Origin of the sequence: Campylobacter showae, from assembly GCF_900699785.1 — a bacterium.
GTDB classification, from domain to species: Bacteria; Campylobacterota; Campylobacteria; order Campylobacterales; family Campylobacteraceae; genus Campylobacter_A; species Campylobacter_A showae_D.
This window is the reverse complement of the sequence record NZ_LR535679.1, coordinates 1,831,054-1,946,396: the sequence shown is the minus strand read 5'-3', so window position 1 is coordinate 1,946,396 and position 115,343 is coordinate 1,831,054. Positions and strand designations below refer to the sequence as shown.

Annotated in this window: 98 protein-coding genes, 2 tRNA genes, 3 rRNA genes and 1 pseudogene (2 of these 104 only partly in view); 32 read left to right on the top strand and 72 right to left on the bottom strand. The window is 43.7% G+C overall.

The window, feature by feature from the left end:
• From E4V70_RS09550 to groES, 21 genes are all read right to left on the bottom strand, one after another.
• Positions 1-2,005, bottom strand: partial view of a bi-domain-containing oxidoreductase gene (locus E4V70_RS09550; protein ID WP_122863551.1) — the 5' portion only. The gene continues 137 nt to the left of window position 1, outside the view; the window shows 2,005 of its 2,142 coding nt (coding positions 1-2,005); its start codon is at positions 2,003-2,005; the stop codon falls past the left edge of the window.
• Positions 2,005-3,141, bottom strand: a complete 1,137-nt coding sequence (locus tag E4V70_RS09545) for an N-acetyl sugar amidotransferase (protein WP_122863550.1) — start codon at positions 3,139-3,141, stop codon at positions 2,005-2,007. The genes E4V70_RS09550 and E4V70_RS09545 overlap by 1 nt, the downstream gene beginning before the upstream one ends.
• Before the next feature lie 633 nt (positions 3,142-3,774).
• Positions 3,775-4,146 carry a hypothetical protein gene (locus E4V70_RS09540; RefSeq protein WP_134482493.1) on the bottom strand — a complete coding sequence of 124 codons (372 nt, stop codon included), beginning with the start codon at positions 4,144-4,146 and terminating at the stop codon, positions 3,775-3,777.
• A gap of 725 nt (positions 4,147-4,871) precedes the next feature.
• Complete coding sequence (locus E4V70_RS09535; RefSeq protein WP_122863548.1) at positions 4,872-6,068, bottom strand: hypothetical protein; 1,197 nt, start codon at positions 6,066-6,068, stop codon at positions 4,872-4,874.
• A gap of 2 nt (positions 6,069-6,070) precedes the next feature.
• Positions 6,071-7,492, bottom strand: coding sequence for a hypothetical protein (locus tag E4V70_RS09530; protein WP_134482492.1), 1,422 nt, complete (start codon positions 7,490-7,492; stop codon positions 6,071-6,073).
• Positions 7,489-8,259 carry an oxidoreductase gene (locus tag E4V70_RS09525; protein WP_122863546.1) on the bottom strand — a complete coding sequence of 257 codons (771 nt, stop codon included), beginning with the start codon at positions 8,257-8,259 and terminating at the stop codon, positions 7,489-7,491. The genes E4V70_RS09530 and E4V70_RS09525 overlap by 4 nt, the downstream gene beginning before the upstream one ends.
• Complete coding sequence (locus tag E4V70_RS09520; RefSeq protein WP_122863683.1) at positions 8,259-9,041, bottom strand: nitrilase-related carbon-nitrogen hydrolase; 783 nt, start codon at positions 9,039-9,041, stop codon at positions 8,259-8,261. The genes E4V70_RS09525 and E4V70_RS09520 overlap by 1 nt, the downstream gene beginning before the upstream one ends.
• Complete coding sequence (locus E4V70_RS09515) at positions 9,041-10,420, bottom strand: glutamate-1-semialdehyde 2,1-aminomutase (RefSeq protein ID WP_163026488.1); 1,380 nt, start codon at positions 10,418-10,420, stop codon at positions 9,041-9,043. The genes E4V70_RS09520 and E4V70_RS09515 overlap by 1 nt, the downstream gene beginning before the upstream one ends.
• Positions 10,421-10,437: 17 nt before the next feature.
• Positions 10,438-11,151: a cytidylyltransferase domain-containing protein gene (locus E4V70_RS09510; protein WP_122863543.1), complete on the bottom strand. Its 714-nt coding sequence runs from the start codon at positions 11,149-11,151 to the stop codon at positions 10,438-10,440.
• A gap of 21 nt (positions 11,152-11,172) precedes the next feature.
• On the bottom strand, positions 11,173-12,195 hold the full coding sequence (locus E4V70_RS09505) for a nucleotidyltransferase family protein (RefSeq protein WP_232037889.1): 1,023 nt from the start codon (positions 12,193-12,195) through the stop codon (positions 11,173-11,175).
• A 52-nt stretch (positions 12,196-12,247) separates the two neighbouring features.
• Positions 12,248-13,306: an N-acetylneuraminate synthase family protein gene (locus tag E4V70_RS09500; protein WP_122863542.1), complete on the bottom strand. Its 1,059-nt coding sequence runs from the start codon at positions 13,304-13,306 to the stop codon at positions 12,248-12,250.
• A 1-nt stretch (position 13,307) separates the two neighbouring features.
• Positions 13,308-14,210 (bottom strand): glycosyltransferase family protein, encoded by a 903-nt coding sequence (locus tag E4V70_RS09495; protein ID WP_122863541.1) that lies wholly within the window; start codon positions 14,208-14,210, stop codon positions 13,308-13,310.
• Complete coding sequence (locus E4V70_RS09490) at positions 14,207-14,866, bottom strand: PIG-L deacetylase family protein (RefSeq protein ID WP_122863540.1); 660 nt, start codon at positions 14,864-14,866, stop codon at positions 14,207-14,209. Before E4V70_RS09490 ends, E4V70_RS09495 begins: the two co-directional genes overlap by 4 nt.
• Positions 14,866-16,071: a GNAT family N-acetyltransferase gene (locus E4V70_RS10815; protein WP_122863687.1), complete on the bottom strand. Its 1,206-nt coding sequence runs from the start codon at positions 16,069-16,071 to the stop codon at positions 14,866-14,868. The genes E4V70_RS09490 and E4V70_RS10815 overlap by 1 nt, the downstream gene beginning before the upstream one ends.
• Before the next feature lie 247 nt (positions 16,072-16,318).
• Positions 16,319-16,945, bottom strand: a complete 627-nt coding sequence (locus E4V70_RS09480) for an acetyltransferase (RefSeq protein ID WP_122863539.1) — start codon at positions 16,943-16,945, stop codon at positions 16,319-16,321.
• Positions 16,942-18,078, bottom strand: a complete 1,137-nt coding sequence (locus tag E4V70_RS09475; RefSeq protein WP_122863538.1) for a LegC family aminotransferase — start codon at positions 18,076-18,078, stop codon at positions 16,942-16,944. The genes E4V70_RS09480 and E4V70_RS09475 overlap by 4 nt, the downstream gene beginning before the upstream one ends.
• Position 18,079: 1 nt before the next feature.
• Positions 18,080-19,267 (bottom strand): UDP-N-acetylglucosamine 4,6-dehydratase, encoded by a 1,188-nt coding sequence (locus E4V70_RS09470; RefSeq protein WP_122863537.1) that lies wholly within the window; start codon positions 19,265-19,267, stop codon positions 18,080-18,082.
• Complete coding sequence (gene wecC / locus E4V70_RS09465; RefSeq protein ID WP_122863536.1) at positions 19,264-20,460, bottom strand: UDP-N-acetyl-D-mannosamine dehydrogenase; 1,197 nt, start codon at positions 20,458-20,460, stop codon at positions 19,264-19,266. The genes E4V70_RS09470 and wecC overlap by 4 nt, the downstream gene beginning before the upstream one ends.
• Positions 20,460-21,602: a non-hydrolyzing UDP-N-acetylglucosamine 2-epimerase gene (wecB, locus tag E4V70_RS09460; RefSeq protein ID WP_122863535.1), complete on the bottom strand. Its 1,143-nt coding sequence runs from the start codon at positions 21,600-21,602 to the stop codon at positions 20,460-20,462. Before wecB ends, wecC begins: the two co-directional genes overlap by 1 nt.
• 236 nt (positions 21,603-21,838) lie before the next feature.
• Complete coding sequence (gene groL / locus E4V70_RS09455; RefSeq protein WP_122863534.1) at positions 21,839-23,473, bottom strand: chaperonin GroEL; 1,635 nt, start codon at positions 23,471-23,473, stop codon at positions 21,839-21,841.
• 21 nt (positions 23,474-23,494) lie between these two features.
• On the bottom strand, positions 23,495-23,755 hold the full coding sequence (gene groES, locus E4V70_RS09450) for a co-chaperone GroES (RefSeq protein ID WP_002946739.1): 261 nt from the start codon (positions 23,753-23,755) through the stop codon (positions 23,495-23,497).
• A gap of 174 nt (positions 23,756-23,929) precedes the next feature.
• Here groES and E4V70_RS09445 point away from each other — a divergent pair, with 174 nt between their 5' ends.
• Positions 23,930-26,527, top strand: a complete 2,598-nt coding sequence (locus E4V70_RS09445; protein WP_122863533.1) for a hypothetical protein — start codon at positions 23,930-23,932, stop codon at positions 26,525-26,527.
• Positions 26,528-27,109: 582 nt separating this feature from the next.
• Here E4V70_RS09445 and E4V70_RS09440 read toward each other — a convergent pair.
• From E4V70_RS09440 to E4V70_RS11140, 6 genes are read right to left on the bottom strand one after another with little or no spacing between them, the layout of a single operon-like run.
• Positions 27,110-27,739, bottom strand: coding sequence for a tetratricopeptide repeat protein (locus E4V70_RS09440; protein WP_122863532.1), 630 nt, complete (start codon positions 27,737-27,739; stop codon positions 27,110-27,112).
• A 9-nt stretch (positions 27,740-27,748) separates the two neighbouring features.
• Positions 27,749-28,396 (bottom strand): tetratricopeptide repeat protein, encoded by a 648-nt coding sequence (locus tag E4V70_RS09435; RefSeq protein WP_122863531.1) that lies wholly within the window; start codon positions 28,394-28,396, stop codon positions 27,749-27,751.
• A gap of 9 nt (positions 28,397-28,405) precedes the next feature.
• Positions 28,406-29,041: a tetratricopeptide repeat protein gene (locus E4V70_RS09430; RefSeq protein ID WP_122863530.1), complete on the bottom strand. Its 636-nt coding sequence runs from the start codon at positions 29,039-29,041 to the stop codon at positions 28,406-28,408.
• A 52-nt stretch (positions 29,042-29,093) separates the two neighbouring features.
• Positions 29,094-29,693 carry an NUDIX domain-containing protein gene (locus E4V70_RS09425; RefSeq protein WP_122863529.1) on the bottom strand — a complete coding sequence of 200 codons (600 nt, stop codon included), beginning with the start codon at positions 29,691-29,693 and terminating at the stop codon, positions 29,094-29,096.
• Positions 29,678-31,051 (bottom strand): magnesium transporter, encoded by a 1,374-nt coding sequence (gene mgtE / locus E4V70_RS09420; RefSeq protein WP_122863528.1) that lies wholly within the window; start codon positions 31,049-31,051, stop codon positions 29,678-29,680. Before mgtE ends, E4V70_RS09425 begins: the two co-directional genes overlap by 16 nt.
• Positions 31,051-32,793 carry a peptidoglycan DD-metalloendopeptidase family protein gene (locus tag E4V70_RS11140; protein ID WP_122863527.1) on the bottom strand — a complete coding sequence of 581 codons (1,743 nt, stop codon included), beginning with the start codon at positions 32,791-32,793 and terminating at the stop codon, positions 31,051-31,053. The genes mgtE and E4V70_RS11140 overlap by 1 nt, the downstream gene beginning before the upstream one ends.
• Before the next feature lie 114 nt (positions 32,794-32,907).
• Between E4V70_RS11140 and E4V70_RS09410 the strand changes: the two genes are divergently transcribed.
• Genes E4V70_RS09410 through E4V70_RS09400 form a run of 3 tightly spaced genes read left to right on the top strand, consistent with a single transcriptional unit; the run spans position 32,908 to position 35,584 of the window.
• Positions 32,908-33,624 carry a plasminogen-binding N-terminal domain-containing protein gene (locus tag E4V70_RS09410; protein ID WP_122863526.1) on the top strand — a complete coding sequence of 239 codons (717 nt, stop codon included), beginning with the start codon at positions 32,908-32,910 and terminating at the stop codon, positions 33,622-33,624.
• Positions 33,624-35,006 (top strand): FAD-linked oxidase C-terminal domain-containing protein, encoded by a 1,383-nt coding sequence (locus E4V70_RS09405; protein WP_122863525.1) that lies wholly within the window; start codon positions 33,624-33,626, stop codon positions 35,004-35,006. Before E4V70_RS09410 ends, E4V70_RS09405 begins: the two co-directional genes overlap by 1 nt.
• Positions 35,007-35,008: 2 nt before the next feature.
• Entirely contained in the window at positions 35,009-35,584 is a 576-nt protein-coding gene (locus E4V70_RS09400; RefSeq protein ID WP_122863524.1) for a hypothetical protein, read from the top strand.
• 81 nt (positions 35,585-35,665) lie between these two features.
• On the opposite strand, the gene E4V70_RS09395 is transcribed toward E4V70_RS09400, so the two are convergent.
• A complete protein-coding gene (locus E4V70_RS09395; RefSeq protein ID WP_172603256.1) occupies positions 35,666-39,310 on the bottom strand; it encodes a S6 family peptidase in 3,645 nt (1,214 codons plus the stop codon).
• 184 nt (positions 39,311-39,494) lie between these two features.
• On the opposite strand from E4V70_RS09395, the gene E4V70_RS09390 reads away from it, so the two are divergent.
• Entirely contained in the window at positions 39,495-40,325 is an 831-nt protein-coding gene (locus E4V70_RS09390) for a YihY/virulence factor BrkB family protein (protein ID WP_122863522.1), read from the top strand.
• On the opposite strand, the gene E4V70_RS09385 is transcribed toward E4V70_RS09390, so the two are convergent.
• From E4V70_RS09385 to E4V70_RS09340, 10 genes are all read right to left on the bottom strand, one after another.
• A complete protein-coding gene (locus E4V70_RS09385; RefSeq protein ID WP_122863521.1) occupies positions 40,322-41,596 on the bottom strand; it encodes a ComEC/Rec2 family competence protein in 1,275 nt (424 codons plus the stop codon). The genes E4V70_RS09390 and E4V70_RS09385 overlap by 4 nt on opposite strands.
• 23 nt (positions 41,597-41,619) lie before the next feature.
• On the bottom strand, positions 41,620-43,029 hold the full coding sequence (locus E4V70_RS09380) for a replicative DNA helicase (RefSeq protein WP_122863520.1): 1,410 nt from the start codon (positions 43,027-43,029) through the stop codon (positions 41,620-41,622).
• A 260-nt stretch (positions 43,030-43,289) separates the two neighbouring features.
• Entirely contained in the window at positions 43,290-44,348 is a 1,059-nt protein-coding gene (ispG, locus tag E4V70_RS09375) for a flavodoxin-dependent (E)-4-hydroxy-3-methylbut-2-enyl-diphosphate synthase (RefSeq protein ID WP_122863519.1), read from the bottom strand.
• A 390-nt stretch (positions 44,349-44,738) separates the two neighbouring features.
• Complete coding sequence (locus E4V70_RS09370) at positions 44,739-45,491, bottom strand: DUF4272 domain-containing protein (RefSeq protein ID WP_122863518.1); 753 nt, start codon at positions 45,489-45,491, stop codon at positions 44,739-44,741.
• Positions 45,492-45,820: 329 nt separating this feature from the next.
• A complete protein-coding gene (locus E4V70_RS09365; RefSeq protein ID WP_122863517.1) occupies positions 45,821-46,453 on the bottom strand; it encodes a DUF417 family protein in 633 nt (210 codons plus the stop codon).
• Between the two features lie 636 nt (positions 46,454-47,089).
• Positions 47,090-49,165 (bottom strand): primosomal protein N', encoded by a 2,076-nt coding sequence (locus E4V70_RS09360; protein ID WP_122863516.1) that lies wholly within the window; start codon positions 49,163-49,165, stop codon positions 47,090-47,092.
• On the bottom strand, positions 49,165-49,578 hold the full coding sequence (locus E4V70_RS09355) for a type II secretion system protein (protein WP_232037859.1): 414 nt from the start codon (positions 49,576-49,578) through the stop codon (positions 49,165-49,167). The genes E4V70_RS09360 and E4V70_RS09355 overlap by 1 nt, the downstream gene beginning before the upstream one ends.
• A gap of 129 nt (positions 49,579-49,707) precedes the next feature.
• The gene (locus E4V70_RS09350; protein WP_122863514.1) at positions 49,708-50,214 is read right to left on the bottom strand and encodes a type II secretion system protein; all 507 of its coding nucleotides are present in this window, start codon (positions 50,212-50,214) and stop codon (positions 49,708-49,710) included.
• Positions 50,215-50,345: 131 nt separating this feature from the next.
• Positions 50,346-50,570, bottom strand: a complete 225-nt coding sequence (locus E4V70_RS09345) for a hypothetical protein (RefSeq protein WP_122863513.1) — start codon at positions 50,568-50,570, stop codon at positions 50,346-50,348.
• Between the two features lie 7 nt (positions 50,571-50,577).
• A complete protein-coding gene (locus E4V70_RS09340; RefSeq protein ID WP_002946115.1) occupies positions 50,578-50,811 on the bottom strand; it encodes a hypothetical protein in 234 nt (77 codons plus the stop codon).
• A gap of 68 nt (positions 50,812-50,879) precedes the next feature.
• Here E4V70_RS09340 and uvrB point away from each other — a divergent pair, with 68 nt between their 5' ends.
• Both uvrB and E4V70_RS09330 read left to right on the top strand, forming a co-directional pair.
• Entirely contained in the window at positions 50,880-52,856 is a 1,977-nt protein-coding gene (gene uvrB, locus E4V70_RS09335; protein ID WP_122863512.1) for an excinuclease ABC subunit UvrB, read from the top strand.
• Positions 52,857-53,205: 349 nt separating this feature from the next.
• Positions 53,206-53,565, top strand: coding sequence for a hypothetical protein (locus E4V70_RS09330; protein WP_122863511.1), 360 nt, complete (start codon positions 53,206-53,208; stop codon positions 53,563-53,565).
• A gap of 2 nt (positions 53,566-53,567) precedes the next feature.
• Here the strand turns inward: E4V70_RS09330 and E4V70_RS09325 are convergent, their stop codons facing one another.
• Complete coding sequence (locus E4V70_RS09325; RefSeq protein WP_122863510.1) at positions 53,568-54,272, bottom strand: metallophosphoesterase; 705 nt, start codon at positions 54,270-54,272, stop codon at positions 53,568-53,570.
• 298 nt (positions 54,273-54,570) lie between these two features.
• On the opposite strand from E4V70_RS09325, the pseudogene E4V70_RS09320 reads away from it, so the two are divergent.
• Positions 54,571-57,028: pseudogene (locus E4V70_RS09320) on the top strand (molybdopterin-dependent oxidoreductase).
• A 172-nt stretch (positions 57,029-57,200) separates the two neighbouring features.
• Here the strand turns inward: E4V70_RS09320 and E4V70_RS09315 are convergent.
• From E4V70_RS09315 to rpmB, 5 genes are all read right to left on the bottom strand, one after another.
• Positions 57,201-57,812: a LysE/ArgO family amino acid transporter gene (locus E4V70_RS09315; protein ID WP_122863509.1), complete on the bottom strand. Its 612-nt coding sequence runs from the start codon at positions 57,810-57,812 to the stop codon at positions 57,201-57,203.
• Between the two features lie 330 nt (positions 57,813-58,142).
• Entirely contained in the window at positions 58,143-60,236 is a 2,094-nt protein-coding gene (locus E4V70_RS09310; protein WP_122863508.1) for an RNA degradosome polyphosphate kinase, read from the bottom strand.
• Between the two features lie 388 nt (positions 60,237-60,624).
• Positions 60,625-60,849: a YdcH family protein gene (locus E4V70_RS09305; protein WP_002946649.1), complete on the bottom strand. Its 225-nt coding sequence runs from the start codon at positions 60,847-60,849 to the stop codon at positions 60,625-60,627.
• A gap of 221 nt (positions 60,850-61,070) precedes the next feature.
• Entirely contained in the window at positions 61,071-62,195 is a 1,125-nt protein-coding gene (locus E4V70_RS09300) for a potassium channel family protein (protein WP_414973860.1), read from the bottom strand.
• Positions 62,196-62,222: 27 nt separating this feature from the next.
• Positions 62,223-62,414, bottom strand: a complete 192-nt coding sequence (gene rpmB, locus E4V70_RS09295; RefSeq protein WP_122863506.1) for a 50S ribosomal protein L28 — start codon at positions 62,412-62,414, stop codon at positions 62,223-62,225.
• A gap of 214 nt (positions 62,415-62,628) precedes the next feature.
• Here rpmB and E4V70_RS09290 point away from each other — a divergent pair, with 214 nt between their 5' ends.
• The 3 genes from E4V70_RS09290 to E4V70_RS09280 are packed head-to-tail and all read left to right on the top strand — an operon-like array spanning position 62,629 to position 65,557.
• Positions 62,629-63,993 carry an STAS domain-containing protein gene (locus E4V70_RS09290; RefSeq protein WP_122863505.1) on the top strand — a complete coding sequence of 455 codons (1,365 nt, stop codon included), beginning with the start codon at positions 62,629-62,631 and terminating at the stop codon, positions 63,991-63,993.
• Between the two features lie 11 nt (positions 63,994-64,004).
• Positions 64,005-64,652 carry a ribulose-phosphate 3-epimerase gene (gene rpe / locus E4V70_RS09285; RefSeq protein ID WP_122863504.1) on the top strand — a complete coding sequence of 216 codons (648 nt, stop codon included), beginning with the start codon at positions 64,005-64,007 and terminating at the stop codon, positions 64,650-64,652.
• Positions 64,649-65,557 carry a 3'-5' exonuclease gene (locus E4V70_RS09280; RefSeq protein WP_122863503.1) on the top strand — a complete coding sequence of 303 codons (909 nt, stop codon included), beginning with the start codon at positions 64,649-64,651 and terminating at the stop codon, positions 65,555-65,557. Before rpe ends, E4V70_RS09280 begins: the two co-directional genes overlap by 4 nt.
• 159 nt (positions 65,558-65,716) lie before the next feature.
• Here the strand turns inward: E4V70_RS09280 and cysE are convergent, their stop codons facing one another.
• From cysE to yajC, 16 genes are all read right to left on the bottom strand, one after another.
• Positions 65,717-66,253: a serine O-acetyltransferase gene (gene cysE / locus E4V70_RS09275; RefSeq protein WP_442551149.1), complete on the bottom strand. Its 537-nt coding sequence runs from the start codon at positions 66,251-66,253 to the stop codon at positions 65,717-65,719.
• Between the two features lie 10 nt (positions 66,254-66,263).
• Positions 66,264-67,175 (bottom strand): cysteine synthase A, encoded by a 912-nt coding sequence (cysK, locus tag E4V70_RS09270; RefSeq protein WP_122863501.1) that lies wholly within the window; start codon positions 67,173-67,175, stop codon positions 66,264-66,266.
• Positions 67,176-67,276: 101 nt separating this feature from the next.
• On the bottom strand, positions 67,277-68,170 hold the full coding sequence (locus tag E4V70_RS09265) for a Gfo/Idh/MocA family protein (RefSeq protein ID WP_122863500.1): 894 nt from the start codon (positions 68,168-68,170) through the stop codon (positions 67,277-67,279).
• A complete protein-coding gene (locus E4V70_RS09260; RefSeq protein WP_122863499.1) occupies positions 68,163-69,248 on the bottom strand; it encodes a DegT/DnrJ/EryC1/StrS family aminotransferase in 1,086 nt (361 codons plus the stop codon). Before E4V70_RS09260 ends, E4V70_RS09265 begins: the two co-directional genes overlap by 8 nt.
• 8 nt (positions 69,249-69,256) lie before the next feature.
• Positions 69,257-69,925 carry a 3-methyladenine DNA glycosylase gene (locus tag E4V70_RS09255; protein WP_122863498.1) on the bottom strand — a complete coding sequence of 223 codons (669 nt, stop codon included), beginning with the start codon at positions 69,923-69,925 and terminating at the stop codon, positions 69,257-69,259.
• Between the two features lie 158 nt (positions 69,926-70,083).
• Positions 70,084-70,899, bottom strand: coding sequence for a TIGR00282 family metallophosphoesterase (locus tag E4V70_RS09250; protein ID WP_122863497.1), 816 nt, complete (start codon positions 70,897-70,899; stop codon positions 70,084-70,086).
• Complete coding sequence (locus E4V70_RS09245) at positions 70,899-71,660, bottom strand: ATP-binding protein (RefSeq protein ID WP_122863496.1); 762 nt, start codon at positions 71,658-71,660, stop codon at positions 70,899-70,901. The genes E4V70_RS09250 and E4V70_RS09245 overlap by 1 nt, the downstream gene beginning before the upstream one ends.
• A complete protein-coding gene (gene mfd / locus E4V70_RS09240) occupies positions 71,657-74,614 on the bottom strand; it encodes a transcription-repair coupling factor (RefSeq protein WP_122863495.1) in 2,958 nt (985 codons plus the stop codon). The genes E4V70_RS09245 and mfd overlap by 4 nt, the downstream gene beginning before the upstream one ends.
• On the bottom strand, positions 74,604-75,755 hold the full coding sequence (locus E4V70_RS09235; protein ID WP_122863494.1) for a folylpolyglutamate synthase/dihydrofolate synthase family protein: 1,152 nt from the start codon (positions 75,753-75,755) through the stop codon (positions 74,604-74,606). The genes mfd and E4V70_RS09235 overlap by 11 nt, the downstream gene beginning before the upstream one ends.
• A 4-nt stretch (positions 75,756-75,759) precedes the next feature.
• Entirely contained in the window at positions 75,760-77,307 is a 1,548-nt protein-coding gene (locus E4V70_RS09230; RefSeq protein WP_122863688.1) for a GGDEF domain-containing protein, read from the bottom strand.
• The gene (locus tag E4V70_RS09225; RefSeq protein ID WP_002952788.1) at positions 77,297-77,830 is read right to left on the bottom strand and encodes a putative periplasmic lipoprotein; all 534 of its coding nucleotides are present in this window, start codon (positions 77,828-77,830) and stop codon (positions 77,297-77,299) included. The genes E4V70_RS09230 and E4V70_RS09225 overlap by 11 nt, the downstream gene beginning before the upstream one ends.
• A gap of 3 nt (positions 77,831-77,833) precedes the next feature.
• Complete coding sequence (gene leuS / locus E4V70_RS09220; RefSeq protein WP_122863493.1) at positions 77,834-80,305, bottom strand: leucine--tRNA ligase; 2,472 nt, start codon at positions 80,303-80,305, stop codon at positions 77,834-77,836.
• A gap of 8 nt (positions 80,306-80,313) precedes the next feature.
• Entirely contained in the window at positions 80,314-80,652 is a 339-nt protein-coding gene (locus E4V70_RS09215; protein WP_002953043.1) for a DUF6394 family protein, read from the bottom strand.
• Between the two features lie 9 nt (positions 80,653-80,661).
• Positions 80,662-81,633, bottom strand: coding sequence for a protein translocase subunit SecF (secF, locus tag E4V70_RS09210; protein ID WP_122863492.1), 972 nt, complete (start codon positions 81,631-81,633; stop codon positions 80,662-80,664).
• Positions 81,634-83,214 (bottom strand): protein translocase subunit SecD, encoded by a 1,581-nt coding sequence (gene secD, locus E4V70_RS09205; RefSeq protein WP_122863491.1) that lies wholly within the window; start codon positions 83,212-83,214, stop codon positions 81,634-81,636.
• Positions 83,207-83,497 carry a preprotein translocase subunit YajC gene (gene yajC / locus E4V70_RS09200; RefSeq protein ID WP_122863490.1) on the bottom strand — a complete coding sequence of 97 codons (291 nt, stop codon included), beginning with the start codon at positions 83,495-83,497 and terminating at the stop codon, positions 83,207-83,209. The genes secD and yajC overlap by 8 nt, the downstream gene beginning before the upstream one ends.
• Here yajC and E4V70_RS09195 point away from each other — a divergent pair.
• Positions 83,470-84,771 (top strand): apolipoprotein N-acyltransferase, encoded by a 1,302-nt coding sequence (locus E4V70_RS09195; protein ID WP_122863489.1) that lies wholly within the window; start codon positions 83,470-83,472, stop codon positions 84,769-84,771. The genes yajC and E4V70_RS09195 overlap by 28 nt on opposite strands.
• Before the next feature lie 11 nt (positions 84,772-84,782).
• On the opposite strand, the gene E4V70_RS09190 is transcribed toward E4V70_RS09195, so the two are convergent.
• Positions 84,783-85,382, bottom strand: a complete 600-nt coding sequence (locus tag E4V70_RS09190) for a hypothetical protein (RefSeq protein ID WP_122863488.1) — start codon at positions 85,380-85,382, stop codon at positions 84,783-84,785.
• A gap of 131 nt (positions 85,383-85,513) precedes the next feature.
• Positions 85,514-86,716, bottom strand: a complete 1,203-nt coding sequence (metK, locus tag E4V70_RS09185; protein ID WP_122863487.1) for a methionine adenosyltransferase — start codon at positions 86,714-86,716, stop codon at positions 85,514-85,516.
• Positions 86,717-86,858: 142 nt separating this feature from the next.
• Between metK and sstT the strand changes: the two genes are divergently transcribed.
• From sstT to E4V70_RS09170, 3 genes are all read left to right on the top strand, one after another.
• On the top strand, positions 86,859-88,163 hold the full coding sequence (sstT, locus tag E4V70_RS09180; RefSeq protein ID WP_122863486.1) for a serine/threonine transporter SstT: 1,305 nt from the start codon (positions 86,859-86,861) through the stop codon (positions 88,161-88,163).
• A 15-nt stretch (positions 88,164-88,178) separates the two neighbouring features.
• Positions 88,179-89,900 carry a M3 family oligoendopeptidase gene (locus tag E4V70_RS09175; protein ID WP_122863485.1) on the top strand — a complete coding sequence of 574 codons (1,722 nt, stop codon included), beginning with the start codon at positions 88,179-88,181 and terminating at the stop codon, positions 89,898-89,900.
• A 130-nt stretch (positions 89,901-90,030) separates the two neighbouring features.
• Complete coding sequence (locus E4V70_RS09170; protein ID WP_122863484.1) at positions 90,031-90,468, top strand: hypothetical protein; 438 nt, start codon at positions 90,031-90,033, stop codon at positions 90,466-90,468.
• Between the two features lie 294 nt (positions 90,469-90,762).
• Here the strand turns inward: E4V70_RS09170 and E4V70_RS09165 are convergent, their stop codons facing one another.
• Positions 90,763-91,635: a LysR family transcriptional regulator gene (locus E4V70_RS09165; protein ID WP_122863482.1), complete on the bottom strand. Its 873-nt coding sequence runs from the start codon at positions 91,633-91,635 to the stop codon at positions 90,763-90,765.
• Between the two features lie 164 nt (positions 91,636-91,799).
• Between E4V70_RS09165 and E4V70_RS09160 the strand changes: the two genes are divergently transcribed.
• The 17 genes from E4V70_RS09160 (at position 91,800) to E4V70_RS09085 (ending at position 106,135) form a co-directional block, all read left to right on the top strand.
• The gene (locus tag E4V70_RS09160; RefSeq protein ID WP_122863481.1) at positions 91,800-93,884 is read left to right on the top strand and encodes an ATP-dependent helicase; all 2,085 of its coding nucleotides are present in this window, start codon (positions 91,800-91,802) and stop codon (positions 93,882-93,884) included.
• Between the two features lie 2 nt (positions 93,885-93,886).
• Complete coding sequence (locus tag E4V70_RS10810; RefSeq protein WP_163026485.1) at positions 93,887-94,024, top strand: hypothetical protein; 138 nt, start codon at positions 93,887-93,889, stop codon at positions 94,022-94,024.
• On the top strand, positions 94,021-94,842 hold the full coding sequence (gene truB, locus E4V70_RS09155; RefSeq protein WP_122863480.1) for a tRNA pseudouridine(55) synthase TruB: 822 nt from the start codon (positions 94,021-94,023) through the stop codon (positions 94,840-94,842). The genes E4V70_RS10810 and truB overlap by 4 nt, the downstream gene beginning before the upstream one ends.
• Positions 94,836-95,066 (top strand): carbon storage regulator CsrA, encoded by a 231-nt coding sequence (gene csrA, locus E4V70_RS09150; RefSeq protein ID WP_122863479.1) that lies wholly within the window; start codon positions 94,836-94,838, stop codon positions 95,064-95,066. The genes truB and csrA overlap by 7 nt, the downstream gene beginning before the upstream one ends.
• Entirely contained in the window at positions 95,066-95,809 is a 744-nt protein-coding gene (locus E4V70_RS09145) for a 4-(cytidine 5'-diphospho)-2-C-methyl-D-erythritol kinase (protein ID WP_122863478.1), read from the top strand. Before csrA ends, E4V70_RS09145 begins: the two co-directional genes overlap by 1 nt.
• Positions 95,810-95,819: 10 nt before the next feature.
• Complete coding sequence (smpB, locus tag E4V70_RS09140) at positions 95,820-96,275, top strand: SsrA-binding protein SmpB (protein WP_122863477.1); 456 nt, start codon at positions 95,820-95,822, stop codon at positions 96,273-96,275.
• Between the two features lie 9 nt (positions 96,276-96,284).
• Complete coding sequence (locus tag E4V70_RS09135) at positions 96,285-96,497, top strand: tautomerase family protein (RefSeq protein WP_004320381.1); 213 nt, start codon at positions 96,285-96,287, stop codon at positions 96,495-96,497.
• Position 96,498: 1 nt separating this feature from the next.
• A complete protein-coding gene (locus E4V70_RS09130) occupies positions 96,499-97,113 on the top strand; it encodes a TlpA family protein disulfide reductase (protein WP_122863476.1) in 615 nt (204 codons plus the stop codon).
• Entirely contained in the window at positions 97,103-97,414 is a 312-nt protein-coding gene (locus E4V70_RS09125) for an ATP-dependent Clp protease adaptor ClpS (RefSeq protein ID WP_122863475.1), read from the top strand. Before E4V70_RS09130 ends, E4V70_RS09125 begins: the two co-directional genes overlap by 11 nt.
• Before the next feature lie 44 nt (positions 97,415-97,458).
• Positions 97,459-99,627, top strand: coding sequence for an AAA family ATPase (locus E4V70_RS09120; protein WP_122863474.1), 2,169 nt, complete (start codon positions 97,459-97,461; stop codon positions 99,625-99,627).
• Positions 99,628-99,645: 18 nt separating this feature from the next.
• On the top strand, positions 99,646-100,305 hold the full coding sequence (gene aat / locus E4V70_RS09115; RefSeq protein ID WP_122863473.1) for a leucyl/phenylalanyl-tRNA--protein transferase: 660 nt from the start codon (positions 99,646-99,648) through the stop codon (positions 100,303-100,305).
• A 56-nt stretch (positions 100,306-100,361) separates the two neighbouring features.
• Positions 100,362-100,799 (top strand): flagellar basal body rod protein FlgB, encoded by a 438-nt coding sequence (flgB, locus tag E4V70_RS09110; protein ID WP_122863472.1) that lies wholly within the window; start codon positions 100,362-100,364, stop codon positions 100,797-100,799.
• 9 nt (positions 100,800-100,808) lie between these two features.
• On the top strand, positions 100,809-101,306 hold the full coding sequence (flgC, locus tag E4V70_RS09105; RefSeq protein WP_002946576.1) for a flagellar basal body rod protein FlgC: 498 nt from the start codon (positions 100,809-100,811) through the stop codon (positions 101,304-101,306).
• A gap of 5 nt (positions 101,307-101,311) precedes the next feature.
• A complete protein-coding gene (gene fliE / locus E4V70_RS09100; protein WP_002946574.1) occupies positions 101,312-101,614 on the top strand; it encodes a flagellar hook-basal body complex protein FliE in 303 nt (100 codons plus the stop codon).
• A 3-nt stretch (positions 101,615-101,617) separates the two neighbouring features.
• Positions 101,618-103,465, top strand: a complete 1,848-nt coding sequence (locus tag E4V70_RS09095; RefSeq protein WP_122863471.1) for a peptidoglycan D,D-transpeptidase FtsI family protein — start codon at positions 101,618-101,620, stop codon at positions 103,463-103,465.
• A 299-nt stretch (positions 103,466-103,764) separates the two neighbouring features.
• Positions 103,765-104,724, top strand: coding sequence for a hypothetical protein (locus E4V70_RS09090; protein ID WP_122863470.1), 960 nt, complete (start codon positions 103,765-103,767; stop codon positions 104,722-104,724).
• A 13-nt stretch (positions 104,725-104,737) separates the two neighbouring features.
• Positions 104,738-106,135: an autotransporter outer membrane beta-barrel domain-containing protein gene (locus E4V70_RS09085; protein WP_122863469.1), complete on the top strand. Its 1,398-nt coding sequence runs from the start codon at positions 104,738-104,740 to the stop codon at positions 106,133-106,135.
• A 353-nt stretch (positions 106,136-106,488) separates the two neighbouring features.
• On the opposite strand, the gene rrf is transcribed toward E4V70_RS09085, so the two are convergent.
• The 9 genes from rrf to E4V70_RS09040 all read right to left on the bottom strand — a co-directional run.
• Positions 106,489-106,607, bottom strand: a 5S ribosomal RNA gene (gene rrf / locus E4V70_RS09080).
• A 169-nt stretch (positions 106,608-106,776) separates the two neighbouring features.
• Positions 106,777-109,682 (bottom strand): 23S ribosomal RNA (locus E4V70_RS09075).
• A 482-nt stretch (positions 109,683-110,164) separates the two neighbouring features.
• A tRNA-Ala gene (locus tag E4V70_RS09070) sits at positions 110,165-110,240 on the bottom strand.
• Between the two features lie 12 nt (positions 110,241-110,252).
• Positions 110,253-110,329, bottom strand: a tRNA-Ile gene (locus E4V70_RS09065).
• 306 nt (positions 110,330-110,635) lie between these two features.
• Positions 110,636-112,146 (bottom strand): 16S ribosomal RNA (locus tag E4V70_RS09060).
• Together the 16S, 23S and 5S rRNA genes with 2 tRNA genes alongside form the textbook arrangement of a ribosomal RNA operon.
• 389 nt (positions 112,147-112,535) lie before the next feature.
• A complete protein-coding gene (locus E4V70_RS09055) occupies positions 112,536-113,210 on the bottom strand; it encodes a prepilin-type N-terminal cleavage/methylation domain-containing protein (protein WP_122862775.1) in 675 nt (224 codons plus the stop codon).
• 12 nt (positions 113,211-113,222) lie between these two features.
• Positions 113,223-114,470, bottom strand: a complete 1,248-nt coding sequence (locus tag E4V70_RS09050; RefSeq protein ID WP_232037858.1) for a glycosyltransferase family 39 protein — start codon at positions 114,468-114,470, stop codon at positions 113,223-113,225.
• A complete protein-coding gene (locus E4V70_RS09045; RefSeq protein WP_122862774.1) occupies positions 114,437-114,877 on the bottom strand; it encodes a phosphoribosyltransferase in 441 nt (146 codons plus the stop codon). The genes E4V70_RS09050 and E4V70_RS09045 overlap by 34 nt, the downstream gene beginning before the upstream one ends.
• 9 nt (positions 114,878-114,886) lie before the next feature.
• Positions 114,887-115,343, bottom strand: partial view of an NCS2 family permease gene (locus E4V70_RS09040; protein ID WP_122862773.1) — the 3' portion only. The gene runs 836 nt beyond the window's last position; 457 of the gene's 1,293 nt are visible here — the last part of the coding sequence; its start codon lies off the right edge, out of view; the stop codon is at positions 114,887-114,889.

The window sequence follows — 115,343 nt, the reverse complement described above, 5'->3', positions numbered from 1 at the left end:
CCCCGACAAAACCCTTATCCTGATTTGAACTTTTTTCGGTCGTAGTTTTGCCTCGCCCATATACCTTAAGCTCTCTAAAATCATTAAGCTGCATACTAAAGCCGTTACCAAATAGCTCTATATGCTCTTTTGGCATAGCGCTATCGCCATATGCGTAGTAGCTTATCGTAGCAATGCTTCCATTTTGGTATTTTAAAGTTATGCTTACGTTATCTTCATCTGGTATGGAGTGGTCATTTTTACTTAAACTAGTTGCGTGAACGCTTTGTACTGCGCTGCCCGTCAAAAAACTACAAGCGTCTATAAAATGGCAAACTTCGCCCACTATTCTACCGCCGCCTATATCGGCATCTTGTATCCAAATTCCTCTTGGTATAACGCCTGCATTTATTCTATAGTTTATAGCCACCTGACCTTTTATCTGCTCTTTCATTTTTTTTATCATTGGTGCAAAACGCCTGTTAAAACCGATCTGCAAAATACTCTCGCCGCGATAGGCCTCTTTTATTTTTTCAAGTTCGCTTTCGCGTATGCAAAGCGGTTTTTCTACAAAGCAGTGCTTTTTTGCCTCAATCGCCTGCATAACTTTAAAAAAATGCTCGTTATGCCTAGTTGTTATAAATACGCTATTTATCTCGCTATTTTTAAAAATTTCATCGCTATTGGTCGTTATATATTTAAAATCATACTTCTTGCCGGTACCCTCAGCACTCACTCCGGTCGCAGTGCAAAGCCCTACAAGCTCTATGTCGCTAATCTTTTTTAAATTAGGCAAAATGACGGACTTAGTGAAATTTCCGGCACCAATAAGCCCTATATTTAGCTTGTCTTGAGATACGATTTTGTCGCTTCTTTTAACCACTTTGTGATCATCTAAATTTATCTCATTTTTATAGTTTAAGATAATGCCTAGATATTTTTCCTTGATTCTGCCTTCTAGCAAATCATAAGCAGTCATGGCGTCGTCAAAGTCATATGAGTGCGTAATAAGCTCTTTTGGGGTTATTTTACCGTCTTCGATGAGCCCCAAAAATGCCTCAAAATTTCTTTGCTCTGTAAATCTAACCAAATCATAAGGATAATCAAGCCCCTTTTCTTCATAATCAGGATCATACCTGCCCGGCCCATATGCCATAGATAGCTTTATATCGAGTTCTTTTTTATAATAGCTATTTCTAGGAACATCCATTCCGACCAAGCCAACCAGCACCACCCTGCCCCTCATGCGGCTTATCTCAGCAGCATCGATAATAGGCTGGTTTGAAGATGTAGAAGCCGTTATGATAACCGCATCGGCGCCATAACCATTTGTAAATTCGATAGTCTTAGCTATCAAATCAGAAGCATGGCAAACCTCGTCGCATCCTATTTTTTTGGCCAAATTTAACTTATCTTGATCTATATCGCTACCTATAACCTTGCAGCCGTTTGCCTTTAAAAGCTGAACAGTAAGCTGACCTATGAGACCAAGCCCTATAACCGCCACTTTTTCGCCTATTAACGGAGCTGTTTGCCTAATCCCTTGCAAAGCTATCGCGCCCACAGTTACAAAGGAAGCGTCTATATCGTCTACCTTATCCGGTATTTTTACCATCAAATTTTTAGGCACGTAGTTTATTTCGGCATGATTTGCATATCCGGCACCTCCGCAAGCCACCCTGTCGCCTACATTTAGTCCGCTTAAATTTTCTCCGACTTGCACTACCTCGCCAGCCAAACTATACCCAAGCGGTATCGGCGTATCAAGCTTTGTAAAAACCTTTTCGAGAGTATTTTTCACGCCCTCTTTTTTCATCTTATCCAATACCTGCTTTACCAAATCCGGTCTATCTTTTGCTTTTGCTAGCATTGATTTTTTAGCAAAATCAACCAGCATTTTTTCAGTTCCGGCGCTTACGAGACTTACGTTTGTTTTAACTAATGCACCGTTTTTATCGCATATTGGAGCTGGTACGTCAAAAAGCCCAAGCTCGCCCGTTTTAAATGATTGTATTAGTTGCTTCATTATCTTTTACCACCCTTTTCTATGCCGAAAAATCTTAAAACCCTAGCACCGATATCGTAAATTGCCATTTGATTTTTATAGTCTTTGTAGCTCTTATTCGGAGCATTAAAGTATCCCAAAAGCTCATCGGCGGTTATTTCAAGTTTGTCGGCTATTAATTTCATATCTTTCTTTGCCATTTCATCGTCATAAACAGTATCTTTTAGTTTTTCAAGGGCTTCGTCTCTACTCATTTGGCCGGTTACAATTAAACTCGAAAACTGTACTTTTCTGGTATCGTATCCAAATTTTTTAGGAAGCCAATACCCTTCATAAAATCTAGTAAAAACAGACTCGAAATGTTTTTGAGGATACTCTTTATAGCCAAAATAATCTACCAAAAATTTAGTAGCCTCTTTTTTATTATAAGGAAAATAATCAAGCGGCCTAATAAGTTTTATTTTCTTCACATAAGGCAGATAAATTTTATGCCAAAGTATATTGGTCGTCGGATAGTTTTTAAGCGGCCTTGTACCAAATTTGCTGTGTATATCTTTTAGCTGGATGGAGTCTGATTGATAATACATCCACTCAATAGGATTTCTAATGCACTCGGTCGAATAATTTCCGCCCGTTAAAATATATTTTATATCGTATTTTAGCGCAAATTTATACATAGTGGCAAAAAATGCATGATCTTGCGGGGTGTCGATATGAGGCACGCCTGATTTAAAAAATGCAAGTTGCACATCCCTCATCTCATCCCAATCAATAGTTTCCGTGTGAAGTTCAAGCCCCAGCTTTTCAACTATAACTTTGACATTATGGGTTGACTCTTCCGTATTCCAGCCGCCGTCTATATGAAATACTAGCGGATTTAAGCCCAATTTTTCTTTGGCTAGATACAGTAGGTAGGAGCTGTCTATTCCGCCGCTCATACCTATCAGGCAGTCATATTTTTTACCGCTCGCCTTCTCTTTTATGTCTTTTGCTATTCTAGAAATTTCTCGAAAACCTGTTTCGTCAGTATGCCAATTCGGTTTTATATCCCTATAAAACGTTCTACAATGATCGCAAACTCCGTTTTCGTCAAATTTAATTTTACTGTCAGTTGTATCCATTACACAGTTTGTGCAAATTTGGTAATTTTTGTTCATTCTTATTACTCTCTTTATGTATATCTTTTTTATATTTTCTATAAAAAGCCTTGGATTTTTTATAAATTTAGTATAAAATTTTATCTTTTTTCGTTAAATTCCCTCCACTTTATAGTCTCTAGCCCATTAACTATGCCGGGCTCAAATCTCATTTTGATAAATTTAGCCGGGACTCCGCCCGCTATACTATATGGCTAGACATCCCTCGCAACAACACTTCCTATCCCAACAACAGCTCCGTTGCCTATTCTAACACCTTGCTTTATTAGGCAATTTTGACCCATCCAAACATCATACCCTATTACGGTATAAATAGGCTCCCCTCTTTTAAAGATAGAAAATTTTGCCTTTACGCTATCTCTGTCGGCATAAAATACTGGCGATGTTGATCCCAAACATAAGGATGCATGCCTCCTCCCATTACAACACCATTGGCAATAGAGTAAAATGATCCTATGCTACAATTTGATATTTTACAATCATAACCACAAAATGAGTGCCTACCCATAGTTACATTAACCAAATTTGAACCGGATTCTACTTTTGATGTTTCGTGAATGGTACAATTTTTTATAGCACTAAGTCTAATTTTCTTAAATATTTTAGACCAATAGTAAAATACATCCAGCATACCTAATATCCTCTTGTTGATAAATTTTCATCGCAACATACATATAATGCCAAAAAAAAGAATGTATCAAATAAAGTCGGAAACAACAGCGGCTCAGAAACACATCTCAATAGTAAAGCCAAAATAGCAATGAAAATAATCAAGCCAACCCCGTCATGATTTTTAACCACTCGAGAAAATAGCACAAAAGGGACTAAAAAAATTAACATTATATAGTATAATCCAAATATATGATGGGCTCTTATATACGATATATGCGGATTATGATTAAATTCTGCTATTATAGTCCCCTCATAAGGTGCACCAAAAAACAAATTATACGCATCCATAGCATCAACATACTGCACAAACATCTCTATTCTAGGGCTATCCAAGCCGGCCACTAATTTGGTGTTCGAATATATTTCATGTAGATAAGGAGTGAAACATAGAATAGATATGATGGCAGATAATAAAATAAAAATCCTCTTGTGTGTTTTTAATTTCAGTAAAAGAAATATAAAATTTATCACAATTAGCATTAGGGCAAATATTATAGAGCCTCTACCATACCCCTCATAGGATATGTACAAATTAATAACACAAGGCAAAAAAGAAGTCTCATGAAGCAATCTAAAACTGAGTATAGTATATAGAAAACATAATATTGAGGCAAATGTTGTGACCCCATTAGCGCCTATATTGCCACCAAACATATACTCAAGTTGATAGCCTTGCGGATAACTACCATGGGTAAAATATAAGTATAACAAAATACAAAGTGCAAAAATATAAAACAAATATTTAGTTATAATATATACATCAAAAATTCTTTTATAAAATGAAAAAGAGACCATTAAACAATAAAGGTTCAAAATAAAATAAAAAATAGTGCTATGATTTCTAAACACAACAAATGGCAGAGAAATAGCTATCGGCAAAATAGAATACAATAGTAGATATCTATTTTTTTTTCAATAGTACAAAGATCAAACCTCTATCCATATATATTAAAAACAATGAAAATAATAGAAATATAAATAATAAAAAGATATCCATATACAAAAATGCAAAAAACATACTAGAAATAGTAAAAGACATTAGTATAAAATTTAAATTACTAATTTTCAACATTTAGCCTTTTGATCTCAGACATCAACAAATATACATATATGTTTCTAGAAAAAATAAGTACGGGGTAAAGAAAAATAATATTTATTCCGTAGGTCTTATAAACAAAAATAATGCAAAACAGGACAAAAGTTTCCACAAAAATTGTTCCAAAAACATAATTTTTAAATAAATCATAAATATATAAATACACCTCGTAAACATACTTGTAAGTCGATAACCCAAATATAATCGCACTTATCAAAATAGCATCACTATACTTATTTAATATATCAAAATCAATAAAGCCTATAAAATACGATACAAGTATAATTGCTGCCGATATAGCAACATATAAAAACATTACCTTTTTTGAAAACAAAAAACCCTTTAAAAAACTTATTGATAATAGCTGCTTCAGCCTTGGGTTGTACATTTGATTAATGCCGTTTGCCAGCAAAAGAAATGGTGTTGAAAAAGTTACTACATAGCCAATATTGGCAACATCTTCCGGAGTGCCAACAGCCTTAACGATGTAAATAAATCCATATCCAAAAACCCAGGAATAAACAGCGAACAAAAATAAGTATTTTATTCTCAACATGAAGTATACAGAGATTGATTTTGATATATAAAATTTAAGTTTTTTATCATAAATCAAGTGCAAAGCATACAATATAAGTCCTAATGCCTTACCAACAAAAAAAGCAAAAACTTTATCATCAAATATCAATAAAAACAATACAATAAACAAATTTGATAAACCAAATGAATACAACATATTCTTTATTGCTGCTGTATGATCCAAAGAAATCTGTAATTGAACCCTATAGAATCTCATAAAAGATGTCACAAAAGCAGATATAACAATGAAACCAAAAACTAAACCATTGTTATATCCATAAAAATGGTTTAGTTTTTCTTCGAAAATAATATAGACCAAAAAAATAAATATAGAAACGATGAAATTTATAGTAAAAATACTATTGCATATTCTTATTTGATTGCTATTTTTTTGTAAAGTATATAAAATTTCGACATAATTACTTGGTAGCAATAAAACAATCAGGGATTCCAGCCCGTATATTAAGATAAAAACCCCAAAATCCTCCTTAGACACCACAATAGCTAAAACAACCAAAATTAGCTGCGGGATTCCTCTTGATATAGCCTCTGATACGATATATAAAAATACTTTCTTTTTCATTTTTATCTGCTATTAAGAAGTTCGATCTGACTTTTATGTAAATGCTTGTAATTTTCATAAACTATACTATGCTTTATTATCTCCTCAGCACTATTGTAGTTATAGCATGCCACCATATCTCTTCCAAAAATATCATCCTGCTTAAAAAAATCATCTGATAAAAAAATAAAAGGTCCAAATTTTAGAAAATCATAAAAAGATGTTGAAAATATAGTAAAAAATAAAGGATTCTCTATATCTTCAATTTTGGTCACTTCTTTTATTTCCAAATCCTTATATTTCAATTTTGCTTTATCTGTAGTATTTGGATGAAATTTAATAAAATAATCCACGTTTAAATTTAGTGATATTTCTTTTAGTTTTCTAATTATTTTTTGCTCAAGCTCTTCCTCATAATATAAACCGCAAGCATCCATATTGCCATGCATAAAAACCAATTTTACGCCTTTATCTTTACATTCCTTGTTTTCAAAAGTATTTATTTTTTGAAACAATACCCTTATATGAGGATTCCACTTTGTGTATCGCTCATACTGCCTAGATGTAAAAACTTCTAAAACAGAATAGTTTAAATACAGGCAATATCCTCCAACTCCATGAGTCTTATTTAAAACAAAGACATTATTTCTTATTAAATTGCCATTCATTACAAAAGATGCTGTCTCAAATTCATCTAATGTATATAGTTCTTTAATATTAAATTTTAATAACTCATGAGAGTGTATCATATAGGCTTTTTTTTCGGCTTCTATTACATTAAAATCGCCATCCTTGGTTATCATTCCAAGCAAATAGCCAAATAAAGAGTATGGATTTCCCATTAAAGAATAATTATTGGGATAATTTTTTTTGCAATACTCAATAAATTTTCTTTGTCTATTAAAATTTAGATTAAAAGGATATATAAAAATTGTAGAATTTTGGATTTGTTTTGGATAAAAATTTATAGTATCTTCAATATAAGTCTTTATAAGACTTTTTTTGTATTCAACTTTGTTTTTCAAAAGCCTGTATATTTTATGCAAAATTATTTTTACTGGGAAAATAATATATTTATATTTTATATCAATAAAATCATACTGCTTAAAATTTATTGTATATTTAATATTATAGTTCAAACATATAAAGTCATCAAAAAAAGATTTTTCAATATAACTGCACCTTATTTCACTAACACTTAAAACATTATGTGTTATTAAAAATATCAATGAAGTTAATTCTTTTACCTTGCTCGATTTCAAAATAAGCAAATTAACATACAACTTAAAATCATCACTATCTGTATTTGATATCTTTCTTTTAGCTATATTTAAACAAACACGATCATGCAAAGATGAAAAATAAACAGATGAAGGCGTTCTGCGCTTCAAGTCCGAAAATTTAACTACTTCGCCTTTGCTTGTTGTAATATAATTTGTGCTCATAAGCTAAATCCATCATCAACTATTATATTTTGCCCATTTACATATTTGCTCATATCGCTAAGTAAATATATCAATGTTCCTTTCAGATCGTCATTATCTAGCATTCCCTTGCTCAGACATTGCTCTTTATATTTTTCCAAAAAACTTTCTGGCTGATTGTTAAGTATTCCACCGGGGCTCAAGGCGTTAACTCTTATATTTTCACCTTTAAAATATTTTGCCATATACTTTGTAAGATGAATTAACCCTGATTTTATAGCAGCATACTCAACAGGCATATCCATATTGGTATCTCTATATATCTCAAATTTTGGAGCAACAACGCCATAAATAGAGCCAATATTTACAATATTTCCGTACCCCTGCTCTTTAAAATATTTAGCAAACCGCTGAGAGGCTAAAAAATATCCACCCAAATTTAAGCCTAAATTTTCTGCAAAATCACAATATTCCACATTAAAAAAACTATTACCATAATTTTTATTTCTAGGATAGGCATTATTTACTAATGCGTCTATTCTTTTATACTTCTTATGTAGATATTCTATACATACATCCAAGGATATTTTTGATGTAATGTCAAGATTTACAAAGTCTATATTTGAAGAATCTAGTTCTTTGCACAAATCGTCTTTAGCTTTTAGGCCTATATGATCATTTATGTCTGCAATTATAGCTATTGCGCCATTTTCAACAACAGCTTTTACAAATTCCTTACCTATTAAACCAGCTCCGCCAGTAATAACTACAACTTTATTTTTTAGCACTACAATATTTCCTTGTAAAATTTAACCTTTCTATCGCTAACCGTATCAAACTGTAACCTAAAATCTTTTGTCCAGATTATATCTAAATCATATATTTTCATATTCTCATATTTTTCAGATTTTAGTTCTTCGCCGTTTGCATTAAATATTTTACTGCTTTCGACATATTCTAATCCATTTCCATCTAGGCCTATTCTATTTACACCAATTACAAAAACTTGATTTTCTATAGCCCTTGCTTTCAGCAGGGTATTCCAATGATCTACCCTCTTTAAAGGCCAATTTGCTATATTTACTACAAGATCACACTTAGAGGCCAAGGAAGAATAAAGCTCAGGAAATCTTAAATCATAACAAATAGTAAGTCCGATTTTGGAATTATAAAAATCTACAATACAAAGTTTATTCCCTGCATTAAAAAACACATCTTCATTTGCAAAAGTAAACGGGTGAATCTTTGAATAATCATCCAAAATATTTCCAAATTTATCTACAAACACAGCCTTATTTAATGCTTTTTCCTGATTTTTTTCAACCATACCAAAAACTATTGCAACATTAAATTTCTTTGCTAAAATAGAAAAACTTTTTATAGTTTCGCTATTTTTAACATTTTCAGCTGTCGAGCCTATATTATTTGAAAATCCAGTTAATGTCATTTCTGGGAAAATTATTAAATCCGTATTTTTGCTAGAAGCTAGCTGGATATGTTTTGTACATAAATCTAAATTTTTATACTTATCTTCCCAAAACTGATTTAGGGATACTGTGGCAATTTTCATTAATTATACTTTCTAAATACAGGCTTTACCGGATTACCAACTAAAAGTTTTTCAACCTCATTATTTTTAATAATAGGCTTTAGTATTTTAAGTGCTTTCTCTATAGCATCCATGGTAACTTTTAATTCTTTTTCGGTATGACTATACGTTATAGTTATCCATGGAATAAAAATACCTTCGTTTATTAAAATATCATGGAAAAAAGTATGCAACTCTGGCCAAAATTCTCCATTTTCTTTTATGCAGATAATTTGTGGGTTTGCATCAAAGCCTATTATTTTAAAATTTTTATCCATACTCTCTTGAGAAAGAAGGTTATTAAAATTATCTTTTAGCTTTTTACCCAAATTCCAAACATGACTTGATACATTATATTTCTTACAAGCCTTAATTGTAGCCAAAGTTGCTGCAAATCCTATCGTCTCAGATCCATGAGTTTGAGATAGTAAAAATACTCTTTCCTTTTTATGATGCAATCCCCCAAGCTCCATAATATCCTTCTTACCAACCAAAAAAGAACAAGAATATCCATTCGAAATAGATTTTCCAAATGTCGATAAATCTGGGTAAATACCATATAAATTATGTGCACCTCTTAGGTCAAACCTCATACCCGAAATCATCTCATCAAATATTAATACGGATCCTTCTTTTATTGTCTTTTCTCTCAAATACTGCAGAAAGTTATTTGAGGCAGAATTATCCTTGCCATTAATTGTCTCCAAATGAAAATCTTCATCTGTTGCATTCATATACAATGAATCATTTTTAACAGGTTCCAAAATAACCGCAGCAATTTGATTCCTATATTGTTCAAAAGCTTTTTCTACACTATCTCGGTCGTTGTAAATAAATTTAATCGTATATGCTCTTTCGCTATCCAGCGTTCCACTGTTCATATTAGTAGAGCCTATAAACCAATCATGTATGGAAAAAAACGGGTGCGTACCGCAAGCTAATATATACTTTCTTCCAGTATAAGCACGAGCCAACTTAACCGCCGCAGTTGTAACATCAGATCCATTTTTGCCAAATTTAATCATATCAAATTTATTTTTAAAATGTTCATTTATTAAATAATCAGCTGTTTCATACTCCAATATGCCTGGTCTTGTATAATTAGTGCCGTTTTTCATGGCTTTTATTACCGCATCATCCACATCATCAAAAGCATGTCCTAATATAAAAACCCTATTGCCCATTGCCCAATCTATAAATTTATTCCCATCCACATCCCAAGTATATGCGCCCTTGGCGTGAGACATAACCCTTGGAGAATTATAAGGAAACTGATCCTCCCCCTTACTATATGTATGACTCCCGCCTGGAATCAACTTGTGCAGTTTTTCATTTATTTCAAAAGATTTTTTATAATCCATTTTCCACCCCAATCCTTTCATATGCTATACTTATCTTGTCTAAAATGAGATAATTTTATTTTATTATTTTTTAAATCATCAATAAATTGTTTTTGTGAAAAATTTATCCCACCAAAATACCTAAGAACATCTATGACATTATCTATATCTTCTTGGTAATCAACCGTAAAAGATAAATTTTGATAAAAATATAAAGGCTTAATTTTAATCAAACTAAATCTATCGGTATTCCTATAAAAATTTAGGACCACATGCTCTTTTTCTTCAATAGAAGCTACCGTATAAGATTTTTTTAAATTTTCTAAAGAAAATGCTTCAGCAGAAGTTCCAAGCAACCAGCCATTATTGTGACTTGCCGTTATGATTTTATTATTATCAAATTTTATTTCATTCGAGAGCATTTCTATGCACTCAGGATCCACCAAAGGATCATCTCCACACACTCTAATAATATTTGATATATTGTAATATTCGGCAGCATCAATATATCTCTTCATTACATCACAACAATTGCCTCTGAATACTTTTGCATCAGCTTGTTTGGCCATAAACTCTGTGGAGTCATCTAGACTTTCGTCAGTCGTTGCGACTATAATATCACCAACACTTTTATTAAGTTGCAACCTTTTAATCTGCCAATACAACAAAGGTTTGCTGTCGAACAAAGCCGATATTTTATACGGTCTTCTCGAGGAACCCATTCTTGCTTGTAAAATAATTGCTGTTTTCATTTAATCCCACTATAGCTTTATTTATAGATTAACAGACCTATAATCCTCAATCCTGCCAATATCATTCCATAAGCCATCAAATACGAATACTTTTATTTTCTTATTATTATCAATTAAATTTTGAAACAAGGTTGGCATATCGTAGTACTCATTTTCGGGAACATACTCAAGTGCTTCAGGAGAAACGGCATATATACCCATACTTACATAATACTCATTGTTTGGCTTTTCGTTTATCCTAACCATATTAAGACCATCATCAAACTCCACTACGCCGAAAGGGATTTGATATGACTGCTTATATAGACACATAGTAGACACACTGCCGGTATTTTTATGGAACTCCAAGAAATTTCTAAAATCTAAATCTGTTACAATATCTCCATTCATAATCACAAAAGGCTCACTAATATTATTTTTTAATTTGAACAATGCGCCTGCTGTGCCCAGTCTCTTTGACTCTTCTATATACCGTATTGAAGCGCCCCAACTAGATCCATCTTTAAAATAATTTTTTATTTGTTCGCCCAAATAATTAATAGATATATAAAAATTTCTGAATCCTTGAGCCATTAATCTGTCAATAATTCTCTCCAAAATCGGCTTACCGTTTACCAAAAGCATTGGTTTTGGAGTTTCTTTTGTTAACGGATAAAGTCTTGTGCCTAACCCTCCAGCCATTATAACAACCGGGCTATCAATATTAGTAAAATTAATTTCATCCAAACAAAGAACATCAACCACAATCCTATTTTTATTAACTATAGGCAAAATATTCCTATGAATTTTTTTCATATAATTTACCCCAGATTGCCTAGCTTGTGTATCTAGCCAAACTTCTGGTTTTGTATTAATAATAGCTTCTATGCTTGTTTCTTTTTTTAAAATAGCCCTTCTTATATCGCCATCGGTAACAAGCCCTACCAGCTTAAAATCATCATCCACTATAACCAATGAGCCAACACCTGTTTGCTCTAGAGCAATAAGTAAATCGTCTAGGATCTTAAGGCTCGATATCTTATAACAATACTTTTTAAAAATCATCACACTACATCTTTCATCGCCAAAATATAACTATACTTTATTTTATTTTTTATTATGCAAAATCACTCCGGAATATAGTTTTATCCTTTTCTATATCTTTAGTAATTTTTTTCCCTATAAAAAACGTTGCTTCGTCTGGAGATATTCCAGTCCCAGGTCTTTTATAAACAAAATCCTCTTTTGTCAACACATGCCCTCTTTTTAAATCATACCTGGCAACCATACTTCTTCTAAATTTTTTTCTTTTTTCCTTTTCGTCTTCTGATAAGATTTTATACTTACTTCCAAGAGACCTAAATACTTTATTTCCTTCCCTGCAAATAATCCTTAAGTCATTTTCGTCTGCCGAAACCTTATGATCCCATCCTGGCATATTTTTATCTAATGTAAAGTGCTTTTCTATTATTTTGCAACCTTTTGCTATTGCCGCAATCGGCAGCGAAAAGCCAAGCGAGTGATCGGAGTAACCTATTTCGCAATCATATATTTGCTTTAGGGTGTCTATAAAATTTAAATTTACAATTTCATCTCTCGGAGGATATATTGAAACACAGTGTAGTATTGAAAAATTTGTATACTTTTGTTGCACAAAAAGGTTATAAATTTTATCTATATCTTGCAGCGTTGCCATTCCGGTAGAAATAATTATTGGTAAATTTACATCAATACAAGCCTCTATTATTTCTAAATTATTTGCATCCATTGACGATATTTTTACAAAATCACTTTTTATACTTGATAAGAATTTAACGCCATCGTTGTCTACGGGGGTACATCCAAAATCTATACCTATTTCATCACAATAATTTTTAAAAATCAATAATTGCTTTTCGTCGTTTGTAAATGCATTAATTTGATCTCTTATATTGGTTAATCCAAGCTCTTTATCTTCCCATTTATCAACATTTTCTAGTTTAACACTACCGGAATCCAATTCATCTAAATAGTCATTTGTAAATAAATTATCTTTTGTAAAATATTGAAATTTTACAGCATCTGCGCCACAATCTTTTGCAGCTTTTATCATTTTTATGCCCACATCAGTATCCCCATTATGATTACATCCTATTTCGGCTATTATATACGGCCTATTTAGTTCTTTTATTATCATATTATATTCCCAACTCTCTTTTTGTTTTAATATTTTCCCACCAACAAAACTTACTTGTATCAAATTTTGTATTAACCAAATTAATGTACTCGCTAATTCCGATATTTTGAATATACCTCTTTAGCTCAACCATATCGTAATATAAATTCGCAAATATTTCATGATATCCAATTAAGGCATAATAATGTGCCAATTTTACATCTATTCCCTTATATAGTTTTTCCTCATTTAGTTTAAAATCGAATCCTACAAATGAATTTTTATGTTGTCTGTAATTTGCATATGTATTATATAGCGCAACCCCTTTGCAGCCACTTAATAAAACCATCGTGGCAATATACCAATCAAGCGCCTTGATTTCTTTTGGAAATTTTAAATTACTATAATTAAACCGATTTAAATTAAGAGCAATACTTCCAAGACCTATAAAATTAAATTCCAAAATATCTTTATAACTAACGACTTCTTTAGGTATATCTCTTGTTGCAAAAAAACTTGCTTTGCTAGCCTTTTTTAAATTATGATCCACAACATAAAAATCATTAAAAGCAAATGCATATCCATTAATATTTTTCACAATCTCTTCAACTCTATTAATGGCAACATTTTCGTCAAAATCAGAAAGAACTAAAATATCAAAATTTAACTCGTATGCTAAATCAATTTGTTTTTTTCTTAGCTCTATTGGAGTATGTTCCCTAAATTTTCGAATAAATACATCTTTGCCGCCAGTATTATACTCAGAAAGATATGTCTCAACCTTTTCAGGCTCTACATTATCTAAAATTAAAAGCAGGTCAAAGGTTTGATTTGTTTGATTAAATACAGACGCCAAATAATCTTTTATAAATAAATCAAAATCATCACAGGGATATACAACTGTGCTATATAAAATTCTATTCATTGTATCTCTTTTAAGAGCACAAAACTTTCTGCATATTCACATCCGGCAGCAGCCCCTCTTAAAGTCGCCAAAGATCTCAAATTTCTTTCACTTCTTGGAAAAGGATGCTCCGCGACTTCGCTTTTAAATTTTTTCATAATTTCTATTTTTTTTTCAAAGTATTTAGTAATATCTACAAATACATTCGGGATAAAACCATCTTCCTTGGTGCTAGGGGCAAATTCGGTTTCGCTTAAAGTCTCCATCATATATATTTTTTTAATAAATGGATACCTGAAGGACTTTGTACAACTATAGGCCGCTTCAAATATTTTCCTATGATCACTATGTACGTCACTTTTAAACGGAAGATATATCACACTAGGCTTAACATCACAAATGATACTTGATATTTTATGAATTAGTTCACTTATGGAGTACTCATCGACTCTCATTGTTTTTAAATCAAGATTATAAATCGTTTCAAAACCATAAAGCTGCCCAACGATTTTTATTTCATCTTGTCTTGTTTCATAATAATTATGGGTTTTATCAATATCCGTACAAATAAGCCAATATATCTCATCGCCATCAGCCTTGTGTTTGAGTAATGTTCCGCCACAACCCAACGTTTCATCATCTGGATGAACAGCCACTATTAAGACTTTATTACCCATTAAAACACATCCGACATTAAAAGATCTTTTTTGAATACTATATTACTCAAAGAATCATCCAAGATTTTATATCCAAAACAATATTCGCTCCCGTGGTTTGCTGGTGAACAAATTTTAGTATCAATTAGGATATTATATCTTTTATCTTTATCCAACTGCACAAAATCACCATCAGCAAACACCACATCACATTCATCATTAAATTTTTTAAGTATATTCTTGCCATTATAAAAATAATTTTGCGACGGTTTAGACAAACGCCATTCTAAATTTTTCTTATCCTCTATATCGAAATAAGCAAGATTATCTTTTTTGTGATTTAAATTCATAAGTTGTCCATAATCCAAATTCGCTATGCATAGATTTTCATCAAGTACCCATCCTAGCCTCTTTTTAAATCCAGGGGCAGACTTCTTATTTGGAAAGCCATAAACCAGCTTATAGCCAAGCTCATGTGCCCTAGTATATACTTCGCTGGATTGATCTATAAAAACGCTATACTTTCTATAAGACACATCAACCATAGTTGTCATTGACAACATGGCTTTAATTTGTTCATTTTTGTATTTAAAAGCAGTTGGGATAACAGCATAATGCCCAACCAACCTTTCTTTATCAAAATACAAAGAAACAAGGGGATTGCCATTGGGATTATCTATATATGCCCACCTCCAAAGCCCCTCATCCATCTCCCTATCAAAACTACTTTTAAAAAGTGTAAAAATTTGCTCCTTAAATTTTAAAAGTTCATTTTTATCGTTTATTAAAATTTTTCTAAACCTCATAGGAATATAAATTTCAGCTTCACCATCAGTAACTATATTGTCATCAACAGCACATACTGTTTTAAATTTTACTCTTCTGCTATTTAAGTCTATATTTACAACTTCAATACTAGCAACAACTGTATCATTTATATATACTGGCTTTTTAAAATTTAACGATTGGTGAGTATATACACACCCTTCTCCAGGAATTTTGGTGCCAAAAATAGCCGAAAAAAAAGAAGCAGTAAACATGCCGTGCGCTATTCTATTTTTAAATCTCGACTGTCTAGCGTAGTTTTCATCTAAATGCACTGGGTTTCTATCCCCGCTAATACCTGCGAACGCTTTGATGTCGGCATCTGTAATAGTTTGAGAATAGCTAGCTTTCATACCGATTTTAATCTCTTCAATTGGGATTGAATTTAAAAAAATAGACACTTAGCCTCTCCTCTCAATATTCTACTTTGCAAATTTAATGACTGGACTTTCAATATAACCCCTCCAGTTCCAATGCTTTTTGTTATAAGCAGACCAAATATTTCTACAAATTTTAATGATCTATTTGGTAAACAATAACGCTAGTTGCAATATATACCATGCGTTTCATGAAATTCTCATCACATTTAACAAATAGATAAAAGTTGCATCACTTCCAAACAAAATCATATATAATTTTATTACTGAATTATTGCTGTATAAATCTTTTTACCATCATGTTACTCAGCAGGCTTTTCATTACACTAGCACCTCCTCCTATTATACAATTTTCACCTATTTCGATATTCTCTTTACTTATTGCATTACTTCCAAAAAACGTATTTTCCTTTACCACTACTCCGCCGTTTATCACGCTTGCAGTCGAAATATGGCAATTATCCCCTATAATACTATCATGCTCTATTAGTGCTTTTGTATTAATTATGCAATTTTTTCCTACTTCAACATTTGAATTTATAAGCGCATGGTGAAAAACTACACTCCCTTCCCCTATCTTAGAATATCTTGATACATAAGCTAGGGGAGATATGATAGTGGGCATATTAAAACCTATTTTTTTTGATTTCTCAAAAAGACTTACTCTTAAAGCATTTGATTTTATGTGACCAACAGAGATGACCGCATTTTTGCAAATTTTAAAAACTTCACTCAAGTCATTATCGCAACCGATAATTTGATAGCCTAAAACCCTTTTACCGATATTTTCTTTTGTGTCTATAATACCTATTATCTCGTATTTGTTTTCTTGTTCTACCACGTCTATCACGCTTTTGCAGTGACCGCCGCCGCCGATTAGAACTATCTTTTCTCTCATAGTATCACCGAACTTGGAATATTCACAACTCTTTGCTCTAAAAATTTTGCGTTTTCCAAATTTGCCTTCTGACAATTTCTATACATATCAAGCTCATTCATTAAGCGCCAAATCGGTCTTGTCATCACGCCGTTTTTATTTGAAAATTCCAAAAAATCATCTCTTTGCCTAACATCATCAAAAATAATGGTTTGCAGCCAGTAATTTGATTTCGCATTTTTTGGCTCTTCTATAAATTTTATATTTCTATTAGCAAAGAATTCTTTATATTTATCAGCCAAATCTCTTTTTGATACTAAAAATTTATCGAGTTGCTCAAGCTGAGCCACAAGCAAGGCAGCGTTTAAATTTGGAAGGCGATAGTTATACGCCGCTTCATCATGCACGTATTCGTAAGCGTGTGGTATTTTGGCAGTAGTGGTAATATGCTTTGCTCTTTTAGATAAATTTTCATCATCGGTTACTATTGCTCCGCCGCCTCCGCTCGTAACTATTTTATTGCCGTTAAAAGAAAAAGCTCCGACTTTTCCAAAAGTCCCGGTATGCTTACCTTTGTAATAACTGCCAAGACTCTCTGCTGCATCCTCCACCAATACTATATGCCACGCATCGCAAATTTCTTTTATTTCGTCTATTTTGCAAGGATGGCCGAAAGTGTGCATCGGAACGCAGGCTTTCACCTGTCTGCTCGTAGTCTTATTTATGCACTTATTATCTATGATTTCGCAATTTGCCTCTAGAAAATTTTTCAAAGCTTGCGGACTAAGCCCCATAGTATCCAAATCTACATCCACAAATACAGGCGTTGCACCTATGTAGGATATCGCATTGCAAGTTGCCACAAACGTAATCGGTTGAGTTATAACCTCGTCATCACTTTTTACGCCCACCAAGATCAAAGATATGTGAAGTGCAGACGTACCGTTTACGGTAGCCACGGCGTATTTGCTACCGACTATTTTTGCAAAATCCTTCTCAAATCTATCTACATACTGCCCTACGCTTGATACAAAAGTAGAGTCTATGCAGTCATTTAGGTATTTTTTTTCATTACCTATAAATCTAGGCTCGTGAAGCGGTATAAATTTATCGGTATTAAATATTTTTCTTATAAAGTCTATTATCTCTTGCATACTACATCTTTCCGTCTAGGTATTTACCGGTATCTTTGTATCCAAAGTCAGGGATTAGTTTAAAAAATTCTCTCACGATATCATCTTTTGTCCAAGACAAATTCTGCTTGTACTTTTTAATAGTTGATTCGAAGCTATTTAAAAGGTCTTCGTCGTATAGCGGGTCGTTTTTTATGATACCTATACTTTCAAATTTATCCATATCTAAAATTTCTTTATCGGTAAAAAACTCTTCAAAATCCTTCTCGCCGGTCGTGTCGCTAGCAGTAAATAAGCATGGATACTTACCTGTTTTAGGTAAAGTCTTGGCCAGCTCTCTCGCCTCGTCTTCATCCTTGCACAAATACGGCTCATATCCTAAATTTTCCAAATATTTAACGGCTATCTCTGAAAAAGTTATGAGATGCAAATTTTCGCTTAGCTTCGGAAAGAAAATATCTCTATTTTCGCCAAATATACAAGACATCAAACAAAGTTCTCCGCTTTCTTGCGGTGTTACGAAATATCTTTTCACATCATTTGGCGCTACAATGGGCTGGTTTTTTTCGATCCTTTTATTAAACCCATGAAGTAGCGAACCGTCACTAAAGGCTACGTTAGCAAATCTTGCCATAGAGACATCGATTTGTTTTGATTTTCTCATCACAAACATCTCCATAATTCTCTTGCTTGCGCCCATCATATTTACCGGATTTGCGGCCTTATCCGTACTTACGCAAAAATATTTTTTCGTACCGTTTTCTATTGCCTGCATTAACGTCTTATCGGTGTTGAAAATATTTGTTTCGCACATACGCATAAGAGTAAATGGATCTTTTTCGCTTCTTACATGCTTTAAGGCCGACAAATTTAATATATAATCATATTTCCCATCGGATTTTATAAAAGCGTCGTATTCATCGCTTCCGATATCAAGAGCAAATGTTTTAAAATCACCGTCTATATACCCAAAACTACTCCTAATATCTCTAACCAATTCAACCATGTTATTTTCGGAAATATCGACGATGTGAAGCTTTTTAGGATTTCTTTTAAATATTTCTTTTATTACAGCCTGGCCGATACTGCCGGCTCCGCCTATAACCAGGAAGGTAGAATTTGAAACTTTATTTAACAATTCATTTTCAAATTTTTTAATATCGGCATAGAAAAGCTCGTTTGTGCGCCCTATTAAATTTAAAATGCTCATTGCTTAAAAACTCCGCAAAAATCCAAAACTTCTTTTTCAATTTTTAGCCCTTTAAATTCCTTATGTCCGACTAAAAACACGATAATATCAGAAATTTCAATAGCCTTTTTGTAGTCAACGATCTCAAAATCTTTGTGAGTCTTAATGTTTGGCTCCACGGCAATCACGTCGACACCTTCCGCGATCAAGTATTTGGTTATATTTAGCGCAGGCGACTCTCGCAAATCGTCGATGTCTGGCTTAAAAGCAAGCCCCATGCATGCTACTTTTGGCTTTCTACTATTTTTTAATTCAAATTTCAAAGCGGCATTTTTTATCTTTTCTATAGCCCATTCGCTTTTGTGCGTATTTACTTGCCTGGCTGTTTTTATGAGCTTCGCATCATCGCCGCCCGCATAGACAATAAACCATGGATCGACGGCTATACAGTGCCCTCCCACACCGGCGCCCGGATTTAAAATATTAACTCGCGGATGACGATTTGCTAACCGTATGAGCTCCCAGACGTTAATGTCAAATTTGTCGCACAAAATACTAAGCTCGTTTGCAAATGCTATATTTACGTCGCGAAAAGAATTTTCCGTAAGCTTTGCCATCTCTGCAGTTTTCGCGTCGGTTTGTAAAATTTCTCCTTCTACAAATGTTTTATAAAACTCTGCCGTCTTATCCGCAGCCTCCTTGCTAAGGCCGCCCACGACCCTATCATTTTGCACAAGTTCTTTCATTATCTTGCCGGGCAAAACTCTTTCGGGGCAGTGAGCTATATAAATTTTACTCGTATCTACGCCGTTTTCTTTGAGGATTTTTTCCACCATCTCCGTCGTACCCACAGGAGATGTGGATTCTAAAATTACTATATTTTCATTTTTTACGTACGGCGCTATTGATGCCGTAGCGCTTGAAACATAATCCAAATTTGGCACAAAACCATCACGAAACGGAGTCGGAACGGCTATGATAAAAATATCGGCAAAATCGGGCTTTATGTCCGCTCTTAAATTTCCGCTATTTATAGCGCCTTTTACAAAAACGTCAAGCTCGGGTTCAACTATATGTATCTTGCCTTGATTTATCGTGTCTACGGTGCTTTTTACGACATCCACTCCGTGCACTTTGTAGCCTTTATTTGCTAAAAGCGCAGCCGTCGGCAGGCCGATGTATCCAAGTCCGATCACGCAAACTTTTTGCCTCATTATCGCTCCGATCTTAAATTTTTTATAAATTCTACTATTTTAGCGCATGCATCTCCATCTCCATACGGACTTCGCGCCTTAGACATTTCTTGGTAAATTATACCATTATCAAGCAAAATTTGAGCTTGCGATACTATATTTTCCTTATCAACGCCAACGAGCCTAACCGAGCCGGCCTCGATAGCTTCAGGCCTTTCGGTAGTATTTCTCATTACAAGCACGGGTTTGCCTAGACTAGGCGCCTCCTCTTGTATGCCGCCGCTATCAGTGATGATAAAATATGATTTACTCATCAAATAGACAAACTCATCGTACTCAAGCGGCGAAATGAGATAGACATTTTTTATATTTGATAAAATATTTTTTACAGGCTCTTGCACGTTTGGATTAAGATGCACGGGATAAACTATATCAACGTCCGGATTTTTAGCAGCTAAAGATTTTAAGGCTTCGCAGATATTTATAAAGCCAGCGCCAAAATTTTCTCTCCTATGTCCGGTTACGAGTATGATTTTTCTATCAAAATCTAAGTTAAATTTTGAGTTAAGAGAGGCTAAAATTTTATCTTTTAGATTTACGTTTTGCTCGATAGTTTTAAGCAGTAAAAACAAAGCATCGATGACGGTGTTTCCTGTTACTACGATATTTTTTGGGCTCTTATTTTCTTTTATAAGATTTTCTTTTGATAAATTTGTAGGAGCAAAGTGATAGTTTGCGATTATGCCGACTAGTTGCCTATTTATCTCCTCCGGAAACGGCGAATAAATATCTCCGGTCCTTAGCCCGGCCTCAACGTGAGCCACCTTAATCTGCTTATAAAAAGCAGCCAAAGACGTAATGCTAGCAGTCGTAGTATCTCCGTGCACAAAGACTATATTGGGCTTAAAATTATCTAAAACATCTCGCATTTTTAGCAAAATCCTAGACGTCAGATCGTACAGATCCTGCCCCGCTTGCATAATATCCAAATCATAATCAGGCACTATCTCAAATATCTCTAACACCTGATCAAGCATTTGTCTATGCTGAGCCGTAACACAGACCTTAACGTCAAATTCCTGACATTTTTTAAACTCTTTTACTAAAGGAGCCATTTTGATAGCTTCTGGACGAGTACCGAAAACGATAAGTATTTTTTTCATAGTATCCAAAGAATAACCAATCCTATAATTGAAGTTTCAAAAGCAAACATATTATTCTATAGCCAAGACCCAAATTGTTTTGCTAAAAATTTGGATATTTTATAAAAAATTCAATTAAATACGAATTAGTCTCAAATAATTTTTGATTTATGAATTTTGTGCGAGATTTGGCTAGAAAGTAAGAAATTTAGAAGAAAACCTGCGGAAAGCCGAAGCCCTCCGCAGATAAAGGCGTATTACATCATTCCGCCCATACCGCCCATGCCGCCCATATCAGGCATCGCAGGCATCGGTTTATCCTCTTTTAGCTCGCTTATGGTAGCTTCCGTGGTTAGAAGCAGGCTCGCCACGCTAACCGCGTTTTGTAGAGCCACGCGCTCGACCTTGACCGGGTCGATGATGCCGGCTTTAAACATATCCACATACTCGCCCGTAGCCGCGTTGAAGCCGTAGTTATCATCTTTGCTCACGCTTACGGAGTTTGCTACTACGCCCGCGTCAAATCCCGCATTTTCAGCGATCTGGCGTAGCGGAGCGGTTAGGGCACGTCTTACGATATCTGCGCCGATAGCTTCGTCGCCGCTTAGTTGTAGATCCACTTTTGCGCTCGCTTTGATAAACGCAGCGCCGCCGCCGATCACGATGCCCTCCTCTACGGCCGCTTTAGTCGCGCTTAGAGCGTCGTCCACGCGGTCTTTTTTCTCTTTCATCTCAGTCTCGGTAGCAGCGCCCACCTTGATAACCGCTACGCCGCCGCTTAGCTTAGCTAGGCGTTCTTGTAGTTTTTCTTTATCGTAGTCGCTAGTAGTTTCCGCGATTTGAGCTTTTATCTGGATGATTCTAGCGTCGATTGCCGATTTCTCGCCTGCACCGTTTACGATAGTCGTATTATCCTTGTCGATGATGACGCTTGAAGCTTGACCCAGGTCGCTTAGAGTCGCGCTTTCTAGCGTTCTTCCTAGCTCTTCGCTCACTACTTCGCCGCCTGTTAATATCGCGATATCCTCAAGCATCGCTTTTCTGCGGTCGCCAAAGCCTGGAGCCTTAACCGCAGAGATGTTTAGTACGCCGCGAAGCTTGTTTACTACTAACGTTGCAAGCGCCTCGCCCTCGATATCTTCAGCGATGATTAGTAGCGGTTTGCCTGTTTTTTGAATCTGCTCGAGCACAGGTAGTAGGTCTTTTAAATTTGTAATCTTCTTGTCAAATAGCAATATGAACGGATTGCTTAGCTCGACCTGCATCTTTTCGGCGTTTGTGATGAAGTACGGGCTTAGATATCCGCGGTCAAACTGCATACCCTCGACCACGTTTAGCTCGTCGTGGATAGATTTTGCTTCCTCGACGGTAATGACGCCGTCTTTGCCGACTTTTTCCATCGCGTCAGCGATCAGTCCGCCGATAGCAGAGTCAGAATTTGCCGAGATAGTGGCTACTTGCGCGATCTCTTTTTTATCGGTTACTTTGCGCGATAGGCTTTTTAGCTCGGCGATTATAGCTGCGGCTTGCTTATCCATACCGCGTTTTACCTCGACCGGATTTGCGCCTGCGGTGATATTTCTTAAGCCCTCTTTAAAGATAGAGTGCGCCAAAACCGTAGCTGTAGTCGTACCGTCGCCAGCCTCGTCGTTTGTTTTGCTAGCGACCTCTTTTACTAGGCCTGCGCCCATGTTTTCTAGAGCGTCTTTTAGCTCGACCTCTTTAGCTACGCTCACGCCGTCTTTGGTGATCGCAGGAGCGCCGAAGCTCTTTTGCACTAGCACGTTTCTGCCGCGAGGCCCCATCGTTACTTTTACCGCGTCGTTTAATTTTCTAACGCCTTCATATAGTCTATTTCTAGCCTCGTCTGAAAAAAATATCTCTTTTGCCATCTTTTTCCCTTTAAATTTAGATTATTTTAAAACGCCCAAAACATCTTCGATTTTTAGAACCAAATATGTTTTACCATCAAGCACGACCTCGGTGCCGCCGTATTTTGCGAAAACTACGCTATCGCCCACACTCACGCCTTCTACCTCGCTTGATACCGCCAAAACCTTGCCGCTTAAAGGTTTTTCTTTTGCATTATCGGGTATAATGATGCCCGAAGCGGTCGTTTTGACGTCCTCAAGACGCTCGACTAAGACTCGTTTGCCTAACGGTTGAAAATTCATGATTCATCCTTTATGGTTTGATTTTTACTTTTTTAGCACTCTTTTGTTCTGAGTGATGAAATTATAGTCAAATTTTTAGAATTTGTCAATGATTTAGCTAAAATTCTTAACAAGTCTTAGTATAATCGGCTCAAGTTTCATAATAAAATTAAACTAAATCTAAAAGGATAGACGATGAAAATTTTAGGCGCTCTGCTCGGACTGGTTTTTGCTTTGCTTATCGCGGTTTACGTTGCGGCCTTTACGGATTTTGGTAACGGTTTAGTTAAGCCGTATGCCCAAAATTTGATCAAAGAAAAAAGTGGATTTGACGTCAAATTTGACAAATTTCAGATCCGTCCGACGAGCGTAGATATCGTAGCTAACGTAAACGGCGAGATCGTAGCTAACGTAAACGGCGGGCTTTCGATTTTCTCGCAAAGCCTCGACCTAAAATACGACGTCGCCGTTAGCGATCTAAAAAGCCTGGGCGTCAAGCTAAACGAAGCTATGAAAATCTCGGGCATCGCAAAGGGCAAATTTAGCGATTTCACCGCTAGCGGAGTAGGCCAAATGCTAGGCTCAAACGTAAGCTTCGACGCAAATTTAAAGGACTACAAGCCGCTTTCTTTAAAGCTCGACGCTAAAAATTTACAGGTCGAAAAAGCTCTAGCGCTAGCCGGCCAGCCTATCTACGCGCACGGTAAGATCTCCGCCGTAGCAAATATAGTAGAAAGCGGCGGCAAGCCAAACGGCACCGCAAATATCGATATCTTGGACATCAAAACAGATAACGCGCTAATCGCAAAGGATTTTAACATCACCCTGCCGTCAAATTTCGCCGCAAACGGCAAAATCGTAGCCGATGTTAAAGACGGTATCGTAAACGCCAAAAGCGCGGTGATCACGCCGCTAGCGACGATCGGCAGCGACAAGACGATCTACGATCCAAACTCAAAAACCCTAAGCAGCGACGTCAAACTCATCGTGGACGATCTGGCTAAATTTGAGCCCGTCGTGGGGCAAAAGCTTAGCGGCGCGTTTAAAGCAAACGGCAACATCATCGCCACCGCCGGCGAGCTAAAAAACTTCGATGTCAAGATCGAGGGATTCGGCGGTAACGTCGATGCGGTGCTAAACGGCGGCAAACTCATAGCCAAAATCAGCTCGCTAAAGCTTGACGAACTAGTTAAAATCGCCGCTTTCCCGGCATTTGTCGGCGGAACGATCAGCGGCGAAGCGGTGCTAAACGACGTGCACAACACGCAAAATATCTCGGGCTCGGTCAAGCTCGCCACTAAAAACGCGCGGCTAAATCCGGCCGAGCTAAAACAGGTCGCAAAGGAGATAAATTTAAGCAAACCTCTAGCCTTTGAACTAAACGCAAACGCCGACGTGGCGAGCTCGAAAGCTAAATTTAACGCCTCGCTAAACTCCGAACTTTTAAAACTAAAGAGTCTAAGCGGCGTTTACAGACTGGACGACAAAAACGCGGACGTCAAATTTGACGCGGGCATCGACGATCTGGGCAAATTTGAAGAGCTAATCGGCAAAAAACTATCGGGCAAAGTGGACGTCAAAGGCGCGGCAAAACTCGCAAAGGGCGCGCTTAGCGAGCTAGATCTAAACGCAAACGCGCTAGGCGGCAAGATAGATGCGATCCTCAAAAACGAAAAACTTACGGCAAATTTAAGCGCGCTTTCGCTCAAAGACGCATTTACGCTGGCTGCGCTGCCAAACTACGCCGACGCCGTGATCGACGGATCCGTAAATCTAAACGGACTGGATCCGAAAAATCTCAGCGGTACGGCTAAATTTAACGTCAAAAACGGTATCGTAAACAGCGCCGTCGTAGCAAAGGAGCTGGATAAACGCTTCCCAAGCGGCACGAAATTCGACGCCAATGCAGACGTCGCCATAAACGGCGGCAAGGCTAAATTTGACGCGGTAGCAAACCTTGTCTCAAACGCAAACAAGAGCCTAATCGCGCTAAAAAATCTAAAAGGCGACTACGAGCTTGAAAGCGGTTCGGCGAAAGCGGACTTTGAGCTTAGCATAAGAGAGCTAAAAGAGATCGAGTTTTTGGTCGGACGACCTCTTTATGGACCTTTGCTAGTTATCGGCGACGCGACAAAAACGGGCGAAAAGCTAAGCGCGAACGTAAATTCGCGTCTCTTTAACGGCGATCTTAAAGCAGTCTTAAAAGACGATATCCTAAACGCAAATTTAAAAAGCTTCACCGCAAAAGGCCTCACCGACTTTTTGGGTCTCTCGCACGTCTACGACGGCACCGGCGATATGACGATGGACTACAACCTCGTCTCGCAAAAAGGTAAATTTGACGTCATTGTTGACGAAGGCAGGCTCGTAAAGACCGATTTTACCGAGCAGGTAAGGACCTTCACGGGACGCGACATCACGAGCGAAATCTATAAAAACAGCAGAATAAAAGGCACGATAAACAAAAACCTCATCGATTTTAACGCCGATATGAACGCAACTAGAAGCCACGTTTCGGTAACCGGCGGCAAATACGACATGGCGACCAAGGCCGTAAACGTGCCGATCAAGATGAACTACGAAAAAACCGACATCGACATCACCGTCACGGGTACCAGCGACAACCCGAAATACACGATCGGCTCGGACTACCTAAAGGGCAAGGCGATCAAAGAGCTGGATAGATTTTTGGATAAGAAATTCGGCAAAGACAACGAAAACGGCACCACGGGCGATGCAAAAAAAGACGCCAAAAAAGATGCGATAAAAGGGCTTATAAAGGGGCTATTTTAGGTAAATTTGAGCTAAGCGCGGCGGTAAATTTGACGCCGAATTTGAGCAAAATAAGTTCGCAAATTTAAAGCCAGAACCCGTTTGCTCGGCGCGTCAAATTTGGGCTACTCAGCCAAATTTGACCGCTCGGCTCGGCGATCAAATTTACGATTTGCCGGGCGGTAAATTTGAAAGCCGCTTTGCGGTCGCCAAATTTGGACTTTGCTACTCAAATTTGCGGCTTGGATTTAGAGGCTGAAAAATTTAGCTTAACGTCAAATTTGACACACTATTTCGCAGTTAAATTTAAACTGCTCGGCGTTTAATCGGATCAAATTTGATTTTACCGAGCGAAACGGCGGCAAATTTAACCAAGACAGACTCAAGGAAATATTTAGCGGCAGATACGCGGTGTGCTTAAAAAGACGCCCGAGCAAAGCCAAAATAGTAAATTTTAAATGATAGAAGTTTTAGAAGCTGGCGCTGCGCAAAGCCGAAAGCCAAATCAACGCCCGCCCATGAATCAAAAACAACGGCAAGCAGAGCTCACTCGCCGCATTTACGCCCCCGCCAGACAATCAAAATCTAGCGAGGCGCGAGATCTTACTTCGCCTTTTTAACGAGTTCTCTAAATTTAACGCAGCCTTCCGTATATCCGTAATCGCAAGAGACCCCGTAAATATCCATCGCTTTTTTCATATCCTGTTCGCTCTTTTCGTATCCTTGCGCGAGCATATAGCAGCCTTGCGAGTCTTTGTGGTCGCAGGCTAGCGAGTAGTATTTGCGGACTTTTTGCGGGTCTTTCGCGCCGCCGTATTCGCCGCTGTGATGAGCAGCCGCCCTATAGCACGCCTCGCCGACTCCGCCCTCGCAGGCCTTTTCATATAGCGCCGCCGCCTTTTCGTAGTCTATCTGAGAGATTTGCCACAGTATGGTACCCTCGTACACCGCGGCTACGGCCGTGCAGCCGTCCATGTCGCCCATATCGCAGGCCTTTTTATATAGCGCAAAGGTCTTTTCGCCGCCGCCATCGTCGTCATGCGAGAGACCCTGCTCGCCCAAAAACGCCGCCATATAGCAACCCGCGGCATTTTTATCGTCGTTGCAAGATTTTTCAAACAGTCGCGCGCCGTTTTCGAAGTCCGATTTTTTTAGATAAATTTTCGTGGCTTGTTCAAAGTTTCCGCCAAAAGCCGCCGCCGCCAAGATCGCAGCTAAAATAATCTTTCTCAACGCATCCTCCTATTTGCTAAATTTTTTAGATTTGGCGCAGCCGCGACCAAGGCCGTTTTCGCAAGCAAGACCGTAATATTTCGCCGCTTCGGCGCTATTTTTAGGCGTTCCGTCGCCTGACTCGTAGATATCGGCCGCGTTGTAGCAGCCCTCGCCCTCTCTGGCCTCGCAGGCTAGTTTATAGTATTTTAGCGCATCGGCGAATTTCGAGGCGTTGTCGTGCTGTTTGGCTATCTTTAGGCAAGCTTCCCCGTCTTTGCTCTCGCATGCTTTTTCGTAAAATTCGGCTGATTTTTCCGTGTCGTCCTGCTCTACGACAAAATTATCATTTGACGGCGTAGAGTCATAAAAATCGCCCGCCATAGAGCAAGCTTTAGCGTAGCCAAGATCGCAAGCGCTTTTATAAAGCTCGAAAACTTCGCCGTTTATTCGCGCATACTCCTCATCGTCTTTTAGGTCGTATGTTTGATAGGCTTTTAGCTGCGCGGCTATGTAGCAACCTACGGCGTTTTTATCATCGCGGCACGATTTTTCGTAGAGTTTGGGTACGTTTTTATCGCCCATATCTTGTAGGTATTTTTTAGTAGCGATTTCAAAATTCGTCTGCGCGGCCGCCAATCCGGCTAAAATCAAAACGAGATAAATTTTCTTAAACATAGCGGCTCCTTATTTTTTGTTTTTGTAAAGTTTTCTAAAATCGGCGCAAGCTCCCCTAGAGCCATAGTCGCAAGCTAACCCGTAAAAATCCATCGCCTTCGTCTCGTCTTTTTTTACGCCCTCGCCACTTTCGTACATATCAGCTAGCGCGTGGCAGCCGCTCGCGTCCTCGTACTTGCATGCGGTTTCGTAAAATTTAGACGCTTTGGCTAAATTTTGCTCGGTGCCCCCGCTGTTGTAGTCGTAGTATCCGGCCACTCTCGCGCACGCGGCGCCCACTTTGCCCTCGCAAGCTTTTTCGTGAAATTTCATCGCTTTTTTATAGTCGGTTTCCTGCCCGGCCTGTCCGTTTTCGTAGATGTCGCCCAGAGATTTGCAACCGTCCATATCGCCAGCATCGCAAGCTTTTGAAAACTGCTCGAAGCCTTTTGCCTCGCTAGAGTTTTGCGAATAGGCGTTAATGTTTATAAAGCCCGCGGCATAGCAACCTACGATATTTTTCTCCTCGTAGCAAGACTTCTCAAAGAGCTTTAAGGCATTGTCGTAGTTGTTTTGAGCTAGCTCCGCGCTCGCCTCCTCGAAAGCAGGCACGGCGGCAAAAGCCGCGGACGCCAAAAAAGCGGCACAAACAATTTTCTTTAGCATTTGTTTTCCTTAAATTTGATTATTTTTCGCGAAATCTAAAATTTGGCGCAAACTATCTGCCCATCCTATCGAAAAACCACATAAAAGCAAACATTAGCCCCGTGGCCTTGGTTTTGGTTTCGTCGAACATAAACTCCCGCGCCCGCTCAAGCGGCACGTAAACAGGCTCGATACTTTCGCCGTCTATGCCGCCGCCCTCGCCGATTTTCATCGCGTCGTTTATCACGGCAAAAAACATCGTCTGCTTCGCTCCGCCAAACCCCAGCGCGCCGCGAGTGGATGTTATGCGCTCGACCTTGCTCACGGCAAAGCCCGTCTCCTCGGCGATCTCCTCGATGACGGTCTGCTCCTCGCTCTTGCCTTTATCCATCAGACCCGCGCAAAGCTCGTAGGTATAGCCCTCGTCGCCCTTTTGCGTTAAATTTAGGTCGCGTCCGTCTTGCAGGTTAAACCAAACGGCGGGGCGAAACTGCTTAACTAGCAAAAACGCGTCCTTATCCTCGTGATAAAGTAGCACCGAGACGCTGTCGTGAGCCTTGATACACTCCCATCTAACGGACTTTTCGCACAGATCAAACGAAATTTGATACGGTTTTACGTAGCGCGGGGAGGTTAAATTTTCTATTTTGATATTTTTTACAGAAGTATCCATTTTGCCAGTCCTAAAAAGCTAAAAAAGCCGACCGTGTCGGTGACGGTGGTAAGCAGCACAGCCGAGCCGACGGCGGGATCGATGTCAAATTTCTTTAAGGTTAGCGGTATCAAAGTACCGAAAAATCCGGCGAAAAACAAATTTATCAACATCGAAGCGCCGATAACGACGCCAAGCATCGGACGGTTAAACCACAAAGAAGCGATAACGCCCATCAAAAACGCAAAGGTTAGTCCGTTTATAAGCGCGATACCGACCTCGCGTTTTAGCGCATTTGCGGCGTTTTTAAACTCGATTTCTCCCAGAGTTAGTCGGCGCACGGTAACCGTAAGCGCCTGCGTGCCGGTGTTTCCGCCCATGGATGCGACGATAGGCATCAGTACCGCAAGCGCTACGTAGCTGGCTATCGTCTCGTCAAAAAGCCCGATGATAGATGAGCTGATTAGCGCCGTAAATAAATTTATAAGTAGCCAAACCGCTCTCGCGCGAGTGGCCTTAACCAGGCTCGTATCCTCCTCCTCGGCTTCGTCGTCGACGCCGGCTAGGTTATAAATTTGCTCCGTGGCGCTTTCTTTTATAAAGTCGTGGATATCGTCGGTGGTGATACGACCGAGCAAATAGCCCTTGCTATCGACGACCGCGATCGAGTTCATATCGTAGTTTTCGACCGTTTCTACGACCGTCTCGATAGGCTCGTTATCGACGGCTACATTGGGTTTATACTTATCCTCTTCGCTCTTTGAGATGATCTCTCTTAAGGTTTGGTTAAAGTCAAATAGTATCAGATCCTCAAGCGGCACCGCATGGAGTAAAACGCCCTTTTTATCGGTGATAAAAAGCTGCGAGACGTTTTCTAGCTTGCCCTCTTCTTTCTCGCGTCTTAGCCGCTCGACCGCCGTTTTTAGCTGCTCGTCGATATGCGCGCTAAAAAGCTCCGTCTGCATAAACGCGCCCGCCTCGCCCTCGTCGTAGCTGCGGATACGTAAAATCTCCTCCTGATCGTCCTTATCTAGGCCGTCAAAGAGCTCCTTAGCCTTTTGTTCGTCGATCTCCTCGATATACTCCAAAAGCTCGGCGGCGTCGTCGCTCTCTAGCTCTTCGATCGCCTCGATGATTTTGTCGCTGGGTATCTGCTCGATCACGTCCTTTAGCATGTGATCGGGCATCTCGATCGCTACGTCGCCCAGGATCTCGGGGTCGAGCTTTTCGAGGTATTCGCCAAAAAGCTCCTCGTCGTGCTTTTTGAGCGTTTTTAGGTGCTGAGCGAGGTCGGCGGGACTTAGTTCCTTATCGATCGTCTCGTTTAGGTGCGAGTCTAGCAGTTCTTTGGCTTCGTTTAATTGCTCGTTTTCTTCCATCATTTACTCTTTTTGTCGCTTGACTCGGCTGTTTTATCTTTTGATTTAGCCTTTTTATCGGCGGTCTCTTTTTGTTTTTTAGACTTATCTTTGCTGGCGTTTACGTCCTTTTTCTTTTTAGACTCGCTTTTTGCTTCTTGGCTTGGTTTGTCCTTTTTCTTGTCCGCCTGCTTTGGCTTGTCTTTGTTGTTTTTAGCGGACGAATTTGACTCGGATTTTTTCGTCTCTTTGATTGATTTTTTAGGCTCAGTCTTGCTTGATGCCTTGTTTGACGCTTTTGCGGAGGTTAAATTTGACTCCGGTTTTGCAGATTTTGCCGCGGCTAAATTTGCTGTTTCGTTCGCGTCCGTTTTTGCCTCAGAGGAGTTGCTTTCAGCTTTAGGCTGTGCGGTCAAATTTGACTCGGGCGCAGTTAAATTTGAGTCCGTCAAATTTGCGTCATCGCCGTTTAGAGGCTCGCTAGTTAAATTTACGTCCGCGGCATTTGGCTGCGCCGTTAAATTTAAATCATCGCTCTGCAAGGTTAAATTTACGTCGCTTTTTGGTTCTGCGATCGGGTGCTCCCAGTCCATCGCCGCGTCAAATCTATACTCTTTTTCAGGGATTCTATCCTTGCCAAGAGCCTTTTTTATCTCGGGCTCTAGCCGCTCTACGCGGTTTTTAAACTCTCTTTCTTCTTTTGAGAAAAATACGCTTTTAGCCACCTTTATCTCGGTTTCAGGATTTACCGCGGTGCCGTTTTTATATACGCCGAAGTGCAGGTGCGAGCCCGTACTCATGCCAGTGTTGCCCACATAGGCGATGAGCTGGCCTTGCTTAACCTTGACGCCGGTTTTTATACCTTTAGCAAAGCCGTTCGTGTGCGCATACAGCGTCTCGTAGGCGCCGGCGTGCTTTAGGATCACGACCTTGCCGTAGCCGCTTTTGGTACCGACGAATTTAACCGTGCCCTCGCCCGCAGCCTTTATCGGAGTGCCTTTAGGGGCGCCGTAGTCAACGCCCAAATGTGCCTTATAGCGCTTTAGTATCGGATGAAAGCGCTTGGGCGTAAACGGCGACGTGATGCGGGCGTTTGAAATAGGTCTAGTGAGCAGAAATTTATCGCTTTTTTTGCCGCTTTTGTCGTAGTATTTGTTTTGATGTCTATAAACCGTGTATCTTTTACCCCTGATCTCTATCGCCGCCCAGTCGATTTCAGGCATACCGAAAGTACGACCCAGTCTAATCTTTTGTTTGTAGCTCATCGCGAGCCTGTCGCCCTTTTTCAGCCTTTTAAACTCGCCGTCGCCGACCTCGCCTTTCATCGCTAGATAAAACCCATGCGCCAGCGCTACGCTGCCGGTAATTTCTATGATGTCTTGCGACGGGTTTGCGCTAACGGGCATACTAAGCACGCGGTCGTAGGTCTGATACGAGATCGGGGAGAGCTGAAATTTAAACCCGCCGTCGTCGTCTTTGTAAATTTGCGCTTGAAGCTCTTCGTTTACGGGGATCAGCACCTGGGATATCCCGCCCTTTTCGTCCTTTGAAATTTGATACGGGATGCCTTCCTTAATCTCGTCCAGGAACTCTTTATCCTCCGAGTCCAAATCATAATAAAGCTTTAGCGGGATGGAGTTTTTTTCTAAAAACGTCAAAAAGCTATCGCCCTTGGGCCAGCTAAGCTCCTGGACGGTAGATTGTATAGGCGCGGCGGCGAATAAATTTACCGCCAGCAGTAAAGCTAATGAAAATTTCTTCATAAAATCCCTTGATTTAAAAGCCGTATTTTACTCGAAAATTACTTACATTTTGCAAAACTAAGGCAGTTTCAGATATAATGAGCGCTAAAATTTCAAACTTTCAGGAGATAAATTTTGAAAAAATTTCTTTTATTTTTAGCGGCGGCTTGCCTCAGTTTTGCGGCGGAATTTTCAATGAGAGAGTACAAAACCCCGCTGATAAGCGTGGATGAGGGCGTAGGCACGATCATAGACAGCTCGGACATCGTCGTAGGCAGTAGCGGCGTCGTGATGCATAAATTTGAAGGCTCTCAAAGCTCAATCATCGCTCGCGCCGTCGTTACGGAAAAAGGCGGAGGCTTTGCGAAGGTGCGATTCGAGGTATTTGACACGTTAGCGCAAAAAGCCCTACCGATACCGGGAATTTTGCCTAAAGGCGGCGACGAGATCATCCTAAACTACCTATACAACCGCTCGCTCATCGTCGTACCGAACAAAGAAATTTACGCCGAAGTAACGAACGCGTTTAAAGATATCACCTTTATCCACCCAGATATCGTAGGATCGTATCTAAGCTACGAGTATAAACCAAACCCTAGCCGCGATGACTTTCGTAAAATGTGCTCCCAAAGCGCTGCGGGGCTTATTTTCATCGCTATGAACAACGAAGCGCTTTTTGCCGATTGCCAGAGTTTTGAGCCGCTAAAACGATTCCAAAGCGGCGCGGTCAAATACTACCAGCTGCCCTTCTACACTCGCGTCAAGGATATCGATACGGTATTTTGGAAATGGGGCTCAGAGCAAATCAGTGACTTTGACCGCCACTACAAAGCTCTTTTGAAAGAAAAATGATGCACGAAAAACACGCTAAATTTTTTGTAAATTTACTAGGCGCGGATAACGCCTACTTCGACGACGCGCACAGGATCGCCTACTGCTACGACGCGACTAGAAAGCGCCATTTGCCAGACGGCGTGCTTTTCCCTAGGGACGAACGCGACGTGAGCGAGATTTTAAAATACTGCAATGAAAATAAAATCATAATCGTACCTAGGGGTGCCGGTAGCGGCTTTACGGGAGGTGCGCTAGCGCACGAGGGCGGCGTGGTGCTTGCCTTTGAAAAACACATGAACAAAATCCTAGAAATCGACATGCAAAACATGGTCGCCGTCGTGCAACCGGGCTGTATAAATATAAATTTACAGCGCGAAGCCGAGAAGCTAGGCCTTTTCTACCCGCCAGATCCCGCTAGCCAGGAGTACTCGACGCTAGGCGGCAACGTGAGCGAAAATGCCGGCGGCATGCGCGCGGCAAAATACGGCATCACCAAAGACTACGTCATGGCGCTGCGAGCCGTGCTACCTAACGGCGAAGTAATCCGCGCGGGCAAACGCACGATAAAAGACGTCGCCGGATACAATATCGCAGGCATTTTAATCGCTAGCGAGGGCACGCTAGCGGTAATAACCGAGATCACGCTAAAACTCATCGCAAAGCCTAAATTTAGAAAAACCGCGATGGGAATTTTCCCTAGCGTAAACGCCGCGATGAACGCCGTTTATAAGACAATGGCAGCAGGCATGACGCCGGTAGCCATGGAGTTTTTAGACGCGCTTTGCATACGCGCGGTCGAGACCAAATTTAACAAAGGTCTACCGCAAGATGCGGGCGCCTTGCTCATCACCGATGTAGACGGCGACGTTTTAGACGGTCTAGAGCAGGATCTTGCCACGATCGAGCGAGTGTTTAGAGAAAACGGCGCTAGCGAATTTAGACGCGCCAAAGACGAGAGTGAGCGAAACGACATCTGGTTTGCCAGGCGTAACTGCTCGCAGGCGATAAATATCTACGGAAATTTAAAACTAAACGAGGACATCACAGTGCCGCGCTCAAAGCTACCAGAGTTGCTAGAGCGCATCGGCGGCGTCGCTGAAAAATACGGCGTACAGGTGCCGTGCTTTGGCCACACGGGCGATGGCAACGTACACACCAACGTCATGGTCGTAGACAAAACCGACCCGGCGCAGGTAGAGAGCGGACACAAGGCGATCGAGGAAATTTTTAAGATCGCGGTGGAGCTTGGCGGCACGCTTAGCGGCGAGCACGGCATCGGTATCAGCAAGGCCGAGTTTATGCCGCTTGCCTTTACGCCTGCTGAGATGGAGCTTTTTAGAAGTATCAAAAAGGCGTTTGACCCAAACAATATCCTAAACCCATTTAAGATGGGGCTGTAAATTTGGCGCAAGGCGTAGCTGATTTTTTAAAAATAGTCCTTGACGCCTTGGTGATTGTTTTTTTGGTTGTACTGCTTTTTAGGAAAAATGACAAAATATCTTTTCAGTATGTCGGTTGCGGAGACTTACTTATACGCCCCGATCCGTTTTTAAAGATAATGTACTTTTTAATGTTCTCATGTTGCGGTGCAATGTCGCTATTAGGCCGAGTGGCAGATGAAAATTTATTCGCCGACTATAATCTGCTGCTATTTCTTTACGATATGATACCTGTTTGCTTGTTGGCTTTCGCTTTTTATACCCTGATGCAAAAAGGCATAAGAGTCAAGCAAGACGGCATCTCAAAAGAGATAGGACTTTTAGGCTTTAAACGCGCCTATGAAGTTAAATTTGACGAAATGATTTATGATGTCGGAGTTGCCCCCAGGAACAATGAAAAAGTATTCAAAATAAAAAGCGAGAGCGGCGATACCAAATTTGGATTTGGGCTATTGTATGCGAGAAAAGACATGGATGATTTAGAAAAATTGATACGCAAAAATGTCAAATTTAAAAACCTTAAACCTCTAAGTAGCTAAATTTTAGGACGAAAATAGCCCGGCAAAAATACTAAAAATTACAGAGGCGGAAATCATCCGCCCCATTATTGCGCCTACGTTTTAAAATTTATACTCCAGCTTCACGCCGCCGCTTACGCCGTAGCTTCTATCGTTATCTAGCATTCCGCTAAGCTGATAAGAAACCGCAAAATTTTTGCTAAACTCCGTGCTTGCAGACAAATTTAGCCTATAGACCAGTTTGTTGTTGTCGAGCTTGTAGTCGACGTATTCATTTGAGTTATTAAGCGAAACATAAGATTTGTCGTCAGAGTTATAGACGTTTTGTTTTACTAAAAATTGAGCCGCAAATGCATTTTTGTCGCTATTTAACACATACTCGACGCCGACCCCCAAAGCTACGTTAAAGTCGTTTATGTCTTTTTGGCCGTATATGTCGTTTTTAAAACCCTTTACTCCGTTTGCGCCAAATTCTAGCGCAAGTACGGGCTTGATAGCCTGAGCGTATTCGCCGTTTGAGCCGAGCGAAATTTTATATTTATAGTAGTTACTCGAAAGGACGCCCGTGCTTCTTACGCTAGCCTTTTGTAAATCATTTAAGCTGCGCTTAGAGTTTACGAAGGCTAAATTTAGATTGCTCTGTATCTCGTGAGCGTCTCGCTCAAAAACTCCATACGCTCCAAAACTGTAAATTTTAGCATCGTCGCTCATGGCGCCAGAGTTAAATTTAGCCTTGCTCACGCCCGCGCTCGTGCCCAAAATAAATTCGTCGTAGCTCCTGTCGTAGCCGATATTAGTACCGTAAAATTTTAAATCTCCGCCGCTATCTTTATCTTTAAAGTACGCTCCGTTTACGTTCGCCCAGAAGTTATTTCTCAGCCTATCAGCTTCAGCCGCCTCATAAGCCATCGCAGCAGTCGGTTTAAAGTCGCTCTCAAGCCCGGCTAGACTAAACTGAGAGATATCGGCCTTTGCCCTTAATTGCATAATTCGCGACAATCTTGAGTTGATTAGCTCGTTGTTGTTCTGTAGAGCCTTAACGCTGATTTTTAAAGATGAAGCCGAAATTTCCCCCATATCGGATTCCGCTTTTAGCGCCATGCGTTTTATCGTTTCCATATCGCCGCTTTGAACGGCATTTTCGTATTCAGGCGTATTTTTTAGCATATTTAGGATCTTGTTTTGTCTTTCGCTAAACTCTGCTATTTTTAAGCCATGCTCCACTCCTGGCGATACCTGCGGATTTGGGGCCTGCCGGTCGCTCAAGCTCATCAGAATTTTACCATCTTTTATAGTATAGGTCGTAAAAAGATTATTGATCTTTTGTTCCATATTAAATATCGCGCCCTTATTTACGATATTTGTAGCGCTTACTAGCGTATAGGTTTTATCGGCCGTCATTTGTCCTTTTAAAGCAGCCGTAAAGTCGATATTAAATTTCATCCCCGCGCCAAGCGTCAAAACCTTTTTAAAGTCCAAAATCGGCTCGTTTGCGTTGCCGAAATCTTTAATATTTAAATTTTTCGTTACGGTCGTATCGGGGTCAAAGGTTAGTTTATTTGCTCCGCTAACCTCTAAATCTTCTATTTCTAATTTACCGCTTCCAGCCGCTATGCTACGATTAGGAGCCGTATTTTTGCCGTTTACCACAAGCTCTCTTAGCTTTGTAGTCGTGCCGCCTACTTTTAGCATGCTGTCGCTATCCATGACGATTTTATTTTTAAAGCTTACGTCTTTAACTAACAAATTTCCTTTTTCTACGTTTTGGCGGTATTTTAACCCGTCGTCATAGGTGTTTGAGCCGTCAAATTTATCTATATAGTGAGCCAAATCGCCGCTTAAATTTATAACCGAGTTTGCAGCCTTTATTTCGCCGTTTACGTTAGCTTCCTTACCTATCGTAAGCTCTGATGAGTTTAGGTTTATGCCCTCTTTTGCGTTAAATTCTCTTTTGTCCCAATCAGGCTGAGACAGCGTCGACGGACGAGTTAGATCCATATACTCGGGCAAAGTTAGGCCTGCGGCGGCTATTTTATCCTTTACTGCCTGCGTTAAGACGCTAGCATCTGCCGTAGCATGAGTGGTCGGGTGCCCTTGCAAAGTAACTTTGGCGTTGTTTAGAGTCAGGCTTCCGTCTATATCAAAACCGCCGTCAAATACAAGCTCTCGTCCTTGTCCATCGTGTTTTATGTCTATATTTTTATCTACGCTCGCATGAAATATCGTATCTTTGCCGTTTTCGCCGCTCACGGTAAGCGTCGATCTTTGCGTGTCCAAGTTGGTTATTTTGGCGGCGTTTGAGTTGGCCGAAACATTACTAAAGGTTTGATTAAATCCATTTAGATCAAGTTTTCCGCCGCCGTTTCCAAAGAAAATTTTATTATTTAAGTTATCGTCCGCGCCAAGCCTCAACAAGCCCCTGCCGCTCGTTACGTAAATATTTTCAAAAGCGTTTGCCGTCTTTAGCTCTACGATGCCGTCGCCCAGCCTCAGGCCCTTATTGCCGCTAGAATTTACGACTAGGCTTCCTTTGCCGATTTTATGGATACTGGTATCCGAGGCGACGTTTAAATTTAGACTTGCTCCGCTAGCAACGTCAAAGCCTGCAAGTTTTTTAATCTTACCGCTACCGCCGATCGCGACGTCCCCATTTTTGACCACTATTCCGCCGTGCCCTAGATCTAAGTCCGAATTTAGCGTTATGTCGCTTGTAGCGGTTAATATATTGTCTTTGTTTTGCACGAGCTGCGCATCCGTAACACTTGATCCAGCCACGGCGTTTTCATAGTCTTTTTTGTAGTCGTTAAAGTCAGTCATCGTTACGATTGAAGCGCTATTGCTATTATCAGCCACTACAGATAAAACTCCCACTAAAACCCATTTTTGCGCCACCGTATCGTAAACGAAAAATCCCGAACCGCTATCGCCCGGCAAAAGTCTGTTTCTAAAACCCTTATCAGAGGTCATAAACATATAAACGCCTGGCCTATTTATGCTTGAGAGTCGCGTTTTATAATTTGCCGAATAATTCACGCTTATTTCATTTACGCTTCCGCCCAATGCCTGATTAACGATACCTTGGTCTTCAAATTCTCTTGCGCTTACGACGGTATCATATCCATCCGAATCAGTTTTGAGTTTTTCTAACCCAAGCGCTCCGGTGCCTGCCTGATAGGCAAGGACGTTATCGCCTCTAGCCCCGCCGCTATTTTTTATATCTTTTATGTAGTCTTCTATCTTTTTTGCATTGGCTTCATCTTTGGTTCTATCAGCGCCTGAAATGTCCAAATTTGGCACGTCCAGCGGATCGATTTGCCCCTCTACGATATATTTTGTAGTTCGCATATAGGTAGTGTCAGAGTTGTATAGTTTTTCTGTAGAAGTTGCCGTGTGCGATGTCAGATACTCGTATTTCGTGTTGCCAAACCACCCTCTATTTTCATTAAAATTACTAGCCGCAGCAGCTCCTAACGTATGATTTGCCGTTACTACGAAATTTCGCCCAAGAGCGGTAAAATTTCCTTTATTATTTCTAGCGCCGCTATTTGGGATTTTATCAAACGTAAATTTGTCGCCGTTTCTTTGCGTAAACTCTAGCGGTGCATCTTGTGGAGCAAAAACGCCCTTATTTTGTGCAAAATCAAGATAATCCCTATAATAATTCGTTCCTATGTCCATAACCTGCGAGTTGGCACAGGTGCACAAAATGCTAGCTAAAACAATCGAAATACCAAATCTATTATCCACAATTAACCTCCAAATTATTTACTTTATTTAAAATTCATAATAATATTATAAATACAATTTAACAAATCTCTAATAAATTTTGAAGGCGCATTATATATATTTTTTAATTTTTTGCAACCCTTAGCAAAATATTCTTTACTTTAAAATCTTTAATTGTAAAATACCTCAAATTTAAGGATCCAAAATGAACTCGCAAAAATTTGAAAAGATAAAACAAACGCTTAAAATTTGGCTCACGGCGATGCTAAAAATCAAGGACAAGCAGCTACTGCACTACGCATCAAGCCTGAGTTTTCACACGATGCTCTCCATCATCCCCGTGCTGCTCATCTCGCTCTCGCTTTTTACGCAGATGCCAAGCTTTAGCGTCTATTACGCCAAAATCAAGGAATTTATATTCGCCCAGCTACTACCCTCAAACCAAGACGCGATATCAAACTACATCGAGACCTTTTTACAAAACAGCTCGAGCCTTGGCATCCTCGGCCTTGGCGCCATCATCTTTACTTCGATCATGTTTTTTGCCGATTATGAATACGTCATCAACCGCATCATGCACACGCAAAGCCGCAAATTTTGGAACTCGCTAAGTGCCTATTGGACACTCATTACGCTGGCTCCCTTAGGGCTTGGGCTTAGTTTTTATCTCTCAAATTTATTTCAAGATATGCTAAACTCCAGCACCTACACGAAGTGGATAAATTTTCTCAGCATATTTCCGTACCTCATCATTTGGGCGATATTTTGCGTGACGTATCTCATCTCGATAAACCGCCAAATCGCCCTAAAAAACGCGCTTTTTAGCTCGTTCGTAGCCTCGCTCATCTGGTATCTTGGCAAAAATATCTTCGTCTTCTACGCCGCAAACAACAAAACCTATCTTAGCATCTACGGTTCGTTTTCCGTAGTGCTGCTCTTTTTCGTGTGGATTTACGTGTCGTGGATCATATTTCTTTACGGCGTAAAGCTGTGCGCGTATCTGGAAAAAGCGGGCGAGAGCGACAAAGAAGCTTAAAAAAGCGCGGCAAAGCAGAGTAAATTTAGCGGCACGATAACGGCGGCCAAAATTTTGCTTTTGACGCTTGCTAAGCTCAGCGCGTTGTAAAGCAAAAATAGCCAAAACGGCACGTTCAAATTTACCCCCTTTGCGCGCCATGAGAGGAATTCGAGCAAATACTCGTCAAGCGCCCCGCCAGCGCCAAACGCGTGCAAAAGCGCGCTAATCGGATAAAATAAGCTAAAAAGCGGCGTGAGCGGTAAGACGGCTAGCTGCTGGGCGCTAACGAGCGGGAAAAAGTAAAGCACGGGCAAAATCATCGCCGAAAATACCCAAAAATTTAGCAAGATAGCGTTGCTTAAATTTGAAAATCGCTCGCCGAAGTGCCGCAAATACAGATAAATATAAAACACACCCATACACGAAAAATAAAATCCGATGCTAAAAAGTAGACTCGGCATCAGCGCCACGGCAGCGCAAATCACGACGAAAAGTAGCTCAAAGCTAACGACGCGCACGTTTCTAGCGAGCAAAAACAGAGCTAGTAATCCCATCAAAAACGCTCGCAAAAAGGACGGCACGAAACCGATCAAGGCAAGATAGCAAAACAAAACCGCAAAAATCGCGGCCGAGAGGTCAAATTTAGCGTTTCGATACGGAAAATAGCGCGCCTGAAAATAGCGGTAAATCGGGCGCAAAATAAAATATAACGCCCCAAAAATCAGTCCCAGATGATAACCCGAGATCGCGATGAGGTGCGCTACGCCGTAGAAATTTACGTCTTGGCGCAGCTCCTTGCCCACGGGCGCGGCCAAAAACAGCGCGGTAAAAAGCTCTGCCATTTTTTCGCTTTCGTGCTGCTCGGCAATAAACTCGAAAATTTTATCGTAAATTCGTTCCTTGCTCGCGGCGTACCTAAGTTCGGCTACGCCGTAGCTAGGCATATAAAACGAGCCGCTTAGGTACTCTTTAAATTTGACGTTTTTGTTTTCAACGCCGATTAAAATTTGCTCGCTCGCTCCCGCGTCAAAGTCCGCCCGCGTCGTCGTGTAGAAGCTAAAATCATTGGTTTTTAGCTTCAAAACGCGGTAAATTTTACCTTTTTCGTTCGTTTTTTCGTAGTTTTGTAAAATTTTGGCTTGCAGGATAACGCCGTTTTGGGCTTTAAATCCCCAAAATTTATAGTAGCTAAAGCCCAAATTTAGCGCCAAAACGAGCGCGCACGCAAGGCAAAATATATAAACCTCGCGCGCGTTTTCAAAGATAGATTTACGTTGCGGCTTTTGCAAAATTTGAGCTTAAAGGGCGCATTTTAGGCGTTTGGGTTAAACTCCGCTACGTGCGCGGCGCCAAAACTCTTATCTACAAAGCGCGTAAATTCCTTCTGAAATATTACCTCCACCGTGCCGACCGGGCCATTTCGGTTCTTGCCCACGATGATTTCGGCGTCCTCTTCGATCTTGTTAGGGACGAATTTACGCACGTACTCCTTGCCCTCGGCATGCGCCTTTTTCTCGGCCTCCTTCTCCTCCTGCTCGCGGTAAACCTCGTCGCGGTAGACGAAAAGTATCATATCGGCGTCCTGTTCGATGGCGCCTGATTCGCGCAGGTCGCTTAGCATCGGGCGTTTGTTGGCGCGGGACTCTAGGCTGCGGTTTAGCTGACTAAGCGCGATGATAGGCATGTCTAGCTCGCGCGCAAGTAGCTTTAGTCCGCGCGAGATTTCGGCGATCTGCAGGTGGCGATCGGAGAAATTTGACGTCGCCATCATGAGGCCGATGTAGTCGATGACGCACAGCGTGATCTCGGGGTGAGCAGACTTGAGCTTGCGCATCTGCGTGCGGATCTGATGGATATTTACGTAGCCGCTGTCGTAGACGAAAAGCTTGCGACTAGCCATATCGTCGCAAGCGTCGCTTAGGCGCGACCACTCCTCGTCGTCCATTTTAGCAGTCATTATGTTTTGTAGCGGGATCGATGTTTTGGCGCTTAGCATACGCAGCATGATCTGCTCGGCGGGCATCTCAAGAGAGAAAAATACGACTCCGCCGCCGCGCATCAGCACGTGGTTCATCAAATTTAAGCATATCGTGGTTTTTCCCATACCCGGGCGCGCCGCGATGATGATGAGGTCGCCGTGCTTAAAGCCCTTGGTCATCTCGTTTAGCTGGCGAAAACCAGTGTCGATGCCCACGATATCCTTATCTTCGAGCAGTTTTTGCTTTTCTAGGTGTGCGATGACGTCTGCGATGATGACGGGAGCGTCCTTTACGACGCCCGCGCTCTGCCCATCCACTAGCGAATAAAAACTCTGACTCAACTCGTCCACCATATCGCGGCTGGGCTTATCCTCGCTCACTTTGCTTGGAATTTGGTGTGCGATTTTGACGAGGCTTCGTTTGATCGATTTTTCTTTGATCTCGTTGGCGTATTTTTTCACGTCCAGGATCGAGTTCGTGCCGATGATCTCGCTCATCACGTTTTCGTCAAATTTACTTCCTAGTTTGGTTTTTAAAAACCCCGTTTCTACGGGCAAATTTTCATTCAGACACTTTACCATCGCGTCGTAAACGTCGCCGTGAGCGCGCAGATAAAAGTCAAACGGGCTTATGATATCGAAAATCTCGCTTAGATTATCCGCGCTATAGATGATGGATGCGAGGATCGCGCGCTCCATATCCAGGTCGTAGAGATTGTGCATATCGATGTTTTCTTTTGCCATTTTCGTGTCCTTTTATCTTGTTAAATTTGCCTGCGTTTGGGCGGATTTTATAAAATTTAGATTCAAATTTTACGCTTGCTCGTAAATTTGCTTTAGCTTTGAGCGGTCAAATTTGAGTTAGCGCCGTAAAGAACGCAGTTTCGCAATTAGATTCAAATTTGATGATCAAATTTAAACCCGAGCCGGAAATCAAATTTATCGGCTCAAATTTGACCGAGCCGAGCCGAGCGTCGCCAAATCTCAAATTTGACGCCCGAAATTTACGCCCGCGACTTTATCTCGTCGTCGATCTCTAGTAAAAATCTATCCACTAGCTCGCTCTCGGGCAGCCTTGCAACCACCTCGCCTTTGCGCATTATCATGCCGTTTCCTTTGCCAAACGCTATCGCTACGTCCGCGCCCTTAGCCTCGCCGATCGCGTTTACGACGCAGCCCATCACCGAGACGTTTAGCGGCTCTTTTATGTGCTTGGTTTTTTCCTCGACGAGCTTTACCGCAGCCATGAGATCAGCTTGCAAACGCCCACAGGTCGGGCACGAGATGATATTTAGCCCCTCTTTTTGGCGGCCACTATCTTTTAGGATCGCTTTTGCGACCTTGATCTCTTCTTCTAACTCGCCCGTGATACTAACTCGCATCGTGTCGCCGATGCCTTCTAGCAACAGTCCGCCTAGCGCGATCGCGGACTTTATCGTCGCGTGAAAGCTAGTGCCGGCCTCCGTCACGCCCAAGTGAAATGGATACGCCACAAGCGGCCTAAGCGCGCGATAAGCGGCCATCGTGCGCTCGACGTCGCTTGATTTTAGCGAGATTTTGATATCGGTAAAGTCAAAATCCTCGAGCAAATTTATATTATAAAGCGCGCTTTGCACCATCGCTTCGACCGTGCGACCGTATTTGTCCTCAAACTGCTTTTCTAGCGAGCCCGAGTTTACGCCGATGCGGATAGGCAGATTTCGCTGCTTGCACGCGTCCACAACGGCTTTGATGTTCTTTTTGGAGCCGATGTTTCCCGGGTTTATGCGGATAGCGTCGACGAACTCGCTAACTATCACGGCGTAGTTGTGGTTAAAGTGAATATCGGCGACGACGGGCAGCGGGCTAGCCTTCACGACCTCGCGCAGCGCGGCGGTGTCCTCTTTGTCAAACACGGCACAGCGCACGATATCGCAGCCGGCAAAATAAAGTCTCTGTATCTGCTCTAGCGTGCCTTTTACGTCTTTTGTTTTACTAAACGTCATCGACTGCACCGATATGGGCGCATCTCCGCCTATTTTTACGTCTCGGATTTTTATCTGTTTCGTGGGGTATCTTTGCAAATTTAGCCTTTAAATTTTATTGTGAGATTATATAAAATCTTGGCTTTTAAATAAATTTACCGCTCCAAAACCTACTCGCCGAAAACCTCGCGCCTATACTCCCGCGTATCTATAAATTTCTTTTTTGATTTTCTATGTGCGCGTCTATGTTTTTGCTAGTTATCTCTACGCCTAGCCCCGCATGCTCGCCCTGCCCCGACAAGAACTCCAGCATCATATCGCCAAGCTTTGCGTTATAGTGGCTAGCCTCCCAGTAGTACGGCGAGGCAAAATTTCTACTTCGCTACGCTCTTAGCTGCTAGCAGAAGATTTTTAAGCGTAGGCTAGGCAAGGACCTGCCGAGCTTGAAAATTAAATTTAAACGAAGTATAAGTAGAAAAAGACAAACTGCTAGGTGTTTAGATCCGGATAATCCCACGCATTATACTCATCGCTCGGATTATCGTTTTCAGCCCCCTTGCAGCACAGCCACTCTAGCCCGCCGCGCCTTTCCATCACGACCTCTTCATCAAGACCTGCACTCTTAGTGCCGTTTACTCTGGCATTGACGCACGCCCAGTGATAGCGGTAGACGAGATCGAGCGCCTGCAGGATTTCATCAGTATCCCGCATTTTTACGCACTCCGAAAAATCGCCGCTAAAGGTCTTCATTACAAAATTGCAATCGCAGATATCCTTTGGGAAATCCAGCTCTTTTACTAGCCCCATTGCCCAAAGCAGCGCCCACAGCGACTCGTATTTCCAGCCCATATTTACGGCCTCGTCGTAGCTCGCTTTGCCCTCTATGACGCGACGCTCCATGCGCGTTAGCTTGTCTATGCACCCGAAGCGGTTATCGAGAAAATCCTTTGTGCCCTGCTTGTCTTCGTCCGTTAGCTCGCCGTTATCTCTGATCGTGCAAGCGCACATTATCGCAGCAAACGAGCAAATAGAGCGTGCGATAACCTCGTCCTTTTCGCGCAGTGCGACCTCGCCCGTCTCGTATCGTAGCGGCAGATGATCTATAAAAGGCACGCCTTGCGATTTTAAAATTTCGATGCTTATATCCTTGCGCTCCTGCGCGGTCTTGCCGATCTTTACGGCGCTTGCGCTTCTTTTTCGCGCGCTATCGGCCACTTTTTTAAAAAAGTCAAAAATACCCACGCCTTCTCCTTAAAATTTGCATAAATTTATGCGGGTATTTTAGTACAAAAATGCCCAATTTTCTCTTACGGCTACGCCTGACTCGCTAAATTTGACAAGATAAAAAGCAAAGGCAAATTTAATAATCAACGCTTGCTAATCCACAGAATGTAAAAAATAAAATTTAGTGACTTTTTCAGAGTTCCGCCGGTGTGGTGTTTGGCGCAAAAATTAGTCTGGGGTAGAAAAAGAAGATAAAATTACGGTAAGACCGTAAATTTAGGGATAAAAACGGCCGCGAGCGGAGAGATGTCTAAATTTAGGCCTACCGCTCGCCAAAATCCGCTATTTTATTTACCTGCGCAGCTTTTGCAGCACTCCAAAAGCCTGCGTGCCGCATTTGAGGCTACGATTAGTCCCGCGGCAGACATTATTATATCTTTTAGCACCAGTCGTCCGGCACCCGATAGATACGGGAAGCCGTGATTAGGACTTTCAGTAATGCCGAGCGCCGGATTGCCTAGATTTGGCACCCAAGTCTCAGGCGTCGTTATCAAAAAGCTAAGCGTTACGATAGACATACCAAACGTCAGCAGCCCGCCGATAAGCCCTAGTTTAGGGAACCAGATGCCAAGCAGCACTAGCGTACCGATAGTGCAGATCATCGCGCCGATGAGGTACGAAACCGCGTAAGTACCGTTTTGTTTATGCCACTCGATGTTTTTAGGCACGACCAAGCCTTCCGGGTTTTTGTGTAGGTTGTACTCGGCGACCATTTTGCCCTTGCCGTTATCTACGATATCTTTTTTGCTATACATGTAGCTAAAAAACGGGCTGTTGGTTACAAACGGCACGATACCGTCGGCCTCATATTGCACGACTTTGAGTCCGCCTATCCACGCCATCACGATGAAAATCGCGACGCTAACGTAGTTTACGAAATATTTTTGCGAGCCTGCTAGGGCTTGTAAAAATTTTTGCATTAAGTTCCTTTAGGGTGATTTTTATAATTTTAATTAGACTGTATATTTAAGGCTAGATAAAATTATAACGGGATTATATATAAATCATATAAAATTCTGCTTAAAAAGATAAGCATTATCATAAATGGAAACTTTAATTACATTTTAGTTTTGGATTAAGCAAGATTTTAAATTTGAAGTTTATAGAATACGGTAAAAGCTTAAGGCGTTATCTGATCATATAATGTCTATATTTGCGAACGATAAAAACAAAAAAGCAAGCAAATACATCTTTTAAGCATAGCAAAAGCATGGACGACCCAAAGGACTAAAATATGCGTAAGCGCCAAAGAGCAAAGCTTGATTAAAACCGCCCCCCACTACAAAGATTGCAAGTATTTAAACCGTAAATTTAAGAGACTCGATCTAAATTTAACCAACCTACGTTCGTCAAATTTAAGATTTTATAAACGTCGTAAAAATCAAAGCGGCTAAATTTATATCAAACCTTGCAAGCTTGACTTGCCGGACGGCAAATTTATCGCAACTTAAATTTCAAGATTAAGCAGAATGCAAAATTTGATTTTACGAACTTTGCAAGATATTTACAGCAACATATCTAAGTCGCTATAAATAAAAATCAGATAAAAGCAAAATTTACGAGAAATTTATCGGATCCATATCGACGTCAAAGCCGTGCGCGGCGCAGATGCGAGCGGCTTTTATAAGCGGAGCGTGCGAGACGCAACGCAGCAAAATCTCAAAACGGTATTTTCCGCCCAGTATTTCGATCGCGCACTTGCCGTGTCCGACGACCTCTAGCGAAGATTCGGCCATGCGCAAATTTTCAAGCTCGGCTACGCAAATTTCAAGCCTTTGTTTTGCCGCCTGCTCACTTTTTTCAGAGACGACAACCCGCAAAAGCCTAGCAAACGGCGGATATATCGGCTCTCTAGCAAGAATCTCCTCAGCCAAAAACGCGTCGTAATCCGCGATAAAATTTTCAAAAAACTCCCGCTGCCTACCCTGCACGACCACGCGCCCCTCGCCCGAGCGCCCTGCCCTGCCCGCCACCTGCATCGCCAGCGCCAACGTCCGCTCGCGAGCGCGAAAATCCGGGAAATTTAGCAGCTCGTCGACGCCCATGATGACGGCAAGATCTACGTTGTGATAGTCGTGCCCTTTGCTTAACATCTGCGTACCGACAAGCGCGTCTATCTCGCCCGCGTTAAAGGCCTTTAGCGTCTTTTCAAGCTTGTTTTGCGTCGTGATCTCGTCGCGGTCGAATTTCTCGATCCTAGCCGCGGGAAACGCCGAGCGCAAGGCCTCCGTTAGCTCGTCGGTGCCGATTTTTTTCGCCTCGATCATCTCGCTACCGCACTTCTCGCACGAGCACGTCGCAGCCGTAGTAAAGCCGCAGTACTGGCACTTTAGCAGATTTCGCTTTTTATAAAAGCTCATCCCGACGCTACAAAACGGGCACTTTATCGTGCTGCCGCACTCGCGGCATGAAAGATAGCGGAAGTTCGCGCGCGTCGGCAAAAAGACGACCGCTTGCTTACCGCTCGCGAAACTCGCCGCAAGTTCGCCTAGGATCGCGTCGCCAAGCCCCGTCTCGCTCTCATCGTAGATAAATTTTTTCTCGCTTTTAAAAAACGTTCCTCTGAGCCTAAAATGCGGCTGCTTTTTGAAGCTCACGACGCTCGGAGTCGCCGAGCCAAGCACCACTTTGACGTCAAATTTGCTCGCTAAAAATAGCGCAAGGTCGCGGGCGTTATAGTGCGGATTTTGCGCGGATTTATAGCTGTCGTCATGCTCCTCGTCAACGATAATAAGCCCAAGCTCGGTAAACGGCAAAAACAGCGCCGAGCGCGCGCCTGCGATCAAATTTATTTCGCGACTCTGAAACTTTTGCAGGATTTCGCCGCGCTTTTTCGGAGTTATTTTAGAATGCCAGACGCCGAATTTTTCGCCAAAATAGCTTTTTAAGCGCTTCGTCATCTGCGGCGTTAGCGAGATTTCAGGCATCAAAAGCAAAACTTGTTTGCCCGCGAGTAGATATTCGCGGATAAGGGAAAAATAAATCTCGCTTTTGCCGCTTCCCGTATCGCCGAAAATCAAACTCGTTTTATGGCTTTTAGCGAAATTTAGCGCTTCTTGTTGATCTTGGTTTAGGTTTGGAATTTTTGGGAAAAACTCCGTTGCAACTGGTTGGTCGGTGCTTATTTTGGGCGACCGTGCGGGATTATTAAAATTTAGTTTGGTAGCAACATTTTCATTTAAGTTCAAATTTTCTTGAAAGCTATTATTATTTAAATTTTGGGGCAAATTTGACTGCGATGTTTTGTCAAATTCCGTAGTAAAATTTAACTCTTTGCTATCGTCTGGTGCATTTTTATCAGTCAAAATTTGCGCTTGTGTCAAATTCTGTAAGCAGGGCACTTCGGTCTCTAGTGGAGTAAAAAGTCCAGCCGCGACAGATAAATTTACGACGTAATAGTGCGAGATAAATTTTAAAAGCGAGATTTGTATAGGCGTAAGCGCAGCGGGTAAAATTTCCAAAATTTCAAGCGTTTTAAATTTTGGCTCGGCTACGCCTTGCAAAACGTAGCCAACAGTTTTTTTATTTTTTATATTGATTAAGACTTGTGTAAAATTTGAGATTTTAAAATTTGAATGATAGGTAAGCGGCTTAAGGTTTAAGCCGCTTGGAATTATTTGGTAGTAGAGCATTACTCCGTTAAGGCGCTACAAAGGCTATCGGTTCTAGGGCACGAAAAAGTGCCGCTTGCCTGATCATAGGTAAATCTAGTGGAACTTCCACGAAGTGTAAAAATATAGTCATTCCCATCCTTGGTCCATCCGCTTTTATTATCAATTTTTATACCGTTTTGTAAAACATTTTCAAATAAAAGTCCAGTAGTGCTACCTGCTTTCTCAAGTGCGGGATAGGTAAAATTACCGGTTAGCATATTTGCATTATATGCATTTGTAACGGCGCTTTTTATCGATGCTATATCAGATCTAGCCCTAACCAGTACTGCATCATCCCTGCTAACGAACAGTCTAGGCACGGCGATTGCCGCCAAAATACCTATGATAACTATAGTAAAAACAAGTTCAATCATAGTAAATGCTCGCTTCATTTGCATTCCTTTTGTTTTTAGCAAGATTATACCACAATAATCTATAAATAAAAATCTAGATAATAGAATTTAAAAAGGCCTAAGACTTAGAAAAGTCTTAGGCCCCATATGTAACTACTTGATTAAAAATTAGAATTTAATCGTAGTAGTACCACCGATAGCTATACCTTTTCCTTGTGTAACTGTAGGAGTACCGCCGGCAGCTGGTACAGTAGTTTTTGCATATGTTTTATCCATTAGATTCTTAACTGCGCCGTTAGTAAGAAGTCTTGGGCATATAGTGTTAGCAGCAGCTGCATCATCACCATTGCTAAACGTAATTACAGGGGGATTATTAGCATCGCCTGCTGTTACTGTAACCGCTACGCATTTCTTACCGGCAGAATCAATCTGACCTGTTAATGTTGGAGTTCCAACAAATTTGACTCCAGTCATGTCAGTTAATTTTGCACCTAAAGTAGCTTGCGATACATAATATGATGATACATCACTAACCAAAACGCTCATCGCTCTTGCAGTTTTAACAGCCTCTGCGTCATCTCTAGAAGCAGCTAGTCTTGGGATAGCTATAGCAGCTAGGATACCTAGAATAACGATCACGAAGATCAACTCGATCATTGTAAAACCTTTTCTCATATGAGACTCCTTGTATGAATTCTACATACACTTATGTAGTTAAACGGAATTATACGACTTTTAACTTAAAAAAAAATAAAATAGCAATAAATTTATAAGGAGCGTGTAAAAACGAAACGAAAGTGCAAATTTTAGCCGATCTCTTTGCTGAGCTTTTGGGCCAGTGAGCGCAGTTCGCGCTCTTGTTGGTAGTTTTCATAACATTTTTGCACAAAGGCACTAAGTAGTTCTTTTACGTCAAGATATCTTTTACCTTCCGTAAAGGTATCCCACTCGCGCTCAAAGCTTTGCGCAAATTCGTCTTCGAGGCTGATAGTATAAGAAGTAGAGGCGATTTTGACCGTTATTTTTCTCATAGCTTATTTATTTTCCCAGTACCGCTTCGATCTTGCGGATAACGTCGTCACTCTCGGTATTTTTGGCTCTTAGATCTTCTTCGAGGCGTGCGATTTGATTACTCTTGGCTTCGTTTTGTGCCTTCACGCTTACTAGCTCGTTGCGTAAAGATTCATTTTCATCGCAAACTTCGTTATATCTAGCTAGCAGGTCGTTTACTCTATCGGTTAGAGTATTTAGCACTTTATCGTCGTCAAACATCATTTTTCCTTAGTTTTGGTATAATTTTACGTAATTGTAACAAAAAAAGCTGATTTTTAAGGTAAAAAATGAAAAATTTTGAAATTTCGTCCAAATTTAGCCCGAGCGAGGATCAGGCCCGCGCAGTCGCCAACATCGTCGCATCCGTAAGATCGGGCAATAAATACCAAACGCTTCTAGGCGTCACGGGCTCGGGCAAGACCTTTACGATGGCAAACGTGATAAAAGAGCTAAATATGCCCACTCTAATCATGACGCACAACAAATCCCTCGCCGCGCAGCTTTATAGCGAATTTAAGGGCTTTTTCCCTAAAAATCACGTGGAGTATTTCATCAGTTACTACGACTACTATCAGCCCGAGGCCTATATCCCGCGTCAAGACCTTTTCATCGAAAAAGACAGCTCCGTAAACGAAGAACTCGAGCGTCTGCGCCTCTCTGCGACGGCGAGCTTGCTTAGCTTTGACGACGTCGTGTGCGTGGCGTCGGTGTCGGCCAACTACGGCTTAGGTAATCCTAGCGAATACAAAGGCATGGTCGCATACCTAAACGTCGGCGATAAAATCAACCAGCGCGCACTACTGCAAAAGCTAGTGGATATGGGATACAAGCGAAACGACGTTTATTTTGACCGAGGCGACTTTCGCGTAAACGGCGACGTGGTGGACGTATATCCCGCGTATTTTAACGACGAGGCGTTTAGGATCGAGTTTTTCGGCGACGAGATCGAGACGATGTATAGCCTGGACGTGCTGGAAAACAAAAAAAGACACGACCTGAAAAAATTTATCCTCTACCCGACCAGCCAGTTTATCGTGGGCGAAAACCGCCTAAAAATCGCCATCAAGCAGATCGAAGAGGAGCTGGCGGAACGACTAAAAGAATTTAGCGAGCAAGGCAAGCTTGTAGAAGCACAGCGCCTAAAACAGCGAGTAGAATTTGACCTAGAAATGATGAGTAGCACCGGCATGTGCAAGGGTATCGAAAACTACGCGCGCCACCTAACGGGACAAAAGGCAGGAGAGACGCCGTACTCTATGTTTGATTACTTCGAGCTAGGCGGCAAGGACTATCTAGTCATCGTGGACGAAAGCCACGTGAGCCTGCCGCAGTTTCGCGGTATGTACGCGGGTGACCGAAGCCGCAAAGAGGTGCTGGTGGAGTACGGATTTCGCCTCCCGTCCGCGCTTGATAATCGTCCGCTTAAATTTGACGAGTTTATAAACAAACGCGCCAAATTTCTTTTCGTCTCGGCAACACCGAACGAATACGAGATAAATTTAAGCAGCGGCCACGTCTACGAGCAAATTTTACGCCCGACGGGACTGCTTGATCCCTTGATCGAGATAAAAGACAGCGAAAATCAGGTGGAAATTTTATTTGACGAGGCGAAAAAAACCATCGAGAGAAACGAGCGCGTGCTAGTCACCGTGCTCACCAAAAAGATGGCCGAGGAGCTCAGCCGCTACTACACCGAGCTTGGCATCAAGGTCAAATACATGCACTCAGATATCGACGCCGTCGAGCGAAACGAGATCATCCGCGGACTGCGCGGGGGCGAGTTTGATATGCTCATCGGCATAAATTTGCTCAGAGAGGGGCTTGACCTGCCCGAGGTTAGCCTCATAGCTATCATGGACGCCGATAAGGAGGGCTTTTTGCGCTCGACGACGAGCCTGATCCAAACGATGGGGCGCGCGGCCAGGAACGTAAACGGCCGAGTGTTGATGTTTGCCAAAAAGATCACCAAATCCATGCAAGAAGCTATGGATACGACGCTGGCTCGCCGCAAGATGCAGGATGAGTACAACCGCGCCCACGGTATCACGCCGCGCTCGGCTAGCCGAAACATCGAGGAGAGCCTGCACGTCGAGGACGGCACGGAGATCTTAAGAAAAGGCGCAAATCTAGAAAAAATGCCTGCCGCCGAGCGAGCGAGTATCATAAAAGAGCTAAGAAAGCAGATGCTGGATGCCGCGGCGCAGCTGGAGTTTGAAAAGGCGGCGGCATTGCGCGACGAGATCGCCAAGATACGCAAGCTTTAAATTTGACGGCTTGTCTTTTGAGTGTCTTTGAATGAGCTTGCAAAAATATCGCTGCGGCAACCTATTTGGTTAGCCTTGCTCATTTTTGCTTCACAACATTCAAATCCATCTCAAAATACTTCGCCTTAACTCTTTTTATTCAAATTTGAAGTTAAATTTGCAAATTTCGGCTTCAAATTTGACCTGCCGAGACCCGCATCTTGAAAATCCAAATTTTGTTTGGTTAAATTTTAGCGCTAAATTTTACTTCCAAATTTTGAAAATAACACAAAATTTATTTAGCCAATTTTGACTAAAATATGACGTATTTGTAAAAAACCCAAATTTCAATCACAAAAGGAGTCTATAAATGACAAAAGAAGAGATAAAAATTACAAAACGTGGTTTTGTTTCTGTCTTTGATATAAAAGGCGGCTTAATAAAAACATTGGCAGAGTGTACGCTTGACGGCAAATACTATAACTCTGCAGTCAGAATAACAACAAGAAATTTATATCAAAATCTAAACAAAAAGACAAATTTTGTAGACGACATAGAAACAGAAGTCATTTTTAGGATACCTTGCCCAAACGACAAAGATGCAGGTATCCTAGCGACGCATGTCAGAAACATGTTTTCGAATGGTAAAATTTTGCGCCTAAGTTGTGCTTTTATAGATAATGAAATAGTTAATATCAAAGAAAGCTACGATGAAATTTTAGCCCAGTAATCTCACCCGCCGTCCTCGATATTTTCCTGCATAAAAACCCGCATGCTCGGAAACTCCAGCGCACAAAGATGGCCAAATTTATGCTTATAGACGCAGCCTGCGTCGATATTTGCGCTAAATTTAGCGATATCAGGCTCCGCGATCGGCGTATGACCGTAGACGTTAAAGACGCCATCGTTTTGGCTAAAATCGCCCCTGCCGCAAAGCACGTGCCGCCTAAACTCCGCCGCACTATCGCCGTCCGAGTTACGCAGCGGCCACATTCGCCCGACCGCCGAGTGCGATACGACTAGCCGCCTGCCCTGCGCATTTTTAAACTCGTCAAACTCCAAATAAAGCGGCAAATTTGACAAAAACTCTATGTGCGCGAGTTTCTGGGCGCGGTCGGCTTTGGCATAGGAGGCGAAGGTCTGCGCACCGCCGTTTAGGAAAAACCAGCGCAGATCGCTAGGAATTTCGCCGCGCAAAAATGCGTCCTTGTGTTGCAAAAGGCGGTACTCGTGATTGCCCATAACGGCCGCGTAGCCTCGCTGCATCGCTAGCTGCACGACCTCAAAGCTACCATTTCCGCGGTCTATCAGATCGCCAACGAAGCAAATTTTAGAATCGGCGCCGCGCGGCAAGCGATCTATCAAGGCGCAAAGGGTTTTATAGCAGCCGTGAACGTCACCGATGAGGTAAATTTGGTCGTCATAATCATCTAACATTTTTATTTGCCTATCTTAAATTTAGCTCAAATTTTAGCCATTTTTTATAAATTTTACAGTCGCTTTCACGCTCTTATACGCTTAAAAACAAACAATATCTACTAAAAATCACATTTTTTATATATTTTTTATTCTTTATCTCTTATAATATCATATAACGATAAAATTAGTTTTTATACTTCAAGGAGGTTTAATAAATAACGCCGACGACCTCAAATTTAGTCGTAGGCTTAGCCGAGAGTACATTTAACCCAACACCAAAGACGAGATAACCAAATTTCATTTCAAGGGAGAAAAAATGAAAAGACGAAATTTCTTAAAGCTTAGCGCATTAGCCGGCGTTAGCCTGCAAGCTAGCAGGATAGAGGGCGTTACCCAGACGCTTTTTGACCAGAAGAAAGTTTTTTGTGCAAATAGATTCGGTCCGTTTTACGCAAACGTAGTCAGCGGACAGATAACTAGCGTAGATCCTTTTGAGGCGGATAAATTCCCAAGCACTTTAAACAACGCCGTTGCAGATTGCGTCCAAAACGAGAGCAGAGTACTGTATCCTTGCGTTAGAAAGAGTTATCTGGAGAAAAAGGGGCCGAACAAACCCGAGCTTAGAGGCGAGGAGGAATTCGTAAGAGTTAGCTGGGATACGGCGCTTGATCTAGCCGCAAAAGCTCTAAAAGAAAATTTTGAAAAATACGGCTCCGAGAGTATCTACGGAGAGTGCTACTGGTGGGGCGGCAGCGGTAAAGTTAGCTGGGGTAGAGCTACGGCTAGGAGGATGCTAACGATACTAGGCGGCTTCGTCTCAGAAGACGGCAACTACTCCTACGGCGCGGGTCACGTTATCATGCCTCACGTTATCGGAACCATCGAACCAAACGAAGCTCCGACAAAATGGGAAGCAGTACTAAAGTCCGCCAAAACGATAGTATTTTGGGGGAGCAACCCGGTAGTAACTAATGAAATAGGCGTAGGCGCTCCTACTCACGAAGGTTACGACGTGTATGCCAAACTAAAAGAGATGAACGCAAAAGGCGAGAAGAAAATTTACGCCGTAGATACCTATAAAAACGATACGATTAGGTATTTAAACTCGGACTTTATAGGAGTGGTGCCGGGAACCGATACGGCTATGATGATAGGTATGTGTCACTATCTATACGAAAATAAACTATACGACGAAGCATTTATAGGAAAATACACCGTCGGATTTAATAAATTTAAAGATTATTTTCTAGGCACTCACGACAAAGTAGTTAAAAATTTAGACTGGGCTAGCAAAATTTGCGGTGTAAGCGTCAAAAAGCTAGAGGAACTTTGCGTGTCGTTAGCCAAAAAACGAGTCTTTGATAATAAGCGGTTTTGCCATCCAAAGGCAAGATCACGGAGAGCAGTCGTATTGGGCTCTCATCACGCTAGCCTCGATGCTAGGACACATAGGCAAAGAGGGTTGCGGCTTTATGACTTGCGATCAGGGGCATAAAACCAGCACGGATAGCTTTATCGCGCCGGCTCTAAAAGGCCTAAGCTCGGTTCCTAGCGAAAAATACACCACAGAAAATAGCCCTTGGGTAAAAAACAAAGGCTACGTCATGCCAAACAGCAGAATAATAGACGCACTCCTAAATCCAGGCCAAGAGATGCAAAGAAACGGCGAAATTTACAAACTCCCGCACATGAGAGTTTCCGTAAGCGCTAGCGGCTCGATATTTACGAGACATCAAGACATAAACCGCGCGGTACAAGCGTGGAAAAAGCTTGATACCGTGATAACCATAGAGCCATATTGGACTAGCGGAGCTAAGCTTAGCGACATAGTCCTGCCTGCAGCTATAGAGCCTGAGAGAAACGATATAGAGCAGTCAAACGCTACGGGCGAGTATATATTTGCCATAAAACAAGCCGTCCAGCCTATGGGCGAGAGCAGAAGCGATTTTGAAATTTGCAAAGGAATTTGCAAGAGATGGGGCATGGAAGAGGTATTTACCGAGGGCAAGACCGAGATGGAGTGGATAAAAGAAATTTTCGCCGACGCCATGGATCAAGCCAAAGCGCTCGGATACGATAATTTGCCTACGTTCGATGAGTTTTGGGAAAAAGGATACGTAAAATTCGACAAAAAAGACGAAGAGAAAAAATACTATACTAGATTTGCGAATTTTAGAGAAAATCCGAATAAATTTAGACTCGGAACGCCGTCCGGAAAAATCGAGATTTACTCGCCCGTCATCGCAAAAATGAAATACGACGACTGCTTTGGGCATCCGGCATGGTTTGAGCCTACCGAGTGGCTTGGCGATAAAGAAAAAACTAAAAAATATCCTCTCGCGCTAAACACTCCGCACTCTCGCTTCAGACTGCACTCTCAGCTAGATAACTCCATAGTTAGAAAGTACGCTGAAGTAAACGGTAGAGAGCCGATATTTATCAGCCAAAGCGCGGCCAAGAAGCGCGGCATCGCAACAGGAGACGTGGTTAGGGTGTTTAACGATAGGGGCGAAATTTTATGCGGAGCGATAGTGAGCGACATAACCCAAGACGACGTCGTAATCGTATGCGAAGGCGCATGGTACGATCCTGAAGTCTACGGCAAAAAGAGCCTGTGCCAGCACGGATGCGTAAACGTGCTCACAAAAGACAAAGGCACGAGCAAGCTAGCGCAAAGCAACATCGCTCATACGAATTTAGTCCAAGTCGAAAAATATAAAGGCACGATAAGACCTATCAGAGCGTTTTCAAAACCAAAAATCATAGGCGCTTAATTTAAGGCGGGGCTTAGGCTCCGCTTTTTTTAATCTTGCAACTTTATAGAATTTCATTTGCTGTAGCCTTATTTGAGATTACTTGTCTTGTCGTTTTTGATCCGCTTCGGTGTGCATTAAAGCTGCTGTTTCAAAAATAAAATAGACACTGTCATCGTCAAATTTAAACGCCTCAATCGCCGATCACTAACATCACGCCAAGCGCTATCATAGTAACGCCGACGAAAAACTCCAAAATTTTCCATGCGGCCGGCTTTTGAAACAGCGGCGCTAAAAATCTAGCTCCGTATCCGAGCAAAAAGAAAAACGCAAACGACGCGCACATCGCGCCCGCGCCAAAGAGTCCCGCGCGCTCGCTAAATTTCGTAGAAACCGAGCCTAAAAGTACGACAGTATCAAGATATACGTGCGGGTTTAGCCACGTAAAAGCTAGCGTAAGAAGCGCCGTTTTAGCCGTACTGCGCGCCTCCTCGCCGCCTGCCGTTAGCGCATGCGAGGCGCTAAACGCGCTATAAAGACTACGAACCCCGTAAATGCTCAAAAACACAAATCCGCCCCAAAGCGCGGCCGTTTTGATGATAGGGTAGCGCTCAACCGCATAGCCAAAGCCCGATACTCCCGCAAAAATCAGCGCGACGTCGCTAAGCGCGCAGATAGCGCAAACGAGAAAAACATGCTGTTTTTTGATGCCTTGTTTTAGCACGAAGGCGTTTTGCGCTCCGATGGCAAGGATCAGCGATAATCCGAGCGAAAACCCCGAGAAAAAGGCGTTGAAAGAAATCATTTTATCACTTATATTTTGTTTTTTAAATTTTTGACCGAAATGCATGCGACAAAAAGCTCGGCGAGTAAAATTTGCGACATGCGGAGATTTTTGCAAATTTGTGAGTCAAATTTTAGCAGCATCAAGGTGCGGGTCTCGGCAGGTCAAATTTGAAGCCGAAATTTACAAATTGACTTCAAATTTAAATGTAAAACGATAAGGCGAAGTATCGCGAGACGATTTTTCGAGTTTTGAAGCAAAATTGAGCGTGCGCTAGGCATATAGCCTGCGGAGCGAAAATTTGCAAAATCTCGGAAAAGCGCTCGCGAGACAAGCCTTCCTAAAAGCCGCTTAACTTTCTTTCAAAAGTTTCGCCACCATCTGCTCGCTCTTACCCTTATCGGTATCCTTTTTCGTCGCCTTGTATACCCCGCTCACGTACTCCTCGAGCACCTCTTGCGAGTTTATGCGCGCGTCGCCCTCTTTAGGTCTCACCTTGGCGTATTCGCCGCTGTTTTGCAACTCAAACGCCAGCTCGTTATCGCTAAGCTGCAAGCGCAAAAACTCGAGCAAGCGCTCTTGCAAATTTTTATCGATTATCGGCGTCATGAGCTCTAGGCGGCGCTCGAGATTTCGCGGCATCCAGTCGGCGGAAGCGATGTAAATTTGAGGCTCGGCGTGCCTGAAATAAAATATCCTCGCGTGCTCAAGGTATTTGCCGATGAGCGATCTCACGCGGATATTTTCGCTTAGGCCCTTCACTTCCGGGCGCACGCAGCAGATGCCGCGCACGATGAGGTCGATCTTTACGCCGGCACTACTGGCCTTCACCAGCGCATCCACGATATCGCTATCTACTAGCGCGTTCATCTTGGCCACGATCCTGCCTTGCTCTCCGTGCGCGGTCTCGGTCTTTATCATCTCTAGCACACGCTCTTTTATCTGCATCGGCGACATAGAGAGCGTCTGCAGGCGGCGGTTTTTAGAAAAACCCGAAAGTATATGAAAAAACGTCGTCGTATCGCTCGCAAACTCCGCCCTACTCGTAAAATAGCTCACGTCGGTGTAAATTTTCGCCGAACCGCCGTTGTAGTTGCCGGTGGATAGATGCATGTAAAATTTGAGCTTGCCGCCCTCTTGACGGATGACTTGGCTCACTTTTGCGTGCACCTTAAAGCCCGTGATGCCGTATATCACGTGCGCGCCGGCGTCCTCTAGCGCCTTTGCCCAGTGTAGGTTGTTTTCCTCGTCGAACCTCGCCTTTAGCTCGACCATCACGGTTACTTGCTTGCCGTCGTTTGCGGCATCGATGAGAGCCTGGATGATAGGCGAGCTTTTATCGACGCGGTAGAGCGTCATGCGGATCGAAATCACGCGAGGATCCTTACTCGCCTCCCTGATAAACTGCACTACCGGATCAAAGCTCTCGTAGGGATGCACGACTAGCACGTCTTCTTTATCGATGACGTCAAACATCGAGAGATGAGTGCTAAAAGGCGGCAATGTCTTTGGCGCGTACGGCGGTAGGCAAAGGTGCGAAAATTCTTTATTTCCCACGATTTGCCAGAGCGAATTTAGCGTGAGCGGGACGGTGTACTCGTAGATATCCTTATAAAAAATCTTCATATGCGAGTTTAGAAACTCGACTATCTCGGCATCGGCGTCCTTTTGTATCTGCATGCGGACAAAGGCGCCCTTGCGGCGCAATTTAAGCCCCTGTTCGAGGATCATCATGAAATCATCGGCCTCTTCTTCCTCGATCACGATATCGGCGTTTCGCGTGACCCTAAACGCCGCCGAGCTAAGTAGCTTGTAACCCGGGAAAATCTCCTCTGCGTGGCGGTGCACGATCGTTTCTATCGGCACGTAAACATTGTCGGCCGCTTGATAAAATCTCGGTAAAACGCGCGAGATACGTATCATGCCAAATTTCACTATCTCAGGACTATCCGCGTCGGCAAGCTTAACAGCCAGGCTAAAGCTAAGGTTGTTTAGATGAGGGTACGGATGCGTGGCATCAACCGCGATAGGCACGATGACGGGCAGGATGTTTGAGAAAAAATACTCGTCGCATTTGGCGCGAAGTTCGGGCGAAATTTCGTCGTAATTTTTCATAAAAAGCCCGTTTTGAGCGAGCTCTTTTAGCGCGTCTTTATAGTGTTTTTCCACGAGCGCGAGTTCGTCTTTTATGTATTTTCTGATCTCTCTTAGCTGCTCGAGCGGACTCATACCGTCACTACCGCTAGCTGCGACTCCCGCGGCAAAAAGCTGCTTAAGCCCCGCGATGCGGATCATGTAAAATTCATCCAAATTCGTCATGTAAATCGCGATAAATTTTAGCTTTTCAAGCGGCGGCAACGCCTTTTCGCACTGGGCTAAAACGCGCGAGTTAAAACGCAACCAGCTAAGCTCGCGATTGATAAAAACGCTCTTTGTCTCATCCATTTTCCATCCTTTTTAAACTTTTATAAATTTTAGCGAATTTTCTCTTAAATCACGGCCTTTCCAAAAAGCCGTAAGTTTGTGTTATAATAAACGAAAAATAAATTAAATTTCGGCAAAAATAGGCAAGGAAATAAGATGGAATATATTTGGGCGGTTATTATTTTGTGCGTCGGAATGGCGGTTTTTTGGGTGCTCAAAAAGATTTCGATGTAGCCGCGTTGTAAATTTGAAAACAAATTTATATTTTGACGTCAAATTTGGTATTTTTGGAGCGATTTTACATCCTTGTTTTGAATTAAATTCGGCGCGATTTGCAGCTAATCAAAGATAAAAATTTGAGAGAATTTGAGACAGAAAACGGCGGCGCAAATCGTCCGCCGCTATTAAATCAAAGATTATTTTCTTTTTTATATTCGGCTAAAAAGGCGTAAATTTCGTCTTTTAGTCTGAGTTTTTCGCGTTTTAGAGCATCCACTTCGGCATCGTTATAGACGTTGCCTTTTTGCATCTCGGCGATCTTTTCGTCTAGGTCGTTGTGTTTATCAAAAAGCGACGTAAATCTCGCATTCGTACCTTTTAGCTTGGTTATAAGCTCTCTGTCTTCATGAAACATATTTGCTCCTTTGATGGATTAAATTTTAATTTAATTTTAGCGAATATTATTTTAAGAGCGGGTTAAAAACGCGCCGTATCTGGGCGATTTGGTAAATTTTACCTAGCCTACGCCAAGCTTAAATTTGTCAAATTTTATTGCGCCGACGAATTGTTTTTGCGTCAAATTTGAAATGGTTACTTGACACAAATTTAAGCCACACAAGCTATGCAAAGCTCAATTTAAACGTATTTTAGCTCTTCTGGCTTATGCCTGCTTTTTATGACGCGCTTAGTTAGGCGTATAGACTCGCCGGTGCCGATAACAAGCAGCTTTGTGCCAGTGCCGATTAGCGTATCGCCCTTTGGCATCGGGATAAATTTGTTATTTACGTCCTTGATGCCCACGACGTCGGCGTTTGTTATGTTTCGCAGATTGGTTTCTTTTAGGCGTTTAAAGCGTACCCACGAATAATCCGGCACCAATATCTCCTCGATGTCGATCGGTGAGTCTTGCTTATACAAAAACTGCTCGAGCAAATTTTCCATATCCGGACGTACGCTCATCGCGCTAAGGCGCTGGGCGACGAGTTTTGACGGACTTACGACGCTGTTTGCGCCGAGCTTTTTTAACCGCTCGGTATCGTCTTGGTTATCGGAGTTTGTCATTATAAAATACGGCTTTTTGCGCCCGATCTCTTTTTCATATAGCCTTACGGTAGCGATGAGAGCGATGTTGTCGGCGATATTTGGACTTAGCGTGATCATGCCTTTTGCGCTTGAAAAATGCGTCTTTAAAAGCGCCGTTTGCGTATGCGGCTGAGAGACGATATAGTATGGATACTTGTATTTTTCCGCGATTTCCGGTAGATCCTCGCGCGGATCGATAACGATAAATGGGATGTGATTTTCCCTAAATTCGTGGCTTAATTCCATTGTGTATTGGTTGTGATAGCAGATGACAAAGTGGTTTTTTAGTCTTGCGATCTTGTATAGCATTCGTCTTTCCTTTATGATCGCTACGAGCGCGCCTTTTTTTAAAACTTCGAGCATCAAACCCGTAGAAAACGTAAAAACGGCAAAGCCTAGCAAAATAAAAGTGATAGTAAAAATTCGGCCGGCCGGAGAAATAGGCGCGACCTCGGTAAATCCGACGGTCGTAAAAGTCATACCGGCCTGATAAATCGCGTCTATCAGGCTAAAACCGTCGATCGTGACGTAGCCCATAGCACCGATCATCATCATCAAAACGACTAAGATGAGCGGTAAGCGAAACGGGCGAAGTTGTTCGTAAAGTTCGGTATTGAGGTTGATTTGAGGTTTGGCGGAACTTGACCAGTTGAGGAATTTTAAAATCTTTTTAAACAAAGACAACTCCTCAAATTTGCGGTAAATTTAGCGTGACTGTTTTCTCATCGTTCTTAGCGTAGAAGCAGCTACTTTGATCTTTCTCGTAGTGCCATCCTCTAGCGTAACGCGGATGGTTCTTAGGTTTGGCAAAAACCTTCTTTTCATTCTGTTTTTGGCGTGGCTGACGTTGTTGCCTACCATCGGGCCTTTGCCTGTTATTGCGCATACTCTTGACATATTTGTTTCCTTAAAAATAAAAATTTCTGCTGATTTTATCTAAAAGAAACAAAATAAAAGCTTAAAGCTACTTTTACAAAAGCGTTAGCTTTTAAACTGATTTTATGGATAAAAAAGCTAAAATATCGCAACTTAAACGCGGTTAAATTTTAAAAATTTACTAGTCGATTTTTAGCAAAATTTAAAATTTTAGGAAAGCTTTTACCCCCCATTTATGAGACTAAGATTTAAAGATAATGTTGCGATATTTTACCCGCTTGGCTTTCTAGACGGAGATATCGACAAATACAGCATTGGCGATGCAAGTATAAGAAAATTACGCCAAAATGCGCCGCGCCATATCCTAATATCCCTAAAAAACGCCGTTTATTTCAACAAAATAGGCTTTAATCTCATCCTAGAAATCGTCTCCAGGCTTGCAAAGGAAAGCAACGCCGACGTAGGCTTTTGCGACTATAACGAACTTAAATTTAAAGCCCTAAAAAGGATGTCGAAGGACGTTTTAAACGTATCGTTTTTTGAAACTTCAAACGTCGCGCTCCTATTTTGGGGTACTTTTGAGCCGGAATTTGCAAACAGACGCATTATAGTCTTTAACTCGGACGCCGATCAAAAACGCCAGATCGCCTTGAGACTTTCAGGCCGCGGGTATAAGCCCGTGATCGCAAAAGATATCCACGAATTTAAGAGCACTTATAAAGATTTTGAATACGCCGTACATCTAACCGACATAAAATCCAGCAAAAAAGATATCAAAATCACGCTCAAAGAAAATGTCGTGATCTACGGCATAGACGGCTTTATCGACTCCTCTTTCTCGGAAAATTTCGACTATAAAGTTTTTCTAAATTCGCTCAAAGTAGGCTTTAAATTTTTTGTTTTTGATATGAGCAAATCAAGCTCCATCAACATCCACGGCGTCTCGTTTTTAGCCAAGCTTATGATGGAGTGCGCCGAATACGGAGCCACGATAGCTCTGTGCGGATTAAAAAAAGAAAGCATGTCAAAAGCGCTGGTTTATGACTTGGAAGACTGCGGGATTTTGCTTTACCGTTCGATAGAGGACTTTTTTAACGACGACGCGACGATAGAAGGCGGCGGCGCAACAGCCGAGGATAGACCCAAAAATATCACGAAAGAGCTTGTGGACGTCCTGCCCAACTTGCTAAAAGTCATCATGGATACGCTGGCGTCTTTATCAAATTTACCCGTCACCCGTACCGCCACGGAGATAGCAAATTTTGGCTGCGACGAGGAGAAATTTTGCATGGGTTCGGTAGCGTTTTACGGCGATATGAATGCTAAATTTATCCTATGTCTCGAAAAATACGCCGTTCATAGGATCTGCAAAATTTTACTCCAAGAAGGTAGCGGCGTAAGCATGACCGAGGCATATGCAGATCTACTTAGCGTCATCTCCGACCGCATCGAAGCGTGGCTAAAAGGCCAAAAGATAGAGGCAAATTTTACCTTGCCGCACGTTTTTGAAACCATCATAGACGAAGACAAAAAAAACAAAGGCGTCCTAGTGCGACTCGATATAGACGGCATGGACGCGATATTTTTTCTAAGTAAATAAAGGACAATCAAATGTACGTAGCACCGAGTATTTTATCGGCAGATTTTGGAAATTTAAGAGCCGAGATCGAAGCTATCTGCGAAGCCGGGGCCGATCTCGTGCATGTCGACGTGATGGACGGGCATTTCGTGCCGAATTTAACCATCGGCCCCGTCGTAGTAAATGCCGTAGCCAAGGCCACTACAAAGCCGCTAGATATACACCTGATGGTTCAAAATAACACATTTTTTGCCGATCTTTTTTTGCCTCTGAAGCCTAAATTTTTAAGCTTTCACATCGAGGAGGAAAAGCACCCGCTACGTCTAATAGATCACATCCGCAGCCACGGCGTAGGACCCGCGATCGTACTAAACCCTCACACGCCGGTATCGGCGATCGAGCACATCGTAAACGAGGTCGACATGGTGCTGCTAATGAGCGTAAATCCGGGGTTTGGCGGGCAAAAATTTATCCCTTCGGTGCTCGAAAAAGCCCGCAGCTTGCGCGAAATGATCGATCGCAAAAATGCTAAATGCATGATCGAAGTCGACGGCGGCGTGACGGGACTAAACGTCGCGCAGCTCGATGAAGCGGGCGTGGATATCGTAGTGGCTGGCAGCTATATATTTTCGTCAAATTCATACGAGCACTCGATCCGCTCGCTAAAGCTCGAGTTTTGAACCAGGATTTTGAAAATTTATTAGCTGTCATCGCTAAGCGAAACGTGCCCTACGCGGACTTCGTCGCCGCAACCAAGCAAATGGACGAATACGCCGAGCTTTTTGATGTTCGCGACGTGCAGATGTGGCGCGCGCTGGGGCTTGACGTAACCCGCACCGCAAAAAACCAAATCGAGCTCAAAACTCGCCGCAAAGAGATAAAAGATCAAATTTTTTGCGTCGTAGATATAGAAACCAGCGGCGGCATAAATAGCGGCCAGATCATCGAAATCGGCGCGCTAAAACTACAAAACGGCGAAATAATCGGCAAATTTGAAACCTTCGCGTACGCGCCCTACGTCCCGGAAAATATCAGCGAACTAACGGGCATCACCGCAGAACACCTAAAAAACGCGCCAAGCCTTGCCTTTGTTATGGAGCAGTTTAAAGTTTTTCTAGGTCAGAGCGTTTTCGTGGCGCACAACGCTCGCTTTGACTATGGCTTTATCAGCGCGACGCTGGAGGCGCTAGGATACGGCGAGCTGCTAAACCGCAGACTCTGTACGATCGACCTAGCCCGCCGCACTATCGCCTCGCCAAAATACGGCCTAGGCACACTAAAAGAGATTTTAGGTATAAATAACGCTCACCACAGAGCCCTTAACGACGCTATCGCGGCGGCTGAAATTTTTAAATATTCACTGCAAAAGCTTCCTAGCGAGGTAAAAACAGTCGAGGATCTAATAGAATTTAGCAAATCGGCCAAGACGATGAAGCGACTAAAAATCACGACGAATGAAGCCGGCGAGACGATCAAATTTGACGACAATGAAAATTTGAGCGAAGCAAGCGAGTCTCAAATTTTAAACGTCGGCGGCAAAATACAAAAAGAAAAAGAGCCTAAACTTCCGATATTTGACGAGTAAATTTAACTAAAATTTGACGTAGGCGAATTTGATAAATTTGAAGCCCGATACAAGCTCGCAAAAATATACTCTATTTCTGCCGCCTGGAAATCTTTTAAATTTAACAGAGTTAAAAAGTAAATTTATAAAAATAGCAGCCAAGGTCGGCGCAAATTTAACCTACTCGCCGACTCGTTCGCCATTTATTCGCACGATCCTAGCGGGGATTCCTACGACCGTGGCGTTATCGGGCACGTCTTTTAGCACGACCGAGTTCGCTCCTATTTTGGCGTTTTCGCCGATCAGGATGTTTCCTAGCACCTTTGCGCCGGCTGCTATCGTGACGCCGTTTTTTACGGTCGGGTGGCGCTTGCAGCACTCTTTACCCGTGCCACCTAGAGTTACTTGATGATAGATCAGCACGTCATCTCCCACTTCGGCCGTCTCGCCGATAACCACGCCCATGCCGTGATCGATAAAAAGCCGCCTGCCGATCTTGGCGCCCGGATGTATCTCGATGCCCGTTAAAAAGCGCGACATCTGCGACACGAAGCGCGCCGTAAATCGCCAATTTTTAACATGCAAAAAGTGCGCGAATCTATGAAAAAAGACGGCATGGATGCCTGGAGTGTTGACGAGGATCGCCCCGTAGCAGCACGAGGCTACCGACGGGTCCTTTTCTCGCACGGTCGCGACCAGCTCGTTTAGCTCAGCTATCAGTCCCAAATCACGCCTCGTAAAGCGGAGTACTAAGATATCTCTCGCCGTTATCAGGAGCTATGAAAAGCACCTTTTTGCCCTTACCTAGTCTCTTTGCGACCTTCACCGCAGCCGCCAGAGCCGCGCCGCCCGAGATACCTAGTAAGATACCCTCCTCTTTAGCTAGCTTTCTAGCCGTCTCAAAGGCCTCGTCGTTATCCACGCGCTCTATCTCGTCGATGCAGGCGGTATCAAGCGTAGCCGGGATAAAGCCCGCTCCTATGCCTTGGATCTTGTGCGGACCGGGTTTTTCGCCCGAGATCACGGCAGAGTCGTTTGGCTCGACGGCGACGATCTTAGTCTTATAGCCGTTTGCTTTTAGCGCTCTTGCGGTGCCGCTTAGCGTGCCGCCCGTGCCTACGCCCGCTACAAATGCGTCAAGCTCCCCGAAGTCATCCATGATCTCTTTTGCCGTCGTTAGTTCGTGAGCCTGCGGGTTAAATTTGTTTTCAAACTGACTTAGCATCACGTAGCCTTTTTCGCGCACGAGCTCGTTTGCTTTTTCGATCGCGCCCTTCATGCCTTTTGCGCCCTCGGTTAGCACTAGCTCCGCTCCGTAGGCCTTTTGCAGCTTGCGTCTTTCTATGCTCATGGTTTCAGGCATCACTAGTACGACCTTATATCCTAGCGCCGCGCCGACCATAGCTGCGCCTATGCCGGTGTTGCCGCTAGTTGGCTCCACGATGACGTCGCCTTTTTTTAGCGTACCTTCTTTTTGCATCCCGAGGATCATATTTGCGGCGATTCTATCTTTTACCGAGCCGCCCGGGTTAAAAAACTCAAGCTTTGAGTAGATTTCAGCCATGCCCTCTTCGTGCACGCTGTTTATCCTTACGATCGGCGTTTTACCGATGGTTTGAACGATGTTTTCATATATCATTTAGACTCCTTTTGAAAAAATCGTGTAATAATAACTTCTTTTTCCATAAATATAAATAAAATATAAAAAAATAAATTTTCTTTTATATTTCAGCCTAAAATTTAACTCGCGTTCTCTATGATTTTTAGAGTTTTTAGGCTGTCTTCTATACTAGCGCTCATGCTTTGCTCGCCGCTTAAAAGACGCACGAAGTCCTCTAGCTCGCTTGTTAGAGGATCAGCTCTTTTGACGAATATATTTTGCATTTTGCACGAGCTCGCGTCAAATTCGCTAAATTTAACGAGACTTTGATTTAGCAAATCGGCCTCGTAAACTGCCCCCTTGCACGCGACCTCGACGGTTCTTTTGCGTCTGTGCGCTAGCCAGCTAGTAGCTATGAGAGCCGTTATCTCGCCCTCAAGCTCAAACGACAAAACCGCGTTGTCTTCAAATTTAGCGTGGATTTTGCGCGAGCATTTTATATCGGCGCTTTTTATCTCTTTGCCGCTTAAAAACCTAATGAGATCGATATCGTGCACGGCTAAATCGGCTAGTATGCCCACATCCGCGATTCGCTGCGGAAAGGGCGCATTTCTAGTTATTTGCACGCTATAAATTTCCTCGTTTTCAAGCTCTTTTTTTAGAGCCGCGATCGCTGGGTTAAAGCGCTCGACGTGCCCGACGGCCACCTTTATATCTTGCCGCTTAGCTTCGTCAAGTAAAATTTGAGCATCCGCGGCATTTGCGCAAACGGGTTTTTCGATGAGCAAATTTAGCCCTTTTCGCATACACTTTAGCGCCGCTTCTTTATGTAGCGAGGTCGGCGTAGCGATGACGGCGGCGTCTAAATTTTCGCTCTCTAGCATCTCGTCAAGATCAGCGTAAATTTTTTGTGCAAATTTTTCCTTGCTAAACGGATCGCAAAGCGCGGTTATCTGCACGCCCTCGACGTTTTGTAGAGCGCGGTAGTGGTTTTTGCCCATGACGCCAAGACCTATGAGCGTAAATTTAAGCATTATTTATAACCTCGATGACGTAGTCTTGCTCCTCTTTGGTCACAAATGCAGACATCGGCAGCGCCATTATATCCTGCGCCACCGCTTCGCTCACGGCAAAATCCCCAAGCTTATAGCCAAGATCCTTAAACACCTCTTGCAAATGCAGCGGCACAGGGTAATAAACGCCTGTCGGCACGCCTTTTTGCGCGCAGATCTCTAGCATTTTCGCTCTATCTTTTACGCGGATGCAGTACTGTGCCCACGCCGAGACGTTACCCTCCGCGACAAAAGGCGTTACGACACCCTTTAGCTCGCTAGTATATCTTGCCGCGATCTCTTGGCGTTTTGCGATTTCGGCGTCAAGGTATTTTAGCTTTACGTTTAAAATACCCGCCTGGATGGCGTCGAGTCTGCCGTTTATGCCGACATATTTGTGGATGTAGCGCTCGGACTGGCCGTGGTTTAGTAGGATGCGTATCTTTTCGTTTAGGGCGTCGTCGTCCGTAAATATCGCTCCGCCGTCGCCGTAGCAGCCAAGCGGCTTAGCCGGGAAAAACGAGGTCGTAGCGATGCGCGAGAGGTTGCAGGATTTTACGCCGTTTTGGCTCGCGCCAAAGCTTTGCGCCGCGTCCTCGATAACGGTTAGGCCATGCTTTTGCGCGATAGCGTTTATCGCCGCCATATCCGCCGCCAGCCCAAAAAGCGACACCGGCACGATAGCCTTGGTCTTTGGCGTGATCTTTGCCTCGATCAAATTCGGATCGATATTATACGTCCTCTCGTCGATATCGACGAATACGGGCTTTGCGCCCAAAAACGCTATCATCTCGGCCGTAGCGATAAAAGTAAAAGGCGTCGTGACGATCTCGTCGCCGGGCTTTATATCAAGCGCCATAAAGGCTAATAGCAGCGCGTCCGTGCCGCTACTGCAAGCTATAGCATGCTTTGCGCCGCTAAATTTGGCCAGATTTTCCTCCAGCTCGCCGACCTTGCCGCCGATATAGACCGAGCTATCTAGCACCTCTTTGATCTGCTCGTCGATTTCGTTTTTGTATTTTTGATACTGAGCTTGTAAATTTATAAAATTTATCTTCATCCTTGCTCCTATTTTATAGATTTTAGTATTTCTTCGCCTGCTTCGTCAAGCCTCTTGCCGTTAAAGTGCACTTTGCAAAACTCCACTATCTTGCCGTGAAATTTGGCGTAAATTTCATTCATCTCTAGCTCGCGTCCGTACGCCTCGCAAATTTGTTCGCTATCTACGGCCCCCAGCCACTCCTGCGCCTCGTCGTAGCTTTCAAACTCGTATCCCAAAAAGCTCAAAATCCGCAAAGCGTAACTATCTACGACCATCACGTCGCGTCCGCACGCGTAGCAAAGCACCGCGTCGCAGGTCTCCGCGCCGATGCCTTTGACGCCAAGCAGCCACTCGCGGCTTACGTTTTCTTTGAAATTTTCAAAATCGCCGAATTTTTTAAAAATCGCATCGCAAAGCGTTTTTAGGCGTTTTGCTTTGGTGTTATAAAAGCCGCTTGGTTTTATTAGCATGGCAAGCTCGGCCGCGGGCGTTTTTACGATACCTTCTAGGCTCATCAAATTTGCGTTTTTTAGATTATTTAGCGCTTTGTCGGCGTTTTTCCAGTTTGTATTTTGTATCAAAACGGCGCCGACCACGACCTCAAAAGTCCCGGCTCCCGGCCACCAAAGGGGGTCGTCCGCGTCAGCCTTTACGCCCGCGTTTTTTAGCGCCAAAAAAAGCTGCGTACTATCCATCGTTTTTTCCTTTTTATATTTTTTATGAGCAAAATTTTAGTTAGCGACTCTTGCTCAAATTTATAGCGGCAAAAGCGTTAAATTTATCGCCGAAACGCCGCTTCGATTAAATTTGAGAAAAAGCCGCAGTCGTTAGCCCAACCCAAATTTGCGCTCGCTTATGCAAATTTAACCGCTGGCTGCACCAAAGGCTCGCTAACTCCGTCTATCACGCGGATCTTAAAGGCATCTGCGCAGCGCCCGCCGTCAAATTTAAACACGACCATTTGAAAGATTCGCCTGCATTTTTCATTTACCTTAAACGAGTGCTTGAGTCCCGTTAAAAAGCTCTTCACGGGCGCTTCCGCGTCCATACCGATGACGCCGTCAAACGCCCCGCTAAGCCCGACGTCGCTGACATAAGCAGTGCCGCTAACTATTTGCAAATCATCGGTGCCAACGTGCGTGTGAGTGCCGGCTATGGCCCCGACTCGCCCGCAAAACAGCCTAAAAAACGCGTTTTTCTCGCTCGTGGCCTCGGCGTGAAAGTCTATGAGGGTATTTTCGCTCTCGCACTCTTTTAGTGCGCGCTCGGCCTCCAAAAAGGCGTTATTTGTATGCGGTAAGCCGTAGTGCCCCATCAAATTTACCACGCTTAGGCTCTTGCCCTCTTTACTCAAATTTATCGCTCCGCGCCCAGCGGTTCCCGCGAAGTGATTATACGGGCGGATGATAGGCAGGGCGTCCATCAGCGCAACTACGTCTTTTTTATCAAAGCTATGGTTGCCGCCCGTGATCGCGTCGATACCGCACTCTAGCAACTCGTGTGCGTTTGTGGCGGTTAGACCAAAGCCTCCGCTTGCGTTTTCGGCGTTTGCGACGATAAAGTCAAGCTTAAATTCTCGCTTAAATTTGGGCAAATTTTGTATAACCGCGCTTCGTCCAGCGCGTCCGACGATATCGCCCACAAAGCCCACTCTAGTTAAATTTGCCATCAAATTTTATCTTTATAGCTTAGATAAAACTGCCTTGCCGTGCGTCCAGAGCGGCTCGCGCGCAGCTGGGCGTATTGCTTTGCTAGCTCGTGAAGCATCGTTTTGTCGCCTACGAAATCTTTAAAATAAAAATCCACTATCTTTAGATAGTCTGCAAAACTGCCCTGATAAAAGCTAAGCCAAAGCCCGAATCTATCGCTAAGCGCGATCTTTTCCTCGACCGCGTCGCTATAGTGCAGCTCCGTCTCGCCGACCCTTGCGCCTTCGTTGTCGCTTTTTAGCTCGCTGATCAGGTGGCGGCGGTTTGATGTGGCGTAGACTAGCACGTTTTTAGGCGCCTTTTCGATCGAGCCCTCAAGCACGGGTTTTAAAAACTTATAGCTCATATCTCCCGCCTCAAAGCTAAGGTCGTCGCAAAAAATGATAAATTTAAAGCTGCTATCCCTAATCTCGTAAATGATCTCTGGTATCATCTCCAGCTCGTCGTTTTTTAGCTCGATTAGCCGCAAGCCCTCCGGGTAAAATTTAGTAAAAACTGCCTTAACCAGGCTGCTTTTACCGCAGCCTCGCGCGCCCCAGAGTATCGCGTGATTCGCGCCCTTGCCTTCTAAAAATTTGCGCGTATTTTCTACTAGCTCTTCTTTTTGCTTTTCGATCCCGATAAGCCCGTCAAGCTGCGTAAAATCAACGTCTATCACGCCTTTTAATGCTCCAAATTTACGCCTATAAATCGCTGCGGCAGTCGTGTTCCAGTCTATCATTTTTCCGCCCGTCCTTTGTTTAGTTTTCTAAGATAGATCAAGATCTCCTCAATCACGTCATCATCGTCTTTGCTCTTTGATCTCAGCCTGGTTTGCTCGCCGTTTTGCGCGGTTAGCACGATATTTTGCTCGGCGTTTGAGATAGCTTTGAAGCCCGCTTTTATCGCTAAAATTTTAATTATAATGAGGCTTAAAAACTGCTTGGTGTAGATGTCTGGCTTGCCAAATCTATCCTCGATCTCGCTCTCTATCTCGTAAACCTCGGCAACCTCTTTGCACTTGCTAAGCCGTCTATATAGCTCCAGACGCAATCTATCCTCACCGATAAACTCCGAGTTTAAAAACGCGTTTATACTGAGTTTTAGATCGATTTTTGCGCTTTCAAAGCTCTCTTTATTTAGCAGTTTATTTATCTCTTCTTCTAGCATCTTGATGTATAGCGAGTAGCCGATCGCCTCGATATGGCCGCTTTGGGCTTCGCCCACCAGGTTGCCGCCGCCTCTGATTTCTAGATCGTGGTAGGCTAGCACGCTGCCCGAGCCCAAAAACGAATTACTCTCAAGTGCGACTAGGCGTTTTAGCGCGTCCTCGCTTAGGGCGTTTTTGTCTTCGACTAGGAAGTAGCAATACGCCTGCTTGTCGCTCCTGCCTACGCGCCCGCGCAGCTGATGTAGGTCTGCGATACCGAATTTATTCGCGCCCTCGATGATGATGGTGTTTACGTTTGGCAGGTGGATGCCGCTTTCTACGATGCTGGTGCTTAGCAGTACGTCGTATTCGCCGTTTTCAAACTTCATCATCTCCTCTTCGGTCGTTTTAGCGTCGATCTTGGAGTGTAGCATGAGGATGCGTAAATTTGGCATGATGCCCAAAATTTGCTTTTTTGCCTGAGGCATCGTGGCGATGTGGTTGTGGATATAAAAAATTTGCCCGCCGCGGCGCAGTTCGCGCATCACGGCCTCTTTTACCGCCTTTTCATCCCACTCGCGCACGCTGGTTCGCACGTCTAGGCGCGAGCTTGGCGGAGTTTGTAGCACCGAGTATCCCTTGACGCTTGAAAGCGCCATATTTAGGCTGCGCGGTATCGGAGTTGCGCTCATAGATAGCACGTGCGAGGCGCTTGAAATCTCTTTTAGTTTTTCCTTTTGTTTTACGCCAAATTTATGCTCTTCGTCGATGATGATGAGGCCTAAATTTGAGGGCTTAACCGACAAAAGCGAGTGCGTACCTACGCAAACGCAAGGCTGCCCAGACTCCAGCGCCTTAACCGCGGCCGCTTTTTCCTTTGTGCTCGTGAAACGGTCAAGCTTAAAGACGCTAACGTCAAATTTGCCCAACCGCTCTTTTAGGCTTTTAAAATGCTGGGAGCTAAGAAGCGTCGTCGGCACGAAAAATAGCGCCTGAAAGCCCGATTTTACGCACTTAAATATCGCGTTCATCGCAACTTCCGTTTTACCGAATCCCACATCGCCGCTAAGCAGCCTATCCATCACCTTGCCGCTTTTTAGGTCGTTTGCGATGTCGCTTGATGCGCGCTCCTGATCTCTCGTGTAGGCAAAGCCAGCGTTTTGCAAGAAATTTAGATACTCCGCATCGTCTTTTTCGATGATTTCGCCGCGGATTAGCTCGCGCTGCGCGGCCAACGAAATAATCTTTGAGGCGATAACAAAAAGCTTGGCTCTAACTTTTTCTTTTATCTTGGCGAAATTTGCCTTGCCCAGGCGGTCTAAAACCGCTATGCTGCCGCTGCCTGCGACGTAGCGATCGATCAAATTTAGATGCTCGACGGGCAAAAGCAGCTTGTCCTCGTTTTGATAAACGATCACGACGAACTCGCGCGTCCTGCCGAGCACCGTTAGCTTTTCAAGACCCGTAAATTTGCCGATGCCGTACTCCTCGTGCACGACGTAGTCGCCCGCCTTTAGCTCGTCGATCGCTAGACTCGGTTTTTTGGCGCGCTTTTTCTTTTCAAATTTATTTAGCGAGACGATGATTTCGGCCACCGAGACTAAATTTAACGCCGCTTCGGTTTGCACAAACTCTACGTTTTTGTATTCGCTCAAATTTAATGCGTTAAAAAGCCCCTCGTTACGCGCTAAAACCTTGATTTTTTTATTTTTATTTAGCTCGAAAAAATCGGCGTTTAAAGTTACGCTTAAATCTTTATAAACTTTAGCTGCGGGCAATACGGGCAAATTTGCCACCTCGCCCAGATCGCGCTCAAAGCCGTCAAATTTTTTCGTTAAAACCGTTTTAAATTCGCGCGTATAGTCTATAAAGCCGTCTATCGCCCAAAATCCAAGCGTCTTTAGGTCGCTGATTAGCGCGTCCGTTTGCATATCTTTTATTTTTTCTGACGTTTTTTCAAACTCGGCTTCGCCCAGAGCCGCGATAAAAGGCGAAATTTCAACGCTTTTTAGCTCGGTTTTGTTTGAAATTTGCGTCTGCGTGCTGTAGTGCCTGATGCTTTCTATCTCGCCGTCAAAAAGCAAAATGCGGTTTGGCTCCTGCGCGCCGACGCAAAAAATATCTATAATCTCGCCACGCACGCAAAACTCGCCCTCGCTCTCCACGATACCCACCGCCTCGTAGCCAAAGCGCAGTAGCTTTTCGGCCAGCTCTTTTGGATCGATTTTATCGCCGAAATTTAGCGTAAGCTTTTGTAGATGTTTTTTGCCCGGAAGTTTGTTTAGGACCGTACAAACGGGGCTGATGAGGAGCTTTTTGCCCTCAAATTCGTAAAATTTGGCTAGCTCGGAGGATAGCTCAAAAAGCTCGGCGCTAAAGCTGCGCAGATCATCGCCCTCGCGCGCTCTAAAATCAGGCAATCTAAAGACCTTAAGCCCTGCAAATTCCGCCGCGCTAAGAGCTGCGATGGCCTCCTTATCGTCCTCGCAGACGAGCAGCTGCGCATCGCCTCCGTTTAAAAAATACTCAAAAACCTCACTTTGCACCGCGGTACCTTTTCAAGAAGGCTTCCACGAGATAAAACGACCCAAACGCCAGATACTCCTCATCCGCGCGCACGTCCGTAAAGTCCTCAAACTCCATACCGAGCTGGCGCAAAGCCTCTTTCACCTGCGCCGTCGCAAGCTCGCGACCCGGCGTCTCGTACTCGATGATGTAGGTTTTTTTGACGATTGGTCTGATCGCCTTTAGGACGGCTTTTATGTCCTTGTCGGCAAAGGCGTTAAAGATCAAATTTAGCTTTTTGCCCGCAAATCTTTTCACGAGAGCCTGCGCCGCCATCTCGTTGTGCCCGACGTCGATCGTTACGTTTGGCGCGATCTTTTCGCAGCGTCCGCTAAGATCCAGCGCGCCTAAATTCGCTAAATTTAAGCTAAATCCGAGCTCCTTAAACGCCGAAGAGCTAAGCGTCAAATTTGAACGCAAAAACTCGGGTAAGCCGAATTCTTGCGCATAAATTTTAATCTCGTTTTTATCCTCGCTGTTCAAATTTTGGGAAGCAAATTTGAGCGTTGCGCCTTTTTTGGCAGCGATCCCTCTAGCGATATCGGCGCAAAGCTCGCTCATCTCGTCGTTCATCAAAGCAAGGTCCGCCATCGCGTTAAATTTAGTCGTCGCGATCCGCTCTAACGTGTCGCCCAGCAGCGCCGTATGATCAAAACCGATCGGAGTAAAGAGGCTAAGACGCTTGTCAAATACGTTCGTAGCGTCGAATTCTCCCCCAACGCCCGCCTCGCAGACGAAAAAGTCGCACCCCTCAAAAAGCGGAGCGCAAAGCAGCGTCGCATACTCGAAATACGAAAGCGAGCGCGCGACCTCGGGAGGCAAAATTTTAATCAGTCTCTCGTGAGCCGTCTCGAGCGCGTCCGCGCTAGCTACGGCGCCGTTCATCCAAAATCTCTCGCGAAACTCGAAGATATGCGGGCTCGTATAGTGTCCGACGCTATGGCCGCGAGCGAGCAACTGCGCTAAAAATCGCCCCGTGCTGCCCTTGCCGTTCGTGCCGATAAGATGGATGATTTTTGGTATTTTAAACGCCCCCTGCACGAATTTAAAGGCGTTTGGCATGCGCGCGCGGTTGATTTCCTTATAAAAAAGGGGTTTGTTTTCTAAAAAATTATCTAACATTCATTTAGCATTCCGGCATGACCTTGTTTCTGCCGCCCTGCTTTGCCTGATAAAGCATCTTGTCGGCTTCTTCTATCGTCGCATTCGAGCCCGTGCTTGCGCTTCTTATCGCTACGCCGCAGCTTGCCGTCACGTCTATGCGCTCGCCTTTATACATAAATTTAGAATTTTGCACGATTTCTCGCATCTTTTCGGCAAATTTGACTGCGTCGCCCAGAGAAATCTCGGGCAGTAAAATAACAAACTCTTCGCCGCCGTATCTACCGACGAAATCAGCCTGGCGGGAGTATTTTCTAAGCATCTTGCCTATAGTAGCCAAGACGACGTCGCCTGCTTCGTGCCCGTAAACATCGTTTATGCGCTTAAAGTGATCTATATCAAAAAAGCAAACGCCGTAATCGTTGCCATATCTGTTGTATTTTTGCTCCATTCGCTCGAGCTCTTCAACTAGCGCCTTTTTGGTTCCGGTTTTGGTTAAAAAGTCCTCTTTGCTTTGAGATCTTGCGCTTTCCAGATCGGTTTCTAGCTTATTTACTCTTTTTTGAAGCTCTTTGATGGTCTTTTGATCGTTTACCATCTGCTCGCCCAGCTGCTTAACCTCGCCGTCAAGAGCATTGGCGATACTTAGCATCTTGTCTCTAATGCCCTCAAAGCTATCTTCGCGCAAATTTATCGAGCTTAGATCGTCTTTGATGTACTGCATCGTGCTAGAGCTTTTTGACGAGCTGCTGATCAAGCTTACGATTTGGTTATTTATGCCGTCTAAAACCTTATCGAGCACGCTGACTTTATTTAAAATTTCAGCCTTATCTAGCTCGATTCGCTTTTTGGTCAGCTCCTCTATCTTTTCTCTTGTTTGACCGTCTTCGAGCAGGCTTGGATCGCTTTTTAAAATTTTATTTATTTTTCTTACGTCGTCGCTGATTTTATCGGTGATAGAAGGCTCTAGCATCATGGCTATGAGCGGGATTATTTTTTCGTAAATTTGCGTGCTATCCAGCTCTTTTATGGTCGCATTATCAAGCTCTATGACGATAGATTGCAAATCGTCGAATTTTTTTATCCCGTATGAGCCAAGACGCTTTAAAAACGAATCATCGTAATCGGTTAGAAAATCAAACCACTTGTCTTTTATCTTTTCTACCGTGGCTACGTCAAGCCTCCTGTTTAGCGCCTCTATGCTGTTTTCAGAGAGTTCTTTGGCGTTTTTGTTATGCAGGAGGGATATGCTTTGCAAAACCCTTTTATTCATCAGCAAAAGCGCGCTTACGAGCTTTGAGTTGTCTATTATGCTTGGCGAATTTAACCTAGAGGCCATAAACGCAAAAAGCTCGTCCACGTTTTTTACGTTTTTTTGCTTTAGCTGATCTTTAAAATCATCGTTTAGCCTTGCGACGTATTTTTCGAGCTTTTGGCACTCGGGCAAGGTAACGCCGTTTTTTTTTGCTATCTCGCAAAAAACCTCCGCGTAGTTGTCTGGAGTAAACACGAGTCCACGATCTTTTATCGCCTGTATAGCTTCTCTTATGATCTGATTTACGCTAATTGCCATTTTTTAGCCCCTTTACCGCAAGCACTGCGATATACTCGTCAAAAGCCTCTTGCGAAGCCTCTTTTATGGCGTTATACTTCTCGCTCTCGCTGATGACGCCGTCGGCAAATCTAGTATCCCTTACCTTTTGCGAGACGGTAAAGTCATGCTCGCCCGAAGTCGTCACCGATAGCATCTTGCCGCCTTTTAACTTAGTATCGAAATTTAGCGTTAGTATCGCTTTATACGACGTCACGTAGCCGTTTTCGTCATATAGCAACGCCTGGTAGTTGAGCGATTTGATCGAGACCGTTATCGTCGTAGGCTCGTTTTTATCGTAGCTCATGCGCTTACCTAGCCTTGTTACGATACCCTCTAGCACGCTATCTTTGATCCAGACGCTATTTTTAGGCTCTTCTTTGCTTATTAGCACGTTTACGTAGACGCGGTCGCCCATTATGTCGTTCGTGATCTTTGAGACGGGCTTATAGCCGCATCCGACCAAGACAAAAGCCGCTAAAAATAGTAAAATTTTTATCTTCAAATTTTAGCCTTTTATTACGAAATTTACGAGCTTTCCGTTCACGTAAATTTGTTTGATTATTTCTTTTCCTTCTAGCCATTTAGCCGCGCTTTGTCTAGCTAGAGCCAAAACCTCGTCCTCATTTGCGCTGCTCGGCGCTTCAAATTCGCCGCGCCTTTTGCCGTTAACGGTGATAGCCAAATTTAAGCTATCTTTTTCAAAAACCTCGTCCAAAATTTCTATTTTAGTAAAATTCGCCCTGCCAAATAGTTGCTCGCTAAGCTCGTTTGCTATATGCGGCACGATAGGCTCGAGTAAATTTAAAATGATAAAAAAGGCTTCCGTAGTCACATCCTCGTTATCCTGCGCATTTACGGCATTTAGAGCTTCCATGCAGGCCGCGATTAGGGTATTCAAGGCAAAATTTTCTTCATAAACGTCGTTTGATTTTTTAAGCGCCTCATAAACCTTCATTCGCGCGTATTTTTCTTCTTTGCTCAAATTTGCGTGCGCTATCTGCGGGATTTGAGTACATTTTTTGACATTCGCGCTTCGTTCGTATAAGCGGTTTAAAAACCTAAATGCGCCCTCGACCGCGCTATCGTTCCACTCAAGTTCTTTTTGCGGAGGCGCGGCAAATAGGATAAAAAGCCTCGCCGTATCGGCGCCATATTTGCTAATAATGTCGTCGGGATCAACTACGTTACCCTTACTTTTACTCATTTTTTTGCCGTCTTTTAGCACCATGCCTTGAGTAAGCAGTCGCTCAAACGGCTCGTCGTCTCTTAGGTAGCCCAGGTCTCGCAAGGCCTTTTGGAAAAACCTCGCGTAAAGTAGGTGCAAGATCGCATGCTCGATACCGCCGATATACTGATCCACGTTCATCCAATAATTCACGCTTTTAGCATCAAACGCGCGTTCCTGCCACGTCTTTTCGTCGCTGGCGTATCTAGCGAAATACCAACTACTCTCAAAAAACGTATCCATCGTATCGGTCTCGCGGATAGCCTCGCCGCCGCATTTTGGACACTTTACGTGTTTCCAGCTCTCGTGCTTATCTAGCGGATTTCCTTCGCCTGTTATCTGTACGTCGTCAGGCAGCGTCACGGGCAGATTTTCGATCTTTTCAGGCACGACGCCGCAGCGCTTGCAGTGCACCATCGGTATCGGCGCGCCCCAGTAGCGCTGTCTGGAGATACCCCAGTCGCGGATTTTAAAATTTACGACGCGTTTGCCGATTTTATCCGCTTCAAATTTTTCTATTATTTTTAGTTTGGCCTCTTCGCTGCCAAGACCGTTTATGAGCGGCGAATTTATAGATATTCCGTACTCCGTTAGAGCCTTGCCGCCCTCAAATTCGCCCTGCATGGGCTTAACCACCGGCTTTATCGGCAGGTCAAATTTACTCGCAAACTCATAGTCGCGCTCGTCGTGAGCCGGCACCGCCATAACAGCGCCGCTACCGTAGTCTGCTAGGACGAAATTGGCTACCCAAACCGGCACTTTTTCTCCGGTTAGCGGGTGTAAGACGTTTATACCCAAATACAGTCCGTCTTTTTCGCTAGCTTGGCGTTCGCGCGGGCTTTGATTTAAAATTTTTCTAATTTTTTCCGCTTTTTGCGGCTCTAACTTGTCTGCGTTAAGCAGTCTTTTTACGATCCTGTGCTCAGGTGCCAAGGCAGCATAGCTAACGCCGTAAATCGTATCCGGGCGCGTAGTAAATACCTCAAAGCCCTCTATCTGCTCGCCGCCTTCTAAAATTTGCTTCGACTCCTCGTCTAGCTCAAATTTAAACTCAAGTCCAAAGCTCTTACCGATCCAGTTTTCCTGCATCGTAAGCACTTGAGACGGCCATTTGCCCTCTAACTTTTTTAAATCGTCCAGCAACTCCTGCGCGTAGCTAGTTATCTTTAGGTAGTAGCCGGGCAGTTCGCGCTGGACGACGGCATTTCCGCATCTCCAGCAGCATCCGTCTTCGACCTGCTCGTTTGCAAGCACCGTTTGGTCGTATTCGCACCAATTTACTACCGCGCTTTTTCGGTAAACCAGCCCCTTTTCGTACATTTTGATGAAAAATTCTTGTTCAAATTTAGTATAAAGCGGATCAGACGTCGCAAATTCGCGCTTTTTAGAAAAGCTAAGTCCCAAAGCATCAAGCTCGCCGCGCATGTAGTCTATATTTTCGTAAGTCCAAATTTTAGGATGGATTTTGTGCTTTATCGCCGCATTTTCCGCAGGCATACCAAAGCTATCAAAGCCGATAGGATGCAAAACGTTATAGCCCTTTTTGCGGTAGTAGCGAGCTAGGGCGTCGCCGATAGAGTAGTTTCGCACGTGCCCCATGTGGATGCGTCCGCTAGGGTATGGAAACATGCTTAGGATATATTTTTTAGGTAGGCTATAGTCGTCTTTGGGCTCAAATTCGCCGCTTTTGCTCCAAATTTCTCTCCATTTTTTTTCTATTTTCGCAGGCTCGTATTTTAAATTTTCACTCATTTTTACTCCTAAAATTCTTCTTGCGTCTTGCCGGACTCAACCAAAACAAGCGCTAGAGAAAAGACGTTTGCTATCGCGGCGCCGATCGCTAGCGAATACGCCATATGCGCGTTGCCGTTTACCTGAAGTAGCACAAAAGCCGGAATAAGGTGCAAGTCGGCCACTAGCGAGCTAGCAAAAAGCTCGGCGGCAAAGACGTTTTTGACGCCGATTTTTAGCAGCGTCGAGATCACGTTTACGCTCGCCGCTACAAATAGCGCAATCTCATTTTTATCGTACAAAAATCCCGCCGTCGTCGTCAGGCTCATAAGCGCGAAAAATATATAAACAACCTTACCCCAGTTCATCGCTTCTCCTTATATAGTGCCTTTTTCAAACATCGCGCGTTGCTTGTCTTTCTCTCTTTGTATGCGCGCCTTTTCCGCTTCCATAGCGCGGTATTTCTCTACGCTAAATTTAAACCATAAAAGCATAGGTGCGGCGACGAATATCGAGCTAAGCGTACCGATGACGATGCCCACTATCAGCGCCAAAGAAAATCCGTGTATCATATCTCCGCCGAACAAAAATAGCACGACGACCGTGATGAGCGTGGTGCCTGATGTGAGTATCGTTCTAGTTAGCGTCGCGGAGACCGATTCGTTTATTATCGTGTCAAGATGCGTGCTCTTGCTGGTTTTGATATTTTCTCTGATACGGTCAAAGACGATGATAGTATCGTTTAACGAGTAGCCCACGACCGTAAGGATCGCCGCAAGCGTGTCTAAATTTACGTCGATAGCAAAAAAGCTGATCGCGCCCATCGTGATCACGACGTCGTGTATCTCCGAAGCTACCGCCGCCATCGCAAATCTCCACTCGAATCTAAACGCGATGTAGATCAAAATACCCACAAGCGAAATCGCAAGCGCCATCACGCCCTTTTCGCGTAGTTCGTCGCCGACTTTAGGTCCGACCACGTCCGTACGGCGGATCTCAAATTTACCCGTATCTTTTAAAAGCTCGGCAACGCTAGCTCCGACGTCGCTACCCAAATTTGAGTTTGCCCCAGAAAATCTAATCGTAACCTCTTCCGCCGAGCCAAACTCCGTAACGCTCGCGTTTTTATAGGCTTCGTCTTTTGCCAAAGCCGCGCGAATTTTATCCAGCGAGACCGCGCTATCGTATTTCACCTGGATGAGCGTACCGCCGGAAAAGTCGATGCCGTAGTTAAAGCCTTTCGTCGCCATCAAAAAAAGCGATCCGAAAAATAGCACGGCCGAGACGGCTAGCGCTATGTAGCGCTTGCTCATAAAATCATAAACATGTGCCTTTGAGAAAAATTGCATTTATACCCTTTTATAACCGAACCAAAACCGCGTGTTACCGCTTTTTTCTATTTTATTTATAATCGTATCAAACATACCGTGAGTACCCAAGATCGCCGTTATCATCGAAGCGATGATGCCTATGCCCATAGTAACGGCAAAGCCCTTAACAGGTCCCGTACCGTAGGCATAAAGCACGACCGAGGTGATAAGCGTGGTCAAATTTGCGTCTATGATCGCGCTCATCGCGTTTTCGTAGCCTTTTTTCACGCTCGTTGCGATACTGGCTCCGTCGCGCAGCAGCTCTCTGATACGCTCGTTTATGATGACGTTGGCATCCACGGCCATACCGATGGTTAGCACTATACCTGCCATTCCCGGTAGCGTTAAAGCAGCGCCGAACATCGCCATCACGGCGACTAATATTAAGATATTTGCGACAAGCGCGATATTTGCCAAAATGCCGCTAAATCCGTAATAAGCTATCATAAACAGCACCACCAAAACCGAAGCCGAGGCTAGCGCGATCATCGATTGTCTTATGCTATCGGCGCCCAGACTTGGTCCTACGCTTCGTTTTTCTAGCATTTTTACCGGAGCCAAAAGAGCGCCGCTTCTAAGCGCGATAGCTACGTCGTGAGCCTCCTCTACGCTAAATCCGCCGCTTATCTGACCGCTTCCGCCGCCGATTCTCTCGTTTATCGACGGAGCCGAGTAAACCCTGCCGTCAAGCACGATAGCTAGGCGCTTGCCGACGTTTGCGCCGGTAAAATCGCCAAATATCCTAGCTCCCTCGGCGTTTAAAGTAAAGCTGATGATAGGCGAGTTGGTGCGCTGATCAAAGGCAACCCTAGCGTCCGTTAGCATCGCGCCGTCAAGTACGGGGATGTTTTTTACGACGTATTTTATCTGCTCGTTTTTGACGTCCGGATAGACGATGTCGCCGTAGCTCTCAGCCTCGGCCTCGCTCATAGAGTTTGCCTGCGACTGGCGCTTTTCATCGACGGCCATCAGTTGGAGGTGCGCGGCTTTTGCGATGAGATCGCGTGCGCGCTGCTCGTCGGCCGCCGTTTTGATGCCAGGAAGCTCGACTAGGATATTATCCTTGCCCTGTCTTGCTACCGTAGGCTCAGCTAGACCGAACTGATCGAGACGGTTTCTGATCGTTTCTACCGCTTGATTTATCGCGTATTCGATAGTTTCGGCCTTCTCGGCGTCAGTTAAGCCGACCGAGTATTTTAGGCCGTCTTTTTGTACGTTAAGACCCTTGATATCTTTTAGCATGCCGTCGATTTTAGCGGCTTCGTCCGCGTCAAGCAGCTCAAAGTCCACCTTGTCTTCGCGGATCTTAAAGCTATCGATCAAAACATCCTCTTTTTTCGCAAAATAGTTCACGCTAGCGGCTATCGACTTGATCTTCGAGTGTATGGCCTCTTCGGTCTCGACGCCAAGAAGCATATGAAGTCCGCCCTGCAAATCAAGTCCTAGACTGATTTTAGAGCCGCCTAGCTTGTCCGTAAACGACGGCGCGGAAAAGATAATGCCGAAAATCAAAGCCAAAGCAAAGATGATCAGCCTATACGTTATTTTGCCGTTACGCATTTGCTTTCGTCTCTGTTTTTTCTATTTTTTTCGCGACGAATTCGCGTGAAACGCGCACGATTACGTCGTCGTTAAGCTTAACTCTGATAAAATCCTCTTCCGGTTTTATCACCTCGCAGATTAGTCCGCCGCTAGTTATGATCTTGTCGCCTTTTTCGAGTGCGGCTATCATTGCGGCATGAGCTTTTTGCTGTTTTTGCTGCGGTCTGATAACCAAAAAATAAAATATCGCGAAAAGCACGACTAGAGGCAATAATGAAGCTACGAAATTTCCTTCTTGCATGGGGTTCCTTAATAAAAAAAATTTTAAGCCCTTATTTTAGCACTAAAATTATAATAAAAGCCTTTGTCGGCGCGATTTTAATATCAAATTTTATACTAGCCGATGTTTTAGGCGGCGAAATTTTAAATTTTATCTCGCCGTTTTTTGCGATCGCGGGCTTTTATTTGCTGCTCAAATTTGACCGCCGCGGCTTTTTTTGGACGGGATTTTTTGTCGGGATTTTATGGTTTTACTGGATCAGCTTTAGCCTCGTTTATTACGAGCTTGGCTACCTCATCCCGCTTGAAATTTTAGCTATCGGGATCATCTACGGCGCGCTGTTTTTGATAGCAGGTATCCCGGCTCAAATTTGGCTAAGGGCCTTGCTGCTTATCCTAGTTACAAACATCCATCCCTTCGGCTTTAACTGGCTAAATTTAGAAGCCGTTTTCGTGCCGGGCATATTTGCGCCCAGTTTGCTCGCGCTTACGTTTATTTTCGCCGCTATTTTGTGCCTGTTTTACGTCAAAAACCGCTTCAAATTTATCGCTTTTGTCGCGCTTTTAGCCTGCGCGGTGCAGTATGATACGCCAAATTTTAAAACCCTGCCTTTCGAAGTAAAGCTAACAAACACCGACGTTCCGCAAGAGCTAAAGTGGCAAAAGCAGCTAAAAAACGAGTTTATAAATCAAAATTTAGACATCATAGACGAGGCGATAAGCGCTGGATTTAGGACGATTATTTTGCCCGAGAGCGCCTTTCCCGTCTATATGACACACGAGCGAAATCTCATCACAGAGCTGCTCGAAAAGTCGCAAAAGATCGCTATCGTCGCCGGCGCGCTAGCTCGCGAAAACGGCACCAACTACAACTCGGCGTTTTTCTTTGATCGCGGCAAGATGCGGCGGATGGATAAATTTATCCTTGTGCCTTTTGGCGAAGAGATCCCGCTACCGGCATTTGCGCGTGATTTGATAAATAAAATATTTTTCGGCGGCGCGAAGGATTTTGAGACGGCAAGCACCCCTAGCGACTACGAGATAGAGGGCCTTAAAATCAGAAACGCGATCTGCTACGAAGCGACCAGGGACGAGCTATTTGAAGGCGAATTTGACGTCATGATCGCAGTGACGAACAACGGCTGGTTCGTGCCTAGTACCGAGCCAAATTTACAGCGAAATTTACTCAAATACTACGCGACGAAATACGGCAAAGCCATCTATCACAGCGTAAACAGCTCGCCGTCTGAGATAATAACGCCAAAACAAGGCTTGCTCGATAAAATTTTCAGATAAATTTGCTAAATTCAGAGGTCTTTGCGCTTGCGAAATAGCAACCGAATTTGCAACGCCGCGTAAAATATACAAGCCGCCACGATAAGCAAAATAATAAAATCAAGCGTTTCTTGCCAAAGCAGTTCTCCCGGCGTTGTCAATATCCACTCATACTCCGGCGAACTTTTTGGTTTTCGGTAGCCTATATAAGTGCCGTTAAAGTCCAAATTTATAAAAAATGCAGCCAACAAAACAGCAAAAATAGAAACAATAAATCTTACGACAGGATTTTCTTTTCTTGCTTGTTTCATCACGCGAGCTCTATGTCCTTTACTGCCACACAGCAAGCAAGCAGCTACGAAACCGACAAGCGTGACGACCTTGATAATCCCCATATAAGCGATATAAAACGCGGCCTTTTGCGTAAAATCGGTATGAGTAAAAGCTCTCTCAATGGCCGGGTAAATTTTAAGCATAGCCTCCACGAAATCTCTTGCCAAAGACGAGCGAGCCAGCACGTCAAAAGGCAATACAAAAATGCTTAGCGCGCAAATAAAATAAAAAGCGCAAAGTCCGAGCAAAACGAGTCCAAGCGTCTTGTTTTTGCCGTTTTGTTTTGTCGCATTTTGCATTTGAAATCTCTTTAAATTTTACCGCGCGTTTGTGAAGTAAATTTAAGACGTAAAGCAGGACGAAATTTCATACGAAGCCTTAAATTTAAGGGTAAATTTAAGCCCGCATTAAATTTGGCGGGCTTGAGGATTTATTTAATCAAAGCTTTAAAAGTATCAACCGCGTCAAGCTTTTCCCACGGATATTTGGCGTTTCCGACTTGACCTTTGGCTGCTACTTTAGCGTATAAAAACGTATCTTTGCCGGGTTTATCCAGGCCGAATTTATTGGTGATCCAGCGCGGAGTGAGGGCGAAATTTTCACTAACGAAATTTGACAGCATATCGTCGTTTATACCGGCAATCTGCGTGCCCATCGTATCGACGCTCACAGAGGTAGGCTTTGCCATACCGATAGCGTAGCTTAGCTGGACGATGCATTTTTTAGCAAGGCCTGCAGCAACGATGTTTTTAGCTATCCAGCGCGCCGCATAAAGGCCGCTGCGATCGACTTTCGTGTAGTCTTTGCTGCTTTGCGCGCCGCCGCCTATCGGACTATATCCGCCAAAGCTATCTACGATGAGCTTGCGACCCGTTAGCCCGCTGTCGTGAAGCGAGCTGTGATTTACGTAGCGGCCTGTCGGGTTGATGTAGATTAGCGTTTTGCTCTTATCATATAGACCCTTTGGCAAGCCCGCATCGTCGATGAGAGTTTGCACTAGGGCGCGTAGCTCCTCTATCTTCATCGTCTCGACACAAGGGGCCGAAACTACGATAGTGTGGATGCTTTGAGGCTTGCAGCTCTCAAAGTTATCCTTCGTGCCGTAGTCTACGGTGACCTGAGTTTTTATATCGACGCCGAGTTTATCGGGATTGGCTTTGGCAAATTTATAAACCTTATCGCAAAGCATCCTAGCGTAGGTTATGGCTGCGGGCATATATTCGTTCGCTTCGCAGCTGGCAAAGCCAAACATTATGCCCTGATCCCCGGCGCCTATCTCGCCGCCTTCTTGATCGACGCCTTGATTTATATCCGCACTTTGCTGATTTACGCAGACTTTTATCTCGACATCGTCGGGGTGCAGGCACTGCTCTTTCGTAAATTTAGACTTGCCGTCGTAGCCGATTTTAGCCAGCGCGTTTTTAACGATACTCTCGTAGTCCTTGAAGCTTAACTTGACCTTAGAGTTTATCTCTCCGCCTATTATAATGTTTTTACCCGCGACGAAAACTTCGCTAGCGACGCGGCCGTTTGGATCTTGCATCAAGATCGTATCGACGATGCTGTCGGCGATGATGTCGGCGCATTTATCAGGATGACCCGGACTCACAACCTCTGAAGTAAACAAATACATACTTTTCCTTTATGAAAATTAATCTCGCAATTGTAACATTTCATAATAAAATTGAAATTAATCTCGCCCAAAGCTTGTAAATTCCGCGTAAATTCAGCTATAATCCTAAACTAAAATTAAATTTTAAGGCAAGGACACTAGAATGTTTAGCAAACTGGCAAAAAGGTTCGCCGACGGAAATTTGATCGTTCAAATTTTAATCGGCATAGCTCTAGGCGCCGTTATCGGCTTTTGGGCGCACTATCAGGCGGCTCCTTATAACGAACTAATCGCAAAAGGCGTGAGCGACGCAGCGCAGCTAGCCGCAGCAAAAAAAGACCTAACCGACGTGGCAAATTCGGTCGCAAACTCTATCGCCGTCTTGGGCAACCTCTTCGTCGGCGCGCTTAAAGCTATCGCGCCTATCCTAGTTTTCGTACTGGTAGCGACCTCTATCATCGTGAAAGAATTCGGCCATGCAAAAGGCATGCAAAAGGTAGTTACGCTTTACCTAGTCGGCACGTTTTTAGCTGCCGTAGTTGCGGTTGTAGCTAGCTTTCTTTTCCCGATGGAGCTCGTGCTAAAAGGCGTCGAGAGCGCAAATATGAGCGCTCCGCAAGGCATCGTAGACGTCCTAAAAGACCTCATCTTTAAGATGGTTCAAAACCCTATCACCGCGCTATCTACGGGCAACTACATCGGCATCATCACCTGGGCCGTGGGCGGCGGTATCGCGATGAGATTTTGCACGCAAGAAACTAAAAAAGTATTCCAAGACGTCAGCGACGGCGTGACTAAAATCGTTAGATTTATCATCCGCCTTGCGCCGTTTGGTATCTTTGGCCTAGTTACCATCAGCATCCATGAGACGGGCTTTGAGGCGCTTGCGGGCTACCTAAAACTAATCCTCGTTCTAGTAGGCGCGATGGCTTTCGTTTCCTTCGTCGTTTACCCTGCGATGGTGTTTGCGGTTACTAAGAAAAACCCTTATCCGCTAGTGATGACTTGCGTGAGAGAGAGCGCGGTTACGGCGTTTTTCACTCGCTCGTCTGCGGCAAATATCCCCGTAAATATGGCGCTTTGCAAAAAACTAGGGCTAAAAGAGGAGCTCTACTCGATTTCGATCCCTCTAGGAGCCACGATAAATATGGGCGGCGCAGCCGTAACTATCGGTATCTTGGCGCTTGCGGCGGTAAACTCGATCCCGTCTATCACGGTCGATTTTGGCGACGCGTTACTGCTTTGCTTTATCTCGGCTCTGGGCGCTTGCGGAGCTTCTGGCGTCGCAGGCGGCTCGCTACTGCTAGTGCCGCTTGCTTGTGCGCTATTTGGTATCGGTAACGACATCGCGATGCAGGTTGTCGGCGTAGGATTTATCATCGGCGTGATCCAAGACTCGGTAGAAACAGCCGTAAATAGCGCCTCAGACGTACTTTTCACCGCCGTAGCTTCAGAGACCATAGAGTAAATTTAAGGCGACAAAATGAACGTTTGGGACTTGACCCCGCTTTTTAAAAATGAAAAAGAGCTTGAAAAATCGGCTCTTTCGCTGCAAAACGAGTGCGAAAAATTTGAAGCCAAATATTCGGATAAATTTTTAAATTTAAGCGACGTGGAGTTTTTAAACGCGCTTAACGAATATGAAAATTTACTAGAAAACATCGCTCGCGTGCAAATTTACGTGAGCCTAGTTTTTTCAAAAGACACCTCAAAGGGCGCGTTTTACGCCAAATTTGACGAGCTAAGCTCAAAGGCGCAAAATCATCTGCTATTTTTCGAGCTTAAATTTAACGAATTTGACGAAGCCAGACAAAACAAAATCATCGCCAAAAGTCAAAGACTTGGCTACTATCTAGCCAATATCGCAAAAGAAAAAGCCCACCAGCTAAGCCTAAAAGAGGAGCAAATTTTACTCCGCACGGCAAACACGGGCGCGGATGGCTTCTCGCGGCTTTTTGACGAGACGCTAAGCGCACTTAAGTTCAAATTTAAAGGCAAGATGCTAGGCGAAGAGGAGATTTTGTCAAAACTTCACAGCCCAGACCGAGCCGAGCGAAAAGCAGCCGCAAAGAGCCTCTCTGGCGGCCTAGCGCCGCAGCAGCATCTGCTTAGCTACATCTATAATATGATAAAAACCAGCCTAAAAACTAGCTGCGAACTGCGAAAATTCGATCTGTCAGAAAGTCCGCGGCATTTTTCAAACCAAACGACCAAAGCCAGCGTGGATGCGCTCATAAAGGCTGCCGAGACGAGCTTTGATCTGCCGATTAAATTTTACGAAAAAAAGCGCAAAATTTTAGGTTTTAAAAAGCTTTACGACTACGATAGATACGCGCCGCTTGAGCAGAGCAAGAGCGTTTATAAATTTGAAGAGTGCAAAAAAATCGTACTTGAAACTTTTGCTAAATTTAGCCCAAAATTCGGCGATATAGCCGCTCGCGCGTTTAAAGAGGGCTGGATCGACGTCTATCCTGCGCAAAACAAACGAGGTGGCGCCTTTTCGCAATCAGGCGTCGCAAATGCCCATCCTTACGTACTTTTAAACCACACCGACGAGAGGCGGGATCTTTTTACCCTAGCGCACGAGCTAGGTCACGCCGCGCATCAAAATCTAGCTTATGAAACCGTAGGATTTCTAAACGCCGACACGCCGCTAACTACGGCGGAGACGGCATCGGTGTTTTGCGAGATGCTGGTTTTCGATCACGTCAAAAGCACGCTAAAAGGCAAAGAAAAAACCGCCTTACTCGCTGGCAAGATCGAGGATATCTTCGCTACGCTTTATCGCCAAATAAACTTCACGACCTTTGAGCGCCGAGTTCACGCGCATGACGGCGAGATCGGCGCCGAGGATCTAAATAAAATTTGGATCGAAGAGAGCGCGAAGATGTTCGGGCAAAGCGTCACGCTAAACGACTACTACAAAATTTGGTGGAGCTATATCCCGCACTTTATCCACACGCCGTTTTACTGCTACGCCTACTCATATGCGCAGCTTTTGGTGCTGGCGATTTTCGGGCTTTATAAAAGCGGCAAATGCGAAAATTTCGTGCAAATTTACACCGAGTTTTTAAGCGCGGGCGGTTCGCGCTCGCCAAAAGAGCTGGTCGGGATGTTCGGCTTTGATATCGAGGACGCGGCGTTTTGGCAGATCGGCATAAACGAGATTAGAAAGCTAGTGGAGGAGTTTTGCCAAGAAGCATAGCGAACGTAAATTTGACTAAATTTGAGAGCCCGGGCGGCTACGAATTTGACGCTAAATTTTGCGTTAATTTAAGGTCAAATTCGGCGCCGCGACAGACGGTAAAATTTAAAAAGGCACAAAAGGAGGCAAAATGCTTGATGAGATTTTAGACGACGAGAGATTTGCGGCGATGATGAAGGAGCACATTTTTGAGTGTGTGGAGTATCTGCTAAAAAACGACCGCTCCTTTTCGGCGATGGCCAACCTTGATCTAGTCAAATTTAACCCCGAGCTGCCGGAGTATATTATGAGCACTTTTACGGCTCCAGTTATCGTCTTTACGCTTGCGGGCTATACTTTTAGCAGCGCCAAACTCACTCCGGAGGAGCTAAGCTTCGAGGCCGGCTTTGGCAAGGAAAATTTTGCCAGCGTCGTCAGCTTTCCGCTTGGAGCGGTCGTGCAAATTTTAGTTGAAAACAGCCCGATTTTGGTAAATTTTTCTATTTACAAATCTCAAAAAAATCAGCTCGAAAAGTCGATGTCGGCGCTAATGTCAAACCCGAATAATAAAGATCTATTTAAAAAGTGAGCAAAATTTTATCCGCCGTTTTGCTCAAATAAGCAGCTTTATAGGGCTTACTGCGCTTTGCGTTTGCATTTTGACAGAAGCGGACTCATATTTGACACATTTAACTTAAATGCAATACTTCCTTAAATTTACAACAAATCCAAAAGACAAATTTGAATCTATAAAAATCACCAAACCAAGATCATCTCCGGGTTTGGCAAGGATGTTTTGCGCCAAATTTACGCAAGAGTATTTTAAATTTACGCGGCGCAAAAGGCTAGATTTGCTCAAATTTGGCGCCCGAGGTAAAGCGAATTAAAAATTAAAGCTCGTCTTGATCTTTAGAAATTTATGCAGCGCTTCCTCGTTTTCTTTTAGCGCAGCTGCATAAACCGAGCGAGTGAGCTTAAATTTAGCGATATTTATCTCAAACAGCTTGCCGTTTTTTAGCTCGTTTTCGATCAAAAATCTCGGTAAAAACGCCACGTACGTATCGGCATGGTTTGACGCCAACGCGCGACAGACCATTATCGAGCCGTCTAGCGAATACGCCACGTCAAGCGCATGCGCGTCCACGCCGTGTTTTTGCAAGATATCATCGAGATAAGTTCGCGTCCTATCTTTGATAAATTTAAACTTAATAAGCTCCTCAGGCTTCACGCTCTCGGCGATTTTTTTATTTGAAACCAAAATCAGCTCGTAGTCAAATAGCTTTTTAACGAGCAAGCTGCTGTCAAGCGACTGCTCAAGGATGATGGCGATGTCGCTGCGGCGGTCTTTTAGGTAGTTTATGAGCTCGTTTTGCTCTTTTATCCTGATGTCTAGCTCGCTGCCTACGCTTTGCGAGATTTTATCCAGCAGTATCGAGATGACCGCCTCGGCGATGAGCTGCGTGGTGGCGATTACTAGCGGCACTTTATCGGTTTTTATGCGCGCCAGCTCGTCTTTAAAGCGAAACATCGCGCTTTCAAACTGCGTACAGAGTTTATAAAATTTCTCGCCCTCGTGAGTTAGGACGATGCCGTTTTTCTTGCGCATTATTAGCGTGGTTTGTAGCATCTCCTCGAGCTTTTTCATCTGCAAAGTAACTGCGGGCTGCGAGATACCAAGCGCTCTTGAGGCTTTTGAGAAGCTTCTTTCTTTCACTATCTCCATAAAGGTATAAAATTTACTAAAATCATTGATCATGCCGGGCTCCTTATTATTATATCAGCTTATAAAATCATATTTTTAATATTGTATTGATTTATATCTGAAAACGCTCTTAATCAGACCCGAATTTAAATCAGCGGCGATTTTTAAGCTTATTTTGTTAGAATTTAATCATTTTAATAAATAAAGCAGGAAATTTAATGCCCGATTTACTAGACGAACTAAACGAAAGCCAGCGCGAGGCAGCCTCGCATACGGACGGAGCGATGTTGATTTTAGCAGGAGCCGGCAGCGGTAAAACCAAAACCATCACCACTCGCCTAGCCTATCTCATAAGCGAGCTAGGTATCCCACCGTCAAACACCCTAACGCTAACCTTCACCAACAAAGCCGCAAGCGAGATGCGAACCCGCGCGCTAAATATGCTAGGCGCCGCCGGTAAAAATTTCACTCCGCTACTTTGCACTTTTCACAAATTCGGGCTTTTGTTTTTGAAATTTTACATCGACCGCCTAAAGCGCAAAAACAACTTCGTCATCATCGACACCGACGATAAAAAGCGCATCCTAAAAGGCTTTGAGGGCGATATCGCGACCTCGGTTCTAGCTAGCGAGATCTCAAATTTTAAAAACTCGCTTTTAAGCGTAGAGGAGGTGCTAAATCATGGCGGCATGTTTGCAAACGGGCAAAATTTCAAAGACGGCTACCACGCAAAGCTAGCAAATATCTACAAGCTTTACGAGGAGTACTTGGCAGCAAACAACCTCGTAGATTTTGACGACCTACTCTGCCTTAGCTATAAAATTTTAGACGAGGACGAAGCTCTAGCGCGCGAGATCTCGCGCAGGTATGCCTACGTGATGGTGGACGAGTATCAAGACACCAACGACCTTCAGTACAGACTCTTGCGCAAACTCTGCCTAACGCACGAAAATATCGCGGTCGTGGGCGACGACGATCAAAGTATCTACGGCTGGCGTGGTGCGAAAATCGAAAATATATTAAATTTTAAAGATCAGTTTAAAGACGCCAAAGTCATAAGACTAGAGCAAAACTACCGCTCGACGAGTCAAATTTTACGCGCGGCAAATGAGCTTATCGACCATAACAGAAACCGCCTCGGCAAAGAGTTAAAAAGCACCAAAGAAGGCGGCGAGGACGTAGCGCTGATGGAATCAGACGACGAAACGATGGAGAGCCTAAAAGTAGCCAAACGCATCAAAAAGCTGCTTGATAGCGGCGCGCAGGCTAGCGATATCGCGATCTTGTACCGCATAAACGCTCTCTCCCGCTCGCTCGAAGAAGGCCTAACCAAAGAAAAAATCCCGTATAAGATGGTCGGTGGAGTTAAATTCTACGAGCGCGCCGAGGTCAAAGACGTCATCAGCTACCTAAGGCTGGTCGCAAACGAGAACGACGACTTCTCGCTAAAGCGCGTCATCAACCGCCCAAAACGCGGCCTTGGCAAGGTAAGCCTCGCAAAGATCGAAAAGATCGCCTTCGAGCATAAGCTTTCGCTATTTGAAGCGATATCTAGCCTGGACGAAAACGACAAGGATCTAAGCAAAAAGATCGTCTCGAGCCTGGGCGAATTTGCGGCAAATTTAAGAGAGCTAAAAGAGTGCGACTCGCCGTACGAGCTAGTGGATAAGCTAGAAGCGAAATTCGGCATCAAAAAATACTACGAGAGCTTGCCCGACGGCTCAGAGCGCGTGGCGAACATAGACGAGTTTTACGCTACGATCAAGGATCAAATCAAGCAAAATCCAAGCTTTTCTATAGAGGAGTTTTTAAACGAGATCGCGCTACAAAGCGAGCAGGACAACATCGGCGGCGAGGCGATCTCGATCATGAGCATACACGCTAGCAAGGGGCTTGAGTTCGAGCATCTTTTCGTGATCGGGCTTGAGGAGGGATTTTTCCCACTTCTTGGCGACGGTAGCGACATCGAGGAGGAGCGGCGCCTAGCCTACGTCGCCATCACCCGCGCCAAAAAAACCCTGACGCTAAGCTTTGTAAATTCGCGCTTTTATAAAGGCCAGAGAACAAGGCTGGAAAAGAGCAGATTTTTAAGCGAAGCAGGCGTTTGCAGCGGCAGCCTCATCATCCAGACGCAAACGCAAGCCGCGGGCGAATACAAAAAAGGCGACCTCGTCAAGCACAAAATTTTCGGTATCGGGCGCGTGACGGCGGTAACGAAGATCAAAAAAGAGCTAAAGCTAACGATAAATTTCGGCGGAATCAGCCGCGAGATAATGTCTAGCTTCGTCGAAAAAGCGGTGTAAAAATGAGTAAATTTGAGACCTTGCAGGCTAAATACCGCGTCAAATTTGATCAAATTTACGCGCTCAAATTTGACGCTCGCGGATCAAATTTAAAAAACGCCGCAAATTTAGCCCAGCTTCCAAAAGTCAAATTTAAATGAACGCGCTTTTTGTCGCAAATAAGCCCGCAGGCATCAGCTCGAATCATTTCCTAAGTAGGCTAAAGCGCAAATACGGCGTAAAAAAGGCGGGCTTTTCGGGCACGCTAGATCCGTTTGCCGGCGGCTGCCTGATCGTGGCTCTGGGCAACCACACTCGGCTTTTTAACTATATAGATAAAACGCCCAAAATCTACGAAGCGACGATATGGCTGGGAGCCGTAAGCGCTAGCCTAGATAACGAAAATATCGAGGAGATCACGCTTTGCTCGCCCTTAAATTTAGCGGACGTAAAAGCTGCGCTAGGCGAGCTAAAAGGCGAGATCGCCTACGTACCGCCCAAATTTAGCGCCAAGCACGTGGGCGGCAAACGCGCCTATGAGCTAGCAAGAGCGGGCGAGGAGTTTGAGCTAAAAAGCCAAACGATGAGCGTTTTTGACGCAAATTTAACCGCATATATGCATCCGTTTTTGAGCTTTCGCATTAGCGTTAGCGGGGGCTCGTACGTGCGCTCGTACGCTCAAATTTTAGCCGCAAAGCTTGGCGTAAAAGCCACTCTAAGCGCGCTAAAACGCGTGAGCGAAGGTAAATTTATTTATGAAAACGAGAGGTTTTTAAATCCGCTTGATTATATTTCGCTACCGCAAAACGAATATTTAGGCGATCCCACGGACGTAATGCTTGGCAAAAAACTGAGCGTAGAAAAGCTAAAATTTGGCGCCAAAGGGCTATATTTAATAAACTTTGATGAATTTTTTAGTATCATTGAAATCAAAGACGAAACCGTAACATATAAACTAAATAAGGTCGAAAAATGCTAATACTCGCAAGAAAAGAAGACGAAAGCATAATGCTGGGAAACGATATTAAAATCACGGTCGTAGGCATCTCAAAAGGCGGCGTAAAAATCGGCATCGACGCGCCTAAAAATATGATGATCCTGCGCTCTGAGCTCGTCGAGGACGTAGCGGCGGAAAACAAACAAGCCCTAAACGGCGCGGGCGAAGCGAGCCTAAAAGAGCTCAGCGATAAAATGGTAAAATAATGAAAAGCTACGCGAAAATCAACTCCTTTTTAAAGATCGTCGGCACTCGCGGCAACTACCACGAGATCGTTTCTCGCTTTGTTTTGCGGCGCGAGATTTACGACGAAATTTTCTTTGAAAAATCTAGCCGCTTCGCGCTTGAGTGCGATAACGAAAATATCGAAAATAATATCGTTTTAAAGGCCAAATTTGAGCTGGAAAAAGCGGGCTTTAAAAACGAGCTGGACGAATTTTTCGCCTCGCATAAAATCGTGATAAAAAAGCAAATCCCGCTGGGTGCGGGTCTAGGCGGAGGTAGTTCAAACGCGGCTACGTTTTTAAAGATGGCGAACGAGGAATTAAATTTAAAACTAACGCGCGAAAATTTGATGAAAATAGGCGCGAATATCGGAGCGGACGTAGCATTTTTCGCTAGCGATTTCGAGGCGGCAAACGTTAGCGGTATCGGCGAGATAATAAGCGATTTTGACGACGAAGTGCCCGCTATAGAAGTTTTAACGCCGAACGTCTTTTGCTCGACGCCTGTGGTTTACGGCGAATTTAGGGCAAATTTTATGGATAGTATTGACGTAAATTTAGCGGCCAAAATGCGCGAGATGACGACGGCACAGCTGCTGGAGAGATACGAAAATCGCAAGCTAAACGATCTTTTTGCGCCGTGTTTTAAAATTTACCCGCAGATGGATAAATTTAAAGATTTTTTCCTCAGCGGCAGCGGCGCTAGCGTGTTTTTCTTAAAATAAAAGGTAAAAAATGGGTAAGGATTTAGCCAAAAATAAAAAGGCCCTGTTTGACTTTAGCATCATCGAGACCTTTGAGGCGGGCATCGTGCTAAAGGGCAGCGAGGTAAAGGCTCTAAGAGCGGGCCGCGCAAACCTAAAAGACAGCTTTGCGCGCGTGATAAAGGGCGAGCTGTTTTTGCTAAACACGCACATCAGCCACCTAAACACGACGCACTCGGCGTTTCGCCCGGACGAAAGGGCTCCTAGAAAGCTACTGATGCACCGCAAGCAAATAGATAAAATTTTCGGTCAAGTCACGCAAGAGGGCCTCACGCTAGTGGTTTTAGCGCTCTATCTAAACGACAAAAATATCGTAAAGGCGCGCCTGGCGCTTGCAAAAGGTAAAAACCTGCACGATAAGCGCGAGACGATAAAACGCAAAGAAGCCGACAAAGAAGCGCGTGCAGCGATGAAAAAATACGCTTAAGGAAAATAGATGCCCTACGTAAATATAAAAATCACAAAAGAAAAAGAGGTCGTAAGCGCCGAGCAAAAGCGCGCGCTCATAGCAGGCGTAACAAAGCTGCTAGGCGATACGCTAAAGCGCGACGCGAGCAGAACCGTCGTCGTGATAGAGGAAGTTAGCACCGACGACTACGGATTTGGCGGCGAAAGCATAACCGAGCTAAGATCAAAACAAGGAAAATAATATGAAAAAAACCGTAAAGGCGATTTTTGCGGCTTTGGCCTGCGCGATATTTCTAGCAGGCTGCGGCGAGGACGAGACGGCGAAAGCTCCCGTAAAGATAGAGGGCTATAAAACGGGCGAGGAGATCGCGCTAAAAAGCGTGTTTGGCAAAGAGCTCACGCTAAAGCGCGTCGATGGCGGCTTTGTCATCAAGGGCAAAGAAGATAAAATTTTGATGTTTGATATATTCGGCACGTTTTGTCCGCCGTGTCAAAAAGAAGCGCCCGATCTAACCAAATTTCAGATCGATAATCTAAACGACTTTACGATCGTAGCTCTCACGCACTTTGAAAACGTCACGAACGAATACGTCGTGGAAAATTTCGCGCAAAAATACAACGCCTTTTACTTCATCTCAAACGACGCTAAAATCAACGACAGGCTTGCCGCGCAAATTTTAGAGGATATAAAATACGAACGACTTGAGAGCGTGCCGATAAAAATGGTACTAAAAGGCGGCGTATATCAGGAGCTAACCGACGTAGATAGCGGGAAATTCGGCGTGAAATACTACCTGGGCGGCATCAATCTAGACGCGATGACGAAAGATTACGAGAGAATAAAAAATGCCCGCTAAAACCGCCACCGAGCGGGAGCGAGACGTCGCCCTTAAGGAAAAACCCGAATTTCCGCGTAAATTTAAGGTTATTTTGCTAAACGACGACGTTACGAGTATGGATTTTGTCGTGAGCGTGCTAGTAGAGATTTTTAACCGCGATATGCAAAGCGCGGTAGCCGTGATGCTAAAAATCCACAACGAGGGCAGCGGAGTGGCGGGCGTCTATACAAAAGAGATCGCCCAGACTAAGCAAGGAGAGACGCTAAAAGCCGCAGCCGCCGCAGGCTATCCGCTAAAAGCCGTCGTCGAGGAAGAGTAACCCGCAAAAAACAGGCGCGCAAAAGGCGCAAAGAGGAGGAAATAATGTTTGACTCGGATTTAAGCTATCTTTTAGAAAAGGCTGGGCAGTTTGCCTACTCGAATTTTCACGAGTATCTAACCAGCGAGCACGTGCTTTTCGTGCTGGTAAATTTAAACGAAGAGACTAGAGATATCCTGGCCGACGCGGGACTCACCGACGTCGAGGGACTAAAAAGCGATCTAAAAAACTATCTACTGCAAACCAACGAGCAAGTCCCGCACCACAAACAGCCGCGCATGACGGTTCTTTTGGAGCAAATTTTTAAAGAGCTAAACGCCGAGCTAAAGGATAAAAACGTCGGCATCAAGGATTTGCTCTTTAAAATCGCGGCCAGAGGCGACACGTACGGGGCTAAAATTTTAGAATTTTACGACGTCGATGCGCAAAAGATAAAACAGCGCGCAAAAGACGACGACAAGCAGGCTCGCACTAAAAGCTTCCAAAACCTCGCTAAATACTCGTCAAATTTAACCAAACTAGCGGCCCAGGGCAAGATAGACCCGATCATCGGGCGCGAAAACGAGCTAGCAAGGCTAATGCAAACGCTAAGCCGCCGCAAGAAAAATAATCCGATCCTAGTAGGCGAAGCGGGCGTGGGCAAAACCGCCGTAGTCGAGGGGCTCGCGCTAAAAATCGCAAGCGGCGAGGCGCCGCAGCGGCTAAAGCAGGCGCAAATTTTCGCCCTAGATATCGGCGCGATGATAGCTGGCACGAAATACCGCGGCGACTTTGAAAAGCGCCTAAAAGACGTGATGGACGAGGTAGCCGAGCAAGAAGACGCGATAGTTTTTATCGACGAGATCCATACGATCGTGGGCGCAGGAGCCACGAGCGGCGGCGGGCTTGATATGTCGAATTTACTAAAGCCCGCGCTTGCAAGCGGCTCGCTTCGCTGCATCGGAGCGACGACGTACGCGGAGTATCGTAGCTTTTTTGAAAAAGAAAAAGCTCTCTCGCGCAGGTTTGCTAAAATCGACGTCGTAGAGCCGAGCGCGGACGAGAGCGTCGAGATCCTAAAAGGACTTCGCGCCAAATACGAGAGCTTTCACGGAGTCAAATTTAGCGATGAAATTTTAACTAAAAGCGTAGAGTTAGCCAAAAAGTACCTAAACGATAGATTTTTGCCAGATAGCGCCATCGATCTCATCGACGAGGTCGGCGCGGCTCTAGCCTTGCAAAACAGAAGCAAAACCGTAAAAATGTCCGATCTAAGCGCGGTTTTAAGCAAGATGGCAAATATCCCCGATACCAATCTAAAATCGGACGCCGCGGCAAATTTAAAAAACCTAGCCCAAAGGTTGAAGTCCGAAATTTTCGGCCAAGACGAGGCCGTAGATACGCTAGTAGCGGCGATCAAGCGCTCGTATGCGGGACTAAAGCAGCCAAACGCGCCCGTAGGCGTATTTTTATTTACGGGCTCGAGCGGCGTGGGCAAAAGCGAGCTAAGCGCGGCTCTAGCGCGAAATTTGGGCGTGCATTTCGAGCGGTTTGATATGAGCGAATACATGGAAAAACACAGCGTCTCGCGTCTCATCGGCGCGCCTCCGGGATATGTCGGGTTTGAAGAGGGCGGCATACTCACAAACGCCGTTAAAAAGCACCCCTATAGCGTGATTTTGTTCGACGAGATCGAAAAGGCCAGCGACGAGATGATAAACGTCTTTTTGCAAATTTTTGACGGCGCTAGCCTCACCGATAATACGGGCGCAAAGAGCGATTTTCGCAACGCCATCATCATAATGAGCTCAAATTTAGGCTCAAAAGAGGCTCCGACGCTGGGCTTTAGCAAAGACGAAAGCGGTAAAGCGGACTCGGCGGTAAAGGGATTTTTTAGCCCCGAATTTCGCAACCGCATCGATAAAATCGTGCATTTTAACGACCTTAGCGAGGACGCACTAAGCCTCATCGCGCAAAAGATAATTAACGAGATAAACTCAAGCCTAGCCGAGAAAAAAGTCGTCCTAAAAGCCTCCGCCGAAGCTAAAAAATACCTCTGGCAAAAGGGCTACAGCAAGGAATTCGGCGCGCGAAATCTAAAGCGTCTAGTGCAAGACGAGATCTCGACCAAGCTTAGCGACGAGATACTTTTCGGCGCGCTAAAAAACGGCGGCGTCGCAAATATCACGCTAAAGGGCGGCGAGCTTGCGTTTAAATTTGAAACTCTAAAATAAGCGGACGCGGGGTCAAATTTGGAAAAAATTTATAACTTTCCAGACCCCGCAAACGCCCCCACAAACTCGCCTTTGGCCGTCGGCGGCGATCTAAGCGCCGATGCTCTTTTGCAAGCTTACGACAAAGGCATTTTCCCGTGGTTTTTGCCAGGCGAGCCCATATACTGGTGGTCGCCAGATCCTCGCGCGGTGCTAGTTCCAAGTGAGGTACGCGTGCAAAAAAGCATAAAACCCGCTCTTAAAAAATTTGAAGTGCGGTTCGACTACGACTTTGAAAATTTTCTAAAAATCTGCAAAAGCGAGCGCGAAAAACGTGAACCCACATGGCTATCGGAAGATATCGTGAGCGCCTACGTAAATTTACACCGTATGGGCATCTCGCATAGCGTGGAGGTTTACGAGAACGGCGAGCTAGCGGGCGGACTTTACGGACAAATTTTCGGTAAGGTCTTTTGCGGCGAAAGTATGATCAGCCTAAAAACGGGCGCGTCAAAGGTTGCTCTTATCGCGCTTTGCCGCGCTTTAGAGCCGTTTGATTTTCTCATCGACTGCCAGGTTATGAACGAGCACCTAAAATTTATGGGCGCAAAAGCGATGAGGCGAAGCGAGTTTTTAGCCAAATTTAACGAGCTAAAAAATCAGCCTAGCGGGTTTGGCGAATTTAAAAATTTACTCTAGTTTTGGAACGTATTTTGCTTATTATCTCGTAAAATTTAGAGAAAAAAGGCAGGAAAATGTTCGCAGGCATCCAAACCTCAAAATCAAAACCGCTCGTAGAAAGCGCGCTGGCAAGCAGAAATTTACGCCAGCAGATGATTTCTAGCAACATAGCAAACATCGACACGCCTTTTTACAAAGCCCGCGACATCGCGTTTGAAGCGGCTCTGTCGCAAACGGCGCAAGAAATCTACGGCAAAGACGAGAATAAAATTTTAAAACTCGCGCAAACGGACGGCGCGCACTTTCCTCGCGTGGATTTTCCGGCGTCAAACGGGGCGACGATATTTTTACGCGACGGACATATGGCGCGAAACGACGCAAACACCGTCGATCTGGATGTCGAAACGACGGAGCTTAGCAAAAACGCGATAATGATAACCGCGCTTGACCGCGCCATGAGGCAAAGCGGCCAGATCTTTAAAAACGTGATCGACGCTAGCAGTAAAATTTAAGGATAGATTATGAGCAATTATTTAAGCGACTTTGATATCAGCGGATACGGACTAAGCGCCCAGCGCTTTAGGATGAACGTCATCAGCTCCAACATCGCCAACGCAAACACCGTGCGAACGGCGGAAGGCGGCCCGTATAGACGCCGCGAGGTGATATTTAAGGCGGTTGATTTTGATAGCGTGCTAAACGACGAAGTGGCAAAAAAACACAACTTGCTCGAATACGAAAATCCGCTAGACGATAAATTCTATACAAAAGACGCAAAACCTGCTATAATGAGCGTCGTAGTTGACAAGATAGTGCGCGACGACAAGGATTTTAAGCTAAAATACGATCCGTCTCACCCCGACGCCGACGCGAGGGGCTACGTAGCATACCCAAACATCAATCCCGTCATCGAAATGGCGGACTTGATCGAGGCCACGCGCGCCTATCAGGCAAATGTTTCGGCATTTCAGTCGGCTAAAACGATCGCTCAAAGCGCGTTAGAATTATTACAAGGTTAAATTTTATGACAAATATAGATAAAATCGGCTCGGTCGCTTCGCCGTTTGAAAAAAAAGAAGCAAAGACTCTGCAAAACCAAAAAGGGGAGTTAAATTTCGGCGATATGCTCGATAACTCCCTAAAAGAGCTAAACGAGATACAAATCAACGCAGACAAAGCCATCGCCGATCTAGCAACGGGCGAGGTAAAAGACCTGCACCAAGCCGCTATCGCCATCGGCAAGGCCGACACGTCGATGAAACTCATGCTGGAGATCCGTAATAAGGCCCTAAGCGCATACAAAGAAATCTCAAGAACGCAAATTTAAGCCTTGAATCAGCGAAAATCAAAAACAATCGCTTTATTTGCGTTTATTTTATTTTTTATCTGCATATTTTTGGCAGTCATCTTTTACCGAGCAAATATCGAAAGACGCCTGCCAAAACTGGAAACCAGCGACATAAACACGGCCCTACGCGGCAACATCATCACAAAGGACGGCTTTAGCATCACAGGCAGCCAAAAGCTCTACAAAGTGATGATAGATACTAGAAATATCGACCCCGACAAAAAAGATTTATTTATCAAGCTTTACTGTATATATAGCGGCGACGATATCAAGCGCGTAACTAAAATCATCAACAGCCAAAAAGGCGCCGTTACGCTCTCCTACAAGATCGACGCCAAGGGCGCGGCATATCTGCAAGAGCTGTCAAAAAAGCTGTATAGAAAAAAAATCTTTATCCCGTATGAAGACCCAAACACCGGAGCTGCCATACTGCGTAATATGAGCATAATAGAAAGCGGCGAAAGTAGACAATATGTCGCTGCCGACGCACTCACGCCGATGATAGGTTACGTAAAAAAGGTCGAAAAAGACGGCATCACCAAAACAGAGGGTGTAAAAGGCGTAGAAAAAGCCTACGAATACTACATCTCCTCGATCCAAGACGCCAAACTGCTAGGCCCAAAAGACATCGGAAACAACATTATCCTTACAAGCGATTCAAATTTGGCTAACCGCGTGGACGGATACGATATCATACTAAACGCCTCGCTAAAACTACAGACCAGACTAGAGCAAATCATCGATGAAAAGAAAGAATTTCTAAACGCAAAAGAGATAATCGTAGGCATTATGAACTCAAAAACTGGCGGCCTGCTAGCGCTTGCCAGCACCTCTAGATATAGCCCCTCAAACATCAGAAAACAAGACTACAAGTCGCTAAACTCCTCGGCAACCGAGTACGCATACGAGGTCGGCTCGGTTTTTAAACCGTTTATTTTCGCCCTCCTTTTGGCAAACGACAAAATCAATCCGCTCGAGCGCATAAACACCTACAACGGCGTCTATCAGCTAGGAAAACGCACGATAAAAGATACGCACCCAGAGCCCTTCCTCACAGCCGAAGACATCATCGTATATAGCTCAAATATCGGCATGATACAGATCGCCCAGCGTCTAGACGGATCTCAAATTTACTCAGGGCTGCTAAATTTCGGCTTCACGCAAAAAACAGGTATCGACATGCCCTACGAACAGGTCGGAAACATGCCGCCGGTAGCCAAGCTAAATTCTCAAATTTACAAAGCCACGATCAGCTACGGGTATGGCTTGCAAGCGACTTTTATCCAGCTTTTAAAGGCGTATAACGTATTTAATAACAAAGGCGTGATGGTGACGCCAAAAGTCGTGGACTCACTCTATAAAGACGGCAAATTTTTCGTCGTAAACGACCCAAAACCGGTCGAAGCCATAAGCCAAGAAGCGGCCGAGAGGATGAAGCGCATCCTGATAAAAACCGTCGAGGTCGGCACCGGCAAAAGAGCAAAGGTGGAAGGTCTAGAAATCGGCGGCAAAACCGGCACGGCGCACATAGCCACAACCGGCGGCTACGCAAATACCTACAACGGCTCGTTTTTCGGATTCGTCAACGACTCGAAGGGCAATAGCTATACGATCGGAGTTTTAGCCAGAGAGCCGAAGAAACCGTATTATTATTTCGGCGCACAGAGCGCGCTACCGACTTTTAGAGCGGCCGTAGAGCTAATGGTAGAAGAGGGATTTTTAAAACCCGATGAAAATTTGACCGCGCCGGAACAAGCTACGCCGCCATCCGAAAACACGGAGAAAAAAGCCGCAAGCTCAACAAAACCTAAAGCTAAGCAGAAAAAGTAAATTTGCTTTAATCATTGAAGCGCGGAGCTAAATTTACTATTTTAAACTTATACTCGCTTGTAAATTTGGTTCACCCACAAGTCCATCCTGCCAGAATATTTATGTCTGCATGGATTTGGCGTTTGGCGCGGCTTTAAATTTGAGATTTTGCTCGGCGTTTTCTCGTTCAAATTTAACCAGCCAAATTTATCCACGCAACACTCAATGTTTATGGCGTAGATATATTTAATTAAAATTTAACTTATAATTTATTAAATAACATATATAATTCTCAAAAAAATTATTACCGAGGAATCATCATGAATTTGTGCGCAAGGCGCTGTCTTGCCCTCTCATTTGTCGTTATAAGTTCGCTTTGCGGCGCCGACTTTACCATGGATGACGGCGCCGACTTTGACGAGTATATCGCGTATATATCTAGCCGCCACGGCCGCGAAATGTTCGCACTGCCCGATAGCGACAACAACTCCCTTATCTGGGATAGAAAAGATAGTTTGATAGGATTAAATTACGATCTTGATATAGCCGGAGGATATAGCGATTTATCAGCTGTTTCAAACAACACTTTGGATTTTCGAGACTACTATGACACCGTTCATTTCCTTTATGGAGGGTATTCCGAAAGACAAGTCGCTATCTATAATACCCTTAAAATCAGCGGCGGTAAGATCAAACAAGCAGTCTATGGGGGTAGCGGACTTGTAGCTGCGGAAGGAAATAAAGTTTTCATCAGCGGAAGGGTTTTTGAAAAACCCGAAATTTACGGCGGACGCAGCTTTAGGGAAAATGCAGCAGATAATATCGTAGATATAGACAAAGGAGCCGATTTTAAGCAATCATCGCAAATATATGGAGGACATAGTATCGGCGGAAATGTCGAATACAATGCCGTATCCATACGCAAAGAGTCCGGCATAAAAGACGGCTCCAGGATTGTTGGCGGAGAGAGCCAAGAAGGAAGCGCCAAGGGTAATGAAGTGGATATAGACGCAGATGCCCTTGAGGCAAAAGTAGATATCTACGGAGGGATCAGCAACGAAGGCGAAGCAAAAGTCAACAAAGTAACTATAAACGGCGGAACTTTTAAACCAGGAAGTCCTATAATAGGAGGGAGGGTCGGTCTTAGTTTGCTTGACGCCACAAACAATACGGTAACCATAAACGGCGGAATCTTTAAAGAGCCTCAAATCATAGCAGGAGAGTCCACAAAGGGGCTCCGCCGCTGGCAATACGCTAAATTTAAACGGAGGAACATTTGAAGGACCTGCGGATATGTTTGCAGGAAAGTCCAGGGACGGCTCTACCGTAAATAACATTGTAAATTTAAATGCGCGCGGACTTGACTTGTCGGGTATTAAAATTTGGGGCGGCTTTACTAGCGATACAGCACAAGATTATTTCACCGGCAATACCATAAACGTAAGAGAAAAAAATATCAAGGCAAGTGCTATTTATAACTTTGAGTTTCTAAATTTCTACATACCGGTAGGATTTGCGCCAGCTACGGACAAGATGCTTGCCCTAGAGCATGCGCCCAATCTAGCAAAATCTAAGATAGGCGTAGGCATGATGAACGGCGGGGTACTTAACGGTGGAGACAAGCTAACGCTAATAGAAGCAGCAAACGGCGACATAACGTATCCAACCGATATGAGTAATCAAACGGGACAATTACAGGCCGGGATTTCGGCGCTATATCAATTTGAACTAAAAAAAGACGATGGAGCCAATAAAAAGCTTTTTGCAGTAGTAAAAAATGACGAAAGAGGCGGGCCGATCCTACTTCCATACCCTAAAAATATATTAGAAACTACGATTGGCGAGCTTGGCGTACTGCTATCAAGTTCTGATTTAACATCGTCCATGAGCCTCCAAACAGATAGCAACGGGGTCTTTGCCTCCACAATCGCATCTAGCACCAGACTCAAATCAGGCTCTCACGTCGATCTAAAAAGCTTTAACGCCGCCGTCGGTCTCTCTAAAGAATTTGAAGAAAACAAAGCCGGAGCATTTGTAGAGTTTGGCGGCGGCAAATATGATAGCTTTAACGACTTTGACAAAATAGACGTAAGAGGCAGCGGTAAATTTAAATATATGGGTCTTGGCATAATTACTAAGTTTAACCTGCCTAATAGCTTTTATATAAGCTCAGGCTTTAAAGCAGGCAAGATGAAAAGCGACTATGAAAGCGATATGCCCGCAATCACTACGGCTAAGTATGAAGCCACGAGAGGCTACTATTCGGCCCACTTGGGTCTAGGCAAGGTAATAGATATAAATGATGTATTAAGTATAGATATGTACTCTAAAGTGCTTTTGAACAAACTAGGCAAAAAAGAGGTGGAAGTAGTGGGAGATAAATTTCTTTTAGACTATACCGTATCGTTACTGGGCAAACTGGGCTTTAGGTACAATTATACTCTAAGTGAAAAGCTTGATATCTATGCCGGCGCTAGCTACGAAAGAGAATTTAAAGGAGAGGCCAAAGGATACAATCTCACTCACAATGCAGCCATAAAGAGCCCAAGTATAAAAGGAAACACCTATAGCGCAGAGCTTGGAGCCAAACTAAATACCGCCAATAATATAAAGCTAGACTTTAACTTACAGGGTATGGCAGGAAAGAAAAAAGGCTTTAATGGCGGAATAGGAGCCGAGTGGAGATTTTAGCTTGATACAAAATCATTAATTTTACCAACCGAATCTTTTAAATTTACATTTAACAGATTCGGGCTTTATGTCGGCAAATTTAACTAAATGCTTTTTATTATATGCAAGTTGTATTAAATTTAAAGCTCCATATAATAAAAAACTTTTTAAAAAGCTTTATAAAGTTTTTTATTCGCTCATGAATTACTGCATTAATTTAGCATTTTCTCCTAAAAATACTTGAATAAAGTTTAATAAAGGAGCGCACCAACAACTTCATCAATCCAAGAACAGACAACATATTACAAGACAAACAAACTAAAGAATACAGAATGCAAAACAAGGGAGTAAATAGTATAAAAGTATAAAAACAAAGCCCGCAACGACCTACTTTCCCGACATCCCAGTAAGGGAGAGTATCATCAGCCAGGACGAGCTTAGCTTCTTGGTTCGAGATGGAGCAAGGCGTTTCCTCGTCTGTATAGTCACGGGCAGTGTTAAAGAAATAAACTATGCTAATTTACTTCTTTAACACTGCTATTTAATTGTTAAAAGCCAAATCTTATTTTAACTAAAACAAGATCTTGATAAGGTATAACTTAGATATTTTATTTCGGATTTCCGAAATAAAATTACCCTTAACAAGGAAGTGATGCTTATTAAAAGATAAGCAGACGAGCTATTAGTACTGGTCAGCTAAAGGACTTTCATCCATTACACACCCAGCCTATCAAACTTATAGTCTATAAGAGCTCTTAAAAGAAGATTCATCTTGGAGTTGGCTTCCTGCTTAGATGCTTTCAGCGGTTATCACATCCCGACATAGCTACCCAGCGCTACCCTTGGCAGGATAACTGGTACACCAGTGGTCGGTTCAACCCGGTCCTCTCGTACTAGGGTCAACTCTCCTCAATCTTCTTGCGCCCACGGCAGATAGGGACCGAACTGTCTCACGACGTTCTGAACCCAGCTCGCGTACCGCTTTAAATGGCGAACAGCCATACCCTTGGGACCTGCTCCAGCCCCAGGATGCGATGAGCCGACATCGAGGTGCCAAACCTCCCCGTCGATGTGAGCTCTTGGGGGAGATCAGCCTGTTATCCCCGGGGTACCTTTTATCCTTTGAGCGATGGCCCTTCCACACAGAACCACCGGATCACTAAGACCGACTTTCGTCCCTGCTTGACGTGTATGTCTCGCAGTTAAGCTGGCTTTTGCCTTTATACTCTGCGAACGATTTCCAACCGTTCTGAGCCAACCTTTGTAAGCCTCCGTTACATTTTGGGAGGCGACCGCCCCAGTCAAACTACCCACCAGACATTGTCCTACTTGAGGATAACTCAAGCTAGTTAGCTATCAGAATAAAAAAGAGTGGTATCTCAACAACGGCTCACCATAAACTGGCGTCTATGGATCAAAGCCTCCCACCTATCCTGCACATTTTTATCCCAATAGCAGTGTCAAGCTGTAGTAAAGGTCCACGGGGTCTTTCCGTCTTGCCGCGGGTAGGAGGAATTTTCACCTCCACTACAATTTCACTGGATCCCTCTTCGAGACAGCTCCCATCTCGTTACGCCATTCATGCAGGTCGATATTTAATCGACAAGGAATTTCGCTACCTTAGGACCGTTATAGTTACGGCCGCCGTTTACTCGGGCTTCGATCAAACGCTTCGCAGAGCTAACGTCATCAATTAACCTTCGAGCACCGGGCAGGCGTCACACCCTATACATCCTCTTACGAGTTAGCAGAGTGCTGTGTTTTTGGTAAACAGTCGGGAGGGACTCTTTGTTGTAACCTTCAATGCTTACGGAGTAAATCCTTCACAAAGTTAGGCACACCTTATACCGAAGATACGGTGCTATTTTGCAGAGTTCCTTGAAGAGAGTTCTTCCACGCGCCTTAGAATACTCATCCCACCCACCTGTGTCGGTTTACGGTACGGGCAACTATAACTAAACTTAGAAACTTTTCTTGGCTCGACAGTATCAGCAATTCGCTATCCATTCCGAAGAACTTCAAACGCCTGTGGGGTCTCGGCTTAAAAAGATCCGGATTTGCCTGGATCTTAACCTACACCTTTCGACTAGCACTACCATCCGCTAGCTTGCTTAACTCTAAGCGTCCTTCCATCGCACATTATAGTTGGCATTGGAATATTAACCAATTTTCCATCGCATACCCCTTTCGGACTTTGCTTAGGACCCGGCTAACCCTACGATGACGAGCATCGCGTAGGAAACCTTGGGTTTACGGCGTTGGGGATTCTCACCCCAATTATCGCTACTCATGCCTGCATGCTCACTTGCATTCGCTCCAGCGCTCCTTACCGGTACACCTTCGACGCTGAATGCAACGCTCTCCTACCACTTAGTAAAACTAAGTCTAAAGCTTCGGTACTCATTTTAGCCCCGTTATATTTTCCGCGCAGAATCACTAGACCAGTGAGCTATTACGCTTTCTTTAAAGGATGGCTGCTTCTAAGCCAACCTCCTGGTTGTTTAAGTAACTCCACATCGTTTTCCACTTAAATGAGATTTAGGGACCTTAGCTGTTAGTCTGGGTTGTTCCCCTCTCGACGACGGATTTTATCACTCGCCGCCTGACTGCCATGATTACACACTAGGTATTCGGAGTTTGATAGGGTTTGGTACATTGGTGTATGCCCTAGCCCATTCAGTGCTCTACCCCCCAGTGTTACTACATGACGCTATACCTAAATATATTTCGGAGAGAACCAGCTATCACGATGTTTGATTGACCTTTCACCCCTATCCACAAGTCATCCCATGGCTTTTCAACGCCAGCGGGTTGGGTCCTCCACCGGCTCTTACACCGGCTTCAACCTGCTCATGGATAGATCACATCGTTTCGGGTCTGCAGCATCTGACTAAACGCCCTATTAAGACTCGCTTTCGCTACGGCTCCGGGTTTCCTTAACCTCGCCAGACACCACAACTCGCAGGCTCATTATGCAAAAGGCAGTCCATCACACGTCATAAAGAATCGTGCTCTGAATGATTGTAAGTAAATGGTTTCAGGTTCTATTTCACTCTGATCACCTCAGTTCTTTTCACCTTTCCCTCACGGTACTTGTGCGCTATCGGTCTAGTAGTAGTATTTAGGGTTGGATCGTGGTCGACCCAGCTTCAGACAGAATATCACGTGTTCCGCCCTACTCAGGATACTGCTAAGTAAAACAAAGCTTTCATATACGGGAGTATCACCCTCTATGCTTAATCTTTCCAGATTATTCTATTAGCTAAGTTTAGTCTATATCGCAGTCCTACAACCCCGTTAGTAAACTAACGGTTTGCCCTCTTACGCGTTCGCTCGCCGCTACTAGCGTAATCTCTTTTGATTTCTTTTCCTGAGGGTACTAAGATGTTTCAATTCCCCTCGTTCGCTCCATAATAGGTAGTTAAGCTCGCGCTTAACTGGGTTGCCCCATTCAGAAATTCCCGGATCAAAGCCCCTTGACGGCTCCCCGAGACTTATCGCAGCCTGGCACGTCTTTCATCGCCTCTACTAGCCAAGGCATCCACCACTTACTCTTAGTAGCTTACCTTTTATTAGTATATAATATATTCTAATTCGCATCACTTCCTTGTTAAAGGTAACTCATAAATTTAAGATTTCATAACGAAGCCTCAAATTTAGATCTATTACGAAATTTAAATCTCTAGCTTTTAAGACGGAAAGCATTGACTAATATCTAGGTAAGTTTTAAATCCTATGATATCTTGTGACGTCAAACTTCTGCATTAAGCAAATAAGCAAGATATTTAAATCTTTAACAAGTCCTGTAAAATTGTTTTATTTATTAAAACTTGATTGTGACTTTTAACAATGATAAACTAAATAACGTTTAGACTTCGCAGACTAGCAAAGCTAGTCTTTGCGACCAAGGGCTAAAGCCCTTTGGAAACCCCTAAAGCACACCGCTTCTTTCGGAAGCGCCGTAAGAATAAAGAGTCTATTTCGACAAAGTCTAAACTAAATATTTAACAAAAATACTTAGTTTAGACTTTTTTGATGTTAAACTAATCATGGTGGAGAATAGCGGGATCGAACCGCTGACCTCCTGCGTGCAAAGCAGGCGCTCTCCCAGCTGAGCTAATTCCCCAATTAAATTCTCTGGTGGGCCTAACAAGACTTGAACTTGTGACCTCACCCTTATCAGGGGTGCACTCTAACCAGCTGAGCTATAGGCCCCTCTTGTGCCTCTTCTTGTTTTATACTTCGTCATCTTTTTTTGAAATCTACGTCACGTATTATATATACGCTCCTTGATTTCTCAAAAAGCTTCCTCGTCTAAATCAAGAACAGCCTACAATATTTTTATCTCTATAAAATTTAGAAATCCAATATAAAGATAACTAAAAAATCAAAGATAAAATCTATAAGTTTTATCGTCAATCTTTCAAAACTAAACAAGGTCGATTGAGTAGATTATCTATAGCGATAACCTAAATTTTCCTTTGACGAATATCTTGTGAGAGAATATTCGTTGTACTCTAGAAAGGAGGTGATCCAACCGCAGGTTCTCCTACGGTTACCTTGTTACGACTTCACCCCAGTCGCTGATTCCACTGTGGACCATAACCGGTTTGGTATTTGGGCTTCGAGTGAAATCAACTCCCATGGTGTGACGGGCGGTGAGTACAAGACCCGGGAACGTATTCACCGTAGCATGGCTGATCTACGATTACTAGCGATTCCGGCTTCATGGAGTCGAGTTGCAGACTCCAATCCGAACTGGGACGTATTTTATAGATTTGCTCCATCTCGCGATATTGCGTCTCATTGTATACGCCATTGTAGCACGTGTGTCGCCCCGGACATAAGGGCCATGATGACTTGACGTCGTCCACACCTTCCTCCTCCTTGCGAAGGCAGTCTCATTAGAGTGCTCGGCCGAACCGTTAGCAACTAATGACGTGGGTTGCGCTCGTTGCGGGACTTAACCCAACATCTCACGACACGAGCTGACGACAGCCGTGCAGCACCTGTCTTAACATTTCTGCAAGCAGACACTCTTCCATCTCTGGATGATTTGTTAGATATCAAGTCCGGGTAAGGTTCTTCGCGTATCTTCGAATTAAACCACATGCTCCACCGCTTGTGCGGGTCCCCGTCTATTCCTTTGAGTTTTAATCTTGCGACCGTACTCCCCAGGCGGTATACTTAATCCGTTAGGTGCATTACTGCCTCGACTAGCGAAGCAACAACTAGTATACATCGTTTAGGGCGTGGACTACCAGGGTATCTAATCCTGTTTGCTCCCCACGCTTTCACGCATTAGCGTCAGTTAAGTTCCAGCAGATCGCTTTCGCAATGGGTATTCTTCTTGATCTCTACGGATTTTACCCCTACACCAAGAATTCCATCTGCCTCTCCCTTACTCTAGATTATCAGTTTCCCAAGCAGTTTAACGGTTAAGCCGTTAGATTTCACAAGAGACTTGATAATCCGCCTACGCGTCCTTTACGCCCAGTGATTCCGAGTAACGCTTGCACCCTCCGTATTACCGCGGCTGCTGGCACGGAGTTAGCCGGTGCTTATTCCTTGGGTACCGTCATAATTCTTTCCCAAGAAAAGGAGTTTACGCTCCGAAAAGTGTCATCCTCCACGCGGCGTTGCTGCTTCAGGGTTTCCCCCATTGAGCAATATTCCCTACTGCTGCCTCCCGTAGGAGTCTGGACCGTGTCTCAGTTCCAGTGTGACTGATCATCCTCTCAGACCAGTTACGCGTCATAGCCTTGGTAAGCCATTACCTTACCAACTAGCTGATACGATATAGCCCTATCCATTACCGAAAAACTTTCCCGTACCTACTTATATAGATACGGAGTATAAGGTATTAGCAGTCGTTTCCAACTGTTGTCCCTTAGTAATGGGCAAGTTAGCTATATATTACTCACCCGTGCGCCACTAAGATTAAATAGCAAGCTACTTAATCTCCGTTCGACTTGCATGTATTAGGCACGCCGCCAGCGTTCACTCTGAGCCAGGATCAAACTCTCCATATAAAATTTACCTAAAATAAAATATCTTAGGATTTAATATGAAGTTTTAATCAAAAAACTTTAATTTTATTAATTAGTTTTATCTCTTATCTACTTTCCAGGGAAAGCCTGAAAAAAGATTGGCTCAATCGATCACTTGTTTAGATTTCAAAGATTGACTAATTAGTTTAACAGTGTTAAATTAAAAAACATAATTTAAGAGTTAGTTTCAAAAACTCTCAAAAATTAGAGAATTGTTTATTTAACTCAAAATTAAAACTTACGATATTAAAAGAAAAGGCTTTATTAACGTGAAAGTTAAAGGTGGTTTCTCAATTCGTGAGCTCGAATTATACAGATAGGATGCTTAAAAAAAGCTGAATAAATAAACCAAATTCGTATATTTTTTAATTTTACGAACGATCAGCAAAAGCAACCTGCAAAAAGCCAGTTTCTGGCGTTACGGTTATAGTAGCTGTTTTTTTAGCCGTACTCAAAACTATTTGACAATTTTCGCCATTATGAACCAGTCTATCATATCCCCTAGCTGCACCACCTCCACCAGGAGTACTTACGCTTCTCATAGGTCTTCCAAACTCGTCAAAAGAGATAGTTTGCAAATTGCCTCCGCATACCCCACCTAGACGTACATCAGTTATGCCAAATTTTTTTGCCAAATTATATTTACTGCTAGCGTTTGCGCAATTGGCACTCGAAATGCCTGCCCATCCTGAGCTCATAAATCTATTCGAATCCAATGGGTCTCTTGCAACTTCGTTTGCCGAATTTAAATTACCTGTCGCATCTCCATCGTCATGGTATACGCTATATCTCCATTCGTTTGCACCGTCGCAAAATGCAGCCCTAGTAAAAGTTATACTCCACCTCTTTCTAAACCACCTAGCATCAGTAGGATCAAATTTACTATCCTGCATAGCTAGGTGCTGAGTATAGCGGATATGCGACATCACTTGGTCGGCAGCCTCTGCGATATGATCGTCGTTTATTCTCGGTAACGCAGCGGCGGCTATTATTCCTATTACCACGATCACAACGACAAGCTCTAGCATAGTAAAAGCTTTTTTCATCAAATTTATCCTCTAATCATCTTTTATAATCTTAAAATTTACGATTTTTACGCCGAATTTATAGACCGCTATATTACCATAATTATCTTTTAAGTCCAAATTTGCTAGCTGCAAATTTGCGTCCGGACGCGTATCTACGCCGTAAAATTTAAGTCTCAAATCTAGCTTTTTATCACCCGTAAAAATTTTTTCTACGCCTTCATTTTTTAGCTCTTTTGCAAGCTCTTTTGCTACATGATATCTGTAAACAAAATGTTTGGTCGGGTCTTTTAGTATGCCGTAAAGCATCTCATTAAAAAGTACGAACAAAAACCCAACGAGCAAAGAAGCCGCCGCAAAAGAAGCTAAAATTTTATACCCGCGCCTAAACATCGGCAATCTCACACGGTACGAGCTAAAAAATACCCGAACCAAAATCGGCACCGAAATAACGCAAAAAGGCAGGTAGTTTTCGAGCTCAAGCCGCTGTCTGATCGATAAAACCAAGCAAAACAAAAACGCCGTTATGCAGACAAACCAGAGTAAATTTTTGGTCTCTTTTATCCAAATTCTATACATAGCATAGACAAAATAGACGAAAATAAAAGGCGAAAACGCGGCGGCAAAAATACTCACGGTATCAAGCAAATGGCCACTAGGCTTACCGCCCGAGTCAAATCCGTAAAAGTAAAAGCAAAGCGCAAAAAGCAGCGCCGCAACCCAAGCCATCCTAGCGTCGCGCCTATAAACGCCGAATGCAAAAATAGCCGAAAAATAAACCAAAAATGCGCCGCTAACAAAAGGCAACACGCATAAAAGCGCGTAAAAGGCTAGCATTTTGCGTAGCTGATAAAGATAAATGCTTAAAAGCGAAAGCGCGATTATCACGCCGGCGTCGTTTACCAAGATCGCCGACGCCATCGTCGCAGGAAGCAATATAAACACGACCGCGCTTACCACTCGATCAAATTTGCGTTTTAAAATTTGCTTTGAGACCTTGTAGAGCAGCGCGACGCTAAAAATATGGCAAATAACAAAAGGAAGCCGCAAAGCATAGTCGTTTTGCCCGAAAACCTCAACCGAAAATCTAGCCAAAACGGCTGAAATTTTAGACGAGCTATAAAACGCATCCGCCTCGTAGTAGCTAATGCTAAGCGTACTAATCGCATACGACAAAAAGCAAAAATCGATAAGGCAGATGATAAAAAGTAAAAACGTTTCCGAGCGTAGCATACTAAATTTAGGGCTTAAATTTGCTCTTCCCAGAAAAACTCTATCCACTCGTGCGCCTCTCTTACCGTAAAGTCGGGCAACAAAAGCGCTTTTTGCTTATAAAAGATAGTCGCGATCTTTAGCTTAATATGCGGGAAGCGTTTAAAAAGCTCTTGTTTGATAGCTATCATGCTCTCGCCCGTATCTATCATATCGTCTACTATCAAGATTTTATTAAATTTAGATAGATCAGGGATGTTAAAGATATCGATAGTATCGAGCTTTTTAGTCTCTTCGTAGTGGATTGAGTTTAGCGTAAAAAGATTGCGGTTATTTAGCAAGCTCGCTAAAAAATGCCCTAAAGTAAGCCCACCGCGAGCGACTGCTAAAATCACTTCTGGTTCGAAGTTTTCTTTGATATCTCGCGCCATTATTTTTACGTCTTTATGAAATTCCTCAAACGGATACTTTAGCATGTTTTCTCCTCAGTGCACTAAAAATACTATAAAACTAATAAGCGCAAGCACGACAACTCCGATATTTACGTACTCCCACTCGCGTCTCATGATACGAACCAGCAAATACGCCATAAACCCAAACGAAAGTCCCGTCGTGATCGAGTACGTAAGCGGCATCAAAATAACTATCAAAAATGTCGATATCGCGATGGCCGGATCTTTAAAATTTATATTTCCAAGCTCGCTAAACATCAGCACGCCCACCATCACGAGTATCGGATATATCGCGTTTGAGGGGATAGCTTTAAAAAGCGGCAACATAAAAATCGTAAGCACGAAAAATAGTCCGCAAAATACAGCCGTTAGTCCCGTCTTGCCGCCCTCCTCTACGCCGCTAGCGCTCTCGGCAAAGGACGTAGTCGTACTAACGCCCACTAGCGAGCCTACCATAGTGGCTACCGCGTCGGCTTCGAGGGTTTTTTCT

What these genes read in the sequence shown, in the direction of transcription:
- E4V70_RS09545 (WP_122863550.1), bottom strand. Translation starts at nt 3,141, where the DNA reads ATGAACAAAAATTACCAAATTTGCACAAACTGTGTAATGGATACAACT.
- E4V70_RS09535 (WP_122863548.1), bottom strand. Translation starts at nt 6,068, where the DNA reads ATGAAAAAGAAAGTATTTTTATATATCGTATCAGAGGCTATATCAAGA.
- E4V70_RS09530 (WP_134482492.1), bottom strand. Translation starts at nt 7,492, where the DNA reads ATGAGCACAAATTATATTACAACAAGCAAAGGCGAAGTAGTTAAATTT.
- E4V70_RS09520 (WP_122863683.1), bottom strand. Translation starts at nt 9,041, where the DNA reads ATGAAAATTGCCACAGTATCCCTAAATCAGTTTTGGGAAGATAAGTAT.
- E4V70_RS09515 (WP_163026488.1), bottom strand. Translation starts at nt 10,420, where the DNA reads ATGGATTATAAAAAATCTTTTGAAATAAATGAAAAACTGCACAAGTTG.
- E4V70_RS09510 (WP_122863543.1), bottom strand. Translation starts at nt 11,151, where the DNA reads ATGAAAACAGCAATTATTTTACAAGCAAGAATGGGTTCCTCGAGAAGA.
- E4V70_RS09505 (WP_232037889.1), bottom strand. Translation starts at nt 12,195, where the DNA reads ATGATTTTTAAAAAGTATTGTTATAAGATATCGAGCCTTAAGATCCTA.
- E4V70_RS09500 (WP_122863542.1), bottom strand. Translation starts at nt 13,306, where the DNA reads ATGATAATAAAAGAACTAAATAGGCCGTATATAATAGCCGAAATAGGA.
- E4V70_RS09495 (WP_122863541.1), bottom strand. Translation starts at nt 14,210, where the DNA reads ATGAATAGAATTTTATATAGCACAGTTGTATATCCCTGTGATGATTTT.
- E4V70_RS09490 (WP_122863540.1), bottom strand. Translation starts at nt 14,866, where the DNA reads ATGGGTAATAAAGTCTTAATAGTGGCTGTTCATCCAGATGATGAAACG.
- E4V70_RS09480 (WP_122863539.1), bottom strand. Translation starts at nt 16,945, where the DNA reads ATGAGAGAAAAGATAGTTCTAATCGGCGGCGGCGGTCACTGCAAAAGC.
- E4V70_RS09475 (WP_122863538.1), bottom strand. Translation starts at nt 18,078, where the DNA reads ATGCAAGAGATAATAGACTTTATAAGAAAAATATTTAATACCGATAAA.
- E4V70_RS09470 (WP_122863537.1), bottom strand. Translation starts at nt 19,267, where the DNA reads ATGAGCATTTTAAATTTAATAGGGCGCACAAACGAGCTTTTCTATGCC.
- wecC (WP_122863536.1), bottom strand. Translation starts at nt 20,460, where the DNA reads ATGAGGCAAAAAGTTTGCGTGATCGGACTTGGATACATCGGCCTGCCG.
- wecB (WP_122863535.1), bottom strand. Translation starts at nt 21,602, where the DNA reads ATGAAAAAAATACTTATCGTTTTCGGTACTCGTCCAGAAGCTATCAAA.
- groL (WP_122863534.1), bottom strand. Translation starts at nt 23,473, where the DNA reads ATGGCAAAAGAGATATTTTTTTCAGACGAGGCTAGAAATAGACTATAT.
- groES (WP_002946739.1), bottom strand. Translation starts at nt 23,755, where the DNA reads ATGAATTTTCAACCGTTAGGCAAACGAGTCTTAGTCGAGCGTCTTGAG.
- E4V70_RS09445 (WP_122863533.1), top strand. Translation starts at nt 23,930, where the DNA reads ATGAAAATTTTAGGCGCTCTGCTCGGACTGGTTTTTGCTTTGCTTATC.
- E4V70_RS09435 (WP_122863531.1), bottom strand. Translation starts at nt 28,396, where the DNA reads ATGTTTAAGAAAATTTATCTCGTTTTGATTTTAGCCGGATTGGCGGCC.
- E4V70_RS09430 (WP_122863530.1), bottom strand. Translation starts at nt 29,041, where the DNA reads ATGCTAAAGAAAATTGTTTGTGCCGCTTTTTTGGCGTCCGCGGCTTTT.
- E4V70_RS09425 (WP_122863529.1), bottom strand. Translation starts at nt 29,693, where the DNA reads ATGGATACTTCTGTAAAAAATATCAAAATAGAAAATTTAACCTCCCCG.
- mgtE (WP_122863528.1), bottom strand. Translation starts at nt 31,051, where the DNA reads ATGGAAGAAAACGAGCAATTAAACGAAGCCAAAGAACTGCTAGACTCG.
- E4V70_RS11140 (WP_122863527.1), bottom strand. Translation starts at nt 32,793, where the DNA reads ATGAAGAAATTTTCATTAGCTTTACTGCTGGCGGTAAATTTATTCGCC.
- E4V70_RS09405 (WP_122863525.1), top strand. Translation starts at nt 33,624, where the DNA reads ATGCACGAAAAACACGCTAAATTTTTTGTAAATTTACTAGGCGCGGAT.
- E4V70_RS09390 (WP_122863522.1), top strand. Translation starts at nt 39,495, where the DNA reads ATGAACTCGCAAAAATTTGAAAAGATAAAACAAACGCTTAAAATTTGG.
- E4V70_RS09380 (WP_122863520.1), bottom strand. Translation starts at nt 43,029, where the DNA reads ATGGCAAAAGAAAACATCGATATGCACAATCTCTACGACCTGGATATG.
- E4V70_RS09365 (WP_122863517.1), bottom strand. Translation starts at nt 46,453, where the DNA reads ATGCAAAAATTTTTACAAGCCCTAGCAGGCTCGCAAAAATATTTCGTA.
- E4V70_RS09360 (WP_122863516.1), bottom strand. Translation starts at nt 49,165, where the DNA reads ATGCTCTACTACCAAATAATTCCAAGCGGCTTAAACCTTAAGCCGCTT.
- E4V70_RS09355 (WP_232037859.1), bottom strand. Translation starts at nt 49,578, where the DNA reads ATGAAGCGAGCATTTACTATGATTGAACTTGTTTTTACTATAGTTATC.
- E4V70_RS09350 (WP_122863514.1), bottom strand. Translation starts at nt 50,214, where the DNA reads ATGAGAAAAGGTTTTACAATGATCGAGTTGATCTTCGTGATCGTTATT.
- E4V70_RS09345 (WP_122863513.1), bottom strand. Translation starts at nt 50,570, where the DNA reads ATGAGAAAAATAACGGTCAAAATCGCCTCTACTTCTTATACTATCAGC.
- E4V70_RS09340 (WP_002946115.1), bottom strand. Translation starts at nt 50,811, where the DNA reads ATGTTTGACGACGATAAAGTGCTAAATACTCTAACCGATAGAGTAAAC.
- uvrB (WP_122863512.1), top strand. Translation starts at nt 50,880, where the DNA reads ATGAAAAATTTTGAAATTTCGTCCAAATTTAGCCCGAGCGAGGATCAG.
- E4V70_RS09330 (WP_122863511.1), top strand. Translation starts at nt 53,206, where the DNA reads ATGACAAAAGAAGAGATAAAAATTACAAAACGTGGTTTTGTTTCTGTC.
- E4V70_RS09325 (WP_122863510.1), bottom strand. Translation starts at nt 54,272, where the DNA reads ATGTTAGATGATTATGACGACCAAATTTACCTCATCGGTGACGTTCAC.
- E4V70_RS09315 (WP_122863509.1), bottom strand. Translation starts at nt 57,812, where the DNA reads ATGATTTCTTTCAACGCCTTTTTCTCGGGGTTTTCGCTCGGATTATCG.
- E4V70_RS09310 (WP_122863508.1), bottom strand. Translation starts at nt 60,236, where the DNA reads ATGGATGAGACAAAGAGCGTTTTTATCAATCGCGAGCTTAGCTGGTTG.
- E4V70_RS09305 (WP_002946649.1), bottom strand. Translation starts at nt 60,849, where the DNA reads ATGTTTCATGAAGACAGAGAGCTTATAACCAAGCTAAAAGGTACGAAT.
- rpmB (WP_122863506.1), bottom strand. Translation starts at nt 62,414, where the DNA reads ATGTCAAGAGTATGCGCAATAACAGGCAAAGGCCCGATGGTAGGCAAC.
- E4V70_RS09290 (WP_122863505.1), top strand. Translation starts at nt 62,629, where the DNA reads ATGAGACTAAGATTTAAAGATAATGTTGCGATATTTTACCCGCTTGGC.
- rpe (WP_122863504.1), top strand. Translation starts at nt 64,005, where the DNA reads ATGTACGTAGCACCGAGTATTTTATCGGCAGATTTTGGAAATTTAAGA.
- cysK (WP_122863501.1), bottom strand. Translation starts at nt 67,175, where the DNA reads ATGATATATGAAAACATCGTTCAAACCATCGGTAAAACGCCGATCGTA.
- E4V70_RS09265 (WP_122863500.1), bottom strand. Translation starts at nt 68,170, where the DNA reads ATGCTTAAATTTACGCTCATAGGTCTTGGCGTCATGGGCAAAAACCAC.
- E4V70_RS09260 (WP_122863499.1), bottom strand. Translation starts at nt 69,248, where the DNA reads ATGAAGATAAATTTTATAAATTTACAAGCTCAGTATCAAAAATACAAA.
- E4V70_RS09255 (WP_122863498.1), bottom strand. Translation starts at nt 69,925, where the DNA reads ATGGATAGTACGCAGCTTTTTTTGGCGCTAAAAAACGCGGGCGTAAAG.
- E4V70_RS09250 (WP_122863497.1), bottom strand. Translation starts at nt 70,899, where the DNA reads ATGGCAAATTTAACTAGAGTGGGCTTTGTGGGCGATATCGTCGGACGC.
- E4V70_RS09245 (WP_122863496.1), bottom strand. Translation starts at nt 71,660, where the DNA reads ATGATAGACTGGAACACGACTGCCGCAGCGATTTATAGGCGTAAATTT.
- E4V70_RS09235 (WP_122863494.1), bottom strand. Translation starts at nt 75,755, where the DNA reads ATGTTAGATAATTTTTTAGAAAACAAACCCCTTTTTTATAAGGAAATC.
- E4V70_RS09230 (WP_122863688.1), bottom strand. Translation starts at nt 77,307, where the DNA reads ATGGCAATTAGCGTAAATCAGATCATAAGAGAAGCTATACAGGCGATA.
- leuS (WP_122863493.1), bottom strand. Translation starts at nt 80,305, where the DNA reads ATGAGTGAAAATTTAAAATACGAGCCTGCGAAAATAGAAAAAAAATGG.
- E4V70_RS09215 (WP_002953043.1), bottom strand. Translation starts at nt 80,652, where the DNA reads ATGAACTGGGGTAAGGTTGTTTATATATTTTTCGCGCTTATGAGCCTG.
- secF (WP_122863492.1), bottom strand. Translation starts at nt 81,633, where the DNA reads ATGCAATTTTTCTCAAAGGCACATGTTTATGATTTTATGAGCAAGCGC.
- secD (WP_122863491.1), bottom strand. Translation starts at nt 83,214, where the DNA reads ATGCGTAACGGCAAAATAACGTATAGGCTGATCATCTTTGCTTTGGCT.
- E4V70_RS09195 (WP_122863489.1), top strand. Translation starts at nt 83,470, where the DNA reads ATGAAGCTACGAAATTTCCTTCTTGCATGGGGTTCCTTAATAAAAAAA.
- yajC (WP_122863490.1), bottom strand. Translation starts at nt 83,497, where the DNA reads ATGCAAGAAGGAAATTTCGTAGCTTCATTATTGCCTCTAGTCGTGCTT.
- E4V70_RS09190 (WP_122863488.1), bottom strand. Translation starts at nt 85,382, where the DNA reads ATGCAAAATGCGACAAAACAAAACGGCAAAAACAAGACGCTTGGACTC.
- metK (WP_122863487.1), bottom strand. Translation starts at nt 86,716, where the DNA reads ATGTATTTGTTTACTTCAGAGGTTGTGAGTCCGGGTCATCCTGATAAA.
- sstT (WP_122863486.1), top strand. Translation starts at nt 86,859, where the DNA reads ATGTTTAGCAAACTGGCAAAAAGGTTCGCCGACGGAAATTTGATCGTT.
- E4V70_RS09175 (WP_122863485.1), top strand. Translation starts at nt 88,179, where the DNA reads ATGAACGTTTGGGACTTGACCCCGCTTTTTAAAAATGAAAAAGAGCTT.
- E4V70_RS09170 (WP_122863484.1), top strand. Translation starts at nt 90,031, where the DNA reads ATGCTTGATGAGATTTTAGACGACGAGAGATTTGCGGCGATGATGAAG.
- E4V70_RS09165 (WP_122863482.1), bottom strand. Translation starts at nt 91,635, where the DNA reads ATGATCAATGATTTTAGTAAATTTTATACCTTTATGGAGATAGTGAAA.
- E4V70_RS09160 (WP_122863481.1), top strand. Translation starts at nt 91,800, where the DNA reads ATGCCCGATTTACTAGACGAACTAAACGAAAGCCAGCGCGAGGCAGCC.
- E4V70_RS10810 (WP_163026485.1), top strand. Translation starts at nt 93,887, where the DNA reads ATGAGTAAATTTGAGACCTTGCAGGCTAAATACCGCGTCAAATTTGAT.
- truB (WP_122863480.1), top strand. Translation starts at nt 94,021, where the DNA reads ATGAACGCGCTTTTTGTCGCAAATAAGCCCGCAGGCATCAGCTCGAAT.
- csrA (WP_122863479.1), top strand. Translation starts at nt 94,836, where the DNA reads ATGCTAATACTCGCAAGAAAAGAAGACGAAAGCATAATGCTGGGAAAC.
- E4V70_RS09145 (WP_122863478.1), top strand. Translation starts at nt 95,066, where the DNA reads ATGAAAAGCTACGCGAAAATCAACTCCTTTTTAAAGATCGTCGGCACT.
- smpB (WP_122863477.1), top strand. Translation starts at nt 95,820, where the DNA reads ATGGGTAAGGATTTAGCCAAAAATAAAAAGGCCCTGTTTGACTTTAGC.
- E4V70_RS09135 (WP_004320381.1), top strand. Translation starts at nt 96,285, where the DNA reads ATGCCCTACGTAAATATAAAAATCACAAAAGAAAAAGAGGTCGTAAGC.
- E4V70_RS09130 (WP_122863476.1), top strand. Translation starts at nt 96,499, where the DNA reads ATGAAAAAAACCGTAAAGGCGATTTTTGCGGCTTTGGCCTGCGCGATA.
- E4V70_RS09125 (WP_122863475.1), top strand. Translation starts at nt 97,103, where the DNA reads ATGCCCGCTAAAACCGCCACCGAGCGGGAGCGAGACGTCGCCCTTAAG.
- E4V70_RS09120 (WP_122863474.1), top strand. Translation starts at nt 97,459, where the DNA reads ATGTTTGACTCGGATTTAAGCTATCTTTTAGAAAAGGCTGGGCAGTTT.
- flgB (WP_122863472.1), top strand. Translation starts at nt 100,362, where the DNA reads ATGTTCGCAGGCATCCAAACCTCAAAATCAAAACCGCTCGTAGAAAGC.
- flgC (WP_002946576.1), top strand. Translation starts at nt 100,809, where the DNA reads ATGAGCAATTATTTAAGCGACTTTGATATCAGCGGATACGGACTAAGC.
- fliE (WP_002946574.1), top strand. Translation starts at nt 101,312, where the DNA reads ATGACAAATATAGATAAAATCGGCTCGGTCGCTTCGCCGTTTGAAAAA.
- E4V70_RS09090 (WP_122863470.1), top strand. Translation starts at nt 103,765, where the DNA reads ATGAATTTGTGCGCAAGGCGCTGTCTTGCCCTCTCATTTGTCGTTATA.
- E4V70_RS09085 (WP_122863469.1), top strand. Translation starts at nt 104,738, where the DNA reads ATGTTTGCAGGAAAGTCCAGGGACGGCTCTACCGTAAATAACATTGTA.
- E4V70_RS09055 (WP_122862775.1), bottom strand. Translation starts at nt 113,210, where the DNA reads ATGAAAAAAGCTTTTACTATGCTAGAGCTTGTCGTTGTGATCGTGGTA.
- E4V70_RS09045 (WP_122862774.1), bottom strand. Translation starts at nt 114,877, where the DNA reads ATGCTAAAGTATCCGTTTGAGGAATTTCATAAAGACGTAAAAATAATG.